Source organism: Pseudarthrobacter sp. PvP090 (assembly GCF_040547365.1).
Classification (GTDB): domain Bacteria; phylum Actinomycetota; class Actinomycetes; order Actinomycetales; family Micrococcaceae; genus Arthrobacter.
Map to the genome: position 1 here is coordinate 1 of NZ_JBEPPO010000009.1, position 115,343 is coordinate 115,343.

The 115,343-nt window shown below is 68.2% G+C and carries 91 protein-coding genes, 5 tRNA genes and 1 riboswitch (1 of these 97 running past the window's edge); of the genes, 45 read left to right on the forward strand and 51 right to left on the reverse strand.

Features of this window, described 5'->3' with window-relative positions:
• Positions 1 to 345 precede the first annotated feature (345 nt).
• The 3 genes from ABIC21_RS11790 to ABIC21_RS11800 are packed head-to-tail and all read right to left on the reverse strand — an operon-like array spanning position 346 to position 7,935.
• Positions 346 to 4,059, reverse strand: coding sequence for a 1,4-alpha-glucan branching enzyme (locus ABIC21_RS11790; RefSeq protein ID WP_354350593.1), 3,714 nt, complete (start codon positions 4,057 to 4,059; stop codon positions 346 to 348).
• 1 nt (position 4,060) lies between these two features.
• The gene (treS, locus tag ABIC21_RS11795; RefSeq protein WP_354350594.1) at positions 4,061 to 5,857 is read right to left on the reverse strand and encodes a maltose alpha-D-glucosyltransferase; all 1,797 of its coding nucleotides are present in this window, start codon (positions 5,855 to 5,857) and stop codon (positions 4,061 to 4,063) included.
• Between the two features lie 5 nt (positions 5,858 to 5,862).
• On the reverse strand, positions 5,863 to 7,935 hold the full coding sequence (locus ABIC21_RS11800) for an alpha-1,4-glucan--maltose-1-phosphate maltosyltransferase (RefSeq protein WP_354350595.1): 2,073 nt from the start codon (positions 7,933 to 7,935) through the stop codon (positions 5,863 to 5,865).
• A gap of 142 nt (positions 7,936 to 8,077) precedes the next feature.
• Here ABIC21_RS11800 and glgP point away from each other — a divergent pair, with 142 nt between their 5' ends.
• Positions 8,078 to 10,696: an alpha-glucan family phosphorylase gene (gene glgP, locus ABIC21_RS11805; RefSeq protein ID WP_354350596.1), complete on the forward strand. Its 2,619-nt coding sequence runs from the start codon at positions 8,078 to 8,080 to the stop codon at positions 10,694 to 10,696.
• Positions 10,697 to 10,801: 105 nt separating this feature from the next.
• Here glgP and ABIC21_RS11810 read toward each other — a convergent pair whose 3' ends face one another.
• Genes ABIC21_RS11810 through glgX form a run of 3 tightly spaced genes read right to left on the reverse strand, consistent with a single transcriptional unit; the run spans position 10,802 to position 13,776 of the window.
• The gene (locus ABIC21_RS11810) at positions 10,802 to 11,158 is read right to left on the reverse strand and encodes a barstar family protein (protein WP_354350597.1); all 357 of its coding nucleotides are present in this window, start codon (positions 11,156 to 11,158) and stop codon (positions 10,802 to 10,804) included.
• 7 nt (positions 11,159 to 11,165) lie between these two features.
• Positions 11,166 to 11,627: a guanyl-specific ribonuclease gene (locus ABIC21_RS11815; RefSeq protein ID WP_354350598.1), complete on the reverse strand. Its 462-nt coding sequence runs from the start codon at positions 11,625 to 11,627 to the stop codon at positions 11,166 to 11,168.
• 34 nt (positions 11,628 to 11,661) lie between these two features.
• The gene (gene glgX / locus ABIC21_RS11820; RefSeq protein ID WP_354350599.1) at positions 11,662 to 13,776 is read right to left on the reverse strand and encodes a glycogen debranching protein GlgX; all 2,115 of its coding nucleotides are present in this window, start codon (positions 13,774 to 13,776) and stop codon (positions 11,662 to 11,664) included.
• Between the two features lie 115 nt (positions 13,777 to 13,891).
• Between glgX and ABIC21_RS11825 the strand changes: the two genes are divergently transcribed.
• Entirely contained in the window at positions 13,892 to 14,695 is an 804-nt protein-coding gene (locus ABIC21_RS11825; RefSeq protein WP_354350600.1) for a carbon-nitrogen hydrolase family protein, read from the forward strand.
• Positions 14,696 to 15,046: 351 nt separating this feature from the next.
• On the opposite strand, the gene rlmB is transcribed toward ABIC21_RS11825, so the two are convergent.
• From rlmB to ABIC21_RS11855, 6 genes are all read right to left on the reverse strand, one after another.
• On the reverse strand, positions 15,047 to 16,033 hold the full coding sequence (rlmB, locus tag ABIC21_RS11830; RefSeq protein WP_354350601.1) for a 23S rRNA (guanosine(2251)-2'-O)-methyltransferase RlmB: 987 nt from the start codon (positions 16,031 to 16,033) through the stop codon (positions 15,047 to 15,049).
• A gap of 123 nt (positions 16,034 to 16,156) precedes the next feature.
• A complete protein-coding gene (gene cysS, locus ABIC21_RS11835) occupies positions 16,157 to 17,614 on the reverse strand; it encodes a cysteine--tRNA ligase (RefSeq protein ID WP_354350602.1) in 1,458 nt (485 codons plus the stop codon).
• 55 nt (positions 17,615 to 17,669) lie between these two features.
• Positions 17,670 to 17,999: a hypothetical protein gene (locus ABIC21_RS11840; RefSeq protein WP_354350603.1), complete on the reverse strand. Its 330-nt coding sequence runs from the start codon at positions 17,997 to 17,999 to the stop codon at positions 17,670 to 17,672.
• Between the two features lie 42 nt (positions 18,000 to 18,041).
• The gene (gene ispF / locus ABIC21_RS11845) at positions 18,042 to 18,578 is read right to left on the reverse strand and encodes a 2-C-methyl-D-erythritol 2,4-cyclodiphosphate synthase (protein WP_354350604.1); all 537 of its coding nucleotides are present in this window, start codon (positions 18,576 to 18,578) and stop codon (positions 18,042 to 18,044) included.
• Positions 18,579 to 18,580: 2 nt separating this feature from the next.
• Entirely contained in the window at positions 18,581 to 19,414 is an 834-nt protein-coding gene (locus ABIC21_RS11850) for an IspD/TarI family cytidylyltransferase (RefSeq protein WP_354350605.1), read from the reverse strand.
• Between the two features lie 169 nt (positions 19,415 to 19,583).
• Positions 19,584 to 20,066: a CarD family transcriptional regulator gene (locus ABIC21_RS11855; protein ID WP_024367191.1), complete on the reverse strand. Its 483-nt coding sequence runs from the start codon at positions 20,064 to 20,066 to the stop codon at positions 19,584 to 19,586.
• Positions 20,067 to 20,381: 315 nt separating this feature from the next.
• On the opposite strand from ABIC21_RS11855, the gene ABIC21_RS11860 reads away from it, so the two are divergent.
• Entirely contained in the window at positions 20,382 to 20,918 is a 537-nt protein-coding gene (locus ABIC21_RS11860; protein ID WP_354350752.1) for a hypothetical protein, read from the forward strand.
• 119 nt (positions 20,919 to 21,037) lie between these two features.
• Here ABIC21_RS11860 and ABIC21_RS11865 read toward each other — a convergent pair whose 3' ends face one another.
• Together ABIC21_RS11865 and ABIC21_RS11870 are read right to left on the reverse strand one after the other, a co-directional pair.
• Entirely contained in the window at positions 21,038 to 21,718 is a 681-nt protein-coding gene (locus ABIC21_RS11865) for a response regulator (protein ID WP_354350606.1), read from the reverse strand.
• Positions 21,715 to 22,959 (reverse strand): sensor histidine kinase, encoded by a 1,245-nt coding sequence (locus tag ABIC21_RS11870; protein ID WP_354350753.1) that lies wholly within the window; start codon positions 22,957 to 22,959, stop codon positions 21,715 to 21,717. The genes ABIC21_RS11865 and ABIC21_RS11870 overlap by 4 nt, the downstream gene beginning before the upstream one ends.
• A 207-nt stretch (positions 22,960 to 23,166) precedes the next feature.
• On the opposite strand from ABIC21_RS11870, the gene phoU reads away from it, so the two are divergent.
• A complete protein-coding gene (gene phoU / locus ABIC21_RS11875; protein ID WP_354350607.1) occupies positions 23,167 to 23,829 on the forward strand; it encodes a phosphate signaling complex protein PhoU in 663 nt (220 codons plus the stop codon).
• 118 nt (positions 23,830 to 23,947) lie between these two features.
• Here the strand turns inward: phoU and ABIC21_RS11880 are convergent, their stop codons facing one another.
• Entirely contained in the window at positions 23,948 to 24,694 is a 747-nt protein-coding gene (locus ABIC21_RS11880; protein WP_354350608.1) for a phosphoglyceromutase, read from the reverse strand.
• A 230-nt stretch (positions 24,695 to 24,924) separates the two neighbouring features.
• Between ABIC21_RS11880 and ABIC21_RS11885 the strand changes: the two genes are divergently transcribed.
• On the forward strand, positions 24,925 to 25,758 hold the full coding sequence (locus ABIC21_RS11885; RefSeq protein WP_354350754.1) for a class I SAM-dependent methyltransferase: 834 nt from the start codon (positions 24,925 to 24,927) through the stop codon (positions 25,756 to 25,758).
• Between the two features lie 12 nt (positions 25,759 to 25,770).
• Here ABIC21_RS11885 and ABIC21_RS11890 read toward each other — a convergent pair whose 3' ends face one another.
• Both ABIC21_RS11890 and ABIC21_RS11895 read right to left on the reverse strand, forming a co-directional pair.
• Positions 25,771 to 26,127, reverse strand: coding sequence for a DUF2516 family protein (locus ABIC21_RS11890; protein WP_354350609.1), 357 nt, complete (start codon positions 26,125 to 26,127; stop codon positions 25,771 to 25,773).
• Between the two features lie 9 nt (positions 26,128 to 26,136).
• Positions 26,137 to 27,357, reverse strand: coding sequence for a trans-sulfuration enzyme family protein (locus ABIC21_RS11895; RefSeq protein WP_354350610.1), 1,221 nt, complete (start codon positions 27,355 to 27,357; stop codon positions 26,137 to 26,139).
• Between the two features lie 88 nt (positions 27,358 to 27,445).
• Here ABIC21_RS11895 and tmk point away from each other — a divergent pair, with 88 nt between their 5' ends.
• The 5 genes from tmk to ABIC21_RS11920 all read left to right on the forward strand — a co-directional run bounded on the left by tmk (position 27,446) and on the right by ABIC21_RS11920 (position 31,407).
• Positions 27,446 to 28,102 (forward strand): dTMP kinase, encoded by a 657-nt coding sequence (tmk, locus tag ABIC21_RS11900; protein ID WP_354350611.1) that lies wholly within the window; start codon positions 27,446 to 27,448, stop codon positions 28,100 to 28,102.
• A complete protein-coding gene (locus ABIC21_RS11905) occupies positions 28,099 to 29,241 on the forward strand; it encodes a DNA polymerase III subunit delta' (protein ID WP_354350612.1) in 1,143 nt (380 codons plus the stop codon). The genes tmk and ABIC21_RS11905 overlap by 4 nt, the downstream gene beginning before the upstream one ends.
• Positions 29,242 to 29,352: 111 nt before the next feature.
• Positions 29,353 to 30,918 carry an alpha/beta hydrolase gene (locus ABIC21_RS11910; protein ID WP_354350613.1) on the forward strand — a complete coding sequence of 522 codons (1,566 nt, stop codon included), beginning with the start codon at positions 29,353 to 29,355 and terminating at the stop codon, positions 30,916 to 30,918.
• Between the two features lie 97 nt (positions 30,919 to 31,015).
• Positions 31,016 to 31,088: transfer RNA gene (locus ABIC21_RS11915), tRNA-Thr, on the forward strand.
• A gap of 151 nt (positions 31,089 to 31,239) precedes the next feature.
• Positions 31,240 to 31,407, forward strand: coding sequence for an alpha/beta fold hydrolase (locus ABIC21_RS11920; RefSeq protein WP_354350755.1), 168 nt, complete (start codon positions 31,240 to 31,242; stop codon positions 31,405 to 31,407).
• A 20-nt stretch (positions 31,408 to 31,427) separates the two neighbouring features.
• Here ABIC21_RS11920 and ABIC21_RS11925 read toward each other — a convergent pair whose 3' ends face one another.
• The 4 genes from ABIC21_RS11925 to ABIC21_RS11940 form a co-directional block, all read right to left on the reverse strand.
• On the reverse strand, positions 31,428 to 31,718 hold the full coding sequence (locus ABIC21_RS11925) for a hypothetical protein (protein WP_354350614.1): 291 nt from the start codon (positions 31,716 to 31,718) through the stop codon (positions 31,428 to 31,430).
• Between the two features lie 154 nt (positions 31,719 to 31,872).
• Positions 31,873 to 32,736 carry a glycosyl hydrolase gene (locus ABIC21_RS11930; protein ID WP_354350615.1) on the reverse strand — a complete coding sequence of 288 codons (864 nt, stop codon included), beginning with the start codon at positions 32,734 to 32,736 and terminating at the stop codon, positions 31,873 to 31,875.
• A gap of 157 nt (positions 32,737 to 32,893) precedes the next feature.
• Positions 32,894 to 35,761 (reverse strand): cation-translocating P-type ATPase, encoded by a 2,868-nt coding sequence (locus ABIC21_RS11935; RefSeq protein ID WP_354350616.1) that lies wholly within the window; start codon positions 35,759 to 35,761, stop codon positions 32,894 to 32,896.
• Entirely contained in the window at positions 35,758 to 36,231 is a 474-nt protein-coding gene (locus tag ABIC21_RS11940; protein ID WP_354350617.1) for a hypothetical protein, read from the reverse strand. Before ABIC21_RS11940 ends, ABIC21_RS11935 begins: the two co-directional genes overlap by 4 nt.
• A gap of 70 nt (positions 36,232 to 36,301) precedes the next feature.
• Between ABIC21_RS11940 and ABIC21_RS11945 the strand changes: the two genes are divergently transcribed.
• From ABIC21_RS11945 to ABIC21_RS11955, 3 genes are all read left to right on the forward strand, one after another.
• Entirely contained in the window at positions 36,302 to 37,282 is a 981-nt protein-coding gene (locus tag ABIC21_RS11945) for a hypothetical protein (RefSeq protein WP_354350618.1), read from the forward strand.
• Positions 37,283 to 37,321: 39 nt separating this feature from the next.
• Positions 37,322 to 37,501 carry a hypothetical protein gene (locus ABIC21_RS11950; RefSeq protein WP_354350619.1) on the forward strand — a complete coding sequence of 60 codons (180 nt, stop codon included), beginning with the start codon at positions 37,322 to 37,324 and terminating at the stop codon, positions 37,499 to 37,501.
• Between the two features lie 67 nt (positions 37,502 to 37,568).
• On the forward strand, positions 37,569 to 38,948 hold the full coding sequence (locus tag ABIC21_RS11955) for an FAD-binding oxidoreductase (RefSeq protein WP_354350620.1): 1,380 nt from the start codon (positions 37,569 to 37,571) through the stop codon (positions 38,946 to 38,948).
• Positions 38,949 to 39,041: 93 nt separating this feature from the next.
• Here ABIC21_RS11955 and ABIC21_RS11960 read toward each other — a convergent pair whose 3' ends face one another.
• The 7 genes from ABIC21_RS11960 to ABIC21_RS11990 form a co-directional block, all read right to left on the reverse strand.
• A complete protein-coding gene (locus ABIC21_RS11960) occupies positions 39,042 to 39,887 on the reverse strand; it encodes an aldo/keto reductase (RefSeq protein ID WP_354350621.1) in 846 nt (281 codons plus the stop codon).
• A gap of 107 nt (positions 39,888 to 39,994) precedes the next feature.
• On the reverse strand, positions 39,995 to 40,450 hold the full coding sequence (locus ABIC21_RS11965; RefSeq protein ID WP_354350622.1) for a hypothetical protein: 456 nt from the start codon (positions 40,448 to 40,450) through the stop codon (positions 39,995 to 39,997).
• A gap of 7 nt (positions 40,451 to 40,457) precedes the next feature.
• Complete coding sequence (locus ABIC21_RS11970) at positions 40,458 to 41,156, reverse strand: bacterial proteasome activator family protein (protein WP_354350623.1); 699 nt, start codon at positions 41,154 to 41,156, stop codon at positions 40,458 to 40,460.
• Positions 41,157 to 41,338: 182 nt separating this feature from the next.
• Entirely contained in the window at positions 41,339 to 41,530 is a 192-nt protein-coding gene (locus tag ABIC21_RS11975; protein WP_354350624.1) for a YbdD/YjiX family protein, read from the reverse strand.
• A gap of 13 nt (positions 41,531 to 41,543) precedes the next feature.
• Positions 41,544 to 43,844 carry a carbon starvation CstA family protein gene (locus ABIC21_RS11980; RefSeq protein WP_354350625.1) on the reverse strand — a complete coding sequence of 767 codons (2,301 nt, stop codon included), beginning with the start codon at positions 43,842 to 43,844 and terminating at the stop codon, positions 41,544 to 41,546.
• Between the two features lie 151 nt (positions 43,845 to 43,995).
• Positions 43,996 to 44,532 (reverse strand): PadR family transcriptional regulator, encoded by a 537-nt coding sequence (locus tag ABIC21_RS11985; protein WP_354350626.1) that lies wholly within the window; start codon positions 44,530 to 44,532, stop codon positions 43,996 to 43,998.
• Positions 44,533 to 44,661: 129 nt separating this feature from the next.
• A complete protein-coding gene (locus tag ABIC21_RS11990) occupies positions 44,662 to 45,645 on the reverse strand; it encodes an NAD(P)H-quinone oxidoreductase (RefSeq protein ID WP_354350627.1) in 984 nt (327 codons plus the stop codon).
• Positions 45,646 to 45,816: 171 nt separating this feature from the next.
• Between ABIC21_RS11990 and ABIC21_RS11995 the strand changes: the two genes are divergently transcribed.
• A tRNA-Ser gene (locus ABIC21_RS11995) sits at positions 45,817 to 45,904 on the forward strand.
• A 304-nt stretch (positions 45,905 to 46,208) separates the two neighbouring features.
• Here ABIC21_RS11995 and ABIC21_RS12000 read toward each other — a convergent pair.
• Complete coding sequence (locus ABIC21_RS12000; protein WP_354350628.1) at positions 46,209 to 47,156, reverse strand: endonuclease domain-containing protein; 948 nt, start codon at positions 47,154 to 47,156, stop codon at positions 46,209 to 46,211.
• Positions 47,157 to 47,611: 455 nt separating this feature from the next.
• On the opposite strand from ABIC21_RS12000, the gene ABIC21_RS12005 reads away from it, so the two are divergent.
• Together ABIC21_RS12005 and ABIC21_RS12010 are read left to right on the forward strand one after the other, a co-directional pair.
• Entirely contained in the window at positions 47,612 to 48,421 is an 810-nt protein-coding gene (locus ABIC21_RS12005) for a VOC family protein (protein ID WP_354350629.1), read from the forward strand.
• Between the two features lie 401 nt (positions 48,422 to 48,822).
• Positions 48,823 to 53,382 carry an ExeM/NucH family extracellular endonuclease gene (locus ABIC21_RS12010; protein ID WP_354350630.1) on the forward strand — a complete coding sequence of 1,520 codons (4,560 nt, stop codon included), beginning with the start codon at positions 48,823 to 48,825 and terminating at the stop codon, positions 53,380 to 53,382.
• A 174-nt stretch (positions 53,383 to 53,556) separates the two neighbouring features.
• Here ABIC21_RS12010 and ABIC21_RS12015 read toward each other — a convergent pair whose 3' ends face one another.
• On the reverse strand, positions 53,557 to 55,536 hold the full coding sequence (locus ABIC21_RS12015; RefSeq protein WP_354350631.1) for an FAD/NAD(P)-binding protein: 1,980 nt from the start codon (positions 55,534 to 55,536) through the stop codon (positions 53,557 to 53,559).
• 119 nt (positions 55,537 to 55,655) lie between these two features.
• Here ABIC21_RS12015 and ABIC21_RS12020 point away from each other — a divergent pair, with 119 nt between their 5' ends.
• The 4 genes from ABIC21_RS12020 to ABIC21_RS12035 all read left to right on the forward strand — a co-directional run bounded on the left by ABIC21_RS12020 (position 55,656) and on the right by ABIC21_RS12035 (position 61,456).
• Complete coding sequence (locus tag ABIC21_RS12020; RefSeq protein WP_354350632.1) at positions 55,656 to 57,956, forward strand: prolyl oligopeptidase family serine peptidase; 2,301 nt, start codon at positions 55,656 to 55,658, stop codon at positions 57,954 to 57,956.
• Positions 57,957 to 58,098: 142 nt separating this feature from the next.
• Positions 58,099 to 58,186, forward strand: a tRNA-Ser gene (locus ABIC21_RS12025).
• Positions 58,187 to 58,288: 102 nt separating this feature from the next.
• A complete protein-coding gene (locus ABIC21_RS12030; protein WP_354350633.1) occupies positions 58,289 to 59,959 on the forward strand; it encodes a phytoene desaturase family protein in 1,671 nt (556 codons plus the stop codon).
• A gap of 24 nt (positions 59,960 to 59,983) precedes the next feature.
• Positions 59,984 to 61,456 carry an MFS transporter gene (locus ABIC21_RS12035; protein ID WP_354350634.1) on the forward strand — a complete coding sequence of 491 codons (1,473 nt, stop codon included), beginning with the start codon at positions 59,984 to 59,986 and terminating at the stop codon, positions 61,454 to 61,456.
• On the opposite strand, the gene ABIC21_RS12040 is transcribed toward ABIC21_RS12035, so the two are convergent.
• Positions 61,401 to 63,587, reverse strand: coding sequence for a RecQ family ATP-dependent DNA helicase (locus ABIC21_RS12040; RefSeq protein WP_354350635.1), 2,187 nt, complete (start codon positions 63,585 to 63,587; stop codon positions 61,401 to 61,403). The two genes, ABIC21_RS12035 and ABIC21_RS12040, sit on opposite strands and share 56 nt — an antisense overlap.
• Positions 63,588 to 63,757: 170 nt before the next feature.
• Here ABIC21_RS12040 and ABIC21_RS12045 point away from each other — a divergent pair, with 170 nt between their 5' ends.
• Both ABIC21_RS12045 and ABIC21_RS12050 read left to right on the forward strand, forming a co-directional pair.
• A complete protein-coding gene (locus ABIC21_RS12045; protein ID WP_354350636.1) occupies positions 63,758 to 65,176 on the forward strand; it encodes a phosphomannomutase/phosphoglucomutase in 1,419 nt (472 codons plus the stop codon).
• 4 nt (positions 65,177 to 65,180) lie between these two features.
• A complete protein-coding gene (locus ABIC21_RS12050; protein WP_354350637.1) occupies positions 65,181 to 65,687 on the forward strand; it encodes a hypothetical protein in 507 nt (168 codons plus the stop codon).
• A gap of 129 nt (positions 65,688 to 65,816) precedes the next feature.
• Here the strand turns inward: ABIC21_RS12050 and ABIC21_RS12055 are convergent, their stop codons facing one another.
• Positions 65,817 to 69,353, reverse strand: a complete 3,537-nt coding sequence (locus ABIC21_RS12055; protein WP_354350638.1) for a sialate O-acetylesterase — start codon at positions 69,351 to 69,353, stop codon at positions 65,817 to 65,819.
• Positions 69,354 to 69,580: 227 nt separating this feature from the next.
• On the opposite strand from ABIC21_RS12055, the gene ABIC21_RS12060 reads away from it, so the two are divergent.
• The 3 genes from ABIC21_RS12060 (at position 69,581) to ABIC21_RS12070 (ending at position 72,990) form a co-directional block, all read left to right on the forward strand.
• Complete coding sequence (locus tag ABIC21_RS12060; RefSeq protein ID WP_354350639.1) at positions 69,581 to 70,030, forward strand: RrF2 family transcriptional regulator; 450 nt, start codon at positions 69,581 to 69,583, stop codon at positions 70,028 to 70,030.
• Positions 70,031 to 70,137: 107 nt separating this feature from the next.
• Positions 70,138 to 71,640, forward strand: coding sequence for a CBM96 family carbohydrate-binding protein (locus tag ABIC21_RS12065; RefSeq protein WP_354350640.1), 1,503 nt, complete (start codon positions 70,138 to 70,140; stop codon positions 71,638 to 71,640).
• Between the two features lie 189 nt (positions 71,641 to 71,829).
• Entirely contained in the window at positions 71,830 to 72,990 is a 1,161-nt protein-coding gene (locus tag ABIC21_RS12070; RefSeq protein WP_354350641.1) for a globin domain-containing protein, read from the forward strand.
• 214 nt (positions 72,991 to 73,204) lie between these two features.
• Here ABIC21_RS12070 and ABIC21_RS12075 read toward each other — a convergent pair whose 3' ends face one another.
• On the reverse strand, positions 73,205 to 74,605 hold the full coding sequence (locus ABIC21_RS12075) for an FAD-binding oxidoreductase (protein WP_354350642.1): 1,401 nt from the start codon (positions 74,603 to 74,605) through the stop codon (positions 73,205 to 73,207).
• Between the two features lie 315 nt (positions 74,606 to 74,920).
• Positions 74,921 to 76,753 carry a phosphoenolpyruvate carboxykinase (GTP) gene (locus ABIC21_RS12080; RefSeq protein ID WP_354350643.1) on the reverse strand — a complete coding sequence of 611 codons (1,833 nt, stop codon included), beginning with the start codon at positions 76,751 to 76,753 and terminating at the stop codon, positions 74,921 to 74,923.
• 275 nt (positions 76,754 to 77,028) lie between these two features.
• On the opposite strand from ABIC21_RS12080, the gene ABIC21_RS12085 reads away from it, so the two are divergent.
• A tRNA-Arg gene (locus tag ABIC21_RS12085) sits at positions 77,029 to 77,102 on the forward strand.
• A 92-nt stretch (positions 77,103 to 77,194) separates the two neighbouring features.
• Here ABIC21_RS12085 and ABIC21_RS12090 read toward each other — a convergent pair.
• Positions 77,195 to 77,851 (reverse strand): FadR/GntR family transcriptional regulator, encoded by a 657-nt coding sequence (locus ABIC21_RS12090; RefSeq protein WP_502935991.1) that lies wholly within the window; start codon positions 77,849 to 77,851, stop codon positions 77,195 to 77,197.
• Positions 77,852 to 78,110: 259 nt separating this feature from the next.
• On the opposite strand from ABIC21_RS12090, the gene ABIC21_RS12095 reads away from it, so the two are divergent.
• The 4 genes from ABIC21_RS12095 (at position 78,111) to ABIC21_RS12110 (ending at position 83,172) form a co-directional block, all read left to right on the forward strand.
• Complete coding sequence (locus ABIC21_RS12095) at positions 78,111 to 79,568, forward strand: dihydrolipoyl dehydrogenase family protein (RefSeq protein ID WP_354350644.1); 1,458 nt, start codon at positions 78,111 to 78,113, stop codon at positions 79,566 to 79,568.
• 180 nt (positions 79,569 to 79,748) lie between these two features.
• Positions 79,749 to 80,456, forward strand: coding sequence for an ABC transporter ATP-binding protein (locus tag ABIC21_RS12100; RefSeq protein ID WP_354350757.1), 708 nt, complete (start codon positions 79,749 to 79,751; stop codon positions 80,454 to 80,456).
• A complete protein-coding gene (locus ABIC21_RS12105) occupies positions 80,453 to 82,501 on the forward strand; it encodes a YhgE/Pip family protein (RefSeq protein ID WP_354350645.1) in 2,049 nt (682 codons plus the stop codon). The genes ABIC21_RS12100 and ABIC21_RS12105 overlap by 4 nt, the downstream gene beginning before the upstream one ends.
• On the forward strand, positions 82,498 to 83,172 hold the full coding sequence (locus tag ABIC21_RS12110; protein WP_354350646.1) for a TetR/AcrR family transcriptional regulator: 675 nt from the start codon (positions 82,498 to 82,500) through the stop codon (positions 83,170 to 83,172). Before ABIC21_RS12105 ends, ABIC21_RS12110 begins: the two co-directional genes overlap by 4 nt.
• 593 nt (positions 83,173 to 83,765) lie before the next feature.
• Here ABIC21_RS12110 and ABIC21_RS12115 read toward each other — a convergent pair.
• The 5 genes from ABIC21_RS12115 to ABIC21_RS12135 all read right to left on the reverse strand — a co-directional run bounded on the left by ABIC21_RS12115 (position 83,766) and on the right by ABIC21_RS12135 (position 87,426).
• Positions 83,766 to 84,827: an EamA family transporter gene (locus ABIC21_RS12115; protein WP_354350647.1), complete on the reverse strand. Its 1,062-nt coding sequence runs from the start codon at positions 84,825 to 84,827 to the stop codon at positions 83,766 to 83,768.
• A 91-nt stretch (positions 84,828 to 84,918) separates the two neighbouring features.
• Positions 84,919 to 85,524 (reverse strand): hypothetical protein, encoded by a 606-nt coding sequence (locus ABIC21_RS12120; RefSeq protein WP_354350648.1) that lies wholly within the window; start codon positions 85,522 to 85,524, stop codon positions 84,919 to 84,921.
• 90 nt (positions 85,525 to 85,614) lie between these two features.
• On the reverse strand, positions 85,615 to 86,142 hold the full coding sequence (locus tag ABIC21_RS12125) for a SixA phosphatase family protein (RefSeq protein WP_354350649.1): 528 nt from the start codon (positions 86,140 to 86,142) through the stop codon (positions 85,615 to 85,617).
• Positions 86,143 to 86,197: 55 nt separating this feature from the next.
• On the reverse strand, positions 86,198 to 86,401 hold the full coding sequence (locus tag ABIC21_RS12130) for a dodecin family protein (RefSeq protein WP_307462216.1): 204 nt from the start codon (positions 86,399 to 86,401) through the stop codon (positions 86,198 to 86,200).
• Positions 86,402 to 86,562: 161 nt separating this feature from the next.
• Positions 86,563 to 87,426: a winged helix-turn-helix domain-containing protein gene (locus ABIC21_RS12135; protein WP_354350650.1), complete on the reverse strand. Its 864-nt coding sequence runs from the start codon at positions 87,424 to 87,426 to the stop codon at positions 86,563 to 86,565.
• Between the two features lie 625 nt (positions 87,427 to 88,051).
• Between ABIC21_RS12135 and ABIC21_RS12140 the strand changes: the two genes are divergently transcribed.
• The 3 genes from ABIC21_RS12140 to ABIC21_RS12150 all read left to right on the forward strand — a co-directional run bounded on the left by ABIC21_RS12140 (position 88,052) and on the right by ABIC21_RS12150 (position 91,435).
• A complete protein-coding gene (locus ABIC21_RS12140) occupies positions 88,052 to 88,792 on the forward strand; it encodes a response regulator transcription factor (RefSeq protein WP_354350651.1) in 741 nt (246 codons plus the stop codon).
• 3 nt (positions 88,793 to 88,795) lie between these two features.
• Positions 88,796 to 90,391, forward strand: a complete 1,596-nt coding sequence (locus ABIC21_RS12145; protein WP_354350652.1) for a sensor histidine kinase — start codon at positions 88,796 to 88,798, stop codon at positions 90,389 to 90,391.
• 153 nt (positions 90,392 to 90,544) lie between these two features.
• Positions 90,545 to 90,705: riboswitch (cyclic di-AMP (ydaO/yuaA leader) on the forward strand.
• Positions 90,704 to 91,435: an aggregation-promoting factor C-terminal-like domain-containing protein gene (locus ABIC21_RS12150; protein ID WP_354350653.1), complete on the forward strand. Its 732-nt coding sequence runs from the start codon at positions 90,704 to 90,706 to the stop codon at positions 91,433 to 91,435. Its footprint overlaps the riboswitch before it by 2 nt.
• A 16-nt stretch (positions 91,436 to 91,451) precedes the next feature.
• On the opposite strand, the gene ABIC21_RS12155 is transcribed toward ABIC21_RS12150, so the two are convergent.
• The 3 genes from ABIC21_RS12155 to ABIC21_RS12165 form a co-directional block, all read right to left on the reverse strand.
• Complete coding sequence (locus ABIC21_RS12155; RefSeq protein WP_354350654.1) at positions 91,452 to 91,829, reverse strand: VOC family protein; 378 nt, start codon at positions 91,827 to 91,829, stop codon at positions 91,452 to 91,454.
• Positions 91,830 to 91,936: 107 nt separating this feature from the next.
• Positions 91,937 to 92,572 carry a uracil phosphoribosyltransferase gene (gene upp, locus ABIC21_RS12160; RefSeq protein ID WP_056427332.1) on the reverse strand — a complete coding sequence of 212 codons (636 nt, stop codon included), beginning with the start codon at positions 92,570 to 92,572 and terminating at the stop codon, positions 91,937 to 91,939.
• Positions 92,573 to 92,584: 12 nt separating this feature from the next.
• Positions 92,585 to 93,391: a phosphatase PAP2 family protein gene (locus ABIC21_RS12165; RefSeq protein ID WP_502935993.1), complete on the reverse strand. Its 807-nt coding sequence runs from the start codon at positions 93,389 to 93,391 to the stop codon at positions 92,585 to 92,587.
• Between the two features lie 124 nt (positions 93,392 to 93,515).
• On the opposite strand from ABIC21_RS12165, the gene ABIC21_RS12170 reads away from it, so the two are divergent.
• A complete protein-coding gene (locus ABIC21_RS12170) occupies positions 93,516 to 94,022 on the forward strand; it encodes a nucleoside deaminase (protein ID WP_354350656.1) in 507 nt (168 codons plus the stop codon).
• Here the strand turns inward: ABIC21_RS12170 and ABIC21_RS12175 are convergent.
• The 4 genes from ABIC21_RS12175 to ABIC21_RS12190 are packed head-to-tail and all read right to left on the reverse strand — an operon-like array spanning position 94,015 to position 97,959.
• Complete coding sequence (locus ABIC21_RS12175) at positions 94,015 to 95,271, reverse strand: DNA glycosylase AlkZ-like family protein (protein ID WP_354350657.1); 1,257 nt, start codon at positions 95,269 to 95,271, stop codon at positions 94,015 to 94,017. The two genes, ABIC21_RS12170 and ABIC21_RS12175, sit on opposite strands and share 8 nt — an antisense overlap.
• Before the next feature lie 4 nt (positions 95,272 to 95,275).
• Complete coding sequence (locus ABIC21_RS12180; protein WP_354350658.1) at positions 95,276 to 96,478, reverse strand: glycosyltransferase; 1,203 nt, start codon at positions 96,476 to 96,478, stop codon at positions 95,276 to 95,278.
• Positions 96,479 to 96,521: 43 nt separating this feature from the next.
• Positions 96,522 to 96,920 (reverse strand): 6-pyruvoyl trahydropterin synthase family protein, encoded by a 399-nt coding sequence (locus ABIC21_RS12185; protein ID WP_354350659.1) that lies wholly within the window; start codon positions 96,918 to 96,920, stop codon positions 96,522 to 96,524.
• Between the two features lie 4 nt (positions 96,921 to 96,924).
• On the reverse strand, positions 96,925 to 97,959 hold the full coding sequence (locus ABIC21_RS12190; RefSeq protein ID WP_354350660.1) for a zinc-dependent alcohol dehydrogenase: 1,035 nt from the start codon (positions 97,957 to 97,959) through the stop codon (positions 96,925 to 96,927).
• Between the two features lie 150 nt (positions 97,960 to 98,109).
• Here ABIC21_RS12190 and ABIC21_RS12195 point away from each other — a divergent pair.
• Positions 98,110 to 98,199: transfer RNA gene (locus ABIC21_RS12195), tRNA-Ser, on the forward strand.
• Here ABIC21_RS12195 and ABIC21_RS12200 read toward each other — a convergent pair.
• Positions 98,178 to 98,810, reverse strand: coding sequence for a tyrosine-type recombinase/integrase (locus ABIC21_RS12200; protein WP_354350661.1), 633 nt, complete (start codon positions 98,808 to 98,810; stop codon positions 98,178 to 98,180). The genes ABIC21_RS12195 and ABIC21_RS12200 overlap by 22 nt on opposite strands.
• 320 nt (positions 98,811 to 99,130) lie before the next feature.
• Here ABIC21_RS12200 and ABIC21_RS12205 point away from each other — a divergent pair, with 320 nt between their 5' ends.
• Positions 99,131 to 99,364, forward strand: coding sequence for a hypothetical protein (locus ABIC21_RS12205; RefSeq protein WP_354350662.1), 234 nt, complete (start codon positions 99,131 to 99,133; stop codon positions 99,362 to 99,364).
• Positions 99,365 to 100,107: 743 nt separating this feature from the next.
• On the opposite strand, the gene ABIC21_RS12210 is transcribed toward ABIC21_RS12205, so the two are convergent.
• Positions 100,108 to 100,422, reverse strand: coding sequence for a DUF6221 family protein (locus ABIC21_RS12210; RefSeq protein ID WP_354350663.1), 315 nt, complete (start codon positions 100,420 to 100,422; stop codon positions 100,108 to 100,110).
• A gap of 19 nt (positions 100,423 to 100,441) precedes the next feature.
• On the opposite strand from ABIC21_RS12210, the gene ABIC21_RS12215 reads away from it, so the two are divergent.
• Positions 100,442 to 100,579 carry a hypothetical protein gene (locus tag ABIC21_RS12215; protein WP_354350664.1) on the forward strand — a complete coding sequence of 46 codons (138 nt, stop codon included), beginning with the start codon at positions 100,442 to 100,444 and terminating at the stop codon, positions 100,577 to 100,579.
• Positions 100,580 to 100,813: 234 nt separating this feature from the next.
• Here the strand turns inward: ABIC21_RS12215 and ABIC21_RS12220 are convergent, their stop codons facing one another.
• Positions 100,814 to 101,017 carry a hypothetical protein gene (locus tag ABIC21_RS12220; RefSeq protein WP_307462152.1) on the reverse strand — a complete coding sequence of 68 codons (204 nt, stop codon included), beginning with the start codon at positions 101,015 to 101,017 and terminating at the stop codon, positions 100,814 to 100,816.
• A 116-nt stretch (positions 101,018 to 101,133) separates the two neighbouring features.
• Here ABIC21_RS12220 and ABIC21_RS12225 point away from each other — a divergent pair, with 116 nt between their 5' ends.
• The 7 genes from ABIC21_RS12225 to ABIC21_RS12255 all read left to right on the forward strand — a co-directional run bounded on the left by ABIC21_RS12225 (position 101,134) and on the right by ABIC21_RS12255 (position 113,517).
• Positions 101,134 to 101,952 carry a pyruvate, water dikinase regulatory protein gene (locus ABIC21_RS12225; RefSeq protein ID WP_354350665.1) on the forward strand — a complete coding sequence of 273 codons (819 nt, stop codon included), beginning with the start codon at positions 101,134 to 101,136 and terminating at the stop codon, positions 101,950 to 101,952.
• A 152-nt stretch (positions 101,953 to 102,104) separates the two neighbouring features.
• Positions 102,105 to 104,504 (forward strand): phosphoenolpyruvate synthase, encoded by a 2,400-nt coding sequence (ppsA, locus tag ABIC21_RS12230; RefSeq protein WP_354350666.1) that lies wholly within the window; start codon positions 102,105 to 102,107, stop codon positions 104,502 to 104,504.
• 533 nt (positions 104,505 to 105,037) lie between these two features.
• On the forward strand, positions 105,038 to 105,679 hold the full coding sequence (locus ABIC21_RS12235) for a hypothetical protein (RefSeq protein WP_354350667.1): 642 nt from the start codon (positions 105,038 to 105,040) through the stop codon (positions 105,677 to 105,679).
• Positions 105,680 to 105,811: 132 nt separating this feature from the next.
• Positions 105,812 to 106,606 carry a YcnI family copper-binding membrane protein gene (locus tag ABIC21_RS12240; RefSeq protein ID WP_354350668.1) on the forward strand — a complete coding sequence of 265 codons (795 nt, stop codon included), beginning with the start codon at positions 105,812 to 105,814 and terminating at the stop codon, positions 106,604 to 106,606.
• 101 nt (positions 106,607 to 106,707) lie between these two features.
• Positions 106,708 to 107,340, forward strand: a complete 633-nt coding sequence (locus ABIC21_RS12245; protein WP_354350669.1) for a DUF4232 domain-containing protein — start codon at positions 106,708 to 106,710, stop codon at positions 107,338 to 107,340.
• Between the two features lie 200 nt (positions 107,341 to 107,540).
• Complete coding sequence (locus ABIC21_RS12250) at positions 107,541 to 112,658, forward strand: DNA glycosylase AlkZ-like family protein (protein WP_354350670.1); 5,118 nt, start codon at positions 107,541 to 107,543, stop codon at positions 112,656 to 112,658.
• A complete protein-coding gene (locus ABIC21_RS12255; protein ID WP_354350671.1) occupies positions 112,651 to 113,517 on the forward strand; it encodes a DNA-formamidopyrimidine glycosylase family protein in 867 nt (288 codons plus the stop codon). The genes ABIC21_RS12250 and ABIC21_RS12255 overlap by 8 nt, the downstream gene beginning before the upstream one ends.
• 43 nt (positions 113,518 to 113,560) lie before the next feature.
• On the opposite strand, the gene yczE is transcribed toward ABIC21_RS12255, so the two are convergent.
• Entirely contained in the window at positions 113,561 to 114,193 is a 633-nt protein-coding gene (gene yczE / locus ABIC21_RS12260) for a membrane protein YczE (RefSeq protein WP_354350672.1), read from the reverse strand.
• Positions 114,194 to 114,254: 61 nt separating this feature from the next.
• Here yczE and yczR point away from each other — a divergent pair, with 61 nt between their 5' ends.
• On the forward strand, positions 114,255 to 115,343 hold the 5' portion of the coding sequence (gene yczR, locus ABIC21_RS12265) for a MocR-like transcription factor YczR (protein WP_354350673.1). It continues 426 nt past the right edge of the window; only the first 1,089 of its 1,515 coding nucleotides appear in the window; the start codon lies at positions 114,255 to 114,257; the stop codon falls past the right edge of the window.

Sequence of the window (115,343 nt, forward strand, 5' to 3'; positions counted from 1 at the left end):
TGGTATCAACAAACTTGGCACACTATTGAGTTCTCAAACAACAGACACACCCGGCACCACCACAACCTCAGCCGTGGATCGCTCCGGAGCAACTTTACTAACTTACCGGGCCGCTTCACCCTTGTCAATTCGGCGCCCTGACTCCGTCTTACCGTGAGGCATCTGGGTCTTGGTGGCCGTTCAACTCCGGGGAGCAGCGCGGAAATAAACTCTACCACCACTTTGCCCGGCTGACAAAGGCGGCCCCAGATGGCATCCCCCAGGGCATCAAAAAGCCCGGAATCACGGGGATTCCGGGCTCTTCGACGATGCTCCACCGGACCGTTGCAGGGGCGCCGGCCGGTGTCAGGCCACAGGTTTGAAGTACGCGGCCCCCAGCGGGGGCAGCGTAACGATGAGAGTGGCCGGCTGGCCGTCGATCGCGAGGTCGGGGGCCGTGAGGGTTCCCTCGTTCAAGACACCGGAACCGCCATACACGTCGGCATCGGTGTTCAGCACTTCCTGCCACTCCCCCGCCGAAGGGACGCCCAGGTGGAATTCCGTGTGCGGGGCGCCCGAGAAGTTGAAGGCGCACACCAGCGGGTTGCCCGCGGCGTCCCGGCGGATGAAGGTCAGGACGTTGCGGTTGGTGTCACCGCCGTTGATCCACTGGAAGCCTGCGGGGTCGTTGTCCTGTTCGTAGAGCGCCGGGGTGGAGCTGTACAGCTCATTGAGGTCCTTGGTGAGGAGCTGCATCCCGCGGTGCGCCGGAATTTCCGCCAGCCACCAGTCCAGGCCGTGCTGCTCGGACCACTCGGCTTCCTGGCCGAATTCGGTGCCCATGAAGATCAGCTGCTTGCCCGGGTGGGCCCACTGGTAGCCCAGGAAGGCGCGCAGGTTCGCCAGCTGCTGCCAGCGGTCCCCCGGCATCTTGCGCAGCATCGAACCCTTGCCGTGCACCACCTCGTCATGGCTGATCGGCAGCAGGAAGTTCTCCGTGTAGGCATAGACCATGGAGAAGGTGATGGTCCCGTGGTGCCACCGGCGGTTGAACGGGTCCTCGGAAAAGTACTTGAGCGAGTCGTGCATCCAGCCCATGTTCCACTTGATCCCGAAGCCCAGGCCGCCCTGGCTCGTGGGAGCGGTGACACCCGGGAACGCCGTGGATTCCTCGGCGATCATCACCGCACCGGGGTGCGTCTTGTAGACCGTGGCGTTGACTTCCTGCAGGAAGGAGATGGCCTCGAGGTTCTCCCGGCCGCCGAAGCGGTTCGGAGACCATTGCCCTTCCTCGCGGGAGTAGTCGAGATAGAGCATCGAGGCGACGGCGTCCACGCGCAGGCCGTCGATGTGGAATTCGTCGAGCCAGTACAGCGCGTTCGCGACCAGGAAGTTGCGTACTTCGGTGCGGCCGAAGTCGAAAATGAGCGTTCCCCAGTCCGGGTGTTCGCCAAGGTTCGGGTCGGCGTGCTCGTACAGGGCTTCGCCGTCGAACCGGGCCAGTGCCCACTCATCCTTGGGGAAGTGCGCCGGCACCCAGTCCAGCAGCACGCCGATGCCGGCCTGGTGGAGTTCATCCACAAGGTACCGGAATTCGTCGGGGTGGCCGAAGCGCGACGTCGGGGCGAAGTAGGACGTGACCTGGTAGCCCCAGGATCCGCCGAACGGGTGCTCCGCCACCGGCATGAACTCCACGTGGGTGAAGCCGAGCCACTTGACGTATTCGACCAGTTCCTTCGCCAGCTCCCGGTAGCTGAGCCCGACCCGCCAGGAGCCGAGGTGCACCTCGTAGACGCTCATCGGCGAGTTGTGCGGATCGCGTGTGGCGCGGGCTTCCATCCACTCCGCGTCCTTGAACGCGTAGGAGGGCTCCACAACGCGCGATGCCGTCAGCGGCGGAACCTCCGTGCCAAATGCCAGCGGATCCGCCTTCTCCACCCAGTAACCGTGTTTGGTCCGGATCTCGAATTTGTAGCACGCCCCTGCTAGAACGCCGGGGAGAAAGACTTCCCAGATCCCGGAGGAGCCGAGGGACCGCATCGAGTGCTGGCGGCCGTCCCAGCCGTTGAAATCACCCTTGACGCGGACTGCCTGCGCGTTCGGCGCCCACACGGCGAAGGACACGCCGTCGACGTCGCCCAGGGCGGACTTGTAGTGCTGGACGTGCGCGCCCAGCACATCCCACAGCCGCTCGTGGCGGCCTTCGCCGATGAGGTGCAGGTCGAGTTCGCCAATGGTGGGCAGGTACCGGTACGGGTCGTCGGCGGGCTGCGGCGCCTGGCCCTCGTACGTGACTTCCAGCCGGTAGTCGGGCACATGGCCCGTCTCCAGCGGCTCCAGCACGGCGACCCACACCCCGCCGGACTCGTGCGCCATCGGGAAAGTGCCGGTTGCGGTCACCACGGAGACGGCTTCGGCGAGGTGCTTGACCGTGCGGATGGTGACGTGGCCGTGGTCATCCAGGTGCGCGCCCAGGACGGAGTGCGGCGCATGGTGTTCGCCGGCGGCGACCCTCGCCAGGGTGTCCGCATCCACGGGCAGTGGACTTCCGGGACGATCGATACGTGCTGAACCTGTCATTTTGATACCTTCCGCTGCGGCTTCGGCGGGAACGCCGGAGCCTGTACTGCCGAGGAGACGACGTGATGCGTGGACCGGAATTGAGAGCCAGTCGGGCCTGTTCCGTAGTTCGTAGATGACTTCGTAAAGGGCTTTGTCGAGCCAGAGCGCGACGAAGAGCGGGGAATCGCGGTCGATGCTGCCGGGAATGACGTCGGCGTACCCGGCCAGGAAGGCCTCGGCGCAGTCGTCCACCCAGGTCCCCGGGACGTCCGCGTCCGGGTACTCGCGGACGGCGGCTCCGGCGGCGTAGTCAAAGGACCGCAGCATTCCGACGACGTCGCGCAGCGGGACGTCCGGAAAATTGCGTTCCGAGATCGGCCGGAGCGGTTCCCCCTCGAAATCGAGGATGGCCCAGCGCGGCGCCTTCCCGGCGCCGCCCGGCACCTGCAGGATCTGGCCCAGGTGGAGGTCACCGTGGATCCGTTGCAGGGGCCCGGCACCGCTTCCTTCGAGGCGTTCCAGGAGACCGTCCAGCGCCTCACCGTAAGGCCCGACGGCGGTCCCGGCCTGGGCCCAGGACTGCCGCACCCGCTGGGCCACGCCGGGCGCGATCTCGCCACCCGGGACGGACTCGGAGGCGACGCCGAGTGCCTGGGCCAGGCGGCGGTGCACCATGGCAGTCGCGGCGCCCAGGGCGTGGGCTTCGGCGGTGAAATCCCGGCCCTCGCTCGCCGCGTTGACGGCCAGACGCCAGGCATCCAGGCCGCCGGCGAGGAACTCGTGGGCCACGGCCAGTTCGCCGCGCGCGGTGCGGGCGTCCTGCGTGCCGGCGGGTCCCTCTGCCCACTCCCCGGTCACCCAGCCGAGGGTGGCCGGCACTTCGGCGGTGCGGCCTGCGGTCAGGGCGGCGCCGATTTCCACCTCCGGGTTCTGGCCCTCAGAGAGCACACGGAAGAACTTCAGGATCGCGGCCGACCCGCCGTCGTCGACGATCACGGAACTGTTGGACTGTTCCCCGGAAAGGACCTTGACGACGCCGGTGGCGCGGGGCAGGAGGTAGCCGGACTCCACCAGGTGGCCGGTGGCGTTCCCGGACGGGGTGGTGCCGCCGTGGCGCATGAGTTCCAGCCACGCCGCGATGAATTCCGGGTCGTGCACGCCGTCGTAAATCCACAGGGCGCCGGGAGCGGCGGCGTCGTCGGCCGCAGCACCGGCGGGGACGGCGTCGAAAAGCTGCCCGATCAGCGCCGGCTCCGCCCCCGGCAGGGGCGCGCGGCGGATGCTGAGCGGGACCTGCACGACGTCGGTGCGGGAGCCGTCCGGGGTCGGGTAGCTCACGGCCAGCAGCAGCACCTCGAGTTCGGCGCTGGCTGCAGTGCCGCCGGGACCGGCGGCAAGGCGCAGTCCCCCGGCGGGCTCGAAGCTGAACGCGGCGCTCTTGACGGGGAACCAGCGCTGGCGCGGCAGCCAGCCGCCGAGCAGTCCGCTCAGGGCCGGGGAAAGGGTGGGTCGGGTCATGTCAGCCTTCGATGGAAAGGATCGGCATGGCCTGGGTGTAGGGCGATGACGGGTTGGAGGCAGCCGAACGGATCCGCAGCCAGAAGAAGTCGTGGCTGCCCAGGGTCAGGGTCAGGGTTCCGTCGTCGGAGATCCCCGGGAACGCCTGGCCGCCGAACACGTCCCGGAGGCCGCGTCCCGCGAACCTCGGCACCCGCAGGGTGGTGGCCACCGGATGCTGGGACAGGTTGAAGGCGCACAGGATGGTCTCGCCGTCCTCGCCGGCCGCGTTGCCTTCCGGCAGTTCGCGGAGGTAGGCCAGGACGACGTCGTGGTCCGCCTCGACGTGCTCGAAGGCGCCCAGCCCGAAGGCGGGGTGGTTCTTCCGGACGCTGAGGATCTGGCGCGTCCAGCGCAGCAGCGAACCCGAGTGGGCCGCCTCGGCCTCGACATTGGCCATGCTGTAGTTGTAGACCAGCGACTGGATCACCGGAAGGTACAGCTTGCCGGGGTCCGCGTTGGAGAACCCGGCGTTGCGGTCCGGGTTCCACTGCATCGGGGTGCGGACGGCATCGCGGTCCTCGAGCCAGATGTTGTCCCCCATGCCGATCTCGTCCCCGTAGTACAGGAACGGGCTCCCGGGCAGGGACAGCAGCAGGGCGTTGATGAGCTCGATTTCCGAGCGGGAATTGTCAAGCAGCGGCGCCAGCCGGCGGCGGATCCCGATGTTGGCGCGCATGCGCGGGTCCGGCGCATACCAGCCGAGCATGGCCGCGCGCTCGTCGGCGGTGACCATTTCCAGGGTCAGTTCATCGTGGTTCCGCAGGAAGGTGCCCCACTGGGCGCCTTCGGGGATGTTCGGGGTGTCCTTCATCGTCTCGATGATGGGCGCGGCCTTTTGGTCCCGCAGCGCGTAGTACAGCCGCGGCATGATCGGGAAGTGGAACGCCATGTGGCATTCCGGTTCCGCTTCAGTGCCGAAGTACTCCACCACTTCGGCCGGCGGCTGGTTGGCCTCGGCGATGATCACGCGGCCCGGGTAGCTTTCGTCGACCATCTTGCGCAGCTTGCGCAGGAACTCGTGGGTCTGCGGGAGGTTCTCGCAGTTGGTGCCCTCTTCCTCGAAGAGGTACGGGATGGCGTCCGCGCGGAAGCCGTCAATGCCCTGGTCCAGCCAGAAGCGCACGACGTCGAAGAGCGCGTCGATGACCTTGGGGTTCTCGAAGTTGAGGTCCGGCTGGTGGCTGAAGAAGCGGTGCCAGAAGAACTGGCGCCGGATCGGGTCGAACGTCCAGTTGGATTCCTCGGTGTCCACGAAGATGATGCGGGCGTCTTCGTACTTCTCGTCGGTGTCGCTCCAGACGTAGAAGTCGCCGAACGGCCCGTCGGGATCCTTGCGGGATTCCTGGAACCAGGGGTGCTGGTCGGAGGTGTGGTTCAGCGGAAGGTCAATGATCACGCGGACGCCGCGGGCGTGGGCTTCCGCGACGAGGCGCTTGAAATCGCTGATGGTGCCGAATTCGTCGAGCACGGAGTTGTAGTCCGAGATGTCGTAGCCGCCATCACGGAGCGGGGACTGGAAGAAGGGCGGAAGCCACAGGCAGTCGACGCCGAGCCACTGGAGGTAGTCCAGCTTCTCGATCAGCCCGTGGAAGTCGCCGGACCCGTCCCCGTTTCCGTCAGCAAAGCCCCGGACCAGGACTTCGTAGAAGACCGCTTTGCGGTACCAGTGCGGGTCATGCTGGAGGCCGGGCGCGTTCAGTTCAAAAGTCCCCTTCGGGCTGAAGTGCTGGTTGGGGTTCGTCGGGCTGAAACTCACTCGTGCTACCTCCGGATGCTAAGAATGTGTGCGGGTTCGACATGGGCGTCCAATCGAACGTAGTTGTACTCCCCCCATTCCCAGCTCTCGCCGGTCAACAGATCATCCACCATGAACCGGCCATTGTGCGTGAGGTTGTCCGCGTCCAGCTCCAGCGCCGCCAGGTCCAGCGTCACCGTGCTCTCCCGGATGCCGTGCGGATCCACGTTGACGACGATGATCAGGGTGTCCTTGGTGCCGTCGGGCAGGGTCTTGTGCTTCGAGAACACGACGGTGGCGTTGTCCGTGCTCTCGTGCACCGTCAGGTTCTGCAGGTCCCCCAGGGCAGGGTGGGCGCGCCGGATCGCGTTAAGCCGGCTGAGGTAGGGGGCCAGCGTCCGGCCGGACTCGGCCGCCGCGTCCCAGTCACGGGCCTTGTATTCGAACTTCTCGTTGTCGATGTACTCCTCGGCGCCGGGCCGGGCCACATGCTCGTAGAGTTCGAAACCGGCGTAGACGCCCCAGATAGGACTCGCGGTGGCAGCCAGCGCCGCCCGGATCTTGAACGCGGGCGGACCGCCGTACTGCAGGAATTCGGTCAGGATGTCCGGGGTGTTGACGAAGAAGTTCGGCCGGAAGTAGGCCGGTGATTCGTGGCTGACCTCCTGGAAGTATTCCTCCAGCTCCTTCTTGGTGTTCCGCCAGGTGAAGTACGTGTAGGACTGCTGGAAGCCCGCACGGCCCAGCGCGTGCATCATGGCCGGGCGGGTAAAGGCCTCGGCGAGGAAGACGACGTCGGGGTGCTTCTTGTTGACTTTGGCGATCAGCCACTCCCAGAACCACACCGGCTTGGTGTGCGGGTTGTCGACGCGGAAGACCTTGACGCCGTGGCTGACCCAGAGGAAGACAATGCGCAGGATCTCATTGGAGAGGCCCGCGGGATCGTTGTCGAAGTTGAGCGGGAAGATGTCCTGGTACTTCTTCGGCGGGTTCTCCGCGTAGGCGATGCTGCCGTCCACGCGGGTAGTGAACCACTCGGGGTGGCTTTCGACCCACGGGTGGTCCGGGGCCGCCTGCAGGGCAAGGTCCAGGGCCACTTCCAGCCCCAGTTCCCCGGCCCGTGCCACGAAGGCATCGAAGTCCTCAAAGGTGCCCAGGTCCGGGTGGATGGCGTCGTGGCCGCCCTCCTTGGCCCCGATGGCCCACGGGGAGCCGGGATCGTGCGGTCCGGCGAGCAGGGTGTTGTTCGGGCCCTTGCGGTGCTGGATGCCGATCGGGTGGATCGGCGGCATGTAGATGATGTCGAAGCCCATGGCCGCGACGGCGTCGAGGCGCCGGGCGGCGGTGCGGAAGGTGCCGGAGGTCCACTCGCCGGTTTCGTGGTTGCGGACGGCGCCCTCGGACCGGGGGAAGAACTCATACCAGGCGCCGCGGCCGGCGAGCTCGCGCTCCACCAGCAGGGGGTAAGTCTCGGAGACGGTGACCTGCTCGCGGATCGGCTGGCGTGCGATGACGTCGGCGATCTCCGGGCTGAATCCGGCGGCGAGCCGTTCCTCGGCGGTTTTGTTGGTGTCGTTGAGCCCGACGACGGCCATCCGCAGGGTCCGCCGGTCTGCGGACGGGCGGGCGGAATCCTCGGACGCGACGGCGAGGAGGGCGGCGCCCTCAGCGAGCATCAGTTCGACGTCGATTCCCGCTTCCACCTTCACCTCGGCGTTGTGGTGCCACGTGCCGTAGCTGTCATGCCAGGCCTCGATGACAAAGGACCAGTTGCCGGTGCCGGACGGGGTCAGGAGCCCTTCCCAGCGGTCGGTGCCCTGGCCGCGCGGGCCGCGGGGCGGGGCGAGGCGGACGCGCTGGCGTTCCTTCCCGCGGGGGTCGAGCAGGACGGCGCTGACGCCGAGCCGGTCGTGGCCCTCACGGAAGGCGGTGGCGCCCACCACCAGGGTTTCGCCCACAACGGCCTTGGCAGGGAATTTTCCGCCCTCGACTGCCGGCTGCACGGCGGTGATCGGAAAACGGCCAAAGCGTAGGCCCTCCGTAATCAGGGCCTTCGGCTTTTGCTTGGACACGGCACTGGTTCGCGAGTTAGTCGTCACAGCCTCGACGTTATCGACAAAACGGCCAGATTGCTAAGGCAGCTCACTTTTTTCCGGGGTTTTCCGGGAGGCGGACCGTCATTTATGCAAAAGAAACTTAAACCAGTTCCGAGCCTCCAACTTGTCGGTTAGTGTTTCGCAGGTGAAGGCAATCCGCAGATTTACCGTCCGAACCGTTCTTCCCGAGTCGATCCGGCCGCTGGCCCGGCTGGCCACCAACCTCCGGTGGTCCTGGCACCGGCCCACGCGGGAGCTTTTCGAGGGCCTGAACCCGAAGATCTGGGCCGAGAGTGACCACGATCCCGTGAGCTTCCTCGGACTGGTCAGCCGGGAGGAGCTGCAGCGCCTTGCCGCGGACCTGGATGTGGTGCGCCGGGTCCACGCGGCTGCCGAGGACCTGGACCGGTACCTCGAACAGCCCCGGTGGTACCAGAGCCTCGGCGACGGCGCCCCGGCGTGCATCGCCTACTTCTCCCCCGAGTTCGGCATCACCGAGGTGCTGCCGCAGTACTCCGGCGGCCTCGGCATCCTTGCCGGCGACCACCTGAAGGCGGCCTCGGACCTGGGCGTGCCGCTGATCGGCGTCGGCCTGTTGTACCAGGCGGGCTATTTCAAGCAGTCCCTGTCGCGCGACGCGTGGCAGCAGGAAACCTATCCGGTCCTGGACCCCGACGGGCTGCCGCTGACCCTGCTGCGCGAGGCCTCCGCTGACGGCAACGGCAAGCCCCTCCAGATCTCGCTGCCGCTCCCCCACGGCCGCCGGCTGCTGGCGCACGTGTGGCGCGCCGACGTCGGGCGTGTTCCGCTGCTGCTGCTGGACTCCAACGTTCCGGGCAACGACGAGGCCGCCCGCGGCATCACCGACCGCCTGTACGGCGGCGGCGGCGACCACCGGCTGCAGCAGGAGCTCCTGCTGGGCATGGGCGGGGTCAAGGCCCTGCGCGCCTTCCAGAGGCTCACCGGCAGCCCCGCCCCGGAAGTGTTCCACACCAACGAGGGCCATGCCGGGTTCCTGGGCGTGGAGCGGATCCAGGAAATGATGTCCGCCGCGGAACCGCTGAGCTGGGACGAGGCCCTGGCCGCCGGCCGCGCCTCCACCGTGTTCACCACCCACACCCCGGTTCCGGCCGGCATAGACCGCTTCGAGGTCTCGCAGATCCAGCACTTCTTCGACGCCGGGCTGGCCCCGGACGTGCCGGTGGCGAAGATCCTGAACCTGGGCCGCGAGGACTACACGGACGGCAACCCGTTCGTGTTCAACATGGCGGTGATGGGCCTGCGCCTGGCCCAGCGTGCCAACGGCGTGGCGAAGCTGCACGGCGTCGTGTCCCGCGGCATGTTCTCTGCGCTGTGGCCGGGATTCGACCACTCCGAGGTGCCGATTACCTCGGTCACCAACGGGGTGCACGTGCCCACCTGGGTGGACCCGCGCGTGTCCGCACTGGCGCGTGACCAGTTCGGCGCCGAGGCGGAGGCACAGGGCCGCTGGGACCTCGCCTACAACGTCAGTGACGAGGACGTCTGGGCCCTCCGCCGCGAGATGCGGGTGTCCCTCGTGGAGGACGTCCGGCGGCGCCTGCGGGCCGCCTGGAAGAAGCGCGGGGCGGCCGACGCCGAGCTCGCGTGGACGGATTCGGTGCTGGATCCGGACATCCTGACCATCGGCTTCGCCCGGCGCGTGCCGACTTACAAGCGGCTCACCCTGATGCTGCGCGAGCCGGAGCGGCTCAAGGCCCTGCTGCTGCACAAGACGCACCCCATTCAGCTGGTCATCGCGGGCAAATCGCACCCGGCCGATGACGCGGGCAAGAAGATGATCCAGGACCTCGTCCGGTTCACCGACGACCCGGCGGTGCGGCACCGGATCGCGTTCCTGCCCAACTACGACATCGCCATGGCCCGGACCCTGTTCCCGGGGTGCGATGTGTGGCTGAACAACCCGCTGCGTCCGCTTGAGGCGTGCGGCACCTCCGGCATGAAGGCCGCCCTGAACGGCTCGCTCAACCTCTCGGTACTGGACGGCTGGTGGGACGAGATGTACGACGGCGAGAACGGCTGGGCGATTCCGACCGCCAACAACGACGCGGCCCCCGAGGAACGCGACGACATCGAGGCGGCGGCCCTGTACGAGCTGCTCGAGACCCAGGTGGCCCCCCGCTTCTACGGGCTCACGGTGTCCGACGGCGCCGGCGCTGCCGGCCCGTCGCAGTCCGGGCCGCAGGCGGTCCCCACGCATTGGGTCTCGATGATCAAGCACACCATGTCCCACCTGGGGCCGGCCGTCTCCGCGGAGCGCATGCTCAAGGACTACGTCAACGTCCTGTACCGGCCGGCCGCCGTCGCCGGCCGCCGGGCCGGAGCGGACAACTTCGCCGAGGCCAAGGCTCTGGCGACCTGGATTTCCCGGGTCCGGGCGGCCTGGCCGCAGATCCAGGTGGAGCATGTGGACTCGGTGGGCGTCTCGGAGGACCCGCAGATCGGCGACATCCTCCAGGTCAACGCCTACGTGGCGCTGCACGACCTCACCCCGGATGATGTTTCCGTCGAGGTCGCCTACGGCAAGGCGGAGGACAGCGACGAGCTGGCCGACGTCACGATGGCGGAACTGAAGGCGGTGGAAGACCTCGGCCGGGGCCGGCACCTTTTCAGCGGAACCCTGGTGATCGACCGGTCCGGTTCCTTCGGCTACACGGTCCGGGTGCTCCCGAAGCACGAGGCCCTCGCCTCCAAGGCGGAACTGGGCCTGATCGTCAACGCGTAGGGGGCGTAGTTCCGCAAACCGGCCACCCTCCGCGTGCTCGCTCGTTCCTCGCTTAGACGCACGCTTCCGGGTAACCGGTTCGCGGAACGGCCCTCCGCGTGCTCGCTAGAGGCAGACGGCGATGACGGCCAGGTTGCTGCCGGCGTAGCGTTCGGCGTCCTGCAGGATTTCGCAGATGACGCCAAACGAACGGTCCGAGCGGAAGGCGGCCGGGACCTCCCAGATGAAGGTGATCGGGGACTGTCCGTCGTCGGCGACGGCGTCGGCGAAGTCATGCAGGGAATCGTTGAGGGCGTCCAGGTTCACGCCGTAGTCGGCCGGGAAGTCCAGGGTCTCCGCGAATGTCTCGAGGACCGTCCGTTTGGTGTCGGCGGCGGGAATCAGCACGGCACGCCGTCCGGCGTCCGCCGCCAGGGCCTGCAGTTCCTCGATGGTCCAGGTGTCTGCGGAGTAAATCTTCATGGGTTCCTTACTTGCCTTCGATGATGAATCTGAACGAGTTGTAGTGGTCCGGTGTGTAGTATTTTTCGCCGGCCTGTCCGGCCACGATCCGGCGGGCTCCGCGGTCGGACTCATCGGGGGTCCTGACCGTGTATTCCTTGTAATAGCCGGATGGTTTCCGCGGAAGGATGCGCTCGAAATTGCCGAAGGTGGCGCCGTCCCTGCTATAGGGGTACGGGCCTCCCCTGGCGATGAGCGCAAGGGCCTGGCGCGCTTCGGCGGGAAGCTCCGAGGCCTTCACCTCCGGCAGCCCGGACGGCTTGGCGGGTGCAGGCGTCGCTTCCGACGGGGCGGCGTTAGTCTGGACGGCGCTGGCCGTGCCGGCGTCGGACGGGGCAGTTCCGGTCAGCGGAACCCCTGCCAGCACGAACGCCAGCACCGCCAGCCCCAGCAGCAGGGCAAGCAGGGCCGTCAGCCGCTGGACCTTCATTCGTTGTTCCCTTATGCCTGAATCGAGGGCGGGGCTACGTGCGGTAGATGTTGATGGAGTTGGCCTGCACGACGTCCCGCTCCCCCGAAGCGACCCGGACGCCCTGGCGCCGGTCGTGGAGCCCGGAGGTGGTCAGGCGCAGCTCGAAGAGCCGGTTGCCGGTCCCGTCCTCATTACTGAGCAGCGGGAGTGTGACCTTGACATCCTTGGCGCCGCCGTTGACCACCACGAGGCCGTCCACGTGGCCGTCGTCGGACCCGAGCAGCAACTGCACCACCCGGTGCCCCGGATCCTGCCAGCGCTCCCCGGCCATCGGCTCGCCGCGCTCGTCGAACCAGTGGAAGTACGACTGTTTTTCGCGGGTCGGGTAGTCATGCGGCTGCCCGGCCAGGAATTCCTTGCGAAGCCGGATCACCCGTTTGGTGGTGCGCAGCATCGAGTGGGATTCGGGGGTGCTGGTCCAGTCGATCCAGGCGAGGGGATTGTCCTGGCAGTAGGCGTTGTTGTTGCCCTGCTGGGTGCGGGCGATTTCGTCGCCGGCGGTGATCATGGGCACGCCCTGGGAAATCATCAGCGAAGCCATCAGGTTGCGGCTGGACTGCGCACGCCGGGCAAGGATGTCCTCGTCCTCCGTGGGGCCCTCGAAGCCGTGGTTGTAGCTGCGGTTGTCCCCGTGGCCGTCACGGTTCTGTTCACCGTTGGCCTCGTTGTGTTTGCGGTCGTAGGACACGAGGTCGGCGAGGGTGAAGCCGTCATGGGCGGTGACGAGGTTGACCGAGGCGAGCCGGGAGCGGCCGGACGGCTCAAACAGGCTCGCGGAGCCGGAGAGCGCGTCCGCGAGCCGGGCCACCGAGCCGCCCTGCCCGCCGGCGTCGATCGCGGCGCGGTCGGCGAGCCAGAAGCTGCGGACGGCGTCGCGGAAGTGGTCGTTCCAGTCCACCCAGCCGGGCGGGAAACGGCCGGTCTGCCAGCCGCCGTAGCCGATGTCCCACGGCTCGGCGATGAGCTTGGTGGCGGACAGCACCGGGTCGGCCCCGATCGCCACCAGGAAGGGGTGCCGGGGGTCGAACTCGTTGGCGGCGTTGCGGGCCAGCGTCACGGCAAGGTCAAAGCGGAAGCCGTCGATGTGGAACTCGGTCACCCAGTAACGCAGCGAATCCAGCACCAGCTGCACCACGCGGGGCTCGCCGAAGTTCAGGGAGTTGCCGCAGCCGGTGGTGTCCACGTACCTGCCGTGGCCGTCATTGCGGTAGTAGGTCATCTCCCCCAGGCCGCGGAAGCTGAGGGTCCGGCCGTCCCGGCCGCCCTCGGCCGTGTGGTTGTAGACGACGTCGAGGATGACCTCCAGGCCGGCCGCGTGCAGCAGCTTGACCATGCCCTTGAACTCGTCCTGGACGGCCTGCGCGCCCGCGGCCTGCGCGGCCCGGGTGGCGTAGCCGGGGTGCGGGGCGAAGAACGCGGCCGTGTTGTAGCCCCAGTAGTTCGTCATGCCGAGATTCTGCAGGTGCGGTTCGTCCACGTGGAAGTGCACCGGAAGGAGCTGGACGGCGGTGATTCCCAGTGCGATCAGGTGCTCGATCATGGCCGGGTGCGCCAGCCCTGCGTAGGTGCCCTGCAGTTCCTCGGGGATGTCGGGGTGCAGTTTGGTCTGGCCGCGGACGTGCGCCTCGTAGATGATGGTGTTGCGCCACGGCGTCCTGGGGCCGCGGTCGTTGCCCCAGTCGAAGTTGCTGTCCATCCGGACGTTCGTGATGAAATCCTCACGTTCGTCCACGGCCCGGCCGTAGGGGTCCAGCAGCAGCGGCTGCTCGCCGCTGCTGTCGAAATCCGTCGAGGGCATGGACAACGGGAGCGCCTCATGATCCGGTGTGGCCCGGAAGCCGTAGCGCGAGCCGGCCGGGATGCCTTCGACGATGCCGTGGTGCACGCCGTCGGTCACGTTCGGCAGTGTCTTGAGTTGCCAGGTGCCGCCGGGCGCCTGGTAGGCGATCTCCAGGGTCGCGACACCGGGCGCGTAGACAGCCACATTCGCGAAGGCACTCCGAGGATCGTCCGTGGCCGGCGAACCCGTGCTCGGAACGCTGATTCCCAGCGGAAACGCCCGTGAGGCGTCTACGGTGGAAGCTGTGTCTACGTAGGGCATAACCATTGCTTAAAGTTTAGCGGGGCCAAACAAATGGACCCGGTTTCTGATTTCCTGACGAAGTGCAGTGTACGGAAGGCGGCGTTGCATACTGGAACAAGCGCCGAAATTGGAGGTAATAGTGCGGATTGCACTCGCTCAAATCATTACCGGACGCGATCTTGACGGAAATCTGGCCCTCGTGGAGGACTACGCTGCCCGCGCGAAAGCCGGCGGAGCGGAACTCGTGATCTTCCCCGAGGCCACGATGCGCGCCTTCGGGAACTCGCTGCTGGACATCGCCGAGCCGCTGGACGGCCCGTGGGCATCGCGCGTGCGCGGCATCGCGGCGGAACACGGCATCGTGATCGTCGCCGGGATGTTCACCCCGGGGACAGCGGACGACGGCGCCAAGGTGCGCAACACCCTCCTGGTCACCGGCCCCGGGGTCGAGGCCAGCTACGACAAGATCCACCTCTTCGACGCCTTCGGCTTCGCGGAATCGGACACCGTCGACGCCGGCACCGAGCCCGTCACCTTCGAGTTCGACGGCGTGACGTTCGGCCTGGCGACCTGCTACGACATCCGGTTCCCGGACCTCTTCACCGAGAATGCCGACCGCGGGGCCGACGTGAACATTGTGTGCGCCTCCTGGGGATCCGGCCCCGGCAAGGCCGACCAATGGAAGCTCCTGGCCCGCGCCCGCGCCCTGGATTCCACCACCCTGGTCCTAGCCTGCGGCCAGGGCGACCCGGCCAGCCAGGGAATCGAGCCCAAAGGTGCGGCGCCCACCGGCGTCGGGCACTCCGTCGCCGTCTCCCCCCTGGGTGAGGTCCTCGAAGAGCTCGACGGCGCCCCCGGCCTGCTGTTCGCAGACCTGGACCCCGCCGTCGTCAAGGAAGCCCGGACCAAACTCCCGGTCCTCGCCAACCGCCACAAGTTCTAATTCTGTTCCGCGCCGTGGTCACCGTCCGCGGACACCGACGCCCGCTCGATATTGGGTCACCAACCGCTGGACTACTGCAGCAAAGAGAACGCTCCCTCAGCTTTCGCGGTTTAACCGGAAACGCTCCCTCACGAGACGTGAGAGAGCGTTTCCGGACTTTTCGCCAAAGGTGCGGGAGCGTCAGAGCCGTTGCCGGAGTTTTGCTAAGGAGCGCATCGCCGACCAGAGACGCTGGAGGCCGCCTGCGGCCGGAAGCGTCGGCGGGAGGTGTCTAAGCGACGGCAAAACTCCGGTGACGGCGGTACCCAACCACAACTCCGGCGACAGCGGAACCGCCGCAACCAGCGAACGTTACTTGACGGCGCGCTGGCGGGAGATCTCGTAGAGGGAGATGCCCACGGCCATGGAGGCGTTGAGCGACTCCATCGCGGAGTCGATCGGGATGGAGACGATCTGGTCGCAGTTTTCCCGGACCAGGCGGCTGAGGCCCTTGCCTTCAGAGCCCACGACGATGCAGACCGGCTCGGTGGCCAGAGCAAGGTCGGGCAGCGAAACGTCGCCGTCGCCGTCGAGCCCCAGAACATAGATGCCCATGTTCTTGAACGCCTTCAGCGTGTTGTTCAGGTTGGCCGCACGTGCCACGGGGACGCGGACGGCGGCACCCGCGCTGGTCTTCCAGGCCGAGGCGGTGACGCCGACGCTGCGGCGTTCCGGAACGATGACGCCGTGGCCGCTGAAGGCCGAGACCGAGCGGATGATCGCGCCAAGGTTGCGCGGATCGGTGATGCCGTCGAGCGCGACGAAGAGCGGCGCGTTGGCGACGTGGCCCTTCTTCCAGCTCGCGAGGGTCTCCTCGGCCAGCTCGTAGGCGTCCTGGTATTCGTACGGCGGGATCTGCAGCACGAGGCCCTGGTGGATGGCGTCGTCGGTCATCCGGTCCAGCTCGGGCTTGCCGGTTTCGAGCAGCGGGATGCCGCGCTCGGCCGCCAGCTTGAGGGACTCCTTGACGCGGTCATCCATCTCGATGCGGATGGCGACGTGCAGGGCCTTGGCGGGGATGCCGGCGCGCAGGGCCTCAACGACGGAGTTGCGCCCGGTGACGACTTCCTCGGTGGCGCGGCCCTTGGGGCCCGAACGGGCGCCGGGGTTGCGCGGGGCTCCCGGGCGCTTGGCCGCGGCGCGTTCCGCGAGCTGCTTGTTCTTGTGGGCCTTGTGGTACGGGCGGTCCTCCGCCTTGGGCGTCGGCCCCTTGCCCTCAAGAGCCTTGCGGCCGTGACCGCCGGTTCCGACGGAGGGGCCCTTCTTCAGTTTGACCGACCGGCGACCGTTATTGGCCATGAGTTCCACCCTTTTAAATACGCGATTCGTTGACAAGTCTGAACTCCAGTCTACTGACTCGAGTTAAATCCTCGACCGCAGGGTATGGCCGGGCCCCGGCACAGCGCCGGGAACCTGGGCGGATCAGCCGCGCTTGAGGCTCCAGTTTGCGCCGTCCGGGCCGTCCTCGACGACGACGCCGGCGGCGGCGAGGGTGTCGCGGATGGCGTCCGAGGCGGCCCAGTCCTTGCTGGCGCGCGCCCGGGCCCGGGCCGCAAGCTGCGCTTCGACGAGGACGCCCAGGGCGGTGGTGCTCTGTTCGTCCGCTGCGGGCGCCGCGGCGGCGTTGAGACCAAGGACACGGAGCATGCCGGTGACGCTGAGCAGTGCCTGCCGGGCGGCGTCGAGCTCCCCGATGGTGAGTGCGGTGTTGCCGGCGCGGACGGTTTCGTGGAGCACCGCCAGGGCCTGGGGGACGTTCAGGTCATCGTCCATCGCTGCGGCGAACGCGTCGGGCACCGTCCCGTGGCTGCCGTAGAGGAAGTCCCCGTCCGCCGAAGCCAGGGTCCGGGCCGCGCGGCTGACGAAGCCGTCGATTCGTTCCACCGCGGCGGCGGCCTCCTGAAGCGAGGACGGCTGGTAGTCCAGCACCGAGCGGTACTGGGCCTGGCCGAGGTAGTAGCGGACCACCCGCGGCGGGGCCAGCTCCAGCATCTCGGCGGGGCTGACGGTGTTGCCGATGGATTTGGACATCTTCTCGCCGGCGTAGGTCACCATGCCGTTGTGCATCCAGAAGTTGGCGAAGCCGTGGCCGGCGGCCTGGGACTGGGCCATCTCGTTCTCATGGTGCGGGAACCGGAGGTCCAGTCCGCCGCCGTGGATGTCGAATTCGGTGCCGAGGTACTTGGTGACCATCGCGGAGCATTCGAGGTGCCAGCCCGGACGGCCGGTGCCCCACGGCGAGGCCCAGCCCGCCGTCGTCGGCTCCCCCTCCTTGTGGCCCTTCCACAGCGCGAAGTCGCGGGGGTCCCGTTTCCCCCGGGGGTCGGCATCGGGGGCCCCCTGCATGTCATCGATCTTCTGCCGGGTCAGCGAGCCGTATTTGTCCCAGGAGCGCACGTCGAAGTACACATCGCCGGAATCATCAAGGGCAGGGTACGCGTGGCCGCGGTCGATCAGCTGCTGGATCAGGGCGTGCATTTCCGGGATGTGGCCGGTGGCGCGCGGCTCATAGGTAGGGCGGGAGACGCCCAGGGTGTCGTAGGCCTTGAGGAATTCCTGCTCGTAGCGGTAGGCCAGCGCCCACCATTCCTCCTCGCGGACAGAGCCCGGCTCTCCCTCAAAGTCAGGGGCGAAGGAATCCGCCGACTTGGCCAGGATCTTGTCGTCGATGTCGGTGACGTTGCGGACCGCGGTGACACGGAATCCGCGGTACTGCAACCAGCGGGTGAGCTGGTCGAAGGCGATGGCGGAGCGGATGTGTCCGACGTGCGGCATGCCCTGCACCGTGGCACCGCAGTAGTAGAGGCTCACTTTGCCCGGAACCAGGGGGACGAAGTCGCGGACTTCGGCGGATGCAGTGTCATAGAAGCGCAGGGTCACCGCTCCAGATTAGCCGATGGGGATCCGGCCCCGGCGTGGGGACCGCTGCGGGCGCCTACTTGCAGTACTCGCCGATCTTGTTCATCTGTTCGGCGAGCTGCTTGGTCTGTTCGTCATTCTTGGCGCCCAGGGAGGAGCCGGAGACGTCTTCCATGACGTCGGCCATCTTCTGGATGGGGGCCGCCACCTCGGGAGCCATCTTGTCCGCGACCTCCTGGTAGTGCTTGGCGATCTGCTCGGCCTGCTGCTGCTGGTTGCCGGTGGGCACGAAGGTGTCCTGGTTAAGGAACGCGCAGCTCTCCGGGACGCTCATCTTCGGCGTCGCGGCGCACCCGGCCAGCAGGAGTCCGGCCAGCACGACGACGGCGGGCAGCAGCTTTTTCACGGGGAGTCTCCTGGTGTTGCGGGATGGGGTCTGCGTTAAAGCCTAGGCGACGGACTCCGGGGACGCCGAGCCGGTGCGGTAGACCAGGGCCGTCGCCGTGGCCGAAATGCCTTCGCCGCGGCCGGTGAAGCCCAGGCCGTCGCTGGTGGTGGCCGAGACGCTGACCGGGGCGCCCGCGGCCTCGGTGAGGACCCGCTGGGACTCCTCGCGGCGGGGGCCGAACTTGGGCCTGTTGGCCACGAACTGCACGGCGATGTTCCCGATCTCGAAGCCCGCGGCGCGGACGATCCGTGCGGCCTCGGCCAGGAGTGTCACACCGGACGCCCCGGCATACTCCGGGCGGTCGGTGCCGAAGTGCGTGCCGAGGTCCCCGACGCCGGCGGCGGAGAACAGGGCATCGGCGGCCGCATGCGCGACGGGGTCGCCGTCGGAGTGGCCGGACAGCCCGCGCTCCCCGTCCCAGAACAGGCCGCCGAGCCAGAGCGGCTGGGGCGCGCCCTCGGGGGCGTAGGCGTGGACGTCGATGCCGATTCCGGTCCGCGGGATGACGGGCGGCGGGGCACTCGGATTGTTGGACATGCTCAGCCTTCCACCCAGCGGGCGCCCAGCGGGCCTTCGAGGAGACCCTCGGCAATGATCAGGTCCAGCGGCGTGGTGATTTTCAGCGACTGGCTGGCGCCGCGCACGGCGTGGACCGGGACACCGAGGAGTTCCACCAGCATGGCGTCGTCGGTGACGGCAGCGGCCTGCCCCGCGTCGAGGGAGGCCGCCGCCTCGTGGGCGCGCTGGAGGGTGGCAAGCGCGAAGCCCTGCGGGGTCTGCACCGCCCGGAGGGTCTCCCGGGCCGCGGTCCCGGTGACGAGCTCCGGGGCGATGGCGGCGCCGTCGCCCGTGGTCGGTTCCACCGTCTTGACCGTGTCCACGACAGGCATGACCGGGATGACGGCCACTGCACCGGCCGCCAGGGCGTTCGACACCCGGTGGAAGACAGCCTCCGGAGCCAGGGCGCGGGCGGCGTCGTGGACCAGGACGGACTCGGTGGCCGGAAGGAGCGCCGCCAGCGCGGCGCGGACCGACTCGGCGCGGGTGGCGCCGCCGTCGACAACCGTCACGACCGGGAGCTGCACGCCCGCGCCCGCGGCGGAGGTGCGCCGGCGCTCCGCTTCGAGCTCCCGGGTGAAGGCTTCACAAAGAGCGTGGAGTTCCGGATCGCCGGGAGGAATGGCGACGCAGATCTGCTGCGCGATGCCGGCCGCGGCGACACCCCGGAGGGCGTGGGTGAGGATGCTGTCCCCGCCGAGCGGAACCTTGGCTTTTGGCATGCCGTAGCCCAGGCGCTGGCCGGAGCCGGCAGCCACGACGATGACCGCGGTGACGGGGCCGGCCGGTGACGTGTTGGTCGGTGCAGAGTCCATGCGCACAAGACTACGTCCCGGCACCCCGCGCCTCCCACTGAGCTATCAGTTCTGGTGCTTCCGGGGCGCTGTTAAGGACCAGAACTGGCAGCGCAACGCCAAAAAGGGCAAGAAGAAACCCCGGCAGCCGTTACGCTACCGGGGTTCGATTCTTGTCTGTTCGACTTGCTTAGGAAGCCAGGACCTCGTCGAGAACGCTTGCGGCCTTCTCTTCATCAGTCTTTTCAGCCAGCGCCAGTTCTGAAATCAGAATCTGGCGTGCCTTGGCCAGCATGCGCTTCTCCCCTGCGGAGAGACCCCGGTCGTGATCGCGGCGCCACAGGTCGCGGACGACCTCTGCCACCTTGATGACGTCACCGGAAGCAAGCTTCTCCAGGTTTGCCTTGTATCGACGTGACCAGTTGGTGGGTTCTTCAGTGAACTCGGCCCGCAGCACTTCAAACACGTGCTCCAGACCTTCTTTGCCCACTACGTCCCGGACCCCAACAAGGTCAACGTTTTCTGCTGGAACTTCAATGGTCAGATCACCCTGAGCCACCTTGAGCTTGAGATACATCTTCTCTTCGCCCTTGACAGTGCGCATCTTGATTTCTTCAATTTTGGCTGCACCGTGGTGAGGGTAAACTACTGTCTCGCCGACCTCAAAAACCATGTGGACATTCCCCTTTCCCGCAGACCAGTTTATCACGTTTAAGGCATACGACTGCCATGGAACGCCCCCAAGAACCGCGTGAATACGGGGAAAATGGCCCTAAACGGCCCCGTTAGACCCTTGACGAAAGCGGATATTAGTGCATTGCCCCGCCCCTGCCAAGGTGCCAGCCTTTCCCCGCACGCGCCCTCCCCGGCCCCGGAGCCGACGGGATTGTGTACGGCCCGAATCCTCGTTTCGCGGGGATTGCCGATAGGCTATGGCTGAATACTGTTCCAAGACTCTCAAGGAGTGCGTGACGTGGGTTTCACTGCGATGAACCGGGGCCAGCGCGGCAAGCTGGCAATGGCAACGGCTGCTCTGGGCATCGGCCTGCTGTCCGTTACAGGCTGCGGCTACATCAACCCCCAGGCGACCGGCGCGCAGTACGCGGCCTCGGACGGAACGCAGGCCAACGTTGGCGCGCTGCAGCTGCGCAACATGATGATCATCTCCGCCGGTGAGGACAAGCCCGGCCGTGTGGTCGGCGCCGTGTACAACACGTCCTCCGAGGACGTGAAGCTGGTCATCGCCGGAGCCGGCGGTTCCCAGACCGAGGTCCCGGTCAAGCAGAACTCCTACACGCTGCTCAATGACTCCACCGACGAGGCCATCCTGAGCACCACCGGCGGAGCGCCGGGCTCCCTCGTCGAGGTCACCATCAGCGAGGACGGCACCAACCAGAAGACCACGTTCAAGGTCCCGGTGCTGGACGCAACGATCTCCGACTACAAGCAGTACCTGCCGGCAGGCAGCGAGCCCACAGGCTCGGCTACGCCGACCCCGTCGCCGACGAGCAGCGCGAACCACTAGCTTCCACTCGGAAAGGAGGGGCGCCCGGTCACCGGGCGCCCCTCCTTCTTTGTCTGCTCTGTGCGATCTGCTGTGTGCGTTCCGCCCGGTCCGGGACACTGGTCCTCCGGGCTCAGGGCTCAGGGCTCGAACTTGTAGCCCAGGCCGCGGACCGTGATGAGGTGCCGCGGCGCGGAGGGATCCGGTTCGATCTTGCTACGGAGCCGCTTGACGTGGACATCGAGGGTCTTGGTGTCACCCACATAGTCCGAACCCCAGACCCGGTCGATCAGCTGCCCGCGGGTCAGGACCCTGCCGGAGTTGCGCAGCAGCATTTCCAGCAGCTCAAATTCCTTCAGCGGTAGGGACACCTGCTCGCTGCTGACCGTGACGACGTGCCGTTCGATGTCCATCCGGACCGGGCCCGCCTGCACGGTGCTGGACACCAGTTCCTCGGGCTCGCCCTGGCGGCGCAGCACGGCCCGGACGCGGGCCACCAGTTCCCGCGAGGAGTAGGGCTTGGTGACGTAGTCGTCGGCGCCGAGTTCCAGGCCGACCACCTTGTCGATCTCCGCGTCCTTCGCCGTCAGCATGATGACCGGGACAGACGAGCGCTGCCGCAGCTGCCGGCAGACCTCGGTGCCCGACTGGCCGGGCAGTTGCAGGTCCAGCAGGACCAGGTCGGCGCCGTTGCGGTCGAACTCGGTGATGGCGTCCAGTCCGTTGTCCACCACCTCCACCTCGAATCCTTCCTTGCCCAGTAGGTAGGACAGCGGGTCGCTGAACGACTCTTCGTCCTCGACAATCAGAATCCTGCTCAAGCGGTAGCTCCTTGCTCATGGGCGCCGGCGGCGTCCCGTCGTGTTGGTCTGGGGTGCTGGGAGGGCCCGTGGGCAGCGGCCCGGTCTGCGGGCCCGGCCGGGTCGGCGACGCCGTCGATGTCCTGGCCTTCCAGCTCCGGAAGCCGGATGGTGAAGGTGGAGCCCTGCCCCGGCTGGGACCAGAGGGTCACCTCGCCGCCATGGTTGGCGACCACGTGCTTGACGATGCTCAGGCCCAGGCCGGTGCCGCCGGTATGCCGTGACCGGGCGGCGTCCACGCGGTAGAAGCGCTCGAAGACGCGTTCCTGGTCCTCGGGGCTGAGCCCCTCGCCCTGGTCCGTCACTGAGATGGCCACCAGGCCGTCTTTGGCCCGGATGCCGATGCCGACCCGGGTGTTTTCCGGGGAGTAGCGGATGGCGTTGTCGATCAGGTTCCGCAGCGCCGTCACCAGCTGGTCCTGGTCGCCGTAGACCATGGCATCTGAGTGGCCGCCAACGACGAGGTCGATGTTCTTGCTTTCCGCCGGCAGCTGGGACCGGTCCACGGCTTCGGTGACGACGGTGTTGATGTCCACGGCCCGGCCCTGCTTTGCGACGTTGGAGCCCTGCAGCCGGGAGAGTTCGATGATGTCCTGCACCAGGGCCGCCAAGCGGGCGGATTCCTTGTGGGTGCGCCGGGCGAAGCGGCGCACCGCCTCCGGGTCATCGGCGGAGGATTCGAGCGCCTCGGCCAGCAGCGAGATGGCGCCGACCGGCGTCTTGAGTTCGTGCGAGACGTTGGCGACGAAGTCGTTGCGGACTTCCTCGGTGCGGGTGACCTCGGTCCGGTCGTCGGCCAGCAACAGGATGTATTCCTCCGCGATCACGGCCGCCCGCACCTGGACCACGATGGTTCCCTGGCCCAGCGGGCCCCGCGGCAGTTCGAGGAGCCGTTCGAGGATGACGCCGTCGCGGCGCACTTTCGCGGTCATCTCCAGCAGCTGCTCATGGACAAGGGTATGGCCGCGGACCAGGCCGTAGGCGTAGGCGGCGGGGCTGGCACGGACGACGCCGTCGATCGCGTCCACCACCACAAACGCCCGGCCGACGGCGGCCAGCACCTCGGCGGCGCCTTCGGGAAGGGCGGGATCCTCGAACTCAACGTCCACGAGCTTGCGCTGCTGCTCGCTGACCCGGAAGGCAAGCACGCCGAAGACGCCGAGCGACAGGCCGATCAGGCCGGCGATCACGCCGATAAGCATTGGGTCCACGGCTCCAGCTTATGCTCTGGCCCGCGTCGGAAACTGTAATCTCCCGCTATTCCCACTCCGGTTCAGCTAACGTTCATCTATTGGGGCGTAACAGTTCACCGGACGCTGGAAGACTGGACAGTTGAAGCGCCGCGAGGTGAACCGAAATGGGCCCGCCGCTGTGGTGGCTGGCAATATTTCCAAGGAAAGGACGCACACGTGCGCAAGGTTTTTCAGGAAGAGCTCGCCCAAGTGGGGGAACAGCTCGTCGAAATCTCAAAGCTGGTCAGTGAAGCCATTGATAAGGCCACGACTGCCTTCGACGGCGCCGACATCGACCTGGCCGAGGACGTCATCGCGGCCGATGCCCGGATCGACTTCCTGCAGAACAGCTTGGACGAGCGCGCCATCGACATCCTCGCCCTGCAGGGCCCCGTGGCCAGCGACCTGAGGATGATCGTGGGGTCCCTCCGGATGAGCGCCTCCCTCGAGCGGATGGGCGACCTCGCCCGCCACCTCGCCCAGCTGGCCCGTCTGCGCTACCCCGCCACCGTGGTGCCCGCCCAGCTGCATGAGACTTTCAAAAGCTTCGCCGAGTATGACCTGCTGATCGCCCAGAAGCTCACGGTCCTGCTGGAAACCCGCGACCTCGAAGTGGCCCGGGACATCATGAAGGCCAACACCGCCGTGAACGACCTGCACCTGAGCGTCTTCAAGGCGATCGCCCGCAGCGACTGGCACGAGTCCCCCGCCACGACCGTCGATGTCGCCCTCGCCAGCCGCTACTTCGAGCGCTTCGCGGACCACGGCGTCTCCGTGGCGCAGAAGGTCACCTACCTGGTGACCGGCGCCTGGCAGCCGAACGGCATCGAGCACAGCTAGCAGCCGCTGCTGTCCGGCCGGGAGCGCCGGACAGCAGCAGATTACGACGCCGGCCGGTCACCTTGCGAGGTGACCGGCCGGCGTCGTACGTTTCCGTGCTTGTGCGTCGAAGCGTGCGCTACTTCTTGCCCTGGTTGGCGACTGCCTTGATCGCCTCGGCCGCGGCCTCGGGGTCGAGGTAGGTGCCGCCCGGGTTCAGCGGCTTGAAGTTCTCGTCCAGGTCGTAGACCAGCGGGATGCCCGTCGGGATGTTCAGTCCGGCGATCGCTTCGTCGCTGATGCCGTCCAGGTGCTTAACGAGGGCTCGCAGCGAGTTGCCGTGGGCCGTGACCAGGACTGTTTTGCCGGCCTTGAGGTCTTCCTTGATGTCCGATTCCCAGTAGGGCATCAGGCGGACGAGGACGTCCTTGAGGCACTCGGTGCGGGGCAGGTCGTCACCGAGGTCCGCGTAGCGCGGATCATGAGCCTGGGAGAACTCGGAGTTGTCGTCCAGGGGCGGCGGCGGGGTGTCGTAGGACCGGCGCCAGGTCATAAACTGCTCCTCGCCGTATTCGGCGAGGGTCTGGGCCTTGTCCTTGCCCTGCAGGGCGCCGTAGTGGCGCTCGTTGAGCCGCCAGTCCCGCTTGACCGGAATCCAGCCGCGGTCGGCCTTGTCAAGGGTGATGTTGGCGGTGTTTATGGCCCGCTTCAGCAGCGAGGTGTACAGGACGTCCGGGAGGATGTTGTGCTCCACGAGAAGCTCGCCACCGCGGATCGCCTCGGCCCGGCCCTGGTCGTTGAGGTCAACGTCCACCCAGCCGGTGAACAGGTTCTTGGCGTTCCATTCGCTGTGGCCGTGGCGCAGCAAAATCAGCTTATAAGTCATGGTTTTCATCCTAGCTGAGCGGCCCCGGGCAGTGCCGCGCGTTACATCGCCCCCGCCACACCGCAACGCGGGGTCACTCCCGGCCCATCCCGGGGCCCGCATTGTCCGGGAGTGACCCCGCGTTGGAGTGCCGCGCTGGAGGATAGGGTGGTCTGGTGGTGCAGAAGGCTGAGCGGGTGGCGCACCCGCAGACCCATGTCATGGAAAAACACGGCGCGGAAAAACGCGGCATGGAAAAACACGCCGCGGAGAAACACGGCGCGGCGAAAAGTGGGCCCCGCCCGGGCAGGCCAGTGGGCAACATCACCCGCGGCACCACCAACCCGAACCGGATGCGGCGGCTGGACCGCTGGCTGACCGGGCCGCAGGCCTGGCGGTTGCGCTCGGCGGCTGATCCCCTCGTCGTCGATCTGGGCTACGGCGCTTCCCCGGCCACCGCCGTCGAACTTTTTGAACGGCTGTCCGCGGTCCGGCCCGACGTGCGGGTGGTGGGCATCGAAATCGAGCCCGAGCGCGTCCGGCTGGCCCGGGAACTGGAACGGCCTGGGCTGAGCTTCCAGCTGGGCGGCTTCGAACTGCCGGTTGCCGGCCGGCCCGTCCTGGTGCGGGCGTTCAACGTGCTGCGGCAATACGAGGAAGCCGACGTCGCGGCCATCTGGAGCCTGATGCAGGGGCGGCTGGCCCCGGACGGGCTGTTCATTGACGGCACCTGCGACGAGATCGGCCGCCGGGTCACGTGGGTGGCGCTGGACGCCGGGCGGCCGCTGAGCCTGAGCCTGTCCATGCGGTTCGGCAGTTTTGCGCTGCCCTCGGAGGTGGCCGAGCGGCTCCCGAAATCCCTCATTCACCGGAATGTGCCGGGCGAGAGGATTTATGCCTTCCTGCAGGCGATGGACCAGGCCTGGCTGGAGGCCGCGCCGCTGGCGTCCTTCGGGAACCGGCAGCGCTGGACGACGATGTGCCGGTCACTGCTCGACGCCGGCTGGCCGGTCCAGGATGGTCCGGCCAGGTGGCGGCTGGGCGAACTGACGGTCGGCTGGGACGCCGTGGCGCCGGGCAGTTAGCGGGAGAAGGGGCTACCAGGGGCCGTAGGGGCCTGTGTTGCGGCTTCCGCCGCGGCCCGCGTCCTTGACGGCGGGGCGGACGTCGGCGAGATAAACGGACGCCGCCGTCACCGCGACGAGGCCGAACAGTCCCAGCGGGCCCAGGAGGCCTCCGCCTCCGCCGCCCAGGAGGGAGAGCATGCCAACGGCCATGGCACCGCCGGTGACGGCCAGCCAGAAAGTCTTGGTGCGCTTGGACACGGCTTCAAACGCGTTCGCCTTGTGCCGCAGGCAATCGAAGAAAGCCCATACCTCAAGGGCCAGGGCTACGAGGGCCAGGAGAAAGTAGATCCCGGTCTCGACATAGTAAATAAGCGCTCTTCCGTCCATGACCCCAGCCTAGCCGCCCAGACTGGCCAAGGCCTGCTCCAAATCGGCCCACAGGTCCTCGACGTTTTCGATTCCCACGCTCATGCGGACCAGGTTCTCCGGCACACTGGCCGGCTCGGCGGTGTGCCGGCGCCGCCGTTCGATCAGCGACTCCACCCCTCCCAGAGAGGTGGCGGGCAGCCACAGCTTCAGGGCACGGATCATCCGGTCCGCGGCATCGGCACCGCTGAGGCCGTTGTTGTGGCTGCCGTCGTCGTTGTTCCCGCCGCTGGCGATCGGGGCCATTTCAATGCACAGCACCGAGCCGAAGCCCTTCATCTGGCTCTTGGCCCGTTCATGGCCGGGATCCGAGGGAAGCCCCGGGAAACGGATGCTGCCGACCCGGGGGTGCGTGCTGAGCCGCCCGGCCAGCACCGCCGCCGAGGCCTGCGAGCGCTCGACCCGCAGGGCCAGGGTCCGCAGCCCGCGCAGCGCCAGCCAGGCCTCGAAAGGCCCGGCGATCCCGCCGTGGATGGTGCGGTGGTGCAGCAGCGCGGCGCGGAGTCCGGCGTCGGAAGTCACCAGGGCGCCCAGCACGACGTCGGAATGGCCGGAAAGGTATTTTGTCACCGAGTGGAGGACGACGTCGGAGCCCAGCGCCAGTGGCTGCTGCACGAGCGGGGTGGAGAAGGTGTTGTCCGTGACGACGACGGCGCCCGCCGCGTGCGCGGCCGTAGTCAGCGCGCGGATGTCCGCGACGCCCAGCATCGGGTTGGTGGGACTCTCCAGCCAGAGCATGCTGGCCGGGCGCCCGTCCGCCGGGGCGAGCTGCGCCAGGACCGCGTCGGTGTCCGCGATGTCCACCGTGCGCAGTTCCAGGAACCCCTTCGCGGCCAGTTCCGTGGCCATCACCAGGGATCCGGCGTAGCTGTGGGACGGCATGACCAGCACTCCCCCGGCAGGAACCAGGGACAGCGCGGAGCTGACGGCGGCGAGGCCGGACGCATACAGCAGGCCGGGGAGCTCTGCGCCCTCCAGCTGGGCGAGGGCCTCCTCGAAGGGGTCCCAGGTGGGGTTGGAGTACCGCCCGTAGCCGCGGTCGCCGTCGCCCAGCGGTCCCGTGCCGTAATAGGTCGAGGAGAGCACCAGCGGGGGGTTGACCGGTTCGTCGCGTTCACGCGGCGGGCGGCCCGCCGCCACCACAACCGTTTCTGCGGAGAGGGAGGCTGCCTGTGCATCGGAAAGACTCATGGTCACAGGTTACTTCGGTGCCCCGCAGGGCGCCCAAGGCGTTACGTGCGGGCACGTTACTGTCAGCGATTGTCGGTACGCTAGAGCAGTGACTACCCATAACCCCGGACTGTTTATCGCCTTCGAGGGCGGCGACGGCGCCGGCAAGTCCACGCAGGCAGCCGAGCTTTCGTCGGCCCTTGAATCGCGAGGCCTCAAGGTGCTGCGGACCCGGGAGCCGGGCGGCACTCCGATCGGCGAAAAGCTGCGTTCCCTGGTCCTGGACCACGGCCACGGCCACATCGACGCGCACACCGAGGCCCTGATTTTCGCGGCCTCCCGCGCCGCCCACGCCAGCCAGGTCATCCGCCCCGCACTGGAGCGCGGCGAGATCGTCCTCACCGACCGCTATATCGATTCCTCGGTCGCCTACCAGGGCGCCGGCCGGGACCTGGGCACCGACGCCGTCCGCACCATCAACGAGTGGGCCACCTCGGGCCTGCAGCCGGACCTCACGGTGCTGCTCGATGTTGACCCCGAGGTCGGCCGCCGCCGCCGCACCGCGGGCGATGCGGCCGAGGACCGGCTGGAATCCGAGGCGGACGAGTTCCACGCCAGGATCCGGACCGCATTCCTGGCGCTCGCCGCGGCCCGGCCCGAGCAGTATCTCGTCCTCCCCGCCCACCTCCCGGTCGAGCAGTTGGCGGTGCGGATCCTCGAGCGGGTCGAGTCGCTGCTGGCCCTTCCCCGGGGCGTGACCGCATGAGCGTCTGGGACGACCTCCAGGGCCAGCCCGCCGTCGTGGCCCAGCTGCGCCAGGCCGCCGGGGGCGACGGCCTGACCCATGCGTGGCTCTTCACCGGCCCGCCGGGTTCCGGGCGGTCCAACGCGGCGAAGGCCTTCGCCGCCGCCTTGAACTGCGACCAGGACGACGTCAGCCTGCGCGGCTGCGGTGAATGCGCGGCCTGCCTGACCATCCTGGGTGAAACCCACTCCGACGTCGCGTTCGTGCGCACCGAAAAGGTCACCATCACCATCGACGAGGCCCGCGAGCTGGTCTCCACGGCCGGGAACCGGCCGTCCTCGGCGCGCTGGCGCATCATCGTCGTGGAGGACGCGGACCGGATGGCCGAACGCACCACCAACGTGCTGCTCAAGGCGATCGAGGAACCGACTCCCCGGACCATCTGGATGCTGTGTGCGCCCTCCCCGGCCGACGTCCTGGTCACCATCCGCTCCCGTTGCCGGGCGGTGGCGCTGCGGCTTCCGCCCGCGGCCGACGTCGCGGCCCTGCTGGTCAAGCGCGACGGCGTCGATCCGGCCGTTGCCGAGCGTGCGGCGCGGGCGGCGCAAAGCCATGTCGGGATCGCCCGCCGGCTGGCCCGGGACCCGGAAGCCCGCGAGCGGCGGCTCGAAACCGTGCGGTTTCCGCTGGGGCTCCGGGGCGTCACCGCCGCGGTGCTGATGGCGGAGAAGCTCGTTAAGATCGCCACCGAGGAAGCCAACAGCTCCAACGATGAGCGCGACGCGGCGGAAAAAGCCGCACTGCTCGCCACCCTCGGCGCGCCCGAGAGCGGCACGCTGCCGCCGGCCATGCGGGGGCAGGTCAAGCAGCTCGAGGATGACCAGAAGCGCCGCGCCAAGCGCTCGGTGACAGATTCCCTCGACCGCACCCTGACCGATCTGCTGTCCTTCTACCGGGATGTGATGATCATCCAAATGGGGAACGCCGTCGAGCTGGTCAACGTTGAACTCAGGAGCGAGCTCGTTGAGTTCGCCCGCCAGTCCTCCGCCGAAACGACGCTTGCCCGCATGGACGCCATCAACCAGGCCCGCAAACGGATCACGACGTCCAACGTGGCTCCGCTGCTGGCCATCGAGTCGATGGCCGCAAGCCTCATCTGAGGGATCATTGAGTGACCCGCCCCAGGTGAACCAACCATCAGCCCAGCCGCCAGCACCCGTCCGGTGTGGGCAGCATCCCCCGCTCCGTTCCGATCCTCCAAGGAGAACCGTATGAAGTCTGCACGAGCAGTGCCCGCCAGATCCCGATCCCTTGCGATCGGCATGCGGGCAGCCGGCGCCATGGCCCTGGTCCTGGTGCTCTCCTCGTGCGCCCTGTTCGGTGCCGGTGGCACCGGGGCCAAAGGGGCAAGCACCCCGAATCCTGAGATTGCGTCCTCCGCGCCCGCCGAACTCCGGAGCTACTACACGCAGAAGGCCGAGTGGACCGCCTGCGAGGCGGAGTTCCAGTGCGCGAAGATCAAGGTTCCGCTGGACTACAGCAAGCCCGACGGCGACAGCATCGAGATCGCCGCGATCAGGCTGCCCACGAAGGGCGCCAATAAGGGCAGCCTGCTCATCAACCCGGGCGGACCCGGCGGCTCCGGCTATGACTTCGTCAAGGACGCCGGGGCCACGCACTTCTCGGAGAAGCTCCGCGCCAACTTTGACATCGTGGGATTCGACCCGCGCGGGGTGAAGCGCTCGGCCCCGGTCACCTGCCTGACGGATCAGGAACGAGACGCCTCCCGCGCGAAGATCTACGATCTGGACACCGACGCCGGCCTGGCTGAAACCCTGGCGGACAACCAGGTGATCGCGGCCAAATGCGAGGAAAAGACCGGACCTGTCCTGGGCGAGCTCGACACCGAGAGCTCCGCCAAGGACCTCGACATCCTGCGTGCGGCCCTGAACGACACGAAGCTGAACTACATGGGGTTCTCCTACGGGACGTTCCTCGGCTCGACCTACGCCTCGCTGTTCCCTGACAACGTCGGCGCGATGGTCCTGGACGGCGCGATGGACCCCTCCCTCAGCTACGAGGAGCTCACCAGCGGCCAGGCCAAAGCCTTTGAGAAAGCCCTCCGCGCGTACGTGGAGAAATGCCTCCAGTCCGACGGCTGCCCGCTCAGCGGCGGCGTCGACGCCGGGATCCAGCAGATCCGGGACCTGATCGCCGCCGTGGAGGCGAACCCGATGCGCGCCAAGGACGGCAGGATGGTCTCGGCGTCCACCCTGGTCACCGGCATGATCGTCCCGCTGTACAACGACGACAACTGGCCGCTGCTCACGCAGGCCCTCGGCGCCGCCCTGAAGAATGACGCCTCCCCGTTCCTGAGGCTGGCCGACTTCAACGCCGAACGCGAACCCAACGGCACGTATTCGTCGAACAGCACTTTTGCCTTCAGCGCCATCAACTGCCTGGACTACCCGATGGTCATGGACACCGCCGGAATGCGCGCGGACGACCAGCAGCTCCGGCTCGATTCGCCCACCTTCGGCAAGTACTTCGCCTACGGCGGGACCAACTGCAAGGAGTGGCCGTACCAGAACGTCCGGACTCCGGCGCCGGTGGACTACAAGGGTTCGACCGACATCCTCGTGATCGGGACCACGGGCGATCCGGCCACGCCGGTGGAATGGGCGAGCGAGCTGCGAAAGCAGCTGGGAAACGCCTCGCTGCTGACGTGGCAGGGCGAGGGCCACACGGCCTACGGCCGCTCCAACGACTGCGTCGGCAATGCCGTGGACTCTTACCTGGTCGACGGCAAGACCCCGGCGGACAATACGGTCTGCTGAGGCGTCCGGCACTCATTTTGACCCGGGGCGGAGGACTCTACTACAGTTGTCTCTGGCATGAAGCGCCCGGGCCACCGCCCGGACATTTCGTGCGGTTGCTTCCTTAGCTCAGTTGGTAGAGCGTCTCACTCGTAATGAGAAGGTCGCCAGTTCGATTCTGGCAGGAAGCTCGGGAAGAACCCCCGGAAATCAACGATTTCCGGGGGTTCTGTCGTTTTCCTTGGACGGCTCAACATGAACGACCTTGACGGCCGCCGTCGGGGAGAACCTGCGGTTGCGTTGCCTGAGAACTGGTCCCGCTTCCCGGGACACGCCCTCGTGATGGTGGGTCAGCGTGAACGGAGGCTGATGCGTGACTCTGCCGCTGCGATCCATGCCGCCCTGCCTGGAAGCGACTTGGAGATTGTGGATGGGTGTGGCCACGGAATCCCCCTTCAACGCCCGGAGTGGTTCAACGCCACGGTCTCGGCTTGGCTCCATCAGGAGTAGGCGGAGGACCGACCGGACCGTCAGCAGCTGCCCGGAAGTCTGAAGAAGCCTGCCGGGTCGGCGGCGCCCAGGAGGTCGTGACGGAAGGCGATGGCGTCCACGGGCCGTGTGTCGACGAACAGAACCGCCACCGTCCGGGAGTGGACCACGGTGTACCGGGTCGGTCCGTCCAGCCAGGAGTGGATCCCGGTGTACTCATCGACGAACAATCCGTCGCCGAGCAGACCCTGCTCCTCGAGCAGGTGATAGACAACATTCCAGGCGAGATCCATCAGTTCATGAATTGCCGCCTCCACTGTTGCAGCGGTCATAAGTCCATGGTCCTCCTGGGCACCGACAGCTTTGCGCAGACCGAGCGGCGTGTCTCCGAGGACACGTCTCACCCGCCAGGTCGGTCTAAACCTACTGCGCGGCATACTGGGGCCGCACTGGGGCCAGATCGGGAACCGTGGTCCCGGGCGTCACTCAGAGCGATGCGTAAAGTCTGCCCGTTGCCGTTAGTTGACCATCCGTGTCGTAGAGGGCTGACTCTCCCATGATCGGGTCAAACGGCCCCCTGGTTTTCCAGGCAAATCGCTCGACGAACGGCATCGCACGCATCCCGGCTACCGTGTCCCGCATAAATCGCCGGATCTCGAGGCCGGTGTATCGGGACGGTCGTGCGGGCGTGGCCGACCAGTCCGCCACGGCAAACTCCGTGACCCATATCGGCAAGCCATACTTGGCGTGCAGAGACACGAGCCTAGCGAGGAAGCTACCTGTATGTGGCGCGGTGTAGCAGTGCACCGCTATGAAGTCGACGCGCAGGTTCGCCCCTCTGGCCTTGGTCATGAACTGATCCAGCCACGGTCCGGCTGCATTGGTGGTTCCCGGAGACCCCAGGCTAAGACCGGTCGACTGAAGCTGGGGCCACAGCCGGATGGCCTCATCGACGGACATGTTGGACTGGCCGGCGTGGTCTGGCTCGTTAAAGCCGAGAAGGTGCCTGGTTTGCGTCTCGGGAAGCTGTCGCATCACGTCACCGATGGCATCCAGTTCGAACAGGGCTCTCGCGGAAAATACCATCGGCACAAATCCGGGGCGGGTTGTGACTGTGTACGCCGCTGCCCACGAGTAGTACCAATCGGCTTGGAGGCTCTGGATCTGCCGGAGCGCCTCAGCGTCATCTCCTCCGTGGGCTGCCCCCTTGAGCGCCCAGGTTCTGGGAGCCGCCGCTGGGGCAAATTCCGTCCGGGGTGGGGCCGGAAACGGCTTGGCCCCAGGCGCGAGAAACGTCCCGGGCGCGGCTAGGGCAGCAAGCGGAACGGTGAGAAATGTCCGGCGATCCATGTCTTTCTTCTCTCGAAGCGAAGTGGGCCGAGACCAGTTCCCATGTCGAATGTGACGAAAGTCACCATACTCCACCGTGGCGACTATTGGAACGACTACAGCCCACGGCAGATTCGACACAAAGGTAGCGGCCGCAAACTTCCCACGACGGATACACTCACATCGGGCGCGTCCCCGCGCGTGGTCGAGGCCCGCCCGTCCGAAGAACGATCTTGCGGAGCTCATCGAACCACAACACGGTCGAGGCCATCGCAACGCAGACCGCCCAGTGGCCGGGGTCCAGGGACGCCGTCCCGAAGGCCCGCTGCAGGAAGGGCAGCTCGACGACGGCCACCTGAAGCGCCGTCGCCAGCAGTACCGACCCCCAGAGCCATTTGTTTACGAAGAGCCGGCGGAAGGCCGACGTCGTCTCCGACCGGGAGTTGAACGCGTTAAACAGCTGGGCGAACACGAGGGTGGTGAAGCCGGCGGTCCGTGCGACGTCGAGCGAGTCGCTGCCGCCGGGGACCAGCCCGCCGGGGAGGAAGATGTCGATGGTCAGCAGCGACGCAACGCCCATGACCAGTCCGATGCTCAGGATACCCAGCCACATTCGTGGGCCGAGGATCCGGTCGCCGCGCTGCCGGGGCCGGCGCGCCATGACGTCGTCAATTTCCGGGTCAACGCCCATGGCCAGGGCGGGGCCGGAGTCGGTCACGAGGTTGATCCACAGGATCTGCGTGGCCAGCAGCGGCACCGCGACTTCGCCGGGGCTCGCTCCGGCCAGGCCCATGGCGCCGGCGAACACAACGCCAAGGAAGACCGTGAACACCTCGCCCATGTTCGAGGACAGCAGGTAGCGCAGGAACTTTTCGATGTTCTCGAAGATGACCCGGCCCTGGCGCACCGCGGAGACGATCGTGGCGAAGTTGTCGTCGCCGAGGATCATGTTCGAGGCCTCTTTGGTGACCTCCGTGCCCGTGATGCCCATGGCGATGCCGATGTCCGCGGTTTTCAGTGCCGGCGCGTCGTTGACGCCGTCCCCGGTCATCGCCACCACGTTGCCCTGGGCCTGCAGGGCGGTGATGATCTGCAGTTTGTTCTGCGGCGCCACCCGCGCATACACCGAGGTGCTCCGGGTGAGCGCCCGCAGCCCGTCCGCATCCAGTTCGTCCAGCTCCGCGCCCGTGACCGCGTGCTCCCCCGGTTCGGCGATCCCAAGGTCGCCCGCGATCCGGGCCGCACTGAGCGGGTGGTCGCCGGTGATCATCACGACGCGGATGCCCGCCCGCCGCGCCTCGGCCACCGCAGTTGCCGCTTCAGCCCGGGGCGGGTCCAGGATTCCGACGACGCCGACATACACGAGCGTGCTCTCGTCCTCAGCGTCGAGGACGTCCGCTTCGTGACGGTCCGCTTCGGTGTATTGGCGGTAGGCCACGCCGAGCGTGCGGAAGGCCTGGGACGAGAGCTCCTCGACGTCGGCCAGCGCCCGGGCGCGGCGGTCCGCGTCCATGGGAACGATGTCCATGCCGAGCTGCAGCCCGGTGCAGCGTTCCAGGAGGACGTCCGGGGCGCCCTTGGTGACGAGGGACAGGGTGCCGCCCTCCCGGTGGTGTGCCAGCGCGGACATCAGCTTCCGCTCCGAGGTGAACGGGATCTCGCCAAGACGCTCGAACTCCCCGATCCGGTCCGTGACACCTTCAAGTTTCCGGGCAGCGACGAGGAACGCCGCTTCCGTCGGATCTCCCTGGATCTCCCATTCGCCGTCGTGCTCCCGCAGCTGCGCGTTGTTGGCGAAGGAGCCCCCGGCGAGCACCATGCGTGCTTCCTGGAGCAGGGCGGGGTCACGAACGTCGTGGCCGTTGTGGAGCACGCCGCCCTCCGGCCGGTACCCGACGCCGGTGAGCTCGACCTGGCCGGAGGCCGTGGTGATCCTGCAGATGGTCATCTCGTTGCGGGTAAGGGTTCCGGTTTTGTCCGACGCGATGACCGAGGCGGAGCCAAGGGTTTCCACCGAGTGGAGCTCCTTGACCACGGCGTTGCGTTTGGCCATGTTCTGGACGCCGATGGCGAGCACGACGGACAGGATGGCGGGCAGCCCCTCCGGCACGGCGGCCACTGCCAGCGAGACCCCCAGCAGCAGGACGGTGACGAGGCCGCTCAGCGTGGACACCCCGCTGACGATGATGATCGTGGCCATCACGACGACGGCGATCGCGATCACGGTTATGCCGAGCAACTTGCTGACGCCGGCGATTTCGCGCTGCAGCGGGGTGGGGGCGTCCTCGGCGGCCGCCAGCATGCCCGCAATCGCGCCGACCTCGGTGTCCATCGCGGTTCCCGTCACCACGGCGCGGCCCACGCCCTGCGCCACGGCTGTCCCCTTGTACACCATGTTCAGCCGGTCGCCGAGGGGGACGTCAACGCTGAGGACCCGGGGGTCTTTGAAGACGGGCGCGCTTTCGCCGGTGAGCGATGACTCGGCGACGCCCAGGGAACTTGCCGTGATCAGCCGCGCGTCGGCACCGACGGAGTCCCCCTCGCTGAGGACCAGAATGTCGCCGCGCACCAGTTCCGCGGACGGCACGGTTCTCAGTTGGCCGTCCCGCAGCACCGTCGAGTTCGCTGCCGTCATCAGCCGGAGCGCCGCGACGGCGCTCTCGGCCTTGTTCTCCTGCACAAAGCCCAGGACGCCGTTGAACAGGACCACGGCCCCGATGACGAGGGCGTCAACCGGCACCCCGGCAGCACCTTCCACCGCCCAGGCGAGGACCGAGATGCCGATGGCCGCCAGCAGCAGGTAGATCAGCGGGTCCTGGAACTGCCGCACAATCTTCCGCCACAGCGGCACCGGGGGTGCGGAACGGAGTTCATTGGCACCGTAGCGTGCCAGGCGCCGATCCGCCTCGTCCGAGTCCAGACCGGTCTCCGGGCCGACGTCGAGCGCATGCAGTGCCTCGGAGGCGCGGCGGAGGTGCCACGGGAGGGCACCGGCGGAGGTGCCCGCAGAGGCGCCGGGACCGGCGCCGCGCGGTGGTTCGTTCAACGGGCCCAGACGGAAGCCGCGCCGGAATGGCCTGTGATGACGCTCTGGTAGATGAAGAAGGCCCCGGCCGCCGCCGCGGCGGCGAGCAGGACCAGCCGGACAGCACGGTTGGTCCGCAGGGGCCCCAGGAAGGCGAAACGCCGTCCGATGGGCTCGTGGCTTGCGATCAGCGTCGCCGCGATCACCACCAAGAACACCACGGACACGGCTTTGAGCACGTCCCCCTGTTCGGCGTGCTCCCGGACCAGGGCAGAGGAGGGACGGGCCTTCTCCAGCTGTTCCCCGGCCTCCGCGGTGATGAGGGACAACGGAACCAGTCCCAGGGACAGCACTGCCAGCGGCCAGGCGAGGTAGCCGCGCCAGCGCGGCGCCGCCGTGTAGGCAACCGCGGCGAGACCGGCAATCGGAGCCAGCACGACGACAGCGTGGATGAGTAGGATGTGGGCCGGGAGGCCCGCTATTTCGATCATGAGTGACCCTATCCGTTCGAACCGCCCAGTGGCGGCGTCATCGCCCGGGCCGGGCTTCTATGATTCTTGCATGGGAGAGCAGGGGCTGGCAGACGTGGCGGCACGGCTCTATGCCCTCCCCCTCGACGAATTTGTCACCGCACGGACAACCGCTGCCAAAGACGCGGCTGCCGTGAAGGAGCTGACCCTCGCCGCCGAGGTGCGGTCCCTGCCCAAACCGTCCGTGGCGGCGTGGACGGTGAACATGCTCTCGGCCCGCCGGCCGGAGACGCTCCGGGAACTCGCCGCCCTGGGGACAGCGATGCGCGCCGCGCAATCCTCCCTCGACGTCCCGGAACTCCGGCGGCTGGGGCAGGTTCGGCGTCAGCTCCTGGCCAGCGCGGTCAAGGAAGCTGCGGAGGCCGCCGAACTGTTGGGCCGGAAGATCAGCGGTGCGATCGCGGCGGAGGTGGAAGCGACGCTGCGCGCGGCGACGGCCGATGAGGGGGCCGCGGCCGCCGTGCAGTCCGGCCGTCTGCTCCGGGGACTGTCCGCCGACGGCGTCGATGTGGTGGATCTGTCCGGCGCCGTGGCGGTGCCTGGCCCGGTGCTCCCCGCGACGGCCGCGCCGGTTCCTTCCCCCAGTTCAGCCGGGGAGACGGTCCGGACCGGTCCGGCGGCACGGATCGGGTCCACAGCGGGGAAAGCGGCGCAGCAGCCCCGGTTACGCGCCGTCCGGCAGGAACCGCGGAGGTCCACTCCCTCCGCGCTGCAGCGGGCCAGGGCAGTGCTCAAGGATGCCGAAGATGCCGCCGAAGCGGCCGCACAGGAAGCCCGGGCTCATGACGAAGAGCTGGCCGGGTCCGAGGCCTTGGCCACAGAGCTCGCCGACGCGGTGCGAACGCTGCGGGAAGAACTCTCCGAGCGCGAGCAGGAACTCAAAGCCGCCAGGAAGCGGCGCGAACTGGCCGCTGCCCGGGCGCAGCAGGCAGGCCGGGCAGCGGCCAAAGCGCGGCGCACCGAAGACCTTGCCCGGGAACGGGTGCTGCGGCTTGGCAACACACCGCCCTGATGACCGGATAGTGTCGGAGGCCGGCGCCACACTTAATGCATGGAAACCAACCAGTACTTCGAAGTCACCTACCTGGACACGGACTGCGGGCGCATCCGCACCGAGTCCTTCGACGACGTTGCGGATGCAGAACGGTTCGCCAGCCGCCAGGCCGTCGACGAGCACGGCTGGGCCATCATTGACGCGGTGCCGGTGCAGGAAGGCCGGAAGGCCGCCTAGCTGTATTGCCCGGGGACGGACGCTTTTCCTCTGGAAAACTTCCGCACCCCGGCCCTACCATGGAGCCATGTTGGGCACCCGCACCCTGAGGTTCTTCGCGGACGGCTTCGGCGGCGAGGTGATCAGGCCGGGCGAACCGAAATACGACGCCGCCCGTGCGGTCTGGAACGGTCTGGTCGACCGCAGGCCGGGCCTCGTTGTGCTGCCGAACGGAGCGGCTGACGTCGTGGCGGCCCTGCGGTTCGCCCGCGAACAGGAACTCGTCGTCGCCGTGCGCGGCGGCGGCCACAGCATCCCCGGATTCTCTACGTGCGACGACGGGATGGTCATCGACCTCTCGCGCATGCGCGGCGCGACGATTGATCCCGAACGCCGCACGGCTGTCTGCGCCGGCGGCGCGCTGCTCTCAGAGCTGGACGACGCGGCACAGGCGGTTGGCCTCGTATGCCCTGTCGGAGTGGTCTCCCACACCGGCGTCGCCGGTCTTACGCTGGGCGGCGGGATGGGCCGGCTGCAGCGGAAGTTCGGGCTGACGATCGACAACCTCCGCGCGGTGGACCTCGTGACGGCCGACGGCGGGGTCGTCCGCGCCTCGTCGGACGAGAACCCAGAGCTCTACTGGGGTGTCCGTGGGGCCGGCGCAAACTTCGGCGTCGCGACGTCGTTCGAATACGCCCTCCACCCGCTCAACCATCCCATCACGCACGGGACCGTCGTCCACCCGATCGAGCGCGCCGGCGAGCTCGCGCAGCTCTTCACTGAGATGGCCGAGACGGGCCCGGACGAGCTGTGGCTCGGTTTCTACATCCATCTGGCGCTCCCGGCAGAGGACTACCCGGCTGGGATCGGTGGCCGGCCAGTAGCCGCTGTCTCCGCGTTGCACTGCGGGCAGCCCCGCGAGGCCGAGCGGGATCTCGCACGGCTGCGTGCGTTCGGACCGCCGGTTGGCGGCTCGATTGGGCCGAAACCCCACCTCGCAGCACAGCGCCTCGCAGACGTGTCCTCGGAGTGGGGCCACCGCTTCTACATGAAGAGCGCCTTCCTCCGCAGCCTGCCCGAGGAGCTCGTCGATATTGCGGTCCAGCACGCCCACGGGATTCCTGAGGGAGCCGGGGGCGAGTTCAGTTTTTGGTCTTGGGGCCGGGCGATCGCCGAGGTGCCGGAGGACGCGACCGCGTTCACCGGCCGCACAGCGGCCTACTGGATGGGCGCCGAGATCCAGTGGGACGATCCGGCGCTCGACGGGCCGTCCCGCGCGTGGGCCCGGGCGGCAATGGCCGGCGTCGGGCCGTTCGCCACCAGGGGCCTCTACGTCAACGACGTCGCCGAATCGCGAGGGGACCCGCGCGCCATCTATGGTGACGCGAAGTACGAGCGGTTGGTCGGGCTCAACCGCGCTTGGGACCCGGATAACGTTTTCCGGATGAATCAGAACATCCGTCCTTAGTGGCAACCGGGCAGCAGAAAGGGCCCCCACCCGGTTCGGGTGAAGGCCCAGCTGCTGTCCTCGCGGCCTCAGCCGCCGTGAGCCCGGGTTGGCTCAGGCGAAGTCGGAGACTGCCGGGTCCGGGCCGATGCGGCCGGCTCCCTCGGCCGAGTTGTCCAGACCGGTGATGGCCTGGATATCGGTCTCGTCCAGGCTGACGTCCAGCGCGGCATAGTTCTCGCGGATGCGGGATTCCGTGACGGACTTGGGGATGACCACGTTGCCGATGGCCAGGTGCCAGGCGATGACAACCTGCGCCGGGGTGGCGTCGTGCTTGGCCGCGATCTGTCCGATGACTGCACTCTCCAGCAGCTCGCCGCCCTGGCCCAGCGGCGACCAGGCCTGGGTGAGGATGCCCTTGGAGGCATGGAATTCACGCAGCTCGGCCTGGTTGAAGAAGGGGTGCAGTTCGATCTGGTTGATGGCCGGCACGACGCCGGTCTCGTCGATCAGGCGCTGCAGGCCTTCCTTGGTGAAGTTGGAGACGCCAATGGTCTTGACGCGGCCCTGCTTCTGCAGCTCGATGAGAGCCTTCCACGTGTCCACGTATTTGTCCTGCTTGGGCTGCATCCAGTGGATCAGGTACATGTCCAGGGTCTCCAGGCCGAGGCGGTCCATGGATTCCTCGAAGGCTTTGAGGGTGGACTCGTAGCCCTGGTCCGCGTTCCACAGCTTGGTGGTGATGAAGATGTCCTCGGGCTTGAGGCCTGAGCGCTCGATCGCCCGGCCCACCCCTGCTTCGTTGCCATAGATCTTGGCGGTGTCGATGTGGCGGAAGCCTGCCTCGAAGGCCTGGACAACCACCTTCTCGGCTACGTCGTCTTCAACCTGCCACACTCCGTAGCCGAGCTGGGGAATGGTGTTGCCGTCATTGAAAGTCAGTACCGGTGAAAAAGTCATCCAGCCATCCTGCCAACGCCGTCGGCATACCGCCAGCGTAAAGGGCGCAGCTAAGCTAGGCGCTTAACCGGGAATTTTAGGGTCCGCTCCCGGACAGTCCGGAACCGTCAGCCGGCGGCGGCCGCCTCCGCGAGCCGGCGTTCGGCGTCGTTGACCTGTTCCAGCACCGATTCGGCGCGGCGCCGTACCGACACCGCACCGGCCGGGACGGGCCCGACGGCGAGCCGGAGCATCGCTGCTGCTTCGGCCGTGGTTGCCAGGGAGTTGCCGGCAGTGGACAGGGCACGGTGGACTCCGGCCAGGTTCCCGGGGATGTCGAGTCCTTCGCTGGGTGATCGCCGCTGGGCCTCCACGCAGATCTTCCGGACCCGGCCGGACAGGGCCGTGAGTTCGTCGGCGATCTCCAGGAGTTCGTCATAGAGGGCATCGTCCTCCACCCCCGCCAGGACCTGGTGATAGCGGTCGAGGCCGCGGGTGAAACGGTCATGGGCGCGGCGCCAGAGGCCTTTGCCGAGTTCGGCGTCGTCTTTCCGCCCCTGCCGGGCGGCGCTGAAGAATCCCAAGGGTGCCTTACAGGTACTGGCCTGGGCCGTGGTCCGGGTCCGCGGGCACGGCAGGCTGCGGGTGGTCCGCGCCGGGCCTGGGGGCCGAGGCCCGCTGGGGCTCGCCGTTCTCTCCGATAATGACGCCGGGGGCGATCACCGTTCCGGGCGGCAACTGGCGCAGCTGTGCCTGCGCGGCTGCGTGGTCCCGGGCGGCATGCTGGGCTGCGAGGGCGGTCTGGATGCCGTGGAAGAGGCCCTCCAGCCAGCCGACCAGCTGGGCCTGGGCGATCCGCAGCTCCGCGTCCGACGGCGTTCCGTCCGCGGGGAAGGGAAGTGTGATCCGTTCCAGTTCCTCGACCAGTTCCGGGGCGAGGCCGTCTTCGAGTTCCTTGATGGAACGTTCGTGGATGCCGGCCAGCCGTGCCCGCGCCGCGTCGTCGAGCGGGGCGGACCTCACTTCGTCCAGGAGCTGCTTCATCATGGTGCCGATCCGCATCACCTTTGCGGGTTCGTCAACGAGGTCCTGGAGCCGGCTGGGCCGGGCGGGCCCTGCGGGCGCGGCCGGCTGGACGGGGTGCCCCTGGCCCCGCAGTCCCCCGGGCTGTCCGGGCTCCAGCGGCCGGTCCCGGACCACATTTCCGTCGTCGCCGGCCGGCCGGGGGTCCAGGGTGGCGCCCTCAAGGGGGTTCCCGCCGCCGGGCTGAGTGTCGTGCGGATCGCTCATGGCTTCATACTCTCACGAGCCCGGAGCCCCGGAGCGGGCCGGCCGCCGGGCCGCTCCGCAGACTCCATGAACGTCGCAACAAACAGCAACAAACAGCAACAAACAGGAGGGGGCGCCGCCGGGCACTAATGTGCCCGGCGGCGCCCCCTGCGGCAGCGGCTACGCCTATCAGCCAAAACCGGTCAGCAGCACCGGCCCTGCGGGTTGGCGTCCTGGCGGTCCGTCTGGTCGCGCCAGAACTCCCGCTCGGTCATCGGCCGGGAGCCATGGCCGGCTTCGGCGTGGTGTGCCAGGTACTTCGTGTACGCATCCGCACCCATGACACCGCCCAGGTACCGGGTGAATCCCCGGAAACCTGCAACTACAGCGTTCATCGTTGCCTCCGCATTAGTGGTGGGCGGACTTCTCGGCCCGCCTGTCCGCCGGCAGTTGGTTCCACTGGGCCATGAGCGCCCGCTCGGATTCCGTGGGAACCGGGCCGGCCGGGGCGAAGACACGGGCCGGCAGCGCCGGATCCTCGTTGTCGGTGTTGGCCAGGCCGGCCTTGGCGTTGCGGAACGCCTTGTAGGTGGCGATCAGCGCCGTTGTGATGACAATGATGCTGAGCACCACGAAGATGACCGAGAGCCAACCCTGGATCGCAGTGTTGCGGATCACGGCTTCCATGGCCGGGACGGTCTTGGCCGTGCCGAAGGAGGTCTTGCCCTCCGCGAGTGCCTTGGAGAAGGCAGCGTTGTTGGCGAAGTAACCAACCGCCGGGGTGGAGGAGAAGATCTTCTGGTAGCTCGCCGTGATGGTCACGACGGCCGCGAAGGCCATCGGAAGCGCCACAATCCACAGGAACTTGAAGGAGCCCTTCTTCGCCGCGATGGCCAGGCAGACGGACAGTGCGATGGCGGCGAGCAGCTGGTTGGCGATGCCGAACAGCGGGAACAGCGTATTGATGCCGCCCAGCGGGTCCGTGACGCCCATCAGCAGCACGGCGCCCCAGGCACCGACCATGACGGCGGTGGCGAGCCAGGCGCCGGGACGCCAGGAGTGCTCCTTGAACTTCGGGATAAAGTTTCCGACCGAGTCCTGCAGCATGAAGCGCGCGACGCGCGTCCCGGCGTCGACCGCGGTGAGGATGAACAGCGCCTCGAACATGATGGCGAAGTGGTACCAGAAGCTCATCATGGCGGTACCGCCGATGAACTGCTGCATGATGTGCGCCAGGCCGACGGCCAGGGTGGGGGCGCCGCCAGTGCGGGAAACGATGCTTTCCTCGCCGACGTTGGCCGCCGTCTCGGCGAGCATGTTCGGGCTGATGTTCACGCCGGACAGGCCGAGGCTGTTGACCCAGGCGGCCGCGGTTTCCACGGTGCCGCCGGTCAGGGCTGCCGGGGAGTTCATGGCGAAGTAGAGTCCGCGGTCAATGGAGATCGCCGCGACGAGGGCCATGACGGCCACGAAGGACTCCATCAGCATGCCGCCGTACCCGATGTAGCGGGTCTGGCGTTCCTTCTCGATCAGCTTCGGTGTGGTGCCGGAGGCGATCAGGGCGTGGAATCCTGAGAGCGCCCCGCAGGCGATGGTGACGAAGAGGAACGGGAACAGGGCTCCGGGGAAGACTGGACCGTTGTCGCGGCTGGCGAATTCGCTGAAGGCCGGGACGGTGATTTCCGGGCGGACCACGATGACGGCCAGTGCCAGCATCACGATGACGCCGATCTTCATGAAGGTGGAGAGGTAGTCACGCGGCGCCAGGAGGAGCCAGACCGGCAGGATGGCGGCGATGAAGCCGTAAATGATGATGGCCCAGGCGAGGGTGACCTTGTCCAGCGTGAAGAGGGCGTCGCCCCATTCGGTCGCGGCGACGACGCCGCCGCCGATGATGGCGGCCATGAGCAGCACAAAGCCGATCAGCGAGACTTCCATGATCTTGCCGGGGCGGATGAAGCGCAGGTAGACGCCCATGAAGAGGGCGATCGGGATGGTCATGCCGACGGAGAAGACACCCCAGGGGCTTTCGGCCAGGGCGTTGACGACGACGAGGGCCAGGATGGCGACGATGATCACCATGATGAGCAGGGTGGCGATCAGCGCGGCGGTGCCGCCGATGACGCCGAGTTCCTCCCGGGCCATCTGGCCCAGTGAGCGTCCGCCGCGGCGCATGGAGAAGAACATCACGACGTAGTCCTGGACTGCTCCGGCGAACACGACGCCGATGATGATCCAGATGGTGCCGGGGAGGTAGCCCATCTGGGCAGCGAGGATCGGGCCCACGAGGGGTCCGGCACCGGCGATGGCGGCGAAGTGGTGGCCGAACAGGACGTTGCGGTCCGTACGGACGTAGTCCTTGCCGTCGGCCTTGTACTCTGCGGGGGTGGCCCGGCGGTCGTTCGGCTTGAGCAGGTAGCGCTCGATGACCTTGGAGTAGAAGCGGTAGCCGATCAGGTACGTGCACACCGCGGCGAACACGAACCAGATGGCGTTGACCGTTTCACCGCGGACAATCGCGAGCATGAACCATGCCACGGCGCCCAGCAGGGAGATTGCCGCCCAGATTGCGATCTTGGTCGGCGTCCATTTGCGCTCTTCGGCCTCGCGCACGGACTCGTCCACGGCTGTGGGCGGCAGGGCCGGGTCAGGCGTTATGCCGTCGTCGACCACTAAGTTTTTTGACGTGCCATCTGGCATTGTGCCCATGTCTCCTCCTTGAGAAACCCCGAACCGGGCAAATCCACTCGACAGATGTGCCCCAAGGCACCCTACCAACGACAACGATTCATGGATACGGCTTTGCGGCAGGCGGCCCCGCAAAGGCGGTGAACGGCCGGTCCGGCGCGCCGGACGGCCGTCAGGCGGACGGTCCGGTCAACTGCATGAGCCGGGCCTCGCAGAGGTCAAGCCAACGCACCTCGGCCTCGGTCTGGAAGATGAGTGAATCCAGCACCAGCAGCCGGGCAGTGTCCGTCGACCGGTGCTGGGAAGCGGTCTCGCGGCGGGCCTTGGTGTAGTCCTGCAGGGCCCGGATGGACACGGCGCGCTGGGCGTGGATGGCGGCGCCGACGTCGACGCCGGGCAGCGTCAGCCCGAGGGCGAGCTTGATGGCGAGTTCGTTCCGGGGAGGGTTGGTCCGCAGGACCGGCGAGGTGAACCAGTTGCGGACCTCGGCGCGGCCCTCGGAGGTGATGGTGTAGACCACGTGGCCCTCGCCGTCGGCGCCCTCCTTGCGGACAAGGCCGTCTCGCTCCAGGCGATCAAGGGTGGTGTAGACCTGCCCGATGTTGAGGGGCCAGGAGGATCCGGTGCGGTCCTCGAATTCGATCCGCAGCTGGTAGCCGTAGCGTGGCCGGTCCTGCAGGAGGGCGAGGAGGCTGTGGCGGATGGACATGATGCTCCCGAGGGTAGCAGGACGACAGCATACACGCGCCCCAAGACGCGTGTATACCGCGTATGGAATTACATTACAGTCATTCGACATCCCGAAGCAATTCGGGATATGCCATAACTGGAATAGCTTCTACAGGACCAGCAGGATCTTTCCCACATGGTCACCGGAGTCGAAGTACCGGTGCGCGGCCACGACCTGCTCCAGCGGGAAAGTCTTTGCCACCAGCGGCCGGATCCGGCCGTCGGTCAGCAGCGGCCAGACCGCGTCGCGGACAGCGTCCATGATCACGGTCTTCTCCTCCACGGGCCGGGGGCGGAGCGCCGTCGCGATGATCGCGGCCCGCTTGCTCAGCAGCTTGCCCAGGTCCAGTTCGCCCTTGGCCCCGCCCTGCAGCCCAATCACCACCAGCCGGCCGTAGTCCGCCAGCGCATCCACGTTCTGTGCGAGGTATTTGGCCCCGACGACGTCGAGGATGACATCCGCGCCCTTGCCCCCGTTCTGCGCGCGCAGGCTCTCCGGGAAGTCCTCCTCGGCGTAGTTGATGGCAATGTCCGCTCCCAGGAAGGCTTTGGCGGTGCCGACCTTCTCCGCCGTGCCTGCCGTAGTGGCGACCACCGCGCCAAAGGCCTTCGCGAGCTGGATGGCCATCGTGCCGATGCCGCCCGTTGCCCCGTGGATGAGGACGGTCTCGCCCGGCTGCAGCTGCGCCGTCATGATCAGGTTGGAGTACACGGTCGCCGCCACCTCCGGCAGTGCCGCGGCGGTGACGAGGTCGATGCCCTCAGGGATCCTCAGGACCTGCCCGGCCGGAACGGCCACCTGCTGGGCGTAGCCGCCGCCGGCCAGCAGGGCAACGACTTTGTCCCCCACGGAGAAGGGCTTGGTGACGCCGGGACCGAACCCGGCAATCCGGCCCGAGACTTCCAGCCCGGGAATGTCAGATGCCCCTGGCGGGGGCGGATAGTGGCCCTTGCGCTGCTGGACGTCAGCGCGGTTGAGCCCCGCGGCGACGACGTCGATCAGCACCTCGCCGGTGCCGGGCACCGGGGACGGGACCTCGCGGACCACCAGGGCTTCGGGTCCGCCCGGCTCTGAAATATGGACGGCCTTCATGGAGAACTCCCGATTCCTAACGAAAACTTGCTGCAGCTTCTTGCAGCGATGCGCCTGAGACACACCACAACCGAAGCGCCTTCTCCCAGAGTAGGCGAGGAGTTACCCGTGTCCGCGAGCGCAACCGCGTTTTTTGTTGCTGCCGACTGCCTATGAAACACTACTCGTTAGGGAAGGTTGTCCGAGCGGCCGATGGAGCTGGTCTTGAAAACCAGTGTGCGGTAACCCCGTACCAAGAGTTCGAATCTCTTACCTTCCGCGAATAATGCCCCTGGTTCCGCACTTACGGCGGAACCGGGGGCATTTTTGCGTGAAGGGCCGCGTGCGCCAAAGAGCGGACGCCTGTGGGGCGCGGACGGGCACACCTGGCCGGGCCGTGGGCAGATCAGGGCGGATGCAGGGCGCGGACGTGCACACATGGCCGGGCCGTGGGCAGATCAGGGCCAATGCAGGACGCGGACGGGCACACCTGGCCGGGCCGTGGGCAGATCAGGGCCAATGCAGGACGCGAATGCGCCCCGATCTGCCCGACCGACGCGATGGGTGATCATGCGCTGGCGTGATTATCCGGGCCATCCCTGACCCCGGAGGGCCTGCCGCACCCTCGTCAGCACCCAGGCGTCGCCACTCCGGACGTCGAGTTTGTTGATTACCAGCTGCCGCCAGCCCGCGCCGACGGTGCGTTCGTTACGCAGCGCATCGGCGAGCTGCTGCTCAGGCGTAAGGTGATGTCCGCCGTCGTACTCCACCGCGAGTCGGAATTCAGGGCAGGCCAGGTCGATCCACAGCGGAGTGCCCCGTTCATCCAGCAGCACGTAGTTCGGCTCGAACGCCGGAAGCCCGGAGCGGCCAAAGAGGAGGCGGAGCCTGGTTTCCGGCGGCGAGTCGACGCCCACGCGGGCCAGCCCGAGCGACTCCCTCAGCAGGCGAAGACCCGCCACCGGGCGGCGGCTCCCGGCATAGCGCTGAAGCTCCTCCAACGTCACGCGCGCGGTCCGCGGGTGCAGGTAACGCACATGCTCGCAGACGAGGTCGTCCGCGATGACAACGAGGTCCTCGAGCGTCAGCGCACCCGTCCCGGCGAGGTCCAGCAGGGTCCGGGAAATTGAGGTGACCGGGACGCCCTGCAGAATGACAATATCGGCGGGCTCCAGCATGGCGCGGTGGCCGACGACGCCCTTCCGGCGGGGAGCGGCGGACCCCGCCCTGGTCAGGTGCAGTAGACCTGACCTTGTCGTGGAACGCCCTTCCGCCAGGCTGCCCGGGAGCTTGAAGGCGTGGACGGCGGCCGCGGAGTAGTAGCTGACAGTGTCGGGCGTCCCCAGTTCCGTGTAGGGTCGCACCCTTTCCAGCAACGACTGCTGCGGTCCGACAGGCACACGGATGCCGCGGCTCGGCACATGGATGTCCTTCGCCTTGGCCCGCCACGGGGAAATGCCGCTAAGCCGGCCCTCAATGATAGTGAAGGACCGTGCCGCCAGTTCCTCGGGCAGCGGTTTCGCTGTTGCCATGGGCCCATTAGGCCACAACGCGGCGCAGGCAGCGTCGGGTTATCCACAGCCCCGGCGCGGGGCGGGGCTGGGGGGAATCGGTCGGCTGGCAGCGGCGCGCCGGAGGTGGCGGCGGGTACGGGTAGGTGCTGGCATGTGCTGGCGGCCGGATGCGGGCTATGCAGACGGGTGCGCGACGCCAGGCGTGGGCAGGTCAGGGCGGATGCGCAGCGCGGACGGGTGCGCGTCGCCAGGCGTGGGCAGATCAGGGCGGATGCGGGCAACGAATGCGCCCTGATCTGCCCACGGGGCACCGACGGACACCTCACGGCCCGGGGCCGGGGGCGCGGCGCGGAGCCTCGGAACCATTGAAACCGTCGGTGCCCGGGAATAGTCTCTCTGTGTCTTCACCACCCGAATGAATCCGTCGGCCTGCCAGCTCGACTCGGGGCCGCAGAGCAGAGAAGGAGTCCACTATGCCTACACCGGACCACACCAACGGCGCGCCATGCTGGATCGATCTGATGACCTCGGACACCGGAAAGGCCAAGGCGTTCTACGGTGAGCTGTTTGGCTGGACCTTCGAGACCGGCGACCAGGAGAAGTACGGCGGATACATCATGGCGGCGAAGGACGGCAAATCCGTTGCCGGCATGATGCAAAAGGACGAGTCCATGGCAGGCATGCCGGACATGTGGAGCACGTACCTGCGCTCGGAGGACGCTGCGGCCACCGTGCAGGCCGCCGCCCAACACGGCGGACAGGTCTATCTGGAGCCGATGGATGTTCCGGACCAGGGCCGCATGGCGATGATCGCGGATGCCACCGGGGCATCCATCGGTGTGTGGCAGCCCGGCGAGATGAAGGGCTACGGGGTCGCGGCCGAACCGGGCACCCCCGCCTGGCATGAACTCCACACCAAGAACTACGGCACCGCGGTGAAGTTCTACCAGGACGTCTTCGGCTGGGACACGGATGTCATGAGTGACACCCCTGATTTCCGTTACACCACCCTGGGCTCCGGAGATGCAGCCAAGGCCGGGATCATGGACGCCGCGGGCTACCTCCCTGCAGAGGTCCCGTCCCACTGGCAGGTCTACTTCGCGGTTGCGGACGCGGACGCCGCCATCGAAAAGGCCGTGTCCCTGGGCGCCCGGGTGATCGACGGGCCGGACGACAGCCCGTTCGGACGGCTGGCCACGCTGGCCGACCCCACGGGCGCCATGTTCAAAATCGTTGCGGAGACCGCACAGCCAGGTTCGGACGCCCGGCCGCAGGGCACCTAGGCGTCCCGGGCGAACCCCAAGACAAACTGAGGAAAAACTTCGGGAAATCCTTCCCTAAAACTGCACCCGGGAATACCGGCCAGCCGCTTCAAAGGCGGTTACTGGCCGGTATTCTTTTTGCCATGCCCGCAGGCCTCCGCGCCGGGCAGGCTCAAACTGACACAGGTCAGAAGCTTCAACAACCCGTCGCTGGGGCGCACCGTTGGTGGCCCGTGACGGCTGTGACGCGTTCCGCTGGGGGACGTCTCGCCGAATGCACATGCAGGACACACCGTGTTCATTCACCCCTGTTTTGATGTGCCGGGACCTGCTTGACCAGGAGCAGGGACCGGCGGTCCGCGGCATCACGCGGGCACCCTCCACCCAGCCCCTACCCGGGCACCTAATGAGAGTTAGAGCGGATGAAACACATACCTTGGAAGACCGCGCTGGGCACAGCGTTGTCGGCGGGACTCATCGCAGCCCCGCTGGCGGCTGTGCCGGCGTTTGCCGTGGAGGCCTCCCCGGCCGCGGCTGGCAGTTCGCCAGTGATCATCAACGAGGCGTACCTCAGCGGCGGCAGCACAGGAGCCGCGTTCAAGAACAAGTTCGTCGAGCTGTACAACACCTCCGATGCCCCGGTCTCGCTGGACGGCTGGTCCCTCCAGTACCGCTCCGCGACGGGCACCGGCCTCCCGAGCAGTGTCGTACCCCTCACCGGCACCATTGCAGCCAAGGGCTTCCATTTGCTCAAGGGCGGGAGCAATGGCACGGTCGGTCTGGACCTGCCCGCCGCTGACACCACGGCCACCGGTTTCAACCCCGCCATCGGCGGCGGAACGATCGTGCTGGCCAAGCAGGCCACCGCTGTCACCAGTCTCGCCACCGGCTCCGTCGTCGAGCCGGCCAACGTGGCCGATCTGCTCGGCTACGGAAGCTCGCTGACGTTCGAAACCCTGGCCGCCACAGCCCCTGCCGGCACCGGTGACGTCAAAAGCCTGAACCGCAGCAACGGCGTGGACAGCAACAACAACTCCGCCGACTTCAGCCTCAACACCACCATCACCCCCAAGGCCCCCAACGGTGCGGCCGCCCCAGTCGATCCTCCGGTCGATCCCGGCCCCGTCACTCCCCCGGCAGCGAAGACCATCGCCGAAATCCAGGGCGACGGCGTCGCGAGCCCGCTCGTCGGGACCTCGGTCGTCACCCGCGGCAAGGTCACTGCGACCTTCCCCACCGGCGGCTTCGCCGGCTACTACATCCAGACCCCCGGCACCGGCGGAGACCTGACCCCCGCCAACCACACGGCGTCGGACGCTATCTTCGTCTTCTCGGCCGCCACGGCCGGTTCCGTGCAGATCGGCGACTACGTCGAGGTGACGGGCGCCGTCAGCGAATACTTCGGCATGACTCAGGTGACAGTGGCCGCCGCGGCGGACATGAAGAAGCTCACCGAGGCCGCCCCCGAGGTCAAGGCCACCGGCTTTGCCCTCCCGGCCGAGGAGGCCTTCCGCGAAGCGCTCGAAGGCATGCTGCTGACCCCGCAGGGACCCGTCACGGTCACCGACAACTACTCGCTGAACCAGTACGGCGAAATCGGCCTGGCCGGCGGTACCACCCCGCTGGAGCAGCCCACCGCCGTCGCGCCGTTCGGCTCCGCCGAATACACCGCCACCGTCGCCGCCAACGCCGCCCGCGGCATCAAGCTCGACGACGGCGCCACCACCAACTTCCTCAAGGACGCCGGCACCAAGGCCCTCGAACTGCCGTACCTGACCACGGCGGACCCCGTCCGCGTGGGCGCACCAGTGACCTTCAAGACCAACGTGGTGCTCAACTTCGCGAACGGCTCCTGGAAGTTCCAGCCCCTGACCCACCTGACCCCCGCCAACGCGGAGGCAGTCCAGCCCGCCAGCTTCGGTGTGACCACCCGCACCGAGGCTCCGGCGGCCGTGGGAGGCAACCTCAAGATCGCCTCGTTCAACGTGCTCAACTACTTCCCCACCACGGGCGACCAGCTCACCGGATGCACCTACTACACGGACCGTGACGGCAACCCGATCACCGTCCGCGGCGGCTGCGACGCCCGCGGCGCGGCCAACGCCGAAAACCTCCAGCGCCAGCAGGACAAGATCGTCGCCGCGATCACCAAGTCCGGCGCCGACGTTGTGTCCCTCATGGAAATCGAAAACTCAGCGCAGTTCGGCAAGAACCGCGACGACGCCCTGGCCAAGCTGGTCGACGCCCTGAACATCGCCACGCCGGGGATCTGGGACTACGTCCGCACTCCCGCCAACGCACCCCCGCTGGCCGACGAGGACATGATCCGCACCGCCTTCATCTTCAAGAAGTCCGCAGCGGAGCCGGTGGGCGAGTCCATCATCCACAACGACACCGTCGCGTTCGCGAATGCCCGCAAGCCGCTGGCCCAGGTCTTCAAGCCGGTCGGCGCCGCCGATGACAAGAAGTTCATCGCGATCGCCAACCACTTCAAATCCAAGGGCTCAGCCGCCACCCCGGAGGACACTGACAAGGGCCAGGGCGCCTCCAACCTCGCCCGCACCGCGCAGGCCCAGTCGCTCCTCGAGTTTTCCAATGAGCTGCAGACCACCAAGGGCACCGACAGGGTCTTCCTGATCGGTGACTTCAACGCCTACGCCAAGGAAGACCCGATCAACGTCTTCACGGCCGCGGGTTACGTCAACCAAGACGAAAAGGCCCGGAACTCCGATGGCTCCGCCAAGCACTCCTACCTCTTCGGCGGCCTGGTGGGCTCACTGGACCACATCCTCGCCTCACCTGGCGCCAACGCCGTCGTCACTGGCGCGGACATCTGGAACATCAACTCCGTGGAGTCCGTGGCCCTGGAGTACAGCCGCTACAACAACAACGTGACCAACTACTACGCCCCGGACCAGTTCCGGGCCAGCGACCACGATCCGGTGGTGGTGGGGCTCGATCTGCCCGCCACGCCCGCCAGCGTTGAGCTGAATTTCCTGGGCATCAACGATTTCCACGGCCGGATCGATTCCAACACCGTGTTCTTTGCGGGAACCATCGAGAAGCTGCGGGCCGCGGCCGCCCCCGGCGCCACGGCGTTCCTCTCCGCCGGCGACAACATCGGCGCCTCGCTGTTCGCCTCGGCCGTTGCCAGGGACCAGCCGACCATCGACGTGCTGAACGCCCTGGAGCTGCGGACCTCGGCCGTGGGCAACCACGAGTTCGACGGCGGCTGGGCCGACCTGCGCGACCGCGTCATCGCGGGCGGCAGCAACGCCACATTCCCGTACTTGGGCGCCAATGTGTACAAGAAGGGCACCACCGAGCCGGTCCTGCCGGAATACACCGTGCTCGACATGAACGGCGTCAAGGTCGCGGTGATCGGCACGGTCACGCAGGAAACGCCGTCGCTGGTCACCCCGGCCGGCATCGCCGACCTCGAGTTCGGCGACGCCGTCGACGCCATCAACCGCGTCGCCGCGAAGATCAAGGCGGACAACCTGGCCGACGTGATCATCGTGGAGAACCACGACGGCGCCGGTTCCGGTGCGCCCGAAGGCTCCACGCTGGAGCAGGAAGTCGCCGCCGGCGGCCCCTTCGCCAAGATGGTCACCGAGGTCACCCCGGATGTTGCCGCGATCTTCAACGGCCACACCCACAAGCAGTATTCGTGGGATGCCCCGGTCCCCGGCGTGGAGGGCAAGACCCGCCCGATCGTCCAGACCGGCAACTACGGCGAGTTCATCGGCCAGATCCGGTTGACCATCGACAAGGCCACCATGGCGGTCACCGGCTACACGGCCGGCAACGTCAAGCGCACCACCTCGGCTGACCAGCCGGCGGCCGACCTCGTGGCCGCGTACCCGCGGGTCGCCGCCGTCAAGACCATCGTTGACAAGGCCCTGGCCGACGCGGCAGTAGTCGGCAACCAGCCGGTCGGCTCGATGACCGCGGATATCACCACTGCGTTCACACCTGCCACCGCCACCACCCCGGCCGCACGCGATGACCGTGGCAGCGAATCCACCCTGGGCAACCTGGTCGCCGACTCCCTGGTTGATTCACTCAAGACCCCGGAACTCGGAGGCGCCGAGATCGGCGTCGTCAACCCGGGCGGCCTCCGCAACGAGCTGTACTACGCGCCGGACGGGACCATCACCTACGCCGAGGCCAACGCGGTCCTGCCGTTCGTGAACAACCTGTGGACCACCTCGCTGACCGGCGAACAGTTCAAGACACTGCTGGAACAGCAGTGGCAGACCAACCCGGACGGCACGGTTCCCAGCCGCGCCTACCAGCAGCTCGGCCTGTCCAAGAACGTCAACTACACCTACGACGCCGCCCGCGCCGCCGGTGACCGGATCACCTCGATCCGGGTCAACGGCGCGCTGATCGACCCGGCGCAGTCCTACCGGATCGGAACGTTCAGCTTCCTGGCAACGGGCGGCGACAACTTCCGCATCTTCAAGTCCGGCACCAACACCAAGGATTCCGGACTCGTGGACCGCGACGCGTGGATCAAGTACCTGCAGGCAAACAGCCCGGTCTCGCCGGACTTCGCGCGCCGCTCCGTTGCCGTGGTGAACACCACGGCCCCCGAGGTCAAGGTCGGGGAATCCATCACCCTGGCCCTCTCCAAGCTGGACCTCACCTCGCTGGGCAGCCCGGTGAACACCTCGCTGCGCGCCGAGTTCACCGATGCCAACGGCGTCGTCACCACCCTGGGCACGGTACCGGTTTCCGCCGGCGCCGCCACCGTTGGGGTGGCGGTTCCCGCCGGCGCCGCTGCGGGCACGGGCACCCTGGTGCTCACCGCCGTCGAGTCCGGCACCGTGGTGAAGACGGCCGTCCTGGTCGCGGCCAGCGTTCCGGTCCCGCCGACGTGCACCGCGCCGGTCAAGCCGGAGCGGTCCGCGGACATCGTGGGCCAGGCCGCCTACGGCAAGGCAATGGCCGCCTACCGCCACTGCCTCAAGGGCTAGCTAGTCCCGTAGCCCCGCACCAGTGAGCATGCCCTCCCCCGGGCTGCAGCGATGGACATATGGCCCATATGTCCATCGCTCAGCCTGGACGGAGGGCATGCTCATTTTTCGGGCGGGTTTCGGGCACTGATCCGGAGGGCATGCTCATTGTTCGCGGGCACGCCGCGTGCGCAGTTAGCGCCCGAGGATGGCCCGGGCAATCTCGTCGGCGTCCCGCAGGGTGCGCTGGCCGCTGCGGTACACGGGCCCGTTCTTCTGCCGGGCCTCGGCCGCGATGGCGGTGCCCCACTGCACGGCGGACAGCTGCAGTCCCAGGACGTACAGGCCCTCGGTCACCGAGCCATTCGCGCCCAGCGGCCGGTAGGGATGCGGCGTGACGTCCAGCCCGGACGTCGGCACCGGCGCCCCCTCCACCGTCATCATGAGCCGCGGACGGACCAGGCCTTCGGCGAGCAACTGCTCCAGCAGGGGCGACTCGTTGACGACGACCTTGTTGGCCGGCGCCAGCGCCTCGACCATGGCCACCGCCTGCACCACTTCCCCGGGACCGTCGTCCGCGCTGTTCCCCACCCAGGGCGAGACCGCCGTGAAGGCCCCGGTTTTGCGGTCCACGCCGAACTTCGGGTCCGGGCCCACGAACCGGACGACGCCGGCGCTGACCAGGGCAGCGAGCTGTTCGGACCGCAGCGCCGGCGGTCCGCTGGCCAGGCCTTCCACAAAGGATTCGAACCAGCCGCGCAGGCCCGCGACCCACGATTCATCGGTGATGCCGCCGTCGGCGACGGCGGTCTTCAGCACGGCCCGGCCGTGGTGCAGGGCGCCGATGGTCATCTTCACCGGGTCGTCCTCCCCCAGCGCCGAACGCCGGGCGTCGTCGAGCAGATACTCGACGACGGCGTTGTCGAGTTCCGCGCGGGTAGCGAACGACCTCCCGGCCAGCGGTGCCGCAAGCCCCAGCAGGTTGAGCCGGTGGGCGGGGCGGACGTGGATTTCCAGCACGGAGTCCACCAGGTCGTCCCATTTCGCGGCGGAGTGCGCGTGCGGATGCAGCGCCTCCTCCAGCGCCTTCAGGAACTCCTTCGGTTCCGTCAGGATGGCACCCGGCTGCGAGCGCGCCAGCGTCGAGTAATAAGCCCAGAGGGCGTCGCGGTGCAGGAGCGGCCAGAGGTCATGGTCGAAGGCAGGCCGGATCCCCGCCTCCGCGAATTTCGCCACGGCGCTTTCCGTGCAGTACCTCAGCGCCACGGCCTCGGGGTAGTACCCGGCGAGCGTCGCCTTGGCCCGGTACGGGGTGCCGCGCCGGGAGGCCGCGATGATCAGCGGTTCGCGGCCGGAGGGAAGGTAGCTCAGTCCGCCGTTCTCGCCGGGCAGGAACTGCCCGCCGCGGCCTTCGGTCAGCTGGCCCATGGCGTCGAAGAAGTTCAGGCCCATGCCGCGCACCAACACCGGCTTGACCGCCGGCACCAGGGACCAGTCGACGTCGGCCGGAACCGCCGGGGGCAGGTACAGCAGGCCGAGTTCCTCCGCGGCCGCCTGGAGGTCGCGTTGTTCGGGGCTGAGCCGCGATTCCAGGTGGCCGAGGGCCAGGACCACGGAATCGACGCCGAGGACCGCGCCGCCGGCCAGTCCGACGTCGAACCCCACCCGGCCGTCGTCCCCCGACCCGGGCGCGGCAGCGTGGCGGACGGACGTCGCCGTCGTCTCGTGGAATTCCACCGTGGCGCCCGCCGGGAGGCGCGAAAGCAACTCCTTCAGGGTGAAGCGCAGGTAGCGTCCGTAGAGGGCCCGGCTGGGGAAGTCCGCCGGCCCCAGCGCGGAGAGTTCGGCGCGCTCCTCGGCGGTGAGGGCGGGGTGGGGCTGTTGCCGCTGCAGTTCCCGCCAGCGGTCGAACGTGTCGCCGGCGAGCGGCCGCGCGAGGTCCGGGTCCTCGGGGATGACCGTGGGATAGAACGACTGCGTGTTCATCAGGTACAGCCGGGACTGGCCGGGCTGCCAGACATGTCCCGGCCCCGCGGGATACGGGTCGATGACGTCAATGTGCAACGTGGCGCCCGGTCCGCCGGGCACCCAGTTGGCCAGCAGCCGCTCCAGCGCGCTCGTGCCCCGGGGACCGGCGCCAATCACTGCCGTCCGGATGCTCTGCGATATGCCCACGGCATCCAGCGTATCCGCTGCCGGCACGCGTCCCGGACCCGCCGGAAGTCCCCGGGGCGGGTTCCGCGGGGCTTCGGCTTGACTTGCTACCGGTGCGCCGATGTTGTTTGGATGGAAAAATGACCACCGCTGAAGCTGCTCCCCCGCCCGAGTCCGACCGTCCCGCCGGGGACGCCGCGGACACCGCAAAGGGCACTGCGCCCGAACCCGTTGACGAGAACATCTGGCTTGAGGAGATCTACGGCGAGGAACAGCTGGCCTGGGTCCGGGAGCAAAACGCCCGGACCGAAGAGCTGCTGGAGGACGCGGAGTACACCGCGCTGGAAGGCAGCATCCTGGAGGTGCTGGACTCCACCGACCGGATCGCCATGGTGGGCAAGCACGGCGACTGGTACTACAACTTCTGGAAGGACCGGGACAACCCGAAGGGGCTGTGGCGCCGGACCAGCTGGGACAGCTACCGCAGCGGGGCTCCGGAGTGGGACGTCCTGCTGGATGTGGACGCGCTGGCCGCGGCGGAGGGCGAGGAGTGGGTCTTCCACGGCGCCAACTTCCTGCGCCCGGCCGCGGGTGAACCGCACCGGCTGGCGCTGCTGGCGCTCTCCCCCGACGGCGGCGACGCGAACCGCTACCGCGAGTTCGACGTCGAGTCCCGCAGCTTCGTGGACCCGGCCGCCGGCGGCTTTGACCTGCCAACAGCGAAGGGCAACGCCTCCTGGCTCGACGCCGACACCCTGCTGGTTTCCTCCACTGCCGAGGGGCTGCCCGCCACCACGTCCTCCTACGCCCGGACCGGCGTCAAGCTGCCCCGCGGCGGATCCCTGGCCAGGGCGGAGCGGCTGTTCGAAATCCCTGAGGACCACATGATGGCCCTTGTGGCGCACGATTCCACCCCGGGGTTCGAGCGGACCTTTGCCGTGGACTGGATCAGCTTCTTCGAACGGACCACCTCGGTGCTGCGCGATGGGCGCTGGGTGCAGCTCGACGTGCCCGTGGACGTCAACCTCAGCTCGCACCGTGAGTGGCTGCTGTTCCGGCCGCAAAAGGACTGGGCCGTCGGCGGAACCACCTACCCGGCGGGATCCCTGCTCGCCGCCGGCTTCGAGGATTTCCTGGCCGGAAGCCGGGAACTGTCCGTGCTCTTCGCCCCGGATGAGCACACCTCCCTGCAGTCCTGGAGCTGGACGCGGGACTTCCTGCTGCTGAACCTGCTCCGCGACGTGTCCTCGGAGATCCGGGTCCTCGATCCGCGGCAGCCCGGGACGGACACCGCCTGGGCCTCCACCGTGCTGGATGCCTGCCCGCCGCTGCACGACGTCAACGCCTACGCCGTCGACGACGAGGACACCGCCAGCGGCTCGGACGACGACACGGACGATGACGGTACCGACGGCGCCGCAACGGTGGCCGATGAGGAGGCCCCCGGCGCGGGGAACGACTTCTGGCTCGTGGCCACCGGTTTCACCACGCCCAGCACCCTCACCCGCGGCACCCTCCGGCGCACCGCCCGCGGCGGCGTGGACAGCACGCACGAAGTGATCCGGTCCTCGCCGTCGTTCTTCAACGAGGACGCCTACGAGGTCCAGCAGCACTTTGCCGTGTCCAAGGACGGCACCCGCGTGCCGTATTTCCAGGTGGCGTCCAAGGACCTCGTGCTGGACGGCCAGAACCCCACACAGCTCTCCGGCTACGGCGGCTTCGAGGTTTCCCGGACCCCCGCCTACAGCGGCGCGGTCGGCCGCGCCTGGCTGGAACGCCGCACCCAGGAATCCGCGGGGCACGAGGGGGAGGCCCCGCACACCCGCGGCGGCGTCTACGTCGTGGCCAACATCCGCGGCGGCGGCGAATACGGCCCCTCGTGGCACCGCGCCGCGCTGCAGGAGAAGCGGCACCGGGCCTACGAGGACTTCGCCGCAGTGGCGGAGGACCTGATCTCCCGCGGCGTGACCTCCCGCGCGCGGCTCGGCTGTGTCGGCGGATCCAACGGCGGCCTGCTGGTGGGGAACATGCTCACCCGGTATCCGGAGCTCTTCGGGGCGGTCTCCTGCGGGGTCCCGCTGCTGGACATGCGCCGGTACTCCAAGCTGTCCGCCGGATACTCCTGGATTGCCGAATACGGCGACCCTGACGTTCCCGAGCAGTGGGACTTCATCAAGACGTTCTCCCCGTACCACCTGCTCAGGGACGGGGTGGACTACCCGGAGACGTTCATCTGGACGGCGACCTCGGACGATCGTGTGGGCCCGGTCCAGGCGCGCAAGATGGCCGCCCGCATGCAGGCGATGGGCATCCCCAACGTCTGGTTCCACGAGGCACTGGAAGGCGGACATGCGGGCGCCTCGGACAACCGCCAGGCCGCGGCGCTGCAGAGCCGCAGCCAGCACTTCCTCTGGCGGGCCCTGGCGGGCCGGGGCGCCTGAGCCGCCCCGCCCACGGAAAGCAACGCGGGGTCATGTCCGGCCCATCCCGCGCCCGCTCATGGGCCGAAAGTGACCCCGCGTTGCTCGTTTTGCACTGCATGGCACCTTCTGCGTATCCTTGGTTGGCTAGTTAATAGCAATTGGAGACGTGCCAGAGCGGCCGAATGGGCTTCACTGCTAATGAAGTGTGGGGCACAACTCCACCGGGGGTTCAAATCCCCCCGTCTCCGCGTTTGGCCCCGGTCCCTGGACCGGGGCCTTTTGCGTACCCGGGCGCGTCCGGGGGCCGGACACCGGACGCCTTCCCGGCGGCCGGGTGACAGGATAGGCCCATGTCGAGCAACAACGCGTTTGACGCGATCATCGTAGGCGGCGGCCACAACGGCCTGGCCGCGGCAGCATATCTGTCCAAAGCCGGCCGGAAGGTCCTGCTGCTGGAGAAGCTGGAACACCCCGGCGGTGCCGCGGTGTCCGCCCAGGCGTTCGACGGCGTCGACGCGCGCCTCTCGCGGTATTCCTACCTCGTAAGCCTGCTCCCGCAGCAGGTCATTGACGACCTTGGCCTGCGCATCCGCCTGGCACGGCGCCGGTATTCGTCCTACACCCCCGACCCGCACGGCGGCGGGAGCGCGCTGCTGATCGACAACGGGGATGCCGCGGCCACCGCGGCGTCCTTTGCCGCCGTCGGGGCCCCCGCCGGCGAATTCGACGCCTTCACCGAGTTCTACGCCGGCTGCCGCCAGCTCACCGAGGCCCTCTGGCCGACGATGACGTCGCCGCTGCCGAGCCGCTCCGAGGCGAAGGCTCTCGCGGCCGCGGCCGGGGCTGCGGAGGTATGGGATGCCATGATCGAGCGGCCCCTCGGGGACTCCATCGCCCGGTCGCTCCAGCATGATCTGGTCCGCGGTGTGGTGCTGACGGACGCCCTGATCGGCACCTTTGCCCGGGCCGGCGACGAGGATCTGCAGCAGAACATCTGTTTCCTGTACCACCTCGTCGGCGCCGGGACAGGCGACTGGGACGTTCCCGTGGGCGGCATGGGCGCGGTGTCCGGGGAACTGGAACGCTCCGCCCGTGACGCAGGGGCAGCCATCCTAACGTCCGCGGAGGTCACCGCCGTTCGGCCGGGAGGTGTGGTCAGCTACCTGCACAACGGGGCAGAGCACACGGCCACCGCGTCCTGGGTCCTCGCCAACGTGGCCCCGGTGGTGCTTGACCGGCTCAGGAGCTCCGGGGCTGCCGGCGCCCACGCCGCCCAGCACATGACACAGCACTCCACGCGGAACCCGAACCATCTCCGGGAGGGCGCCCAGGTCAAGGTGAACCTGCTGCTGAAACGTCTCCCCCGGCTGCTGGACCCGAATGTCAGCCCGGAAGCGGCCTTCGGCGGGACGTTCCACATCAACGAGACCTGGTCGCAGCTCGACGCCGCCTACCTCGCCGCCGCGGCCGGAACCATCCCGGACCCGCTGCCCTGCGAAATCTACTGCCATTCCCTCACGGACCCCAGCATCCTGTCCCCGGAGCTGCAGGCCTCGGGGGCGCAGACCCTCACCGTGTTCGGCCTGCACGTCCCGGACCGGCTGATCACGGCGGAGAACAATGACCAGCGCCGGGCGGAACTGCAGGCCGCGGTCCTGAAGTCCCTGAACTCGGTCCTGGCCGAACCCATCGAGGAGCTGCTGCTGGCCGGTCCGGACGGGCAGCCCTGCATCGAAACCAAAACCACCCTGGACATTGAACGCGCGGTCGGCATGCCGCGGGGCAATATCTTCCACGGGGGCCTCGACTGGCCCTTCGTCGAGGACAACGCACCGCTGGACACCCCGGCACAGCGCTGGGGCGTGGCGACGGATGACCCGCAGATCCTGCTCTGCGGATCCGGGGCCCGGCGCGGCGGCGCCGTTAGCGCCATCGGCGGGCACAATGCGGCCATGGCGGTGCTGGAGTCCGGGGCGCTGGCATCCGATCCGGTGGATTCCGGCCGTGCCCCGCAGGGCTGAACCCGGCGCCGCGGCGGTCCGGGCATGAGCAAGTCTCTGCCGCCTGCCGTCACACCGGCGGACACCTGGAGCCCACGCCTGGCCCTGCTGGTCGCGGCGACGTTTTTTATGGAGTTCCTGGACGGCACCGTCCTGACCACCGCGATCCCCAGCATCGCGGCGGACTTCTCCGTCCCCTCCGCGGACGTCAGCATCACCATGACCGCCTACCTCCTGACGGTGGCCATGGGGATCCCGCTCAGCGGCTGGCTGGCCGAACGATTTGGTGCGCGGCGGGTGTTCTGCCTGGCCATTGCGACGTTCACGGTGGCCTCGCTGCTGTGTGCTCTCAGCCAGGACCTGACGATGCTGACCCTGAGCCGGGTGCTGCAGGGCGCCGGCGGCGCCATGATGGTACCGGTGGGCACCCTGGTTGTACTCCGCGGGACGGCCAAGAAGGACCTGCTCCGCGCCACTGCCTACCTGGTGTGGCCCGGACTGCTGGCGCCGGTCCTCGCCCCGCTGGTGGGCGGCGCGCTCACCACATTCCTGTCCTGGCACTGGATCTTCCTGATCAACCTCCCGCTGGGACTCGCGGCGTTCCTGGCGGCGCTGCGGCTGGTCCCGAGCACCCGGGGTGACCGCACACGGCGCCTGGACTGGCGGGGACTGGCCCTCACGACCCTGGGCGTCGGGTCCGTCGTGGTGGGCCTGGAGCTCGCCGGCGGCCGCGAGTCCGGCCTGGCAGCCATCAGCATCACCGCGGGTTTGCTGTTCCTCGTCACAGCTGCCTGGTGGATGCGGCGGGCCCGCTCCCCCCTGTTTGACCTCGGGGTCTTTTCCGCCCGGACGTTCCGCGCCACGGCGACCGGCGGATTCATCTACCGCCTGACCATCAGCGCCGTGCCCTTCCTGCTGCCGCTGATGTTCCAGAACGGGTTTGGCTGGGATCCGCTGCGCGCCGGGGTCCTCGTAGCGGCAGTGTTCGTGGGCAATATCGGGATCAAGCCCGCCACGACCCCGCTCATTCGGCGCTTCGGCTTCAAACCCGTGCTGGTCTTCGCATCCCTGGCCTCGGCGGCGACCTTCGCGCTGTGCGCCCTGCTCGACGCCGGCACCCCGGAGCCGTTGATCTTCGCGTTGCTCGTGGCCAGCGGAGCCTTCCGGTCCATCGGTTTCTCGGCCTACGCCTCGGTGCAGTACGCCGACGTCGTTCCCGCCCGGCTGCCGTCCGCCAACGCCGTCTCCGCCACCCTCGTGCAACTCGCGACGGCGGCCGGGATCGCCATCGGGGCCCTGCTGATCCGGGCCTACGAGGCCAGCGGCCCCCTGCTGGGCGGGGCGGGTGCCGCCAGCGGGGATCCGGTGGCGCCTTACCGTGCGGCGTTCCTGGCGCTGGCCGTGCTCATGCTCCTGAGCACCCTGGACAGCCTGACGCTGCCCCGCCACGCCGGGGCCGACGTCAGCCGGCCTGGCCCAGCACCAGCGGCAGCACCGCGCCGGCGCCCGCAAGCCTGAGCGCCCGGCCGGCGACGGTCACGGTCCAGCGGCTGTCGACCAGATCGTCGATCAGCATCACGCTCTGGCCCTGGATCCCGGCCAGCGCTGCTTCCAGTTCCGGACCCACCACGAGGCGGTCCCAGACCCCGGCAAGCCGGTAGGCGCTGTTGCCGCCGCGCCCGCCGGTCGGTCCGCCGTGCTCGAGCTGCAGCTGCCCCAGGTAGGGGATCCGGCCGATCTCCGAGATGCCCCTGGCCAGCGAGTCCACCAGGGCAGGCTTGCCGCGGGACGGGACGCTGATGATGGCGGCGGGCCGGCCCGCCCCGCTCCAGCCGGGCGTGCGGGGGTCGCCGGCGCCCCACTCGCGCAGCACCTGCACGCACGCCTGCAGCATGCCGGGGTCCACGGCACGGTCCGGGGCTCCCGCGGCGAAGGCCTCGCGCAGGGCCCCGCCCCAGCCCAGGTCCGTGAGCCGGGCCAGCGCACGGCCACCGGCGACGCTTTCGTCGGGCTTGATCTTGCCCTTCACGGGCACGCCCAGCCGGTCCATGCCGCTGGGCCACTGCAGCCGGGGTTCCAGCGGCACACCGGCGCGGCTCAGCGTCTGGCCCGCGGCTTCGGTGGCCGCAGCGGCAATGTCCGCCGGGAACCACTGTCCGGCGCAGTTGTCGCAGCGGCCGCAGGCGCGGGCGGTCTCGTCATCGAGGACCGAGGTGATGTATTCCATCCGGCAGCCGGCGGTGTCCTGATAGATGACCATGGAATCCTGCTCGTCCACCCGGGCCTCCGCGATCCGGCTGTACCGCTCGGCGTCGTAGGTCCACGGCCGGCCGGTGGAACGCCAGCCGCCGCCGACGCGCTCCACGGCGCCGTCGACCGCCAGGACCTTCAGCAGCAGCTCCAGCGGCGTCCGGCGCAGATCCACGCGGGCCTCCAGCGCGACCGTGGACACGGCGGTCCCCGCTTCGGCGAGGGCGGTCAGCACCGCACCGGCCTTCTCCTCCGACGGCATGGACGCGGTGGCGAAGTACTGCCAGATGTCCCGGTCCTCGGAACCGGGCAGCAGCAGCACATCGGCATTGGCGGCCCCACGGCCGGCACGGCCGACCTGTTGGTAGTAGGCCACCGGCGAGGACGGCGCCCCCAAGTGCACCACGAACCCGAGATCCGGCTTGTCGAAGCCCATGCCGAGAGCCGACGTCGCCACGAGGGCCTTGACCTGGTTGTCCTTGAGAAGCTGCTCGGCGCGTTCCCGGTCTGCGGGGTCGGTGCGTCCGGTGTAGGCCAGCACCTCGTGGCCGGCTTCGGCGAGCAGCCGTGCGGTGTCCTCGGCGGCGGAGACCGTCAGGGTGTAAATGATGCCGCTGCCGGGCAGGTCTTTCAGGTGGGTGAGCAGCCAGCCGAGCCGGTCGCGGGAGTCCGGCAGGCTCAGCACACCGAGCCGGAGCGATTCACGGCCCAGGGCGCCGCGGATGGTCAGCACACCGGCGCCCAGCTGCTCCTCGATGTCGTGGACCACGCGGGAGTTGGCCGTCGCGGTGGTGGCCAGCACCGGAACCGATTCGGGCAGCTGGGTGATCAGGTCCGCGATGCGCCGGTAGTCGGGACGGAAGTCGTGGCCCCAGTCCGAGATGCAGTGGGCCTCATCGATGACCAGCAGCCCGGTGCGGCGGATCAGCTCGGGGAGCTGATTCTCCCGGAAGGAGGGATTGGTGAGCCGCTCGGGCGAGACCAGCAGGACATCGACTTCATCTGCAGCGAGCTGTTCGCGGACGGTGTCCCAGTCCAGCTGGTTGGCGGAGTTGATGGCCACGGCCCGGACCCCGGCCCGTGCCGCGGCGGCCACCTGGTCACGCATGAGGGCCAGCAGCGGGGAGACGATCAGGGTGGGCCCGGCGCCGCGGCGCCGGAGCAGCAGGGACGATACAAAGTACACCGCCGACTTTCCCCAGCCGGTGCGCTGGACGACGAGGGCCCGCCGGCCGCCGTCGACGAGGGCCTCGATGGCCTCAAACTGGCCGTCGTGGAACTCCGCGGCCGGGTGCCCGACCAGCTCGCGCAGCACTTCCTGGGCCTGCTCCCGGGTTCCGGCGCCCCCGGCGGGATCAGCGGAAGCGGAAAGGACTGCAGCGTTCTGGTTATTGGCCATTGCTTCAGTATCCCAGCCCCCTCCGACAGCTGCGAAGCCGAGGGCGCCGCTATGTGGACAATCACAGCGGATTCTTCAGAGGTCCGGCGGCAGGAGGACCGCACGGCCGCCCCTGCACGGCACGACCCGACGTCCACGTCAGATTTGTACGCCAACGTAAGATAAGACGCGTGACTATGGACCAGACAAAGACTTTTGACCTCTCGGCCTCCTTCAAGGCCTACGACGTGCGCGGCATTGTCGGCGAATCAATCACCGCCGAAATCGTCGAGGCGGTGGGCGCGGCATTCGTCGACGTCCTGCAGCTGGAGGGCAAAACGGTGCTGGTGGGCGGCGACATGCGCCCGTCCTCCCCCGAGTTCAGCAAGGCCTTTGCCGACGGCGCCGCGCGGCGCGGAGCCAACGTCCAGCTGCTCGACCTCATCTCGACCGATGAGCTCTACTACGCCTGCGGCTCGCTCAACGCGGCCGGCGCCACGTTCACCGCCAGCCACAATCCCGCAGAATACAACGGCATCAAGATGGCCAAGGCCGGCGCCGAGCCGATCTCCTCCGAATCCGGGCTGAAGGAAATCCAGGCCCGCGCCGAGGAATACCTCAACTCCGGGTCCATCCCCGCCGCCGCCACACGCGGCCTGATCGGCGTGCACGACGTCCTGAAGGGCTACTCCGAGTACCTCCGCAGCCTCGTGGACCTCCGCGGCTCGCGTCCTCTGAAGGTCGTCGTGGACGCCGGCAACGGCATGGCCGGCCTCACCACCCCCGCCGTGCTCGGCGACGCCCTGCTGCCCAAGCTCCCCCTCGAGATCATCCCGCTCTACTTCGAGCTCGACGGCTCCTTCCCGAACCACCCCGCCAACCCGCTGGAACCGGAGAACCTGCGCGACCTGCAGGCCGCCGTCGTCGAGCACGGCGCGGACATCGGACTGGCGTTCGACGGCGACGCCGACCGCTGCTTCGTCATCGACGAAAAGGGCGAACCCGTCTCGCCGTCGGCGATCACCGGCATGGTGGCCCGCCGCGAGATCGGCCGTGCCCAGGGGCTGGGCGAGGCCAACCCCACCGTCATCCACAACCTGCTGACCTCCCGCGCCGTCCCCGAACTGGTGGAACGCCACGGCGGCCGGGCCGTGCGCACCCGCGTGGGCCACTCCTTCATCAAGGCCGTGATGGCCGCAGAAGGTGCCATCTTCGGCGGCGAACACTCCGCGCACTTCTACTTCCGCGACTTCTGGAACGCGGACACCGGCATGCTCGCCGCCATGCACGTCCTGGCCGCCCTCGGCGAGCAGGACGGTCCTCTGTCCGAGCTCGGCCGCGAATACGAGCCGTACATGTCCTCCGGCGAAATCAACTCGGAAATCGATGACAAGGCCGGCGCCGTTGAACGGGTCCGCCACGACTTCCATGCCGAGGACGTCGAGGTGGACTACCTGGACGGCAGCACCTTCATCGCCACGGACGGCAGCTACTGGTTCAACCTGCGGCCCTCCAACACCGAGCCGTTCCTCCGCCTGAACGTCGAGGCCACGGACCGGGCCACCATGGAGCGTGTCCGCGACCGCGTCCTGGCACTGGTCCGGGGCTAGAACCGTGTCGGAACGGCCGGCGGAAATCGCAACCGAGACGGCTGCTGTGTCCACCGACGGCTCATGGCGCGGCAGCGTCCCGGAGGCCAGCGCCACCGATCTGGAGAACCTGCTCGGTACCGGAGTCGGCGCCGCGCAGGAGCAGCTGGAGCGCAACGGCGGGTTCCTGCCGTTCGCCCTGGTGGTCGAGAACGACGGCGAGGTCCGGCTGGTCGCCGTCACTCCCGCTGATGCGGCCGAGGGTACGGACGCCGACTTCGACGCGGACTCGATGATCAGCGACCTCACCGAACTGCTGCGCCAGCACCGGGACGAGTTCCGCGCCGCCGCCGTCGTCTGCGACATTACCCTCCTGGAGGAGGCCTCGGACGCTATCCACGTGGCCGCCGAACACAGGGACGGCTCCCTCTTCGCCGCCGTCCTGCCGTACGCCGCGAACGCCAGAACCCACGAACTGGAATTCGGCGAGCTCTCCGCCGATACCAACGAGCCCGCCGTCTGGGTGGACTAAACCGGCACGGCAAGAAGGGCTGTGGTGGTGGTCCACCACAGCCCTTCTTCGTGTGCGCCGGGCGAGCCCGCCCTTACCCGACCGGCACCGCCGTGGCCATGGACGGCACCACCGACGTTCGACGGGATGCTACCCAGCCACTTGCACGCCGGCGGAGGTTTTTGTCGTGGTGGTGTAGCCGGTCTTGGAACCGGTGACCTTCACTGTAATGGTCCGCCCGACATCACCGGCGCCGGGCGTATAAGCAGGGGCCGTGGCGCTGGCGCCGATGATCGCGGTACCCGAGCGGTACCACTGGTACGTCAGGGCCACGGGAGCCGGGCCCCAGTCACCGGGCACAGCGGTGAGGGTGGACCCGGCGGCCGCCGTGCCGGTGATAGTGGGCACGGGCGACGTGAGCGTGCCTTTTGCTATCGCGGCGGTCCCGACCGACGTCTTGGCAGCGGTGGCGTAGCCGGGCTTGGAACCGGTGACCTTCACCGTGATGGTCTGGCCGGCATCAGCGGTGCGGGCCTTGTAGGTGGCGCCGGTGGCGTCGCTGATCGCGGAGCCCGAGCGGTACCACTGGTACGCCAGTGTCACGGGGTCGGGGCCCCAGGCACCCGGTACGGCGGTCAGGGTGAACCCGACCTGGCGGGTGCCGGTGATCGTGGGCGCCGGGGCCGACAGGGTGCCCTCTTCGATGGCAGCGGTCCCAACGGACGTCGTGGAGGCGGTCGCGTAGCCGGACTTGGTGCCGGTCACTTTCACTGTGATCGTTCCACCCAGATCACCGGCGGCAGGGGTGTAGGCAGTCCCGGTGGCGCCGCTGATCGCGGTGCCCGAGCGGTACCACTGGTACGCCAGTGCCACGGGGTCAGGGCCCCAGACACCGGCCACGACGCTCAGGCGGGACCCGACCTTCGCGTCGCCGCCGATCGCCGGCACCGGAGCGGTGAGGGCGCCGTAGACGATCCTGCCGGTGGAGGTTTTTATGGTGGTGGTGTAGCCGGTCTTGGAACCGGCGACTTTCACGGTGATCGTCCGTCCCATATCACCGGCGTCGGGCGTATACGTAGCACCGGTGGCCCCGACGATAGCGGTTCCCGAGCGGTACCACTGGTATGCCAGGGACACCGGCGCCGGACCCCAGGCCCCAGGCACCGCGGTCAGGACGGACCCCACAGTCGCGTCACCGGTGATCGCAGGCACCGGGGCGGCCAGGGACCCCTCCGCAATGGTGGCGGTGGCGGCGGAGTTTTGGGAGGCGGTGGTGTAGCCGGTCTTGGAACCGGTGACCTTGACGGTCACGGTCTGGCCAAGGTCACCCGAGCGCACCTTATAGGTGGCCGCGTTGGCGCCGAACACCGCAACGCCCGAGCGGTACCACTGGTAGCCCAGGGTCACCGGCGCCGGGCCCCAGGCACCCGGCACAGCGGTCAGGATGGACCCGACCTTCGCCTCGCCGGTAATCGACGGCACCGGCACTGTGAGTGCACCAGCGACAATGCTGCCGGCTGAAATCCTGGAAACGGTCGTGTAGCCGGGCTTGGCGCCGGTGACCCTCACGGTGATCGTTCGACCCAGATCACCGGCGGCAGGGGTGTAGGCAGTCCCGGTGGCGCCGATGATCGCGGTGCCCGAGCGGTACCACTGGTACGCCAGTGTCACGGGGTCCGGGCCCCAGACACCGGCCACCACGGTCAGGGGGGACCCGACTTTCACGTCGCCGCTGATCGCCGGCACCGGAGCAGTCAAAGACCCCCGGCCGAGGGTGGCCGTGCCCGTCGAGACTCGCGAGATGGTGGTGTAGCCGGTCTTGGAACCGGTGACTTTCACGGTGATCGTCCGTCCCATATCACCGGCGTCGGGCGTATACGTAGCACCGGTGGCCCCGACGATAGCGGTTCCCGAGCGGTACCACTGGTATGCCAGGGACACCGGCGCCGGACCCCAGGCCCCAGGCACCGCGGTCAGGACGGACCCCACAGTCGCGTCACCGGTGATCGCAGGCACCGGGGCGGTCAGGGACCCCTCCGCAATGGTGGCGGTGGCGGCGGAGTTTTGGGAGGCGGTGGTGTAGCCGGTCTTGGAACCGGTGACCTTGACGGTCACGGTCTGGCCAAGGTCACCCGAGCGCACCTTATAGGTGGCCGCGTTGGCGCCGAACACCGGAGCGCCCGAGCGGTACCACTGGTAGCCCAGGGTCACCGGCGCCGGGCCCCAGGCACCCGGCACAGCGGTCAGGATGGACCCGACCTTCGCCTCGCCGGTAATCGACGGCACCGGCACTGTGAGTGCACCAGCGACAATGCTGCCGGCTGAAATCCTGGAAACGGTCGTGTAGCCGGGCTTGGCGCCGGTGACCCTCACGGTGATCGTTCGACCCAGATCACCGGCGGCAGGGGTCCAGGCGGCACCCGTGGCGCCGATGATCGCGGTGCCCGAGCGGTACCACTGGTACGCCAGTGTCACGGGGTCCGGGCCCCAGACACCGGCCACCACGGTCAGGGGGGACCCGACTTTCACGTCGCCGCTGATCGCCGGCACCGGAGCAGTCAAAGACCCCCGGCCGAGGGTGGCCGTGCCCGTCGAGACTCGCGAGATGGTGGTGTAGCCGGTCTTGGAACCGGTGACTTTCACGGTGATCGTCCGCCCCAAATCACCGGCGTCGGGCGTATAAGACGCACCGGTGGCCCCGACGATGGCGGTTCCCGAACGGTACCACTGGTACGCCAGGGACACCGGCGCCGGACCCCAGCCACCAGGCACCGCGGTCAGGATGGACCCCACAGTCGCGTCACCGACGATCGCAGGCACCGGAGCGGTAAGGGATCCGGTATCAGCGATCGTCGCGGCAGCCTGCGCGTATCCGGACAGGTACGTTTTGCCCAGATATTCGACACCGATCCGGGAAAAGTGGATTATGTCGCCGGAATTCGTTCCGCCAGCCGTGGAACCAGCAAATCCGGTCGAGGCTACCCGCGAGGGTGTTTCCCGGTGGCTCCTGTCGACATTGAGCCGGACCGGGTCCGCCGCGATGCCTTCCGGCGCCATCTGTCCCACCACAACGGGGAGGTTCGGTGCAGCCAGCTGGGACCGGAAGAAACCGATGAGTGCGTCGAGCCTGGCACTGTAGCCGGAGGTGGTCAGCGTCGCGTTGTTCTCCCCCTGATGCCAGAGAATGCCTTTGAGGTCCGTTTTGTGGCCGGCAGCCCTCGCCGCCGCGATGCCCTCGAGGGTCTGTGTTACCGCGAGTTCGGGCAGACCGAGTTCCGGGGCGGAGGCCGCGCCGGGAGTCCACGTGAGGGTTCCCTCGGAGCCATCGAGGGCAGCTGCGGCGCTGGTGAATCCGGTGCCGCCGTGCGCCGCGGGAATGATGAGCACGCCGACATTGGCGGGCTGGGTTTTCAGGTACTCGCGCGCGAAAGCCGTGGCGGGCGAGATGCCGCTCGCGTTATCGTGCATGTCCAAAGGGACCGTTCCGGGCCGGAAGGTGCGGACTTTGGCTCCGTACTGGAAGATCCGCGGGTCCACCTGATCTTCAGAACCGCCGCCGGGAAGACCCCGCCCGGACATATTGGACTGCCCCGCAGCCAGGAACACGTGCAGAACGTCCACCGTCTCGGCTGCCTTGGCAGGCGACAGGCCGGCAAGCATCAGGGCACAAACCGCCAGTCCAACCATCAGACTTCGCAGGCCCCTGGCCATATTTTCTATCACGGATCCCCATCCCGGTATTGGGTGCCAGGGCGGCGTTATATGCAGAAATGCAGATCCCGGCCGCGGTTTTCTCCGGCGCCCGGCTCGGCGCGCCGTGCCAATGCTACGGCATAGCTGTGGTTCATACGTGATCGCGAGGCGACGAAACGACTCCGGCATCACGGTGGACTAGACCGCCCTAAGCTGGTGTTATGAAGATCAACGCCTTCGCGGATGTGAGCCTGCGCGCCATGATGGTCCTCGCCGCCGCTCCCGACGGCGGACTCCTCACCACCCAGAGCATCGCCGACGCCGTCGCGACTCCTTACAACCACGTCAGCAAGGCGATGGCGAAGCTGCGGGAGCTGGGCCTGATCGACGTCGAGCGTGGACGGCACGGCGGTTCCCGGCTCAGCAGCGCCGGTCGGCTCGCCACTGTGGGCCAGCTCCTGCGCCAGCTGGACACCCGCACGGACCCGGCTGACTGCGTCGGCGCCGGCGGGGCGTGTCCGCTGATCAACGAATGCCGCCTCCGCGGAGCCCTCTCCCGAGCGCGCGAGGCTTTCTACCGCGAACTGGACGACATTGTCGTCGCGTCCCTGCCGACCGCCCGGCAAATGGCGCCGGTGTTCCAGGCGATCGGCCTGCGCCCCGGCCTCTGATGGCGCGCCTCCGGCTCTTTATGCCGGACCCTGAAGAAGTGTGGAATTCTCCTCCTACTGGGGCCCGGGGGAGCCTCATTTTCTACCGGCCACGCGAAAGGCCGGAAATGAAGAGACTTCGCAGGCTTGCCACTGTCGGCGCCGGTGCACTTCTTCTCTCCCTGGTGACCGTCCCCACGGCCCATGCGGTGCCGACGGTGGTGGCGGTGGGGCCGGTTGCGGACACCTATACCTCGTCTTCGGCACCCACCACGGACTTTGGCACCAGCGGCTCGCTCGCCGTCTATGGCTCACCCGAGATCACGACAGTACTGCGGTTCCAGTTCCCGGCCGCCCCTGCCGGACAGACACTGACCGGCGCGAGCCTGCGCCTGCGCACAACGAGCCTGTCCTCCGCCGGATCCGCCAACACGCTCAACGTCCGCGCCGCAGCGGACACGTGGTCCGAAACCGGCACGTTCTACGCCAACCGCCCGGCAGTGTCCGGGCCCACCCTCGGGTCCCTGCCCGGCGGCGGCGTGCCCAACACGACCTACGACATCACCCTGGACACCAGCCAGATCGCCGGCTGGACCGGCTCCAGAACCCTGGCCCTGACCGGCACGGGCACCGACAGCGCATGGTTCTGGTCACGACAGGCCTCCACGTCACTGCGCGCCGTCCTCAACCTCACCTACACCGGAGGAAACCCGCCGCCCCCGCCGCCCGGAGGGACAGCGACCGTGCTGGCTGTCGGCGACATCGCTTGCGCCCCCGGCGTGGCCGTCACGTCTTCGACGTGTCGCCACGGCGACGTCGCCGCGGTAGTCGCGTCCGAGTCGCCCGACCGCTTCATCGCCCTCGGGGATCTTCAGTACCAGAACGGCACCCTCGCCGAGTTCATGGGCACCGGTAGCTACAACGACACCTTCGGGGCGATCAAGTCAATCACCCTGCCGGTGCTCGGCAACCACGAATACGGCGACAACACCCGTGGCTATTTTGACTATTTTTACGGACCGGGGGTCACCAGTGGCGCTTCCGGGGCGCGTCCGGATGGGTACTACGCCACGACCATCGGCGCGTGGACCTTCATCGCCCTGAACAGCGAATGCGACGCCGGCAGGGTGACAGGCGGTTGCGGCGTCGGCAGCCCGCAGTATCTTTGGCTGCAGGACCGACTCACAAATTCACCGACCGCGTGCACCCTCGTAGCGACCCACCATCCCCGCTGGTCGACGGGCTTGAAACATGGTTCGTACCCGCAACTGGGACCAATGTGGGATCTCATGGCCGGCCACGGCGTAGACGTCATGATTTCGGCGCACAACCACGTAAGTGAAATCTTCAGGCCGATAGGCCCGTCGGGGTCCAATACCGCACCGGTGTTCTCCGAGGCCGGGATCCGATCCTTTACGGCGGGCGGCGGGGGCAGCGATCTCCAGGCGCTCACACCGAACTCGGACCCGCTGCTATCGGCACTCGTGGCCCGGAACCGTGGCGTCTTCGGGCCGCTCAAGCTGACCCTCAACGAGGGCTCCTATTCCTGGCAGTTCCTGCCCGTGCCGGGAATGACCTTCACGAACTTCGGCACGACCGGCTCCTTTTCCGGCAGCGACAGCTGCCACTGACACTGAATCAGGGGCCTCCGCACCCGCCAGCCCGAGAAGCGAGAACGGCCACGCCACGCCCGGGAATACCCTCGATTTGAAGTTGTTTTCTACGCCATGTAGAACTGAGGTACAAATACTTGTATTTCGTATACAGGTATTTCCATCGGTCCGGTTGAAGACCCCCGGGCCACTATCTCAGGAGTCAACATGCTCTCGGACAAGTCCTTCCCCGTCATCGAGGCCACCCTCCCGCTGGTCGGATCCCGGATCGGTGAGATCACCCCCAAGTTCTACGCCCGCCTCTTCGCGGCGCACCCGGAACTGCTGGACGGGCTCTTCAGCCGCTCGAACCAGCGCAACGGCAACCAGCAGCAGGCCCTGGCCGGAAGCATCGCCGCTTTCGCCACCCACCTGGTGAACAACCCCGGAACCCTGCCGGAGACCGTGCTCGCCCGGATCGCCCACCGCCACGCCTCCCTCGGCATCACCGAACCGCAGTATCAGGTGGTCTACGAGCACCTGTTCGCCGCCATCGCCGAAGACCTGGCCGAGGTCATCACCCCGGAAATCGCCGAAGCCTGGACCGAGGTCTACTGGCTCATGGCGGACGCGCTGATCAAGCTGGAGAAGGGCCTCTACGCGGCCCAGGCCAACAGCACGATGTGGAGCCCATGGCGGGTCGCCGCCAAGACCGCCGCCGGCACCGGCTCCATGACCTTCACCCTGGAACCGGCCGACGACACCCCCATCACCGCAGCCCTGCCGGGCCAGTACGTCAGCGTCAAGGTCACCCTCCCGGACGGCCTGCGCCAGGTCCGCCAGTACTCGCTCTCCGGCGACGCCGGCACGAGCCGCAGCTTCACCACGAAGAAGGACGACGGCGGCGAAGTTTCCCCCGTCCTGCACGACACCGTCCAGGTGGGCGACATCCTCGAGATCTCCAACCCCTACGGCGAGATCACGCTCAAGGACGGCGAGGGCCCCGTCGTCCTGGCCTCCGCCGGCATCGGCTGCACGCCCACCGCCTCCATCCTGCGCTCCCTCGCGGAGGCCGGCTCGGACCGCCAGGTCCTGGTGCTGCACGCGGAAAGCGACCTGGAGTCCTGGGCGCTGCGCTCCCAGATGACGGACGACGTCGAGCGCCTCGACGGCGCCGACCTCCAGCTCTGGCTCGAGCGGCCGGTCGAGGGAACCAATGAGGGGTTCATGTCGCTGCGCGAAGTGGACCTGCCGGCCAACGCCTCGCTGTACCTGTGCGGTCCGCTGCCGTTCATGAAGAGCATCCGCAACGAGGCCATCAACGCCGGCATCCCGGCCACGAAGATCCACTACGAGGTCTTCGGTCCGGACATCTGGCTGGCCAGCTAAAGTACTCATCGATTGCTCCGCAACGGCCCTTTTGAGGGGTGAAAAGGGCCGTGGCGGCGGGCCCACGCCGGCAGGGTTCCCTGGCCGAACTTGTGAGGCTAGGGAGCCGGTGGGGACAATCGATGGGAGTTCGACGGCGGCCCCGCACCTTTCACAGGGTGCGGGGCCCGCCGCCGTCGTGGAGGGTGCTGCGCTGCGCAGCGCAGCACGAGTGTCAGGTCGCGGACGGCACACCGGTGATCGTGTGGCCGAAGCGCAGGAGGTTGCCCGGGTCGTAGCTGGACTTCGCGGCCCTCATCCGCTCGTAGACGGCGGGCGACCAGGCCCGCGCCCGGTCAGTTTCATCGCCGGGCTCGCCGTGGAAGTTGACCAGCGTGTACCCCGTGGCGTGGGGAGCCATCCCAGCCAGGACCGCGCGGATGGAGGCGGTGACCGCTTCGGCGACCGGCGGCATCTTGAACCCGAGAAGGAACAGAAGGAACGCCGCGTCACGCCCGGACACGGCGTCGGGCAGTTCCCCGGACTGGGACAATGCAGAACGGGCCAGGGCCCCGCCGAGCGGCCGGATCTCGACGAGGAGCAGCGGACAGTCCGAGCCCTCGCCGGTGAGCTTCAGCAGGTCCGCGGCGGTTTCCTCGCCGAGGTCCTTCAGGAGGGCCCCGCCGGCCGTGAAGGGGAGCGGATCCGCCGGATCCATGTGGATCTGGTCCACGTCGAGGTAGCTCATGGGTCCGGCCGTATCCATCAGCGGCCGCGAGACCGCCCGCATCGGGGCAAGCAGGCTGTCGCCGTCCTCGCGGGTCCCCAGGAAGGCGAATCGCAGGTGCACCACGAACTGGCCCCGCAGCGGCGCGGGGACGAACTCCATCTCCGGAAGCCGGAGCAGGGAGATGGAGGGCGAGGCGTCGTCGGGCAGTGTGGGCAGCCACTTCCGGAACGCAGCCAGGATGAGGGCCGCATCCGCCCCGGGATAGATGATCCCACCGCCGTAGAAGTCCCCCAGCGGAAAAAGGCTGAACTCCAGTTCGGTTACGATCCCGAAGTTGCCCTTGCCCCCGCGCATCAGAGCGAACAGCTCGGCCTCGGCCCCGGCGTTGATCCGGCGCAGCGCGCCGTCCGCGGTCACGACCTCCATGCTGCGGACATGGTCCGCCGCAAAACCATGGGCCCTGCCCATCACAGGCAGCCCGCCGCCGAGGGTGTAGCCGACGACGCCGACGTCGGTGCTTGAGCCGTGCAACCCGACCAGCCCGAGCGGTACGCTCGCTTCGAGGACGCTGCGCCATTTTACGCCGGCCCCCACCCGCGCGGTGCGTTCAACCGGATCGATCTGCAGATCCTGCAGCCGTCGGGTGTTGATCAGCAGGCCACCCTCCACCACCGAGTCGGCGCCGTGCCCGGTGGACTGGACCGCCACAGGGAGCCCGCGCGCTGCCGCCCATTTCACCCCGGCGGCGACATCGTGTGCGTTCGCGGCGCCCAGGACGACGTCGGGCCGGTGGACGGTTGCGGCGTTGAACGCGGCCGTTTCGGCGGTGAATTCGGGGCTGTCCGGCAAGGCGACAGGGCCGCTGACCGCCGTGGACAGGGCGTGGATGTCGTCGATGGCAAGCATGATGGGCTCCTGAGCTCTCGCGTACTGCGAGCAGGTTGAGGGCACGGCGGCGCACGCGTGGAATGGCCCCCAGCATCCTCCCCAGTCGGCTGTCGGCCCGGCTGATGAATGCGTTTGAGCCTAGGGTCCCCCCCGGCTGCGGTCTAGGGACCAAAGTCCCGCCGGCTTGCTCCCCGGCCAAAGTACCCATCGACTGCTCCGTAGCCGCCCTTTTGAGGGGTCAAAAGGGCGGCTACGGAGCAGTCGATGGGAGCACGACGGCGGCCCCGCACCTTTCGCAAGGTGCGGGGCCGCCGTCGTCGGATCAGTTGGCTGCTAGTGCTCTGCCATGCGTTCCTTCAGGCCCTCAAGCTCTGAGCGCAGGGCATCGGGCAGGGAGTCGCCGAACTTGGCGTACCACTCCTCGATTGAGGCGAGCTCGGTATCCCACTCCTCGCGGTCCACGCGGACTGCGTCTTCCACGTGGGCGTGCGTCAGGTCCAGGCCGGTGAGGTCCAGCGAGTGCCCGGCCGGCACGAAGCCGATCGGGGTCTCGACGGCGTCGGCCTTGCCTTCAATGCGCTCGATGGCCCACTTCAGGACGCGTGCGTTGTCGCCGAAGCCGGGCCAGGCGAAGTCGCCGTCGGCCGTGCGCCGGAACCAGTTGACCAGGAAGATGTGCGGCAGGCGTTCCGGGTTGGCCTTGCCGGAGACACTGATCCAGTGCTTCAGGTAATCGCCCGCGTCGTAGCCGATGAACGGCAGCATGGCCATCGGGTCGCGCCGCAGCACGCCGACCTGGCCGGCGGCAGCAGCCGTGGTCTCGGAGGAGAGCGTGGAGCCCATGAAGATGCCGTTGGTCCAGCTGCGGGCCTGGGTGACCAGCGGAACCGTGGTCTTGCGGCGGCCGCCGAAGAGGATCGCGGAGAGCTCCACGCCGTCCGGGCTGAAGTACTCCTCGGCCAGCATGTCGACCTGCGAGATCGGCGTGCAGAACCGGGAGTTCGGGTGGGCTGCGGGCCGGTCCGAATCAGGCGTCCAGGAGTTGCCCTGCCAGTCGGTCAGATGGGCGGGGGTGTCTTCGGTCATGCCCTCCCACCAGACACCGCCGTCGTCCGTGAGGGCGACGTTGGTGAAGATGCTGTGGCCCTTGGCGATGGCGCGCATGGCGTTGGGGTTGGTGCCCCAGCCGGTGCCCGGGGCGACGCCGAACAGGCCGGCCTCGGGGTTGGTGGCGCGCAGTTCGCCTTCCTTGCCGATCCGCATCCAGGTGATGTCGTCACCGAGGGTTTCGACCTTCCAGCCCTTGATGGTCGGGTCCAGCAGGGCGAGGTTGGTCTTGCCGCAGGCCGAGGGGAAGGCCGCGGAGATGTAGTAGTTCTTCTGCTCCGGCGAGGTCAGCTTGAGGATGAGCATGTGCTCCGCGAGCCAGCCCTCGTCCCGGGCCATCACGGACGCGATGCGCAGGGCGTAGCACTTCTTGCCCAGCAGGGCGTTGCCGCCGTAGCCGGAGCCGAAGGACCAGATGGAGCGCTCTTCGGGGAAGTGAACGATCCACTTGTCAGGGTTGCAGGGCCAGACGACGTCGGCCTGGCCGGGGGCCAGCGGTGCGCCCAGGGAGTGCAGGGCGGGGACGAAGAAGGCGTTCGTGGCGGTGATCTTGTCCAGGACCTCGGTGCCGATCGTGGCCATGATGCGCATGGAGGCGACAACGTAGGCGCTGTCCGTAATCTCCACGCCAAATTTGGGATCCTCGGCGTCAAGGTGGCCCATGACGAACGGGATGACGTACATGGTGCGTCCGCGCATGGAGCCGCTGAACAGGCCGCGCAGCTTCGCCTTCATCTCCGCCGGAGCCATCCAGTTGTTGGTGAAGCCTGCGTCGCGTTCGTTCTCGGAGCAGATGAAGGTCTGCTCTTCGACGCGGGCCACATCGGCCGGGTCGGAGAATGCCGCGAAAGACTTGGGGAACAGTTCCTCGTTGAGGCGGGTCAGCGTGCCCGCGGCGACGAGCTCATCCGTGAGCCGGGTGTTCTCTTCTTCGGAGCCGTCTACCCAGTGGATCCGGTCCGGCTGGGTCAGTTCAGCTACCTCTTCAACCCATGCCAGCAGGCCAGCATGTGTGGTGGGTGCTTTTTCAAGCAACGGCAGTCGCGCCAGATCTCCCATTACGGTTCCCTTCCTCGGGTTCAGTCGTGTGTCCTAAATGTAGGGCTAGATCACCCCTCGAAATCGTGGCCAGATGTGGGATGTCCGGGAGCCCGGAAATCAAAAACCGCGGAAATACAAGGAATAGACGGTACGAAGTGGTCCTATTTTGTGACTAAGGTCACGTAGACCGGTCTAGTCGGGTAGATTACACCCGTTTCGATTTGTCACTACGGCCCCTCCTCGCGTAAAGTAATTCGAGGTTCGGGGAGCGAGAAGCTCCAAGAACAGAAAATGCGCCCATAGCTCAGCTGGATAGAGCGTCTGTCTACGGAACAGAAGGTCAGGGGTTCGAATCCCTTTGGGCGCACAGAGAAAAAGATCCGCACCGGTCCGCCGGTGCGGATCTTTTGTTTAACGCCCGGGGCGCTGCGGTGCGACTGTTTACGCCCGACGGGGGCGCTACGGTGCGACGGCCTGGCTGATCCGGAGCCGCATGCCGTCGAAGTGGCCGTTCAGCCGCTGCGCTGCGAGAACCTTGTCCCCTGTCGAGACGGCCTCATAGATCCCCCGGTGCAGGGCCGCTGTTTCCAGGAGATCGACGCCCTCGGCTCCGCCCAGCTCCACGTGGAGCCGCCGGTAGACCTGCCAGAAGACACCGAGCAGACTGACCAGCAGGGCGTTATTCAGCGGTTCGAACAGCCGGCGGTGGAACTCGGCGTCCGCTTCGACGAAGTTCGCGCCGGCGTCGGCCAGCACCTCCATGCGGAGCACTGATTCCTCCACGGCCGTCAGGTGTTCCGGGGTCATCAGGTCCATGGCGGCCGCAATCAGCCCGGCTTCCAGCGCCTGCCGGACGTCCACCAGCTGCAGGGCCTCCTGCCCGTGATGCCGCAGCGACAACCGGCCCCGGAACGTGAGTCCGTCGGTGAGGGCGTCAAAATTGCTGGGCGCCACGAACATGCCGAAGCCGTGGCGGATCTCGATGACCCCCAGGGCCTGGAGCACCTTCAGCGATTCCCGCAGGGTGTTCCGGCCGACGCCCAGTGCGGCGGAGAGCTCATGCTCGGTCGGCAGCGGATCCCCGGCGTCCAGCTCACGTTCCAGAATCAGTTCCATGATGTCCGCCTGCAATGCCCTGAGCCTGGCTTGCGCGCTGAACCTCGCCGGCGGCATAGGTACGGCTCCGGTCACGCTTGCGGCGCCGGGGCCGCCCGCTCCATGGCCGCCCGCCCGGCCCGCACCGCCGGCGGTCACGTTGCCTTCCGTCATGGCCCTGCCCTCCCCCAAGTCTGTTCCCAACAGTAGCGGTGGTCCCACGTCCTGCAAAGGGTGTTGGTCAAGGTCCGCGGCCCGCTGCCCGGCGTAGGCTTTTGCCATGACGGCACAGCTTGAACGGGAATTCGATGTCATTGTGATCGGCGCCGGCGCCGTGGGCGAAAACGTGGCGGACCGCGCCGTGCAGGGCGGGCTGACCGCGGTGCTCATCGAGGCCGAACTGGTGGGCGGCGAGTGTTCCTACTGGGCCTGCATGCCCTCCAAGGCGCTGCTGCGCCCCGGCACCGCCCTTCACGGCGCCCAGACCGTGCCCGGCGCCGCGGAGGCCGTCACGCGGACCCTGGACACAGCCGCTGTCCTGAAACGCCGCGACTACTTCACGTCCAACTGGCAGGACGACGGCCAGGTCAAGTGGCTCCAGGACGCCGGGATCGAGCTCATCCGCGGCCACGGCTGGATCACAGACACCCGGAGGGTTGAAGTCGCGGGCCTGGACGGCAACCGCTGCGCGCTCTCGGCAAGGCACGCCGTCGTGGTGGCCACCGGGTCCTCGCCCACGGTGCCGCCCATTGAAGGTTTGTCCGATGTGGACTACTGGACCACCCGGGAAGCGACGTCCGCGCGCGAGATCCCGGGCCGGCTGGCGGTGCTGGGCGGCGGCGTCGCCGGCACCGAACTCGCCCAGGCCTTCGCCCGGCTGGGCGCCGCCGTGACTCTCGTGGCACGCGGCAGCCTGCTGGGCGCCTTCCCGGAGGAGGCAGCCGCGCTGGTCGCCGCCGGGCTGCGGGCGGACGGCGTCGGCCTCCACCTTCACACCGGAACCGACAGCGTCCGCGAGAACGACGACGGCTCCCTGACCCTCAAGCTGGCGGGCGGCGGCACCGTGACGGCGGACAGGCTCCTGGTCACCACCGGACGGCATCCCGCCCTCGAAGGGATCGGCCTGGAGAGCGTCGGGCTCGCCGCCGCGGACGGCGGGGAACTGCGGCTCAGCACGGACTCCACCGGTTTGGTGTCGGGCGGCACCGGGAACGGCGTCGAGCCGTGGCTGTACGCCGCCGGCGACGCCGCCGGGAAGGTCATGCTGACCCATCAGGGCAAGTACGGGGCGCGGGCCACGGGCGACGCCATCGCCGCCCGGGCCAGGGGCGAGCTCGGCGGCGGGGCCGCGCCGTGGAGCCGGTACGCCCGGACTGCGGACGACCACGCGGTGCCCAACGTTGTGTTCACCGATCCCGAACTGGCCAGTGTGGGGCGGACCGTGCAGCAGGCGGAACAGGACGGCTTCAGCGTGTCCTCCGTGGAACTGCCCATCCAGGTGGCCGGCTCCTCGCTGCACGCCGAACGGTATGAGGGCTGGGCGCAGTTGGTGGTCGACGAGGACCGGAAGGTACTGCTGGGCGCCACGTTTGCCGGCCCGGATGTGGCCGAACTGCTGCACGCCGCCACGATCGCCGTCGTCGGAGAAGTCCCGCTGGACCGGCTGTGGCACGCGGTGCCGGCTTACCCCACGATCAGCGAGGTCTGGCTGCGGTTGCTCGAGGAATACGGGCTCTGACCCGGCGACGTGTGCCTTCGCGCTGGTGTTCTGGACGGAAATCGGCGCGAAGTCCCACCTCGGCGGAACCGCCCGCCGGGCCGGGCCCGGTCTGGTTGATCACACTCCCTTGATTCTATTTGAACTGACCGGTCAGTTTAGTTAGCCTTTATGCAGACATTCTTCTGCGAAAGGCTCCCTTTGCTCCGCGTGCAACAACTCTCCGTGAACGGCAGACGGGACGTGCTGCTGCCGGCCACGTCGCTCCAGGTCCGGCGCGGCGAACTTTTGCTGGTCTCCGGCAGCCGACAGGACCAGCGCACCGCCCTGGCCCTGGCCCTGAGCGGACGCCTCAAACCGTCCGGCGGCCACTTTGCATGGGACGGCGCGGAGTGGAACGGCAGCACCCGGATCAAGACGCTGCGGCAGGCGAGCGCCGTCGTGGACTCCCCCAGGGTGAACGAACCCGAGCAGCACCTCAGCGTCCGCGACCTCGTCACCGAGGACCTGGCCCTGGTTCCGCGCAGATACCGCGGTTCCCTGGTGGGCAAGCCCTGGCTCAAGGTCAACCGCTTCGAGGACATCGCCGGGCTGTGGACCGAGCAGCTCCCTCCCGCGCGCCGGATCGGGCTGCTCACTGCCCTTGCCCTGGCAAACCCGCACACGGATCTGCTCGTGGTGGACTCCCCGGACCGGCATGGCGATCCGGAGGATTGGCTGCCGCGGCTGGAGGAGCTGGCCCACGACGCCGGGCGTCCGCTCGCCGTCGTCGCCACCGTCATGCGCGTCCCGGACGGCTGGACCGGGCCGGCCGCCGCGATCGGCAACGCGGGTTCCGCTGCCGGCGGGGACCCTCCCCTGGATCTCCTTCCTGCATCCACCACACCCGAACTGGAGGACGCACTGTGACTGTGCTGCGGCTGGCCCGCTCCGAACTCAAGCGCATGACCGGCGGCCTGCTGCCCAGGCTGACCATCCTGGCGCTGACCATGGTGCCCCTGCTCTATGGCGCCGTCTACCTCTACGCCAACTGGGATCCCTACGGAAAGCTGAACCAGGTCGACGCCGCCCTCGTCGTGGAAGACACCGGCGCCAAGTCCGCCGACGGAACCCGGCTCGAGGCCGGCCGGAAGGTCGCGGAAAGCCTCAGGGACGGGCATGTCTTCAACTGGCAGACCGTCTCCGGAACGGAGGAGGCGGACCAGGGCGTGAGCACCGGCAAGTACGCCTTCGCCTTGAAGATCCCCAAGGATTTCTCGGCGAACCTCGTCTCCCCCGGCAGTTTCGACGCCGCCAACCAGGCCATGCTCAACGTCACCACCAATGACGCGAACAACTACCTGCTGAGCACCATCGTGGACAAGCTCACCACCGCCGTGCACACCACGGTGTCCACCGAGGTCGGCGAGGAAACCGCCAACCAGCTCCTCACCGGCTTCGGGACCATCCACTCCCAGATGCTGAAGGCTTCCGACGGCGCGGGGCAGCTCGCCGACGGCGTCGCCGGCCTGCACAACGGGACCGTTGCCCTGCACCAGGGCACCGGCGATCTCAAGACCGGCGCGGCCGAGCTCCAGGCCGGCCAGCTCAAGCTCCGCGACGGTACGAATACCCTCAGCAGCGGCGCGGGGCAGCTCAGCGCCGGACTGTCCCAGCTCAAAGACAAGACCGCCACGCTGCCTGCCGATTCCCGGGCACTGGCGGACGGGGCCGCGCAGGTGGCGGCCGGCAACGCCGCCCTCAACACCAAGGTGCAGGGCCTGGCCGGCCAGCTGGCAGCCTCCGAACAGGCGTCCGCCCAGGCGCAGCGCAGCCGGGTGGCCGCGTCCAACAGCCGGCTCGTCGCCGCCGGGGCCATCACCCAGGCCCAGTCGCGGGCCATCCTCGCGGACTTTGATGCCAATGCCGCCCCGCCGGCCTCCCCGGGGTCCGCTGCCACCCTCAAGATCGCGGCAGCGCAGACCCAACAGCTGGCGGACGCGTCCGCTGCGGTCAGCGCAGGGGCGGCCCGGCTGGCAGCGGCCACACCCGCGCTCAGCGGCGCCATCACCCAGTCGTCCACCGGCGCCGACCAGCTGGCCGGCGGCGCCGCCGCCCTCGCCGCCGGGCAGCAGGGCGCACTGGACGGCGCCGCAAAACTCTCCGAGGGCGCGCAAAAGCTCGACGACGGCGCCGCCCGGCTGGAAGGCGGGGCGGCCACGGCTTCCGAGGGCGCCGGGACCCTTGCGGCTGAACTCGCCAAGGGCGCCGGCCAGGTCCCCCACCCGAACGGCACCCAGAAGGACAGCCTCGCCAAGGTGATGGCCGATCCGGTCGCTGTCAGCAACGTCTCGCAGGCCAAGGCAGGCTCATACGGCGCGGGCCTCGCACCGTTCTTCCTCACCCTGGCCCTGTGGATCGGCGTCTTCATGCTGATCCAGGCGATGCGGCCGGTCACCCAGCGGGCGCTGGCGTCGAATGCCCCGGCGTGGAAAATCGCCGTCGGCGGCTGGCTTCCGTTCCTGGCCGTCTCGGCCGTCCAGGCGAGCCTGCTGACCCTTGTGGTCGACGTGGGGCTGGGCCTCAGCCCCGCCCACCCCTGGCTGATGTGGTTCCTGATGCTGGCTGCCGCGATGGCGTTCAGCGCGATCATCCAGGGCGTCGTGGCATTGCTCGGCTCCCCCGGCAAGCTCGTGGTGCTCATCCTCTTGGTGCTGCAGCTGGTCTCCTCAGGGGGCACCTTCCCCTGGCAGACCACGCCCGAGCCGCTGCATGTGGTGCACCAGCTCCTGCCGATGGGGTACGTGGTCAACGGCATGCGGCACCTGATCTACGGCGCGGACCTGGCCGTCATCCTGCCCACGATGCTGGGGCTGCTTGGCTACACTTTGCTGGGGACAGCCCTGTCCACCCTGGCCGTCCGGAAGCACAAGTACTGGACCCTGAAGACCCTGAAACCGGAGATCACCGTATGAGCAGCAGCACGGCGCCTTCCGGCGGCGCGGCGAATCCCGCGGATCCTGCGGGAACCGCGGAACCCACGGAAACCGTGAAGAAGCTCCGGCCGGCCCGCACCAACGCGACCAGGCAGAAGCTGTTCGAGGCCTCGATGGACCTGATCGGCGAGCGCGGAGTGGCCGGGGTGACCGTCGATGAGATCGCGGCGGCAGCCGGAGTCTCCAAGGGCACCGTGTATTACAACTTCGGCAGCAAGTCGGACCTGATCGCCCAGCTGCTGCGCCACGGTGTGGACATCCTGCTGGCCCGGCTCCTGAGCGTCAGGGCCGATTCGGCAGACCCGCTGGCGGCGATGGACGAGATGATCGGCCAGGCCATGGACTTCATGGACGAATACCCGTCCTTTGCCCGGCTGTGGGTCAGCGAGAACTGGCGGACCCCCAGCGAGTGGCAGGACACCTTCACCGAGCTCCGGGAACGGCTGCTCACCGTGGTCCGCGCGGCGATCGATGCGGTGGCCGCCGTCTACCCGGTGGATCCTGGGGTATCCCGGGGCAGCCTGGAGACGGCCATCTTCGGGGCCTGCTTCGTGGTGGGCCTGGACCGGCAGACCTACAACCCGGAGCGGACCCGCGAACAAAGTGTCACCGCGATCATGGCATCCATGCGCGGCTACGTCAGGAAGTAGCCCCTCTCGGGGATGATTAACCACATGGGCCACATGGGTAACAACACCAAGATTGCCATCGGCGCGTTTTTCGCCGCCCTGGCGCTGTTGGCACTGGCGGGGATCACCCTGCACGAGACCGTGTTCCTGTGGTTCCTGGCGGCCTGCGCGGCAGCCTACATCGCCTGCGTCTCCGAGGTGGTTATCCGCCGCCGGCACCGGACCTTGGCTGCCAGCGGGATCGGAAGCATCCTGTTTATTGCCTTCAGCATCGCGTTCCTGCGGCAGTGGGGGCTGGCCTTCAACTCCGATCCGGACGCGATCTCGACGCGGGTGGACTCCGACCATCCGGACCTCTACTTCTACCTCGCCGCTGCGGCCGGCACCGCCACCCTGCTGCTGCTCGTGGCCGGAACCGTCCTGCCGGGGCGGGGCCGGCGGCCGCGCGCCGCCGGACATGCCCCGCGGCGGCGACCCGCGTCGGGCGCGAGGGGCCCGGCATCCCGGCCGGCGGCCGCCCAACGTGCACCATCCCGGACCGCACCGTCCCGGACCGCCACCCCGCGTCCGGCGTCCAGGTCCGCGGCCGGAACGAAGGCTCAGACCGCCAAGACTCAGTCGGCCCGGGTTCCAGCCCCGCGGGTGGCATCCTCCGGCCTCAAGCGGCCGGCGTCCTCCGCCGGGGGGAACGCTGCGGCCAAGTCCCCTGCCAAGTCCCCTGCCAAGTCCCCTGCCACATCCTCCGGGCGCCCTCCGGCGCGGACCTCGCCCCGCCGCTGAGCGCGCGGACGCGAATCCCGCCGTCGGAACTTCCAGGGGCGCAGCACGGCTGTCGCCACGCCGGCGAGCAGCAGGAGCCCGCCGGTCACCTCGGCGGGGGTCGGCACCTCGCCCAGGACGAGCCACGCCGTCGTCATCCCGACCACCGGAACCAGCAGGGTGAACGGCACCACCGCGGAGGACGGGTACAGCCCCAGCAGCCTGTTCCAGATGCCGTAGCCCACCAGGGAGCCGAAGATGGCCGTGTAGAGGGCGCTCACCAGGGTGACGGGCTGGACTTCCAGCAGGGCCTGCGACACCGCCGCGGGCCCGTCCACCAGCAGGGACAGGCCCAGCAGGGGCAGCGGCACCACGGCTCCTGACCACACCACGAGTCCCAGTCCGGATGCCGCCTTGGCCTTTCGGGCCACGATATTGCCGGCGGCCCAGGACAGCGCCGCGGCGAGCACGATCATCAGCGGGAGCACCGGGGCGACCAGGCTGCGGCCGACGGCCACCACGGCGAGTCCGGCCACGCCCAGCACCACACCGGCGAACTGCCGCCGGCTCGGCCGCTCGCCAAGGAAGCCGGCGGCCAGTAGCACGGTCAGCAGCACCTGTGCCTGCAGGACCAGCGAGGCCAGGCCCGCGGGCATGCCCAGGGCCATGGCCAGGTACAGAAGCCCGAACTGTCCGGCGCTCATGAACAGCCCGACGCCGATGATCGCCTTCCAGCCCACCTCGGGTTTGCGGATGAAGAAGATGCAGGGAAGGACCACCAGGGTGAACCGCATGGCCACGAACAGCAGCGGCGGCATCTCCGCCCCGTCCGGGTGCAGGCCAAGGTCGATCGCGACGAAGTTGACGCCCCACAGGACAGCGACGAGCAGGGCCAGGGCGGAATGACGAGGGTTCACTCTGCCACTATGCCGGTTCCGGCCGGGCGCCGCAGCCGGATCGGGTCTGCGTGCCGGAGATTAGGCCGGAGATTAAGTGGTGCGTGAATGGTTAGAGGTTCCGGGGGTTGTCACCGCGGGGCTCGTCGGTGCGGGCCGGTTCGTGGGGTGCGGGCTCCGGGGGAACCTGGCTTCCGGGAACCTGGCTGCCGCCCGTGGTGGAGGCCGGAGTGCCGCCCGGGGTGGAGGCCTGTTCGCCGGTCGAAGGGTTCCGGTCACTGCGGTCCCGGCGCAGCTCCTCAGTGCCGGTGGCCTCCCGGGGCGCCTGGTCCCGGCTCTGGGCATCGCGTTCGGTGATGACGACGTCAGGGTCCAGCTCGTCAGCCTTCCGCAGCTGTTCCTGCGCGCCGGCGCGGACCTTCTCGGCCTCTTGCTGCCGTGCGCTGGCTTCCTCCCTGAGCCGCTCGGCCTCGACCTCTGCCTGCTTGGCGTCTGCTTCGGCCCGGGCAGCCTGCGCTTCGCGCTCCCTGGCGCCGATCTCTTCGGTCCTGGCCTGTTCACGCATTTCGACGGCCTTGTTGCGGTTTGCCTCCACCTTGCGCTTGCGGCTGAGCATGGTTACCACCACGACGATCGCGATCACCACAACGACGCCGATGATGATCCCTATGAGCTGTCCTGAGTCCACGATGATTCCGCCTTTTCTCTCGATCGCCATAAGTCCACGAGTAAACAGCATCAGTAAACCGCAGAATCGCCTGTATGACTATGCATCCGGGAATCGGGCAGTGAGCACCGTGCCGAGCGCCTATTTGGCCCGGGGAACCTTGAAGTGCGTGAGCCGCGCGTCCTGGCCGTCGAGTTCGTCCCAGGACTTCTCCGTCTCCATGACGGTCAGCGCGCTCGTGGGCCATCGCGTGGCGGCGTCCATGTAGGCGTCGTGATTGGAATCGCGGGACGCAAGGTGCATGGCGAGGTCCTGCACGCCGGGCATGTGCGAGATCAGCATGAGGGTGGTCACGGTGTCCGGGACGTGGTTGATGACGGTCAGCATCCGCTTCGCCGAGGCCGCGTAGAGCCCCTCCTCGAGTTTCGGCGTCGGAGCCTTGTCGCCGAGTTCGCTGCACACCCAGGTGCACGTCTGCCGGGTGCGCAGGGCGCTGGAGCAGAGGATGAAATCGGGGACCACGCCATGCTTCAACAGCCATTTTCCGGCCTGCGGGGCATCGCGGTGGCCGCGTTCTTCGAGCGGCCGGTCGTGGTCCGCGACGCCGCCGGGCCAATCCGACTTGGCATGCCGCATGATCACCAGCCGTTTGATGTGATGCGCGCTCATGGATCAATCCTAGTGCGGGGCCTGATCCCCGAGCACGCATCCCACCAGCGGCCGCTCAATCGTCCAGGACAAAGGTCACTTCCAGCACAACGTGCCAGGCCACGACGGCGCCGTCGCTGATTTCAACCTTCTGTTCCTTCACCCACGCCCCCGTGACGTTGCGCAGGGTCTTGTTCGCCCGGTCGATGCCCTCCTTGATGGCAGCATCAAACGAGGTCTTGGAGTTCGCGCTCAGGGTAGTTATCCGTGCAACAGACATGTCTTCCTCCCAATAGTCGGCTCAACGGGTCCGAGACTACGCCGAAGGGAGGAAACACAACAGGGTCCAGAAGCCGCCCCGAGCGGAAATCCGCTGAAAGCTCCCGGAGACAGCAAAGCGCCCGCCCCAGCTGAGGGTCGGGCGCTTTGCGCAGGCAGAACCTAGATCGAGTATTCCGGAGCGGCCCAGACAACAACTTCCGGGTGCTCATAGAAGCGGTAGCCCTGGCCGCGGACCGTACGCACGGTGTTGGCGAGGCGGCCGAGCTTGGAGCGCAGGCGGCGGATATGCACGTCGATGGTCCGCTCGTTGGGCACCTCTTCGGCGTTGCGCCACAGGCCCTCAAGCAGCTCGTCGCGGCCCACGGTGCGGGTGCCGTTCTCCACGAGGTAGTTCAGGAGCTCGAACTCCTTGAACGTGAGGTTCAGGGATTCGCCGTCGAGCGCCACCTCGCGGCGGGCAAGATCGATCAGCACGCCGGAAGGACGCGGGTCCTGCGGCTGCTGCAGGCGGGCGGTGTCGGACCGCTGGCGGGCACCGACGGTGGGGTCACCGAAGGTGGAACGGACGACGTCGAGCGCGGAGCCCGGGGCGCTGGCCGGGGCGACGGCGACGGCAGCGTAGCTTTCGGCGCCGGAAACCAGCGACTGGGCATAGGCCCGGATTTCCTGGGCCAGCTTGGCAATGGACGTGCCGGCGGCCGCGGCGGTTTCCTCGTCGATCCCCATGTAGAGGACGAAACCGCGGGCGACGTTGTCGTTCGGGACGGGACGGACGGGGCTGCCGTCGCCGGGAGCAATCACAGGAGTCGGGGCCGTGGCCGGTGCCGGCGCAACGGCGCGGAGCTGTCCGTAGGAGTTGGGGTTGTAGCCCTGCGGGGCATAGCCCGGGGCGGGGAAGCTGTTGCCGGATCCGGCAGGGGCGAACGATGCCCGGCCGCCGAAGCCCTGGCGGATACCGGAGGCCTGGCCGGCCTTGCTGGCGTTACGGACGGAGATGTGGACGTATCCGGATGCAACTGACATGGATTGCTTACCTCAATGTGAATGGCCGTCATCGCGGCTCGAATGCTACTTTTCCCCGCAATGAATACTGGGGAGGGCGCCCGACGCTGGGCTGGGGGCGAATGCCTAGAAACCTTTGGGGTGTAAAAGTTAGGCGTGCATTCGACAACAGTGCTTCTCGGTACCAGCGGGTGCGCTGATCCAAAAAACTGCGGCTGCAGGTGCTGTTGAGTTCTTGTTCACAATTGAAGTGTGCAACGTAACAATGAAAACTTGCAAGTAACAATGGACGCGAAAGTCCACGATATGAGACAGAACGCGGAAATGTAGTGCAGATCACAATTCTGCGCCGTCAATAAAATAACAACTGTTCTAGTAAATGGGTGCCCGTTCGGCGCCATTAGCCGAACTTAATTCGCGGCGAACAGCCGGTCCGCCAGAATCGTTCACTGTAAGTCGAAACCGGCAAACCCTTCGCCTACTTAGCATTGGAAGTCCAGAGTTCCACAGAGTGGTCACCGCAGGACAACAAAAAATCCGGGCCTGCGGGCAGTTCCGTGGATGTCCAGCTCGCTAGGCTGGGATTCACAGGCGCCGCACAGGATCCCCAAAGCCGCACTTAACCGGCAGATCGGAGAGTTGTCCCATGGCCACTTCGCACTCCATGACCAACAATCTCCCCCAGCTCACCCATCCGGATGGCTCCCCCATCCGCGCCCTGGTCGTGGACGACGAACCCAGTCTCTCCGAGCTCATGAGCATGGGGCTGCGCATGGCGGGATGGTCTGTTGCCGTCGCCGCCGACGGCCCCGAAGCGGTGAAGCTTGCCAAGGACTTCCGCCCCGACGTGCTGGTGCTCGACGTGATGCTTCCCGGCTTCGACGGCGTTGAGCTGCTGGGCAGGATCCGCGCCTTCGCGCCGGAGGTGCCTGCCCTGTTCCTGACAGCAAAGGACGCCGTCCAGGACCGCATTACCGGGCTGGCAGCGGGCGGGGATGACTACGTGACGAAGCCGTTCAGCATGGAGGAAGTGCTGCTGCGTCTGCACCGGCTGGTCCAGCGATCCGGAGTGGCTGCGATGGACACCGCCGAACTCGTCGTCGGGGACCTCGTCCTGAACATCGACACGAGGGAGGTCCGGCGCGCGGGCGAGGAACTGCACCTCACAGCCACCCAGTTCGAGCTGCTGCGCTACCTCATGGAGAACCCGAAACGCGTCGTCAGCAAGGCCCAGATCCTTGACCGGGTCTGGGATTACGACTTCGGCGGTCAGGCCAACATCGTGGAGCTGTACATTTCGTATCTCCGCAAGAAGGTCGACGCCAGCCACCCGCCCATGATCCACACGGTGCGCGGCGCCGGCTACGTCCTGAAACCGGCGGACTGATCCGTGCCTGAACGCTCCGCCGGGATCCGCCCCGCCGGGCTCAACTGGCGCAACCCGTCCACCTGGCACCTGCGCACCCGCCTTGTCCTCGTCGCCATGGCCTTGCTCGTCGCGATCTGTGGGGCCGTCGGTATCGTCAGCTATGCCTCGATGGACTTCTTCCTGACCAGGCAGCTCGACACCCAGCTGACGCAGGCCGCTGCCCGTGCCCGCGAGTTTGGCCGCTCCGGCCGCTCCGATCCCCTGGAGGCCCGGGGACAGGCCATCGGCACCCTGAACGCGAGAATCACTGACGATTCGGTCCGCAGCGCCGGTTTTCTCTCCGAGGATGCCACCAGGGAATCCCTCACCGATGAAGACGACGAAGTCCTCCTGGCGCTCACGCCGTGGAGCGAACCGGTGGACCGGACGTTGTCCGCCGGAGCCTACCGGCTGGTTGCCGCCGAGACCCCGGACGGCGACGTGATCGTGACCGGCCTACCGCTGGCAGAGAAGCAGAACACGCTGGCCACCATGGTCTGGACCATGGTGCTTGTGTCCACGGGCGGACTCCTGGTCATCGGACTGGCCGGGACGGCGCTGATCCGCCGGACCATGAAGCCGCTCGACCAGCTCTCCGAGGTGGCGACGCAGGTCTCCCGGCTGCCGCTCGACGCCGGGGAAGTGGGACTTGCCGTGCGGGTACCGGCGTCCGCAGCGCATCCGGGAACCGAAGTGGGCAGTGTTGGCCATGCACTGAACATGATGCTCGACAACGTCTCCAATGCACTGGAAGCCCGGCAGAAGAGCGAGATGAAGGTCCGCCAGTTCGTCGCGGATGCCTCGCATGAGCTGCGCACCCCCCTGACCGCCATCCGCGGCTACACCGAACTGATGCGGATGACCGAACACTTCACCCCTGACGGCCAGAAGTCCCTGGCCCGGGTGCAGAGCCAGTCCGAACGCATGACCACCCTCGTCGAGGACTTGCTCCTGCTCGCGCGGCTGGATGAGGGCCAGCCGCTCAAGCTCAGCGACGTGGACCTCACCCAGCTGGCCATCGAGACGGTCAGCGACGAGAAGGTCATGGCACCGGACCGGGTCTGGCACCTGGAACTCCCGGAAGAGCCTGTGGTGGTCCGCGGGGATGCGACCCAACTGCATCAGGTGCTGGCCAACCTGCTCTCCAACGCCCGCAAGCACACTGGCCCCGGCACGACGGTGGTGACCGGCGTGAAGCGGTTCCCGGACGGACATGTTGTGATGACCGTGACTGACAGCGGCCCCGGGATTGACCCCGAGTTCGTGGACCGCATCTTTGCCCGCTTCACGCGGGCGGACGCTTCCCGCAAGAATCCGGTATCCCCCACGACGCCGGCAACAGGCAGTGGGGCCCTTCCGCGGCGTCCGCTGCACCCCCCGCGGTCGTCGGGGGCAGCCTCCGGGGTCGCCACAACCACTGTCCCGGCCCCGAGCACGTCCGCCGAGGGAACGAGCGGGCTGGGGTTGTCGATTGTGCAGTCGATTGTCGAGGCCCACGGCGGGACCGTCGGCGTGACCTCGGTGCCCGGCCGGACCGAATTCACCGTTCGGCTGCCGGCGGCTCCGCCGCCTGCCTGAGGACAAGTCGCCGCCGGTCAGGGCGCAAGCCGCCCCGCCGTCGTCGTGATTCCTGTTACCGAAATGTGACTTAGCCTTAGAACTCCTGTACGGTTTTTAGGGTGCGGCCATCACTAGGGCTGCATATCCGGATGTACGCCGAGCTCTGCCGCCTCCCGGATTCCGCTGGACCAGGCAGAGGCGGGGGACCCAGAGTTCCCGGGCATTTCTGCACATTGCGCCCCTGGGGTGAAGCCGACACGTGAGATTCCGTGCGGCCGGGTGACCTCACCCGAACCCGACAGCTAACTCCGCAGGCGTTGAGAGGCAGTCATGACTGAATTCAAGGCACAATCGCGCCCTGACGGCGCCGCAAGCTCAACCCGCCCCCAGCTATCGCGCCACCGCGCCGAGCCGGCAAAGCCCGCTTCAGCCGCGGCCCGGTTTGCCAAGAACGCAGGCTCGACGGGCCGCCGCGTGGCCGTTGTTGCTGCTGCCTGCGCGGTACTGGTGGGGGTAGGCGCCGCCGGACATGCGTCCGAGACAGCCGCCCGCAAGGCCGACGCGGGCAGCTCCACGCAGGCAGCCACGGCGGCTCCCCTGACGCAGCTTGACTTTGAACGTGTCCGGACGGCGAACCAGGCCGCCAACCCCACTGGCGACGCCCCGGCCCCGCCGGCCAAGGTGGCACCCGCCGAAGCACCTGCCGCTGCCCCGGCGCCCGCTCCCGCGCCGGCACCTGCCCCCGTTGCCATTGACGACCCCGCCGGCGCGCAGGCCTATGCGGCCAGCCAGCTGGGGTCCTATGGCTGGGCCCCGAGCCAGATGCCGTGCCTGACGAAGCTCTGGACCAAGGAGTCGGACTGGAAGACGACCGCCACCAACCCGAGCAGCGGCGCCTATGGCGTGGTCCAGTCGCTTCCGGCCGAGAAGATGGCCAGCGCGGGCGCGGACTACCGGACCAACTACCGAACCCAGATCAATTGGGGACTGGAGTACGTCAAGGATCGCTATGGCTCACCGTGTGGCGCACTGAACTTCCATTACGCCAACAACTGGTACTAAACCCCAGGCGCGGCGCTTAGCCGGCGGGGCGGTTGGGGAGGTACTGGACGGCCCATTTGTTGCCGTCGGGATCGGCGAAGTGGACAAAATGCCCCCAGTCCTGGACATCGACGTCGCTGACGTCCACACCGCCGTCCTTGAGCTGCCGGTGGGCGGCCTGGATGTCGCTGACCACGAGCTGCAGGCTGGGGGCGGTGCCCGGCGGGGCGTCCGTGAGGCCCTCGCCGATGGCGATCGAGCAGCCTGAGCCCGGCGGGGTCAGCTGCACGAATCGGATGCCCTCCATGGGCCGCTCGTCGAAGTCGGCATTGAAGCCCACCTTGTTGACGTAAAAATCCTTGGCGCGGTCCACGTCGGACACGGGAACAAAGACAAGTTCAAGTTTCCAGTCCATGGGGCTCAGGCTAGTACCGGGCGGTTTAATCCGGTAGGCCGGGCTCCTTTGCTGGGCCCCCGCGAGGGAGCTGGCCGCCGACGGCAGGGTCAGCGCCGGGCGCTGGCCTAGCCGGCCACGCCGTAAAGGCGGTCGCCCGCGTCGCCCAGCCCGGGCACGATGTAGGACTTCTCGTTGAGCTTCTCATCGATCGAGGCGAGCACAATCGTCACATTGGCGTCGGCGAGCTCTTCTTCCAGCTTGGCGAGGCCTTCCGGCGCGGCCAGCAGGCAGATGCAGGTGACATCCGAGGCGCCGCGCTTGAACAGGAACTTGATGGCCTCGCGCAGCGTGCCGCCGGTGGCGAGCATGGGATCCAGAACGAAGATCTGACGGTCGGTGAGGTCCTCGGGCAGCCGCTCCGCATAGGTGATGATGTCCAGGGTCTCTTCGTCGCGGGCCATGCCCAGGAATCCGACCTCGGCCGTAGGGACCAGCTTGGTCATGCCCTCGAGCATGCCCAGTCCGGCGCGGAGGATCGGGACCACCAGCGGCGTGGGCTTGGTGAAGGCGGTGCCGATGGTGGTGCTGACCGGCGTTTCGATGGTCACCGGTTCGGTGCGGACTTCGCGGGTGGCCTCGTACGCCAGGAGCGTGACGAGTTCCTCCGTGAGCTGGCGGAAGACCGGAGACGGGGTGTTCTTGTCCCGCAGAACGGTGAGCTTATGGGCGACCAGCGGGTGGTCCACAACGAAAGTGCGCATGGGTCAAAACTATCACCCGGCGGCTGGGGGCTTTCCCGTGGGACCGCGGACGCCGACGTCGTCCTTGGTAGTCTCGCCGCTCCCTGCACCGCGTCCGCCGGGGCTCCCGGCGGCGCTGCCCGGCCGGTCGACGCGGCCGTCGCTGAGGTGCGCGGGGTGATCGAAGGTGGGCGCGGGCCCGGCATGTTCCCGATGCCGGATCACGTGGAAGAGCCGGTGGGCCAGGATCACGATGCCCAGCCAGGCCAGGCCCAGCAGCCACGCGGCGATGACGTCGGTCATCCAGTGATGTCCCAGGAATACTCTGCTCAGGCCCATCGCCAGAATGAAGACCAGTCCCGCGGTGATCACGGCGACGCGTGCCCAGGTCTTCTTGAACTGCAGGCAGGCCAGGTACACGAGCACACCGATGACTACCGTGGAGTTCAGGGCGTGTCCGCTGGGGAAGGACGGGGAGGTCTCATACGGCGGGACGGCGTTGATGAAATCCGGACGGGCGCGGCCAACAAGGTTCTTGCCGAGCGTCGTGGCCGTGATGGACACGGCCGCTGCCCCGCAGACCAGGATGATCGGCCGCCAGGTGCGGTTGACCCAGGTGAGCCACGCGGTGAGGAGGCTCGCCAGGATCGGCATGCCGATGCTTCCGCCGATATTCGTGAAGCCGGTCACGGCCACGTTGAGCTCGGGGGTGCGCAGGTCCTCGGCCAGGGCGAGGGCGGGTTTGTCCAGGTTCGCCAGTCCCGCCTCGTCCACGACGCTGTCGTAGACCTCAGCGCCCAGGAGCGCCAGAACGACGACGATCACACCGCCCACGAGCATGGTGATCCACAGGGCCGCGTAAGGGACCACCCACTTGCCCCAGCGCTCAGTGAAAGCACTCACGGCTGTCTCCTGACTCCTGTTGGCTGCACAGCTTGCTTAGTACCGAAACTATCATTGAGCCATGACTTCCCCCGAGCCCCGGCATGCCGAATGGATGGGCCTTGCCCTCACCGAGGCGCGTGCCGCGCTGGTCACGGCGGACGTGCCGATCGGCGCCGTCGTCATCGGTCCCGACGGCACGGTGCTCGGCAGCGGGCGCAACGAACGGGAGGCGCTCGGGGACCCGACGGCGCACGCGGAGATGGTGGCCATCCGCATGGCTGCCGCCCGGCTGCAGGAACTCAGCGCCCAGGGCGGGCGCGCCGGTGACGGCTGGCGGCTGGCGGACTGCACCCTGGTGGTCACGCTGGAGCCCTGCGCCATGTGCGCCGGGGCAGTGGTGCTGGCCCGGATTCCACGGGTGGTGTTCGGCGCGTGGGACGAGAAGGCAGGGGCCGCCGGTTCCGTGTTCGACATCCTCCGCGAGCGCCGGCTCAACCACTGGGTGGAAGTGTATGGCGGCATCAGGGAGCAGGAGTGCGCGGCGCTGCTGCAGGACTTCTTCGCCGGGCACCGCGGCGCTAGCTGACGGCAGCGGAGCCTGTAGCGGCTGCCGCCAGGTTGTCGATCCGCTGTTGCCGGGTGGCCGGCGAGTCGAGGCTGAAGGCCCGGAAGTCGCCGAGGTCCTCGCGGATCCAGTCCTCGACTTCGGCGATCCGCCGGGTCACCGCCGGCGTCGCGGCGTGGAACACCCAGGGCACGATCCCTTCCTGGCCGGGATCGTACTGCCACAGTCCGATGATGCGGCCCCGGTCGAAGATGGGATGGTCCGGGAGGTCCGCCTGCAGCGCCAGTGAGCCCAGGGCCTTCGTGTGCTGGTCCTCCTCGGCCAGGAGCTCGGCGGCATTGCGCCGCAGCAGCGCGAGGGAGTCCGTTCCGGCGAGCAGCTGGATCTGCTCTTCATCCGGTTCCTGGAACCGGGCGAGTTGTTCGACGTCGTCGGGCAGCATCCACAGCATCTCGCCGGCGGCGGTGGGAACCTCCACAGCACCGGCCGCGGCCAGCGCCGCCTTGCTCTGGGCCACGGTGAAACCCGTGAACGACTGCGACTGTTTGAAGGTGGCTCCTCCGGTCCAGCCCAGGTAGCGGCGGACGAGTTCGGTGCGGGCCTGGTCGTCGTCGAGCGGGCTGGGCGGCAGGTTCCACAGTTCGTAGGCGTAGCGCTGCTGGTCGAGGCGGCCGTTGGCCGGGACGCGGCGGATCCGCCCCTGGGCCTGAAGGATGCCCAGGGCCGTGGGCAGCGTGGTGGTGGCGCCCTTTTTCTTGCCCTCCTCGCCGAGGTTCCGCACGGAGTCGCCGAGTTCCTCCTTGAGCTGCCGCGGGTCCAGCGGGACGGCGGCCTCGGCGAGCGTGTGCAGCACCTGCTCCTCCAGCAGGGTGATTTCGCCGCGGTCCACGCCGAGCCTGCCCACTACCTTGAAGGTCGCCTCCGCGGCCTCGCGCCCAAGCCGCAGCGCCCACGCAAAGTCGTCCCGGCCCAGGACGTAGGTGCAGCCACGCGCCGTCGGGAGTTCAAGGATCCGGTGGGCCAGGACGTGGGTATCGACTTGGTCGCGGCGTATCCCGGCGCGGGCGAAGAGCGTCAGGTAGGGGTTGGCGCCGCCGACGGAGCGTGCCCAGCCAGCCCGGGCGAACACCTGCTCCGGAGTGCAGCCGGCCAGCGAGCCGTCCAGGCCCTGTTTGTGCCAGGCCCAGGCGCGGAGCCGCTCCCGGGTGAGGGTCCGGGCCGGGGGCGCGTTCGCCGTCACGGGCTGCGTGGTCAGGGGCTGCGGCGTCATGGGGTCATTGTCCATCAGCTTGCGCGGCAGGGGAATCTTCCACCGGCTTTTCCTGCGCTGCACCCGGAGGCTGCGCGGCGGGACGCTCCTGGTCCAGGGCTGCCAGCACGGTCCGGGCCGTTGCGTCCCAGCAGGGCAGGTGGCCCCGTGCGGCAACCGCCGCGGCCCGCCAGCGGGTGCGGAGACCGGGTTCGGACAGCCAGCGCCGCAGCATCTCCGTGAGGGGAGCCGGGTCCGTGCCGAGGGCGACGGCGGTTCCCGGCAGGGTTTCAGTGGCGTCCGCCGCGGGCGCTGGCGCAGGAGTCGGGGAGGGGGGTAACGCGGGCGTGCCGGCCGCGAGCGCCTCGACGGCGCCGGTGCCGGCCCGGACCACCACCGGCACACCCCGTGCAATCGACTCCGTCACCACAAGCCCGAAGGTCTCGGCCCGCGAGATGAGCAGGCTGAGGTCGGCCGCGGCCCATTCCGCCTCCAGCGCCCCGTCCCGCAACTCCCCCGGGATCCTGATGCGGGCCTGCATCCCCAGCCGGTCCACCGTGTTCCGGAGGCGCGCGGCATAGGCGGGATCCGCGGTGTCGGAACCAATCAGGGAGGCTGTCCACGGCAGGTCCGTCAGGGCCGACAGGGCTGCGAGGAGCAGGGACTGGTCCTTGTTCGGCAGCAGGGCGGCCACAGCAACGAGATGCGGCGGGTCCGAACCGGAGGCCAGCGCGGCGGCCTCGCTGCCGGGCAGCGCGGTCCGGACCCCGTCCAGCCCGTGCCGGGCCAGGATCCTGGCCGAAGCCGAAGCACTGGTGCAGATCACGCCGGCCGCCGCCCGCAGCGCCCGGCGTTCCAGCCCGGCTTCGTTGTGCCCGGTGTCGTCCAGCGGCATGTGCAGCAGGATCCAGGCGGGCCGGCCCGCGGCCGCGGCCGCGGCCAGTTGCTCCGGAGCTCCGCAGGCGAGGAGCCCGTCGACGAGCGTGACGAGGCGCCCGGCACGGGCGGTGCCGTCGTCGTCGGCGTCATGGTCGCACAGGAGTGCGGCCAAACGCCGGCGGTCTTCGGGCCTGCCCACAGGCCATCCGCCGTCGAGCGGGCAGATGTCCACGTCCACGCCGAGAGCGGCAAGCTCCCGGGCGAGGGCTGCGTTGTAGACGTTGCCGCCCGAGTTGTGGCGCACGTTGCCGGGCACCACGAAGCGGACGCGGAGGCCTTCCGGCTGCACCGTCGTCCTTTCTGGCGCGGTGTTCCTGGCCGGCACCGAAGTCCTAGCTGGCCTCGAAATCGAGCGAGTAGCTGGCCCACGCGTCGGGGGTTTCGCGCAGGGTGACGTCCAGGCCGGCCAGCGCGCGCCCGTCCGCCCCGGTGTGGATCTTCGCCGCCACGGCGTCGGCGACGTACCGGGCCAGGGCCTCGGTGGTGCTGAGTTTGCCGGCGAAGTCCGGGTGCTCGTCGAGGTTCTTGAAGTTCAGGCCGTCGAGGACGGCGTCCAGCACGTCGCCGGCCTCGCCGATGTCGAGGACGATCGAGTCCTCGTTGAGAGCCCGGCGGCGGAAGGTGACCTCCGTGACGAAGGTGGCTCCGTGCATGCCCTGGGCGGGGCCAAAGGCCGGTCTCGGGAGGCTGTGGGCAATCATGAAGTTGCGGCGGACGGAAAGGCTGAACACGGATTTACCTCGTGGCTTCTGTAGGGGCTGATTCGGTGCCGGGGTATTCGATGACGTGGCAAAGCGCGTCCAGGACGCCGTCGGAGAGCTGCTGGACGACGTCGGGCAGCTCGGCGAACGTGGACGAACCGGTGAGGAACGCATCGAACGCTGGATCGCTCAGCAGGGAGACGGCGAGCTGGAGCCGGTCGGCGTTGGTGCGCCGGTGGCGGCGTGCGCGGGCCACGACGCCGACCTGGCTCGCGCGGATGGACAGCCGGCGGGCGTGGAAGTCTTCCCCCAGCGGCACCGTGACTTTGCGGTCGGCGTACCAGGACATTTCGATGACGTCCCCGTCGTCGCCCGCGAGCTGCAGGGCGCGCTCCAGGCCCGCCTCCGAGGCGGAGCAGTGGATCACGATGTCGCAGTCCGGCAGGGCGTCGTCGGGGCGGCTGAAATCGACGCCGAGGGCTTTCGCGAACGACCGCTTCGCCGGGTCGACGTCGACCAGCTGCAGCCGTCCGAGGGGAAACGAGGCGAGCAGCTTGGCCACCATGCCGCCAACGAGGCCGGCGCCGATGACCGCGACGCGGTCGCCGAGGCGGGGCCCGGCTTCCCAGATCCCGTTGATCGCGGTTTCCGCGGTGCCGGTCAGCACGGCGCGGCGGGCGGGGACATCATCCGGAACCACCGTGAGCTTCTCCACCGCGACGACGTAGCGGTCCTGGTGCGGGTACAGGCAGAAGACCGTCTTGCCCCGCCATTCCGCCGGGCCGTCCTCGACGACGCCGACGGAGAGGTAGCCGAATTTCACCGGGGACGGAAAAGACCCCTCCTGGTTCGGTGCGGCCATTTCCGCAGCCACGCATTCCGGCACGCGGGCATGGTGCACGACGAGTTCGGTGCCCTTGCTGATGCCCGAAAACAGGGTGCGGACGAGTGCTTCGCCGGGGCCGGGGGCGGGGAGGTCCTCGCGCAGCAGCTCCCCTTTCTCGGGGCCGACGGTCCAGTAGGCGGTGGCTGTGGCGTGGTGTGCGGAAGGTGAGTCGAGTTTAGTCATCTTGCTGACGAATCTAGTCCCCTGCCCATTCGCGGGGAAGTGCCGGCGGCCCGGGCGCGCCGCCGGTTGCGATCCTTGTTGCTGGCGTTCCGGGGCCGCTGGGTAGCCGTTTTGTGGATGAGCACCTTGCTCCGGTACCCTATACAGGTTGGTGACGTGTCCGAGCGGCCGAAGGTGCAACACTCGAAATGTTGTTTGGTGTCAAAGCCAACGTGGGTTCAAATCCCACCGTCACCGCCAATAAGAAAGGCCCTGCTTCCCTTGTAAACAAAGGGAAGTAGGGCCTTTTGCTTTGTCTGAAATTTGGGGTTTGCCCACATTTTGCCCACACTCGCCAGAGAGACAGCGTGATCAAGGGCGCATGAAACCGAGTCCAGATCCCCATCAAACAGATCCGCGTAAACATCGAGAGTCATCGCGGCGGAGCTGTGGCCGAGCATCTTTTGAAACGCTTTCACGTTTGCGCCGGCCGATACGGCGAAGCTCGCAGCGGAGTGCCGCAAGTCGTGAGGCGTGATCCTTGGAACGCCGGAACCCTTCACCGCGCCGGCAAACCAGCTCATATTGTCCTCGTGCACCCGCGCAAGCCGGAGGTGGCGCCCATTCTCGCCAGGGAAGACCAGATCATCCCGCCCCTTACCGGCGCACTGCCGAGCCAGTTGCTCGCTGAGGAATCGCGGAAAGGGCACCGTCCGCTTCTTGTGGTTCTTCGGAATGCCCACCTCAATCACGGAACCGACCTGCACCGCGTTCTCTTCGATCATGAGACGACGCCGGAGCACGTCCAGATGCTTGACCCGCAACCCGGTAGCCTCACCCCATCGGAGCCCGCAGTATGCCAGCACCAACACCAACGCCGGTTACTTGCTCGCGGCCGCCAGCTCGTGCACGTGTGGTTATACTCATGCTTGGGGGCGCCTTAGACGGTGTATGTCGGAAGCGTTCAGCAGTCACAATTTATCTGCCAAACCACCGACAGGAGGTGCGGGGAACCGTGCCAGCATTGAAACGATCGATCTTCCGTAAAGCGGCGGCCGCTGCCGTCCTTTCCGTTGCCCTGGGAGCCGGAGCGCTCACGGCGGCGGCCCCTGCCAGCGCCGCAACCTGTGATCCGGTATTCAATTTCTGCCCTTCGTCATGTGCAGAAACTACCGCGAGTTGCACAGCCGGCGTGTCCACCGTCTACGTCACCGCAGGAACAGTCCTGCGGGCGAACAAGTACGGCTGGCCAACGGGCACCAAGCTGGAATACCGCTGGTTCTTGAACGGCAAGATTTTCGCGGGCGGCTACCATGACAGCCACAAGGCCTGGCCAGGCAAAGGCGATAAGTACGTCGTCCGCGTCAAGGGCACGTTGAATGGCCAGGTCAGCTACCGGTTCAGCAGGACGTACATCGTCCGCTAACCACCACGCACAGAGAAGCCCCGCCAGTTATCACCATTGGCGGGGTTTCTGCGTTCTGGCACGCGCCTTCTAGGGGCACAGAAGAGCCCCGGACTATTGACGGGTGCCGGGGCAGTTTCTACAGGCGGAGGATCAGGCGTACTTGGCAGCGAGCCGTGCCAGTGCAGTTCCTGCTGCGCCAGGTTCAAAGATGAATCGGGCCTAAAGGACTGGCTTGTCATAGTCCCTCGTCCCGTCGAACTCCCGCCGCCCACATCCTGCCCACATTCACCGTGATTAGCCGTGATCTAGGGTGATGAAATTACCCGGATTCTAGAGGTTTTCCACGCCAGCAGTAGCGCGGGAGAGGGTTCAAATCCCACCGTCACCGCCAAGTAGCGAGGCCCCCGGCTTCCTTTGTTTACAAGGAAACCAGGGGCCTTTGCGTTGCCCGGGATGACGGGTTTGCCAACATCGGGGCGGTGGCCCGTTCCTTCCCCTGTTTGCAGAGCGGGCCACCTACCGCCCCCGTAGACCTTCGGGACCCAATTACGGCGGCGGTAAGTCGGAAATTACAGCCCACGTCTTGGGAAAAGCCAAGAACGGGCCCAGGTCAACCGTTCCGCCCGCTCGCCGGGGTCCCGGCCCACTATTTGACTCCGCAATAACAAATGCGGGCTTTGTATTTCCCCGTCCGCAATACCAGGGCCGACGCGACGATGTTCATGGTCAGCAGAATGGATATGGTCCGCAAGCCTGCGACGTTAGGCGGCCCACTCATCGCTGAAGTCGGGGTGGTGCCTATAGGTCTGGGCGAGGATAAAAAGGAATTTCTCAATGTAGTCCCGCCCGCCGGCGGATACCGCGTCCCCATCGATGCGCTGGTAGTGGGCAATGATCTTCCGCTTTGCCTCGCACTCTGCCATGACTCGGTTCTTGACGGCCGGCGGTATCTCAACGGTCCGCTGAAAGAGCTGCCCGCCCTCATAGAGGGGCTGCAAGACTGAGTTGAGATAGCCGAGCCTCGCCGCTTCCTCATCTTCGGCAATCCTGGCTTCGAGGAAGTCAATGACCTGCATAGACTCATCATGCTCCGATATGGCGCTGCTGTCGCTGTTGGCTTGTTCGCGGGCTGCCGGCGGCGCGGCAGGAAGGCCGGAAAGGGCTCAGCAGGGGCGGAACCTGGCCAGTCATATCATTTCGTTGATCGAAAGCGAAAGAGAAAAGGCCGAATAGTCCTGCAAGCTGGCTCCATCGTTTTGAGACCATGGAGCCAGCCTTTGCGGAATCCGGCTCGATCGGAACACCGAAATGGTCTCTCCCCAGAAAGATGCCCGGGCCAGATCCCAACGCCAGACTAAACGGCTTGGCATTGACGGGCAATAGGCATTTATGTGACTTGAAAATCTTGCCGTTCTGTGATTAGCCCATTCACGCTTTTCCGGACTCCGTGCGCGGCTCAAATGTTCCTTAGCCGGCCGGGCTCACCACGTCCTCCAGCACCGTCCGGTCGAAAAAGCGGATCTCGCCGGTTTCCGGAAAGAACACGGGAACGACAGACGTGCTCGGGTCCTTCGAGGTTTCATATATTTCGGGCGCACCGCCGTGCCTGCGGGCAATGGTTCCGACCAGGTCCGTGCCGCGGACCTTGACGGTCCGGTATTTGTAGCTCATCTGGGCTCCTTTAGTGACGTGGGACACAGCCTACTCCCCGCCGCCCGGCCCGTGCCGGGCGCCCGGCGGGTGCGTCATGGAAGAACCCGGAGCCAACACTGGTGCACAATGCGTTCATGACCAATGACGCTCCCCGCCCGGTCTACTTCCTTTCGGACAGTACGGGCATCACCGCAGAAACGCTCGGCAACACCCTGCTGACGCAGTTCCCCGCGACCGAGTTTGACCGCATCACGATCCCCTTCATCACCACCGCCGACCAGGCCCGGGCCGTCGTCAAGGTGATCGACCACCGTGCCGCCACCGGCCTGCAGCCAATCGTCTTCTCCACCGCCGTCGGCAGCGACATCCGCCAGACCCTGGGCACCTGCAACGGGATCATCGTGGACCTCATCGGGACCCACGTCGGGCAGTTGGAGCTGGCACTGGGAACCGAAGCCAGCGGTGAGCCGGGCCGGGCCCATGGGCTCGGCAACGCCGCCCGCTACCAGTCCCGGATGGCCGCCGTCGAATACGCCATGGAGCACGACGACGGCCAGAGCCTGCGCGCGCTGGAAAAGGCCCAGGTCATCCTGGTGGCCCCGTCCCGCTGCGGCAAAACCCCCACCACCATGTACCTGGCGCTGCAGCACGGCATCTTCGCCGCGAACTTCCCGCTGGTGGACGAGGACTTTGAACGCGAAGGACTCCCCAGGCCGCTGCGGCCGTTTGTTTCAAAGTGTTTCGGCCTCACCACCAATCCCCTGCGCCTGAGCCAGGTCCGCACCGAACGCCGCCGGGGCTCCCCCTACGCGTCGCTGCGGCAGTGCGGCTTTGAGCTGCGCAGTGCCGAGCGGCTGTACGTGTCTCACGGGATTCCCTACCTCAATTCGGCCAGCGTCTCCGTGGAGGAAATGGCAGCCACGATCCTCCAAAAAATGAACCTCAAGCACTAGCGCACGGGGTCCACAAATGTTGCGTGGACCACATCATGTGGAAACACCGGCCTAGACCTGTCACTGTGGACAGGACTTGCGCCCATTAACCGGCGACCGCCCCACGCGGGGCGGCGATACCGCATGCCACCATCTGCAAAGGAGCAGCAACCATGACGACAGACATCCTGTGGTTCTCAGAACTCGGCCTCAAGGACCTGGATCGAGTGGGCGGCAAAAACGCCTCCCTCGGCGAGATGGTGCAGAACCTGACTTCTGCCGGCGTCCAGGTGCCCGACGGCTTCGCCACGACAGCCGACGCCTACCGCACCTTCCTCGCCGACTCCGGCCTGGACCAGAAGATCGCCGACCGGCTGGTCGGCCTGGACACCGACGACGTGACGGCCCTGGCGGCTGCGGGCAAGGAAATCCGCGCGCTGATGCGCGAGACGCCCTTCCTGCCGGACTTTGAAGCGCAGATCCGCGCCTCCTACCAGAAGCTCGTGGAGAAGCACGGCGGCTCCGAGGACCTCTCCTGGGCCGTCCGCTCCAGCGCGACGGCGGAAGACCTCCCCGACGCTTCCTTCGCCGGGCAGCAGGAAACCTTCCTGAACGTCCGCGGGATCGAGAACATCCTGGTGGCCATCAAGGACGTCTTCGCGTCCCTGTACAACGACCGGGCCATCGCCTACCGGGTGCACCACAAGTTCGAGCACGCTGAAGTGGCGCTCTCGGCGGGGGTCCAGCGCATGGTCCGTTCCGACGTCGGCGCCTCCGGCGTCATGTTCACCATGGACACCGAGTCCGGGTTCCAGGACGCCGTCTTCGTCACCTCCTCCTACGGCCTCGGAGAGGCCGTCGTCCAGGGCGCCGTCAACCCGGACGAGTTCTACGTCTACAAGCCCGCCCTGGAGGCAGGCCGCCCGGCCATCCTCAAGCGCGGACTGGGCGAAAAGGCCCTCCAGATGACCTACACGAGCAACCGCGAAATCGGCCACACCATTGACTTCGTGCCGGTGGAGGCCTCCCTGCGGAACCGCTTCAGCCTCACGGACGACGACGTCGAGCAGCTCGCCCGCCACGCCGTCGCCATCGAGAACCACTACGGACGCCCGATGGACATCGAATGGGGCAAGGACGGGATCGACGGCGGCCTGTACATTCTGCAGGCACGCCCGGAAACAGTGCAGTCCCGCCGGACCTCCGGCAGCCTGAGCCGCTTCCGCCTCAACGGCTCCGGCAAGGTCCTGGTCGAGGGCCGCGCCATCGGCCAGCGCATCGGCGCCGGCAGCGTCCGCATCCTCACCTCGATCGACCAGATGGCCGCATTCAAGACCGGCGACGTCCTCGTCGCGGACATGACCGATCCGGACTGGGAACCGATCATGAAGCGCGCCTCCGCCATTGTGACCAACCGCGGCGGACGCACCTGCCACGCGGCGATCATCGCCCGGGAACTGGGGATTCCCGCCGTCGTCGGCACCGGCGCCGCCACCGACGTGCTCTCCGACGGACTCGAGGTCACCGTGTCCTGCGCCGACGGCGAGACCGGCGTCATCTACGAGGGCCTCCTGGACTTCAGCGTCGAGGAAACCGAGATCACCCAGCTTCCCGAAGCCCCCGTCAAGGTCATGATGAACGTCGGCACCCCCGAGCAGGCCTTCACGTTCGCGCAGCTGCCCAACCACGGCGTGGGCCTGGCCCGGCTGGAATTCATCATCAACCGGCAGATCGGCATCCACCCCAAGGCACTGCTGAACCTGGACGAGCAGCCGGACGACGTCATCGCGGAAATCCGGGAGCGGATCGCCGCCTATGACAGCCCGCGCGACTACTACATCAAGCGCCTGGCCGAAGGCGTGGCGACCATCGCCGCGGCATTCGCTCCGGAGCCGGTGATTGTGCGGATGTCCGACTTCAAGTCCAACGAGTACGCCAACCTCATCGGCGGGCCCGCCTACGAGCCGCACGAGGAGAACCCGATGATCGGCTTCCGCGGCGCATCCCGGTACCTGGAGCCGTCCTTCCGTGATTGCTTCGACCTGGAGTGCGAGGCCCTGTCCTTCGTCCGCAACGAGATGGGCCTGACCAACGTCAAGCTGATGATCCCGTTCGTGCGCACCGTGGACGAGGCCAGCGGCGTCATCGACCTGCTCGCCGAGAACGGTCTGCGCCGCGGCGAAAACGGCCTCGAGGTCATCATGATGTGCGAACTGCCGTCCAACGCCCTGCTGGCCGACGAGTTCCTGGACTACTTCGACGGCTTCTCCATCGGCTCCAACGACATGACCCAGCTGACCCTGGGCCTGGACCGGGATTCCGCCATCGTCGCGAACAGCTTCGACGAGCGCAACCCGGCCGTCAAGAAGCTCCTGAGCATGGCCATCAAGGCGTGCAAGGCGCGCGGCAAGTACGTGGGCATCTGCGGCCAGGGGCCCAGCGACCACGCGGACTTCGCCGAATGGCTGGTCGAGGAAGGCATCGACTCCGTCTCGCTGAACCCCGACACCGTGGTGGACACCTGGCTCCGGCTCGCCGGCGCGGCGGCCACGGCCGGCGCGGCAGCCAACTGACACGGTCAACACGCACAGCCAGCTGACGCGGTGAACTGACACCACATCAGCTGCGGAGACACCCCGGTCCTCGGACCGGGGTGTCACTTTTTGCCGGGCAGCCCCTCCACCGCCACGGTGCTGCGCGGCCGGGCAGACTGAGTCGAGATCGGCCGCTGGACGGCTGCACAAGTCGGAGCCGGTGGCGCCGTCAATTGGTCCATTGAGCACCGGCCCCGCACACGGTTAGCTAGGATCCATCAGCGTTCCGCACCAATGACGTTCAGGACACCACGTGACTTTGCAGCAAGATCGGGCCAACGGCGCCCCCGGACTTTGGCCCGACGTACGAACCGGCGACCGTCTTGAGGACCTCGCGGCCGACGCACCGTGCCCGGAAGACTGCCACTTCTGCTCGGGTCCCGAGACAGACTGACGCCGTCCGGGACGCTTTTCGCAGCCCGGTAGAACTCACCGGTAGAATCAGGGGACAACCCGCAGCCGCCAGCGTCCGCGGGAGCAACCATGGCCGCCGCTGGTGAAGGGAGTGTTCCGTGCGCACAGCCGCCAGAGCACCGTTCCACGCCCTGCGCTCGGCCATGGTGGCACTGACCGTTCTTTCCCTGGCGGCGGGCGCGCACACGCTGGCCGGCGGACAACTGCCGTCCCCCGGCATCCTGCTGGCCCTGCTGGCCCTGACCGGGCTGGCTTCCACCACCGCCACCCGGCTGAAGCTGAACCTCCCGGCCCTGGCGGGGCTGCTCGGCGCCGGACAACTGATGCTGCACGAGGCTTTCACCGCCTTCAGCGGCCCCGCCCTTTCCTCCGCCCTGGCTGGCGCCGCGACCGGTCCGGCGGGCGACCTCGCGCACCACGTCGGGCCGGTTCCGCTCCCGGCCGGTATTGGCAGCACGCTCGCGGCGCCGGGACCGGACTCCGGGCCTTCCCTGCTGATGCTGGCTGGCCACGCCCTCGCAACGCTCCTCTGCGCCGTCCTCCTCGCCCGCGGCGAGGCCGCCCTGTGGGCCCTGGCGGCATGGCTCCGCCCGCTGCTCCGGCTCCCTGCTCCGGTGACGCCCGACGCCGTCGCGGTCCCGGCAGCCGCCGGCTGGCCCGCGGAGTCCGCACCGCTGCCGTGGCGGAACCTCCGGCGCGATTGCCGCCGCGGCCCGCCCGCCGCCGTCGTCTGTTCCTGACTTTTCCCGGCCGCGGCCGCGACTGTGCCCTGACCCCCGTGCCCCGGGCCCGGGCCCGGACCATTGGCCGCGCCACCCACCCCATTTTTGTGCGCCCGCCGCTGGGCAGCGCACGCCCGAAAGGCAACCCCTGTGAAAACTGCATCCACTTCCGTCCTGCGCCGCACCCTCACCGCCACAGCAGTGGCCGGAGGAACCGCTGCCCTGATGCTCGCCGGGATTTCCGGCGCCTCGGCGCATGTCGGTGTCACCCCCGACAAGACCACCGCGAACTCCTACGCACTGCTGACCTTCGGAATCCCGCACGGCTGCGAGGAATCCGGCACCACGAAGGTGACCATCACCCTCCCCGCCGAGCTCAACGATGCGCAGCCGACGGTTAACCCGAACTGGACCGCCGAGAAGGTCACGGAACAGCTGGCCGAACCGAAGAAACTCGCGGACGGGACCTCCATCACCAAACGGACCAGCCAGATCGTCTACACCGCGAAGGCCCCGCTGGAACCCGCGCTCCGCGATGCCCTGGTGCTGTCGGTGAAACTGCCCGACGCGGCCGGGAAGACCCTGTACTTTCCGACGCTCCAGAACTGCGAGGTCGGCCAGACCGACTGGTCCGAGCTCCCGGCCGAGGGCCAGGATCCGCACGCTCTCAAGGCGCCGGCGCCGTCCGTGACGGTCACAGCGGCCGCTGCGGCGGACGGGCACGGCGCCCATGCCGCCAGCACGACGGACACCGTGCCCGAGACGGTCCAGGCCGCTGCGGTGAGCGACGACGGCGCCCGGGCACGCAGCTGGGCCGGGCTGGTGGCCGGCGTCGGCGGCCTCGCCCTCGGCGGCCTGGCACTGGCCCGCACCCGGAGCAGCAGGCCCGCGCCGGTCCGCGTTTCAGCACCCACCTCGGGACCCAATTCCGGGCCCAAGGAGTAGCTGACCTCGGTTGATGCCCGGAAATCACAATCCGGGCATCAATCCGGCCTCGCCGTCGTGGCGTCGTTGACTCCGGCCGCAACGGACGTGAAGGTGGTGCCATGACGGCTCAGCGAATCAACACCAGACTGGTATTCACGACGGCGGCAGCCGCAGCAGCGCTCTTCCTCACCGGCTGCGGCGCTGGCACGCCGCAGGCCCAGACATCCAGCAACACGGCGTCCTCCCCTGCCAGCTCCGCGAGCCAGCCCGCCTCCTCCGGCGCGGCCACCGGCCCCGCCTCGTCGGCCCCCGCGCCGGCGGTGTCCGCGCCTGCCGCGCCCGGACTGTGCAAGGCCGCCGGCCTGACGGGCACCATCGATTCCACCGGCGGCGGCGCAGCCGGCAGCGTCTACATGACTCTGATCCTGACGAACTCCGGCACCGAGCCGTGCCTGTTGAAGGGCTTCGCCGGTGTCTCCCTCACCGCCGACGGCGCCCCGATCGGGGCAGCCGCGGCCCGCGACGAGTCCACACCCGCCACCGATGTCCTGCTCGCGCCCGGACAGGCCGGCGCCGCCACGCTGCGCTACAGCCAGGCGGCCAACCACCCCGACTGCACGATGGCCCCCGCCGCCGGCTTCCGCGTCTACCCGCCCGAAGACACCGCCTCGCTGTTCATCGCCCAGCCGCGGGACGCCTGCAGCGACGCCGAAACCCGTCTGCTCACCATCGGGGCGTTCACGGCCAAGTAGTCTCCCAGGCGCCGAGGTGAGATTTTGCGCCCATGCCCGTCCGAGGGCGCGAAGTGTCACCTCGCGGGGGTCCCGGCCACCGGCGGCGCCGTACCGCGGCCTCCCGCAACATCCCACGGCGGCGGTGGTGCCAAGTTTGCTGATACCGCCCGGATTTCCGCCCGCCATTTCCTGTCGGCGGGTTAAGGCATGATGGAGGAATGAAGGGTCAGGAGCTCACCGGCGGCACACTTGCGGCCGAGGCCATGGACCGGTTCAGCCGGCCGACCCGGGACTGGTTCCTGGGTGCGTTCGCTGCGCCCACACCGGCCCAGAACGGCGCCTGGAACGCGATTTCCTCCGGCGCGCACGCGCTCGTGGTCGCCCCCACCGGTTCCGGCAAGACGCTCGCCGCCTTCCTCTGGGCGCTCGACCGGCTGCTCGTCGCAGCCCCCGCCGAACCCGAGGAACTGCCCGGCCTGGACACCGCGAAAGGCGCCCGGCGGAAGGCGCCCAAACGCAAAACCAGGGTGCTGTACATCTCGCCGCTCAAGGCGCTCGGCGTCGACGTCGAACGCAATCTGCGCGCCCCGCTGATCGGCATCACCCAGACCGCCAAACGCCTGGATCTGCCCGCACCGCTGATCACCGTGGGCGTCCGCTCCGGTGACACCCCGGCGTCGGACCGCCGTTCGCTGCTGAGCAACCCGCCGGATATCCTCATCACCACGCCCGAGTCGCTCTTCCTGATGCTCACCTCCAAGGCGCGGGAGACGCTGAGCGAGGTGGACACCATCATCGTCGACGAGGTCCACGCCGTCGCGGGCACCAAACGCGGCGCACACCTGGCCGTGTCCCTGGAACGCCTCGACGCCCTGCTCCCGAAGCCCGCCCAACGGATCGGGCTCTCGGCCACCGTCGAACCCAAGGAGCTGGTGGCGCAGTTCCTCGCCGGCTCCGCGCCGGTGGAAATCGTGGCACCGCCCTCGAAGAAGACCTGGGACCTGACGGTCTCCGTTCCGGTGGAGGACATGTCCGATCTGCAGGGTGCGGCGGGCGCGTTCGACTCCGGGCCGGCGTCCGGGCTGCAGCCGCAGGCATCGATCTGGCCGCACGTGGAGGAGAAGATCGTGGACCTGGTGCTGGCCAACCAGTCCACCATTGTGTTCGCCAATTCCCGCCGGCTCGCCGAACGCCTGACCGCCCGGCTCAACGAAATCTACGCCGAGCGGCAGCTGATGGCCGCAGGCGGCGGCTGGGGCGAGTTCGGCACCGGGGCACCCGACTTCGAGCCCGTTCCGGCCGGAGCACCGGCTGGCGGCGCCCCGGCCGTTGCAGCCTCCACCGCGGCGCCGACCTCCAGCGCGGTGCCGACGTCCACCGCGACGCCGGCGCACATGATGGCCCAGGCCGGCAGCACCGCCGGGGCCGATCCGGTCCTGGCCCGGGCCCACCACGGCTCGGTTTCCAAGGACCAGCGGGCGCTGATCGAGGACGACCTGAAATCCGGTAGGCTGCGCTGCGTCGTGGCCACATCCTCCCTTGAACTGGGCATCGACATGGGTGCCGTGGACCTCGTGGTGCAGGTGGAATCCCCGCCCTCCGTGGCCAGCGGGCTGCAGCGGGTGGGCCGCGCCGGCCATCAGGTCGGCGAGGTCTCCCAGGGCGTACTGTTCCCCAAGCACCGCGCGGACCTGGTGCACACCACCATCACCGTGGAACGGATGCTCGCCGGCAAGATCGAGCGGCTCTACGTCCCCGCGAACCCGCTGGACATCCTGGCGCAGCAGACCGTCGCGGCCACGGCGCTGGGGTCCATCGACGTGGAGGAGTGGTTCTCCACGGTGCGCCGGTCGGCACCGTTTGCCTCCCTCCCCCGCTCGGCGTTCGAGGCCACCCTGGACCTGCTCGCCGGCCGTTACCCGTCCGATGAATTCGCCGAACTGCGGCCCCGGATCATCTGGGACCGGAACGCCGGCACCATCGAGGGCCGGCCCGGCGCCCAGCGGCTAGCCGTCACCTCGGGCGGCACCATCCCGGACCGCGGGCTCTTCGGCGTCTACATCATCGGCACCGAGACGGAAGGGACCGGTTCCTCCGGATCCCCGGGCTCCGCAAGCGGCGACGGCCGGGCCGCCAGTCCGGCCGCCGCGGCAGCCAAGGGCGGCCGCCGGGTGGGCGAACTCGACGAGGAAATGGTCTACGAATCCCGCGTGGGTGACGTGTTCGCGCTGGGCGCCACCAGCTGGAAGATCGAGGACATCACCCACGACCGGGTCCTCGTCTCCCCGGCCTTCGGCCAGCCGGGGAAGCTCCCGTTCTGGAAGGGCGATTCCCTCGGCCGCCCGGTGGACCTGGGCCGCGCCCTGGGCGCGTTCGTGCGCGAACTGTCCGCGTCCGACGTCGGGCCGGCCACGGAACGCTGCAAGGCCAGCGGCCTGGACGATTTCGCCGCCAACAACCTGATCCAGTATCTCGCCGAGCAGAAGCTGGCCACCGAGGTGGTCCCCAGCGACACCACCCTGGTGGTGGAGCGCTTCCACGACGAACTCGGCGACTGGCGGGTGGTGCTGCACAGCCCGTTCGGCATGCCAGTGCACGCACCGTGGGCCCTCGCCGTCGGGCAGCGGCTGCATCAGCGGTACGGGATGGACGGCTCCGCGATGGCCGCCGACGACGGCATCGTGCTGCGCGTACCCATGATGGAGGACGAGCCTCCCGGGGCCGAGCTGTTCCTGTTCGACCCGGAGGAACTCGAACAGATCGTGACGGCGGAGGTCGGCGGCAGCGCCCTCTTCGCCTCCCGCTTCCGCGAGTGCGCCGCCCGCGCCCTGCTGCTGCCCCGGCAGAACCCGGGCAAACGGCAGCCCCTGTGGCAGCAGCGCCAGCGCTCCGCCCAGCTGCTGGACGTCGCGCGGAAGTACCCCACCTTCCCGATCGTCCTCGAGACCGTCCGCGAATGCCTGCAGGATGTCTACGACCTCCCGGCGCTGAAGGACATCGCCGCGTCCATCGAGCGCCGCGAGCTGCGGATCCTGCAGACCACCACCCAGCAGCCCTCGCCGTTCGCCAAGTCCCTGCTCTTCGGCTACGTCGCGCAGTTCCTCTACGAGGGCGATTCACCCCTGGCCGAGCGCCGCGCCGCCGCGCTGGCGCTGGATTCGACCCTGCTCAACGAGCTCCTCGGCAGGGTCGAGCTGCGCGAACTGCTGGACGCCAAGGTCATTGACGCCACCGAGCGGGAGCTCCAGCGGCTCGCACCGGACCGGAAGGTGCGCGGGCTGGAAGGCGTCGCTGACCTGCTTCGCCTGCTGGGCCCGCTGACCCCGGAGGACGTCGCCGCCCGGCTCGAACCGGCGGCCAGGCCCGGGCCGGAGGGTGGGCTGGCCGAGGCTCCGGAAACCGCACCGGCGGCCGAGAGCGTGGCCGCCGTCGCCGATGCCGCCGCGCATCTGGCGGCGCTCCAGCGCGCCAACCGCGCCATCAGGGTCAACATCGGCGGTGCCGAGCGCTACGCCGCGGTGGAGGACGCCGCCCGCCTGCGCGACGCCCTCGGCGTCCCCTTGCCGGTGGGGGTTCCGCTGGCCTTCATCGAGCCGGTCGCGGATCCGCTGGGCGACCTCGTCTCGCGCTATGCCCGCACGCACGGGCCGTTCACCTCCGCGGAGGCCGCCGCCCGGCTGGGACTCGGGGTCGCCGTCGTCGGCACCGCCCTGAAGCGGCTCGCCGCGGACGGACGGGTGGTGGAAGGCGAGTTCCGCCCGCACACCGCGCCCCCGCCGGCCCCGGCTCCCGTCCCGGCTTCGGCGCCGGAATCCGCCGACGGCGCAGCGGCCGCCGGCGCCGTCAGCGGGGCCCAGACCACTGCCGCGCCGACGGCGCCGTCGCTGGCGGGCGTCAGTGAATGGTGCGATGCCGAAGTCCTGCGCAAGCTCCGCCGCCGCTCGCTCGCCGCACTGCGTGCCGAGGTCGAGCCCGTGGATGCCGCGGCGTACGGACGCTTCCTGCCGGCCTGGCAGAACGTCCGGGTCCCGGGCAAGCGCGGGCAGTCGGCGCTGCGGGGACTGGACGGGATCATCACGGCCGTCGACCAGCTGTCCGGTGTGCCCATTCCGGCCTCCGCCTGGGAACCCCTGGTCCTCGCCAGCCGGGTGTCCGACTACCAGCCCGCCATGCTTGATGAGCTCATGGCGGCCGGCGAGGTGCTCTGGTCCGGCGCGGGTGCGCTCCCCGGCAACGACGGCTGGGTCAGCCTGCACGTGGCCGATTCGGCCGAGCTGACCCTGAACCCGACCATCGACTTCGAGCCCGGCGACGCGCAGCAGCGCCTGCTGGACCACCTGCGCAACAACGGCGGCGGGTACTTCTTCCGGCAGCTGACTGACGTCGCCGGCGGCATGGATTCGGTGCTCAGCGACCAGGACGTCGTGTCCGCCCTCTGGGATCTCGCCTGGGCGGGCCGGATCACGGGCGATACCTTCGCCCCGGTCCGGGCCATGATTGCCGGCGGCCACACCGCGCACCGGCAGGTCGCCCGCGCCCCGCGGGCCCGGGCCCCGCGGCTGAGCCGGCTGGGGCGTGCCCACGGGACCGGTTTGCTCGGATCCCCCGGGCTCACCGGGGGCCGGTATGGCTCCGCCAGCGGCGCGGCGGCCACTCCCCCGCTGGCCGCGGGCCGCTGGTCCGCGCTGCCGGCCCCCGAACTGGATGCCACCATCCACGCCCGGGCCACCGCGGAACTTCTGCTGGACCGGTACGGCGTGGTCACCCGCGGCTCGGTGATGGCCGAGAACATCCTGGGCGGCTTCGGACTCATGTACAAGGTGCTGGCCCGGCTGGAGGAGGCCGGGCGGTGCCGCCGCGGCTACTTCATCGAGCACCTGGGCGCGGCCCAGTTCGCCGTTCCCGCGACCGTGGACCGGCTGCGTTCCTACGCCGAGGATACCCAGCTCCACAAACCCGAACCGGTGGCCCTGGCCCTGGCCGCGACGGACCCCGCCAACCCCTACGGCGCCGCCCTTCCCTGGCCTGCCCTGAACGTCGAAGCGGGAACCGGCCACCGTCCGGGCCGGAAGGCCGGCGCCCTGGTGGTGCTCGTCGACGGCGCCCTGGTCCTTTATGTGGAACGCGGCGGCAAGACCCTGCTGGCCTTCAGCGAGGACACCGAGGTCCTGGCCGCCGCCGGTGCCGCCCTGGTCGGCGTGGTCACCCGGGGCGCGGTGGACAAACTCATCATGGAAAAGGTCAACGGCCACGGCATTCTTGACACGCCCATCGCCGCCGCCCTGGCCCACGCCGGCGCCTACTCCACGCCCAAGGGACTGAGGATCCGTGCCTGAGGGCGATTCAGTGTTCCGCGCGGCCGCCCAGTTGCATGCCGCGCTGGCGGGCCGGCAGCTCATCTCCTCCGACTTCCGGGTGCCCCGGTTCGCCACTCTCAAACTGGGCGGCTGGACTGTGACCGAGGTGGTCCCGCGGGGCAAACACCTGCTCATGCGGCTGGAGGGCCCGGCCCGGGCAGACGGCAGCACCGCGGAACCGGACCGGCTGACGATCCATTCCCACCTCAAGATGGAAGGCACCTGGCAGGTCTACCCCCCGGGCGGCCGCTGGCGGAAACCGGGATTCACGGCGCGCTGCGTGCTGCGCACCGCTGCGGCAGACGCCGTCGGGTTCTCGCTGGGCATCCTGGAGGTGGTCCGCACCTCCGAGGAAGATTCCGTCGTCGGCCACCTCGGTCCCGATCTGCTGGGCCCGGACTGGGACCTGACCGAGGCGGAGCGGCGGATCCGCGCGGCGCCGGACGTCCCGATCGGCGTCGCACTGCTGGACCAGCGGAAGCTCGCGGGGATCGGCAACATCTACCGCTGCGAGGCCTGCTTCCTCTCCGGTGTGCACCCGGCGGCGCCCGTCTCGGCAGTGCCTGACGTGGCGGCCATGATCACCGACGCCAAGGTGCTGCTGGAGGCCAACCTGGGAGCCGGACGCCGGACCACCGTCCTGAATCAGCGCGGCGCTGCCGTGGGCCGGACCTCCGGGCTGCCCGGCTACTGGGTCTACCGCCGCGAACACCAGCCGTGCCTGAAGTGCCAGACCCCGGTGCGGCGCGGCGTCCTCGCCAAGGCCACCGGCACCGAAGAGCGGGACATCTACTGGTGCCCGACGTGCCAGCCGCTGCCGGGACCGGCTCCGGCGTAGATCCACGCTGCGGCGCGTGCCGCGCTCCCATAACGTGCGGCGGCTAGGGTGCGGCGACCGCCGGATCGGCTGCCACCGCCGGCAGACCGGACTCCTGCGGCTCCGGCACGGTGAACCGCGGCAACAGGAACTGCACCAGCGGGCCGATGGCCAGGGCGTAGAGCACGGTCCCGATGCCCACAGAGCCGCCAAGCAGCCAGCCCGCGGCGAGGACCACGATTTCTATGCCGGTCCGCGACGTCCGGACGGACCACCCCGTGCGGCGGGCGAGCCCGGTCATCAGGCCGTCCCGCGCACCGGGCCCCAGCCGGGCACCGATATAGCAGGCGGAAGCGATCCCGTTGAGCACGATGGCGCCCGCGAGCATGCCGGCCTGCCCGCCGAGATGGGAGAACTCGGGGATCAACGCCAGGCCGACGTCGGCGAAGACGCCCACCAGCACGGCGTTGCACAGCGTGCCGATGCCGGGCCACTGCCGCAGCGGAATCCACAGGAGCAGCACGAGGAAACTCACGATCACGACGACTGTGCCGATGCTCAGCCCGGTCTTGACCGCCAGTCCCTGGTGGAACACGTCCCACGGGTCCAGCCCGAGGCCGGCGCGGATGAACATGGCCAGGGATATGCCGTACATGGCGAGGCCGATAAGGAGCTGAAGGAGCCTGCGGGTCATCATGAACCCCATCCTTCCGGAGAACTGGCCTTGCATTCCATAGCCAGTTTGAAATACTGGCTCTATGTCCGGATCCCTGAACCCCAGTTCGCTCGCCCGGCTGCTCGGCCAGTGGAACCTCGGCGCAGCCCCCGCCTACCGCGAGCTGGCCGACGTCGTCCGCCTTCTGGTCCTCGACGGCCGCGTGCCGCTGGATGTCGCGCTGCCCAGCGAACGGGCCCTGGCCGCGACGCTCGGCATCAGCCGGACGACTGTCACCGCCGCCTACTCCCTGCTGCGCGAGCAGGGCTTCCTCAGTAGCGGCCAGGGCAGCCGCGGCCGGACGTGCATCCCGCAGTCCGGTGCGCCGGGCGGCCGCAAGGGCGGAAGCCGGGCGGATCTCAGCAGCGCTCCCGGCCTGGCCGTTCCGGACGGAATCCTCGACCTCGCCTATGCCTCGCTGCCGGCCAGCGGCGAGGTGGTGCACCGGGCCTTCGCCTCCGCGCTGACCGAACTGCCGGCACTGCTCCCTGGCTTCGGCTACGACGCGCTCGGCGTGAACCCGTTGCGGGAGGCCATCGCCCGGCACTATTCCGCGGCCGGCGTGCCTACCACCGCGCGGCAGATTCTCGTGACGTCCGGCGCGCAGCATGCGCTGAACATCGTGCTCCGCACCCTGGCCGGCCGGTCCGACAAGGTTCTGGTGGAGCATCCCAGTTACCCGAATGCGCTCGACGCCATCCGGGCCGCGGGCTGCCGGCTGGTGCCCGTGGCCATGCCCGCCGCCCACCCGGACACCCGATCCGGGGCGCATTCCGGCGGGCGTCCGGGCTGGGATCTGAAGGCGATCGAGACCGCACTAAGGCAGCAGCGGCCCGCCATGGCCTACGTGGTCCCGGACTTCCACAACCCCACGGGGCGCCTGATGCCGGATTCCCAGCGGCGACGGCTGGTCCATGCCGCCGCCGAGACCGGCACCGTCCTTGTCGTGGACGAGACGCTCCGGGAGTTGAACCTCGACGGCGTCGCGTCCACGCCGCTGGCCGCCTTCAGCCCCGCCGTCGTCTCCATCGGTTCCCTGAGCAAGTCGCACTGGGCCGGGCTGCGGACCGGCTGGATCCGGGCCGAGGAGCCCCTGATCCAGCGCTTCGCCGCTGCCCGCACCACCATGGAT

What these genes read in the sequence shown, in the direction of transcription:
- ABIC21_RS11790 (WP_354350593.1), bottom strand. Translation starts at nt 4,059, where the DNA reads ATGACCCGACCCACCCTTTCCCCGGCCCTGAGCGGACTGCTCGGCGGC.
- ABIC21_RS11810 (WP_354350597.1), bottom strand. Translation starts at nt 11,158, where the DNA reads ATGAAGATTTACTCCGCAGACACCTGGACCATCGAGGAACTGCAGGCC.
- ABIC21_RS11815 (WP_354350598.1), bottom strand. Translation starts at nt 11,627, where the DNA reads ATGAAGGTCCAGCGGCTGACGGCCCTGCTTGCCCTGCTGCTGGGGCTG.
- glgX (WP_354350599.1), bottom strand. Translation starts at nt 13,776, where the DNA reads ATGGTTATGCCCTACGTAGACACAGCTTCCACCGTAGACGCCTCACGG.
- rlmB (WP_354350601.1), bottom strand. Translation starts at nt 16,033, where the DNA reads ATGGCCAATAACGGTCGCCGGTCGGTCAAACTGAAGAAGGGCCCCTCC.
- ispF (WP_354350604.1), bottom strand. Translation starts at nt 18,578, where the DNA reads ATGTCCAACAATCCGAGTGCCCCGCCGCCCGTCATCCCGCGGACCGGA.
- ABIC21_RS11850 (WP_354350605.1), bottom strand. Translation starts at nt 19,414, where the DNA reads ATGGACTCTGCACCGACCAACACGTCACCGGCCGGCCCCGTCACCGCG.
- ABIC21_RS11855 (WP_024367191.1), bottom strand. Translation starts at nt 20,066, where the DNA reads ATGGTTTTTGAGGTCGGCGAGACAGTAGTTTACCCTCACCACGGTGCA.
- ABIC21_RS11860 (WP_354350752.1), top strand. Translation starts at nt 20,382, where the DNA reads ATGAACCGGGGCCAGCGCGGCAAGCTGGCAATGGCAACGGCTGCTCTG.
- ABIC21_RS11870 (WP_354350753.1), bottom strand. Translation starts at nt 22,959, where the DNA reads ATGCTTATCGGCGTGATCGCCGGCCTGATCGGCCTGTCGCTCGGCGTC.
- ABIC21_RS11880 (WP_354350608.1), bottom strand. Translation starts at nt 24,694, where the DNA reads ATGACTTATAAGCTGATTTTGCTGCGCCACGGCCACAGCGAATGGAAC.
- ABIC21_RS11885 (WP_354350754.1), top strand. Translation starts at nt 24,925, where the DNA reads ATGGAAAAACACGCCGCGGAGAAACACGGCGCGGCGAAAAGTGGGCCC.
- ABIC21_RS11890 (WP_354350609.1), bottom strand. Translation starts at nt 26,127, where the DNA reads ATGGACGGAAGAGCGCTTATTTACTATGTCGAGACCGGGATCTACTTT.
- ABIC21_RS11895 (WP_354350610.1), bottom strand. Translation starts at nt 27,357, where the DNA reads ATGAGTCTTTCCGATGCACAGGCAGCCTCCCTCTCCGCAGAAACGGTT.
- ABIC21_RS11905 (WP_354350612.1), top strand. Translation starts at nt 28,099, where the DNA reads ATGAGCGTCTGGGACGACCTCCAGGGCCAGCCCGCCGTCGTGGCCCAG.
- ABIC21_RS11910 (WP_354350613.1), top strand. Translation starts at nt 29,353, where the DNA reads ATGAAGTCTGCACGAGCAGTGCCCGCCAGATCCCGATCCCTTGCGATC.
- ABIC21_RS11920 (WP_354350755.1), top strand. Translation starts at nt 31,240, where the DNA reads ATGGTGGGTCAGCGTGAACGGAGGCTGATGCGTGACTCTGCCGCTGCG.
- ABIC21_RS11925 (WP_354350614.1), bottom strand. Translation starts at nt 31,718, where the DNA reads ATGACCGCTGCAACAGTGGAGGCGGCAATTCATGAACTGATGGATCTC.
- ABIC21_RS11930 (WP_354350615.1), bottom strand. Translation starts at nt 32,736, where the DNA reads ATGGATCGCCGGACATTTCTCACCGTTCCGCTTGCTGCCCTAGCCGCG.
- ABIC21_RS11940 (WP_354350617.1), bottom strand. Translation starts at nt 36,231, where the DNA reads ATGATCGAAATAGCGGGCCTCCCGGCCCACATCCTACTCATCCACGCT.
- ABIC21_RS11945 (WP_354350618.1), top strand. Translation starts at nt 36,302, where the DNA reads ATGGGAGAGCAGGGGCTGGCAGACGTGGCGGCACGGCTCTATGCCCTC.
- ABIC21_RS11950 (WP_354350619.1), top strand. Translation starts at nt 37,322, where the DNA reads ATGGAAACCAACCAGTACTTCGAAGTCACCTACCTGGACACGGACTGC.
- ABIC21_RS11955 (WP_354350620.1), top strand. Translation starts at nt 37,569, where the DNA reads ATGTTGGGCACCCGCACCCTGAGGTTCTTCGCGGACGGCTTCGGCGGC.
- ABIC21_RS11960 (WP_354350621.1), bottom strand. Translation starts at nt 39,887, where the DNA reads ATGACTTTTTCACCGGTACTGACTTTCAATGACGGCAACACCATTCCC.
- ABIC21_RS11970 (WP_354350623.1), bottom strand. Translation starts at nt 41,156, where the DNA reads ATGAGCGATCCGCACGACACTCAGCCCGGCGGCGGGAACCCCCTTGAG.
- ABIC21_RS11975 (WP_354350624.1), bottom strand. Translation starts at nt 41,530, where the DNA reads ATGAACGCTGTAGTTGCAGGTTTCCGGGGATTCACCCGGTACCTGGGC.
- ABIC21_RS11980 (WP_354350625.1), bottom strand. Translation starts at nt 43,844, where the DNA reads ATGGGCACAATGCCAGATGGCACGTCAAAAAACTTAGTGGTCGACGAC.
- ABIC21_RS11985 (WP_354350626.1), bottom strand. Translation starts at nt 44,532, where the DNA reads ATGTCCATCCGCCACAGCCTCCTCGCCCTCCTGCAGGACCGGCCACGC.
- ABIC21_RS11990 (WP_354350627.1), bottom strand. Translation starts at nt 45,645, where the DNA reads ATGAAGGCCGTCCATATTTCAGAGCCGGGCGGACCCGAAGCCCTGGTG.
- ABIC21_RS12000 (WP_354350628.1), bottom strand. Translation starts at nt 47,156, where the DNA reads ATGGCAACAGCGAAACCGCTGCCCGAGGAACTGGCGGCACGGTCCTTC.
- ABIC21_RS12005 (WP_354350629.1), top strand. Translation starts at nt 47,612, where the DNA reads ATGCCTACACCGGACCACACCAACGGCGCGCCATGCTGGATCGATCTG.
- ABIC21_RS12010 (WP_354350630.1), top strand. Translation starts at nt 48,823, where the DNA reads ATGAAACACATACCTTGGAAGACCGCGCTGGGCACAGCGTTGTCGGCG.
- ABIC21_RS12020 (WP_354350632.1), top strand. Translation starts at nt 55,656, where the DNA reads ATGACCACCGCTGAAGCTGCTCCCCCGCCCGAGTCCGACCGTCCCGCC.
- ABIC21_RS12030 (WP_354350633.1), top strand. Translation starts at nt 58,289, where the DNA reads ATGTCGAGCAACAACGCGTTTGACGCGATCATCGTAGGCGGCGGCCAC.
- ABIC21_RS12035 (WP_354350634.1), top strand. Translation starts at nt 59,984, where the DNA reads ATGAGCAAGTCTCTGCCGCCTGCCGTCACACCGGCGGACACCTGGAGC.
- ABIC21_RS12040 (WP_354350635.1), bottom strand. Translation starts at nt 63,587, where the DNA reads ATGGCCAATAACCAGAACGCTGCAGTCCTTTCCGCTTCCGCTGATCCC.
- ABIC21_RS12055 (WP_354350638.1), bottom strand. Translation starts at nt 69,353, where the DNA reads ATGGTTGGACTGGCGGTTTGTGCCCTGATGCTTGCCGGCCTGTCGCCT.
- ABIC21_RS12060 (WP_354350639.1), top strand. Translation starts at nt 69,581, where the DNA reads ATGAAGATCAACGCCTTCGCGGATGTGAGCCTGCGCGCCATGATGGTC.
- ABIC21_RS12065 (WP_354350640.1), top strand. Translation starts at nt 70,138, where the DNA reads ATGAAGAGACTTCGCAGGCTTGCCACTGTCGGCGCCGGTGCACTTCTT.
- ABIC21_RS12070 (WP_354350641.1), top strand. Translation starts at nt 71,830, where the DNA reads ATGCTCTCGGACAAGTCCTTCCCCGTCATCGAGGCCACCCTCCCGCTG.
- ABIC21_RS12075 (WP_354350642.1), bottom strand. Translation starts at nt 74,605, where the DNA reads ATGCTTGCCATCGACGACATCCACGCCCTGTCCACGGCGGTCAGCGGC.
- ABIC21_RS12080 (WP_354350643.1), bottom strand. Translation starts at nt 76,753, where the DNA reads ATGGGAGATCTGGCGCGACTGCCGTTGCTTGAAAAAGCACCCACCACA.
- ABIC21_RS12090 (WP_502935991.1), bottom strand. Translation starts at nt 77,851, where the DNA reads ATGGAACTGATTCTGGAACGTGAGCTGGACGCCGGGGATCCGCTGCCG.
- ABIC21_RS12095 (WP_354350644.1), top strand. Translation starts at nt 78,111, where the DNA reads ATGACGGCACAGCTTGAACGGGAATTCGATGTCATTGTGATCGGCGCC.
- ABIC21_RS12110 (WP_354350646.1), top strand. Translation starts at nt 82,498, where the DNA reads ATGAGCAGCAGCACGGCGCCTTCCGGCGGCGCGGCGAATCCCGCGGAT.
- ABIC21_RS12120 (WP_354350648.1), bottom strand. Translation starts at nt 85,524, where the DNA reads ATGGCGATCGAGAGAAAAGGCGGAATCATCGTGGACTCAGGACAGCTC.
- ABIC21_RS12125 (WP_354350649.1), bottom strand. Translation starts at nt 86,142, where the DNA reads ATGAGCGCGCATCACATCAAACGGCTGGTGATCATGCGGCATGCCAAG.
- ABIC21_RS12130 (WP_307462216.1), bottom strand. Translation starts at nt 86,401, where the DNA reads ATGTCTGTTGCACGGATAACTACCCTGAGCGCGAACTCCAAGACCTCG.
- ABIC21_RS12135 (WP_354350650.1), bottom strand. Translation starts at nt 87,426, where the DNA reads ATGTCAGTTGCATCCGGATACGTCCACATCTCCGTCCGTAACGCCAGC.
- ABIC21_RS12140 (WP_354350651.1), top strand. Translation starts at nt 88,052, where the DNA reads ATGGCCACTTCGCACTCCATGACCAACAATCTCCCCCAGCTCACCCAT.
- ABIC21_RS12150 (WP_354350653.1), top strand. Translation starts at nt 90,704, where the DNA reads ATGACTGAATTCAAGGCACAATCGCGCCCTGACGGCGCCGCAAGCTCA.
- ABIC21_RS12155 (WP_354350654.1), bottom strand. Translation starts at nt 91,829, where the DNA reads ATGGACTGGAAACTTGAACTTGTCTTTGTTCCCGTGTCCGACGTGGAC.
- upp (WP_056427332.1), bottom strand. Translation starts at nt 92,572, where the DNA reads ATGCGCACTTTCGTTGTGGACCACCCGCTGGTCGCCCATAAGCTCACC.
- ABIC21_RS12165 (WP_502935993.1), bottom strand. Translation starts at nt 93,391, where the DNA reads ATGCTCGTGGGCGGTGTGATCGTCGTCGTTCTGGCGCTCCTGGGCGCT.
- ABIC21_RS12170 (WP_354350656.1), top strand. Translation starts at nt 93,516, where the DNA reads ATGACTTCCCCCGAGCCCCGGCATGCCGAATGGATGGGCCTTGCCCTC.
- ABIC21_RS12175 (WP_354350657.1), bottom strand. Translation starts at nt 95,271, where the DNA reads ATGACGCCGCAGCCCCTGACCACGCAGCCCGTGACGGCGAACGCGCCC.
- ABIC21_RS12190 (WP_354350660.1), bottom strand. Translation starts at nt 97,959, where the DNA reads ATGACTAAACTCGACTCACCTTCCGCACACCACGCCACAGCCACCGCC.
- ABIC21_RS12210 (WP_354350663.1), bottom strand. Translation starts at nt 100,422, where the DNA reads ATGCAGGTCATTGACTTCCTCGAAGCCAGGATTGCCGAAGATGAGGAA.
- ABIC21_RS12215 (WP_354350664.1), top strand. Translation starts at nt 100,442, where the DNA reads ATGGCGCTGCTGTCGCTGTTGGCTTGTTCGCGGGCTGCCGGCGGCGCG.
- ABIC21_RS12220 (WP_307462152.1), bottom strand. Translation starts at nt 101,017, where the DNA reads ATGAGCTACAAATACCGGACCGTCAAGGTCCGCGGCACGGACCTGGTC.
- ABIC21_RS12225 (WP_354350665.1), top strand. Translation starts at nt 101,134, where the DNA reads ATGACCAATGACGCTCCCCGCCCGGTCTACTTCCTTTCGGACAGTACG.
- ppsA (WP_354350666.1), top strand. Translation starts at nt 102,105, where the DNA reads ATGACGACAGACATCCTGTGGTTCTCAGAACTCGGCCTCAAGGACCTG.
- ABIC21_RS12245 (WP_354350669.1), top strand. Translation starts at nt 106,708, where the DNA reads ATGACGGCTCAGCGAATCAACACCAGACTGGTATTCACGACGGCGGCA.
- ABIC21_RS12250 (WP_354350670.1), top strand. Translation starts at nt 107,541, where the DNA reads ATGAAGGGTCAGGAGCTCACCGGCGGCACACTTGCGGCCGAGGCCATG.
- yczE (WP_354350672.1), bottom strand. Translation starts at nt 114,193, where the DNA reads ATGATGACCCGCAGGCTCCTTCAGCTCCTTATCGGCCTCGCCATGTAC.